The organism is Aureisphaera galaxeae, assembly GCF_028561275.1.
Taxonomy (GTDB): domain Bacteria; phylum Bacteroidota; class Bacteroidia; order Flavobacteriales; family Flavobacteriaceae; genus Aureisphaera; species Aureisphaera galaxeae.
The window spans coordinates 230295-345637 of the sequence record NZ_JAQQTF010000019.1 but is presented as its reverse complement, the minus strand read 5'-3'; the positions used below and the strand labels follow the sequence as shown (position 1 = coordinate 345637).

104 protein-coding genes (2 of these 104 cut by a window edge) are annotated in these 115343 nt (G+C 41.8%); 32 read left to right on the top strand and 72 right to left on the bottom strand.

Annotated elements, in window-relative coordinates:
- Positions 1-41 carry the final stretch of a sterol desaturase family protein gene (locus tag POV27_RS20140; protein ID WP_272864599.1) on the top strand. 409 nt of this gene lie to the left of the window's left edge, so 41 of the gene's 450 nt are visible here — the last part of the coding sequence; the start codon falls outside the window, past its left edge; the stop codon is at positions 39-41.
- Positions 38-718: a lycopene cyclase domain-containing protein gene (locus tag POV27_RS20135; protein ID WP_272864598.1), complete on the top strand. Its 681-nt coding sequence runs from the start codon at positions 38-40 to the stop codon at positions 716-718. Before POV27_RS20140 ends, POV27_RS20135 begins: the two co-directional genes overlap by 4 nt.
- Positions 719-721: 3 nt before the next feature.
- Here POV27_RS20135 and POV27_RS20130 read toward each other — a convergent pair whose 3' ends face one another.
- The 3 genes from POV27_RS20130 to POV27_RS20120 form a co-directional block, all read right to left on the bottom strand.
- Positions 722-1204, bottom strand: coding sequence for a TlpA family protein disulfide reductase (locus POV27_RS20130; protein WP_272864597.1), 483 nt, complete (start codon positions 1202-1204; stop codon positions 722-724).
- 196 nt (positions 1205-1400) lie between these two features.
- Positions 1401-2300, bottom strand: coding sequence for an anti-sigma factor (locus POV27_RS20125; protein WP_272864596.1), 900 nt, complete (start codon positions 2298-2300; stop codon positions 1401-1403).
- A 72-nt stretch (positions 2301-2372) separates the two neighbouring features.
- Positions 2373-3041, bottom strand: coding sequence for a Crp/Fnr family transcriptional regulator (locus POV27_RS20120; RefSeq protein ID WP_272864595.1), 669 nt, complete (start codon positions 3039-3041; stop codon positions 2373-2375).
- 138 nt (positions 3042-3179) lie between these two features.
- On the opposite strand from POV27_RS20120, the gene POV27_RS20115 reads away from it, so the two are divergent.
- Genes POV27_RS20115 through POV27_RS20105 form a run of 3 tightly spaced genes read left to right on the top strand, consistent with a single transcriptional unit; the run spans position 3180 to position 6475 of the window.
- A complete protein-coding gene (locus POV27_RS20115) occupies positions 3180-4538 on the top strand; it encodes a Gfo/Idh/MocA family protein (protein ID WP_272864594.1) in 1359 nt (452 codons plus the stop codon).
- Between the two features lie 2 nt (positions 4539-4540).
- Entirely contained in the window at positions 4541-5620 is a 1080-nt protein-coding gene (locus tag POV27_RS20110; RefSeq protein ID WP_272864593.1) for a mevalonate kinase family protein, read from the top strand.
- Complete coding sequence (locus tag POV27_RS20105; protein ID WP_272864592.1) at positions 5621-6475, top strand: sugar phosphate nucleotidyltransferase; 855 nt, start codon at positions 5621-5623, stop codon at positions 6473-6475.
- Between the two features lie 114 nt (positions 6476-6589).
- On the opposite strand, the gene POV27_RS20100 is transcribed toward POV27_RS20105, so the two are convergent.
- The 5 genes from POV27_RS20100 to POV27_RS20080 form a co-directional block, all read right to left on the bottom strand.
- On the bottom strand, positions 6590-8854 hold the full coding sequence (locus POV27_RS20100) for an aconitate hydratase (protein ID WP_272864591.1): 2265 nt from the start codon (positions 8852-8854) through the stop codon (positions 6590-6592).
- A 169-nt stretch (positions 8855-9023) separates the two neighbouring features.
- Complete coding sequence (locus POV27_RS20095) at positions 9024-10172, bottom strand: acyltransferase family protein (RefSeq protein ID WP_272864590.1); 1149 nt, start codon at positions 10170-10172, stop codon at positions 9024-9026.
- 257 nt (positions 10173-10429) lie between these two features.
- Positions 10430-11329 (bottom strand): hypothetical protein, encoded by a 900-nt coding sequence (locus POV27_RS20090; RefSeq protein ID WP_272864589.1) that lies wholly within the window; start codon positions 11327-11329, stop codon positions 10430-10432.
- Positions 11330-11499: 170 nt separating this feature from the next.
- Positions 11500-16230, bottom strand: coding sequence for a DUF6443 domain-containing protein (locus POV27_RS20085; protein WP_272864588.1), 4731 nt, complete (start codon positions 16228-16230; stop codon positions 11500-11502).
- A 7-nt stretch (positions 16231-16237) separates the two neighbouring features.
- Complete coding sequence (locus POV27_RS20080; protein WP_272864587.1) at positions 16238-19894, bottom strand: RHS repeat domain-containing protein; 3657 nt, start codon at positions 19892-19894, stop codon at positions 16238-16240.
- A gap of 206 nt (positions 19895-20100) precedes the next feature.
- Here POV27_RS20080 and POV27_RS20075 point away from each other — a divergent pair, with 206 nt between their 5' ends.
- Positions 20101-21870, top strand: coding sequence for a helix-turn-helix domain-containing protein (locus POV27_RS20075; RefSeq protein WP_272864586.1), 1770 nt, complete (start codon positions 20101-20103; stop codon positions 21868-21870).
- A 13-nt stretch (positions 21871-21883) separates the two neighbouring features.
- On the opposite strand, the gene POV27_RS20070 is transcribed toward POV27_RS20075, so the two are convergent.
- The 4 genes from POV27_RS20070 to POV27_RS20055 are packed head-to-tail and all read right to left on the bottom strand — an operon-like array spanning position 21884 to position 27087.
- The gene (locus tag POV27_RS20070) at positions 21884-22837 is read right to left on the bottom strand and encodes an AAA family ATPase (protein WP_272864585.1); all 954 of its coding nucleotides are present in this window, start codon (positions 22835-22837) and stop codon (positions 21884-21886) included.
- 13 nt (positions 22838-22850) lie between these two features.
- Complete coding sequence (locus POV27_RS20065; protein ID WP_272864584.1) at positions 22851-24257, bottom strand: peptidylprolyl isomerase; 1407 nt, start codon at positions 24255-24257, stop codon at positions 22851-22853.
- A gap of 19 nt (positions 24258-24276) precedes the next feature.
- Positions 24277-25134, bottom strand: a complete 858-nt coding sequence (locus tag POV27_RS20060) for a peptidyl-prolyl cis-trans isomerase (protein ID WP_272864583.1) — start codon at positions 25132-25134, stop codon at positions 24277-24279.
- The gene (locus POV27_RS20055) at positions 25135-27087 is read right to left on the bottom strand and encodes a peptidylprolyl isomerase (RefSeq protein WP_272864582.1); all 1953 of its coding nucleotides are present in this window, start codon (positions 27085-27087) and stop codon (positions 25135-25137) included.
- Positions 27088-27243: 156 nt separating this feature from the next.
- Here POV27_RS20055 and POV27_RS20050 point away from each other — a divergent pair, with 156 nt between their 5' ends.
- From POV27_RS20050 to POV27_RS20040, 3 genes are all read left to right on the top strand, one after another.
- The gene (locus POV27_RS20050) at positions 27244-27702 is read left to right on the top strand and encodes an SRPBCC family protein (protein ID WP_272864581.1); all 459 of its coding nucleotides are present in this window, start codon (positions 27244-27246) and stop codon (positions 27700-27702) included.
- Positions 27702-27938, top strand: coding sequence for a hypothetical protein (locus POV27_RS20045; RefSeq protein ID WP_272864580.1), 237 nt, complete (start codon positions 27702-27704; stop codon positions 27936-27938). Before POV27_RS20050 ends, POV27_RS20045 begins: the two co-directional genes overlap by 1 nt.
- A gap of 166 nt (positions 27939-28104) precedes the next feature.
- Positions 28105-28617, top strand: coding sequence for an OmpH/Skp family outer membrane protein (locus POV27_RS20040; protein ID WP_272864579.1), 513 nt, complete (start codon positions 28105-28107; stop codon positions 28615-28617).
- 62 nt (positions 28618-28679) lie between these two features.
- On the opposite strand, the gene guaB is transcribed toward POV27_RS20040, so the two are convergent.
- A complete protein-coding gene (gene guaB, locus POV27_RS20035; protein ID WP_272864578.1) occupies positions 28680-30152 on the bottom strand; it encodes an IMP dehydrogenase in 1473 nt (490 codons plus the stop codon).
- Positions 30153-30459: 307 nt separating this feature from the next.
- On the opposite strand from guaB, the gene POV27_RS20030 reads away from it, so the two are divergent.
- Positions 30460-30705: a hypothetical protein gene (locus tag POV27_RS20030; protein ID WP_272864577.1), complete on the top strand. Its 246-nt coding sequence runs from the start codon at positions 30460-30462 to the stop codon at positions 30703-30705.
- Positions 30706-30934: 229 nt separating this feature from the next.
- Positions 30935-31438, top strand: coding sequence for a ferritin (locus tag POV27_RS20025; protein ID WP_336375854.1), 504 nt, complete (start codon positions 30935-30937; stop codon positions 31436-31438).
- Positions 31439-31482: 44 nt separating this feature from the next.
- Here POV27_RS20025 and POV27_RS20020 read toward each other — a convergent pair whose 3' ends face one another.
- The 7 genes from POV27_RS20020 to POV27_RS19990 all read right to left on the bottom strand — a co-directional run bounded on the left by POV27_RS20020 (position 31483) and on the right by POV27_RS19990 (position 37490).
- Positions 31483-31971, bottom strand: a complete 489-nt coding sequence (locus POV27_RS20020; RefSeq protein WP_272864576.1) for a hypothetical protein — start codon at positions 31969-31971, stop codon at positions 31483-31485.
- Entirely contained in the window at positions 31972-32499 is a 528-nt protein-coding gene (locus tag POV27_RS20015) for an FMN-binding protein (RefSeq protein ID WP_272864575.1), read from the bottom strand.
- 127 nt (positions 32500-32626) lie between these two features.
- Positions 32627-33805, bottom strand: a complete 1179-nt coding sequence (locus tag POV27_RS20010) for a hypothetical protein (protein ID WP_272864574.1) — start codon at positions 33803-33805, stop codon at positions 32627-32629.
- Positions 33806-33941: 136 nt separating this feature from the next.
- Positions 33942-34418, bottom strand: coding sequence for a heme-binding domain-containing protein (locus POV27_RS20005; RefSeq protein WP_272864573.1), 477 nt, complete (start codon positions 34416-34418; stop codon positions 33942-33944).
- The gene (locus POV27_RS20000) at positions 34415-35953 is read right to left on the bottom strand and encodes a bifunctional metallophosphatase/5'-nucleotidase (RefSeq protein ID WP_272864572.1); all 1539 of its coding nucleotides are present in this window, start codon (positions 35951-35953) and stop codon (positions 34415-34417) included. Before POV27_RS20000 ends, POV27_RS20005 begins: the two co-directional genes overlap by 4 nt.
- Position 35954: 1 nt before the next feature.
- Positions 35955-36818 (bottom strand): hydroxymethylglutaryl-CoA lyase, encoded by an 864-nt coding sequence (locus tag POV27_RS19995; protein ID WP_272864571.1) that lies wholly within the window; start codon positions 36816-36818, stop codon positions 35955-35957.
- 54 nt (positions 36819-36872) lie between these two features.
- Positions 36873-37490: a LysE family translocator gene (locus tag POV27_RS19990; RefSeq protein ID WP_272864570.1), complete on the bottom strand. Its 618-nt coding sequence runs from the start codon at positions 37488-37490 to the stop codon at positions 36873-36875.
- Between the two features lie 72 nt (positions 37491-37562).
- Here POV27_RS19990 and POV27_RS19985 point away from each other — a divergent pair, with 72 nt between their 5' ends.
- Positions 37563-38474, top strand: coding sequence for a T9SS type A sorting domain-containing protein (locus POV27_RS19985; protein WP_272864569.1), 912 nt, complete (start codon positions 37563-37565; stop codon positions 38472-38474).
- Here the strand turns inward: POV27_RS19985 and POV27_RS19980 are convergent.
- Positions 38464-39477, bottom strand: a complete 1014-nt coding sequence (locus POV27_RS19980) for a quinone-dependent dihydroorotate dehydrogenase (protein ID WP_272864568.1) — start codon at positions 39475-39477, stop codon at positions 38464-38466. The two genes, POV27_RS19985 and POV27_RS19980, sit on opposite strands and share 11 nt — an antisense overlap.
- A gap of 90 nt (positions 39478-39567) precedes the next feature.
- On the opposite strand from POV27_RS19980, the gene pepT reads away from it, so the two are divergent.
- On the top strand, positions 39568-40797 hold the full coding sequence (gene pepT / locus POV27_RS19975) for a peptidase T (protein ID WP_272864567.1): 1230 nt from the start codon (positions 39568-39570) through the stop codon (positions 40795-40797).
- Positions 40798-40851: 54 nt separating this feature from the next.
- Entirely contained in the window at positions 40852-41400 is a 549-nt protein-coding gene (locus POV27_RS19970; RefSeq protein WP_272864566.1) for a DUF3575 domain-containing protein, read from the top strand.
- A 70-nt stretch (positions 41401-41470) separates the two neighbouring features.
- Here POV27_RS19970 and yajC read toward each other — a convergent pair whose 3' ends face one another.
- The 4 genes from yajC to POV27_RS19950 form a co-directional block, all read right to left on the bottom strand.
- Positions 41471-41749, bottom strand: a complete 279-nt coding sequence (yajC, locus tag POV27_RS19965) for a preprotein translocase subunit YajC (RefSeq protein ID WP_272864565.1) — start codon at positions 41747-41749, stop codon at positions 41471-41473.
- 23 nt (positions 41750-41772) lie between these two features.
- Positions 41773-42252, bottom strand: a complete 480-nt coding sequence (locus tag POV27_RS19960) for a DUF1573 domain-containing protein (protein WP_272864564.1) — start codon at positions 42250-42252, stop codon at positions 41773-41775.
- Between the two features lie 50 nt (positions 42253-42302).
- Entirely contained in the window at positions 42303-43130 is an 828-nt protein-coding gene (gene nusB, locus POV27_RS19955) for a transcription antitermination factor NusB (protein ID WP_336375853.1), read from the bottom strand.
- A gap of 202 nt (positions 43131-43332) precedes the next feature.
- Positions 43333-44430: a Glu/Leu/Phe/Val family dehydrogenase gene (locus POV27_RS19950; RefSeq protein WP_272864563.1), complete on the bottom strand. Its 1098-nt coding sequence runs from the start codon at positions 44428-44430 to the stop codon at positions 43333-43335.
- Positions 44431-44567: 137 nt separating this feature from the next.
- On the opposite strand from POV27_RS19950, the gene POV27_RS19945 reads away from it, so the two are divergent.
- The 8 genes from POV27_RS19945 (at position 44568) to POV27_RS19910 (ending at position 55769) form a co-directional block, all read left to right on the top strand.
- Positions 44568-46319, top strand: a complete 1752-nt coding sequence (locus POV27_RS19945; protein ID WP_272864562.1) for an ABC transporter ATP-binding protein — start codon at positions 44568-44570, stop codon at positions 46317-46319.
- An 80-nt stretch (positions 46320-46399) separates the two neighbouring features.
- Positions 46400-46768: a PUR family DNA/RNA-binding protein gene (locus POV27_RS19940; protein WP_272864561.1), complete on the top strand. Its 369-nt coding sequence runs from the start codon at positions 46400-46402 to the stop codon at positions 46766-46768.
- Between the two features lie 83 nt (positions 46769-46851).
- Positions 46852-49365 (top strand): M14 family metallopeptidase, encoded by a 2514-nt coding sequence (locus POV27_RS19935; protein WP_272864637.1) that lies wholly within the window; start codon positions 46852-46854, stop codon positions 49363-49365.
- 124 nt (positions 49366-49489) lie between these two features.
- On the top strand, positions 49490-49927 hold the full coding sequence (locus tag POV27_RS19930; protein WP_272864560.1) for a hypothetical protein: 438 nt from the start codon (positions 49490-49492) through the stop codon (positions 49925-49927).
- Positions 49928-50920, top strand: a complete 993-nt coding sequence (locus POV27_RS19925) for a hypothetical protein (RefSeq protein ID WP_272864559.1) — start codon at positions 49928-49930, stop codon at positions 50918-50920.
- 105 nt (positions 50921-51025) lie between these two features.
- A complete protein-coding gene (locus POV27_RS19920) occupies positions 51026-52903 on the top strand; it encodes a CBS domain-containing protein (protein ID WP_272864558.1) in 1878 nt (625 codons plus the stop codon).
- Positions 52887-54092: a succinylglutamate desuccinylase/aspartoacylase family protein gene (locus POV27_RS19915; protein WP_272864557.1), complete on the top strand. Its 1206-nt coding sequence runs from the start codon at positions 52887-52889 to the stop codon at positions 54090-54092. Before POV27_RS19920 ends, POV27_RS19915 begins: the two co-directional genes overlap by 17 nt.
- 60 nt (positions 54093-54152) lie before the next feature.
- A complete protein-coding gene (locus POV27_RS19910; RefSeq protein ID WP_272864556.1) occupies positions 54153-55769 on the top strand; it encodes a SulP family inorganic anion transporter in 1617 nt (538 codons plus the stop codon).
- A gap of 51 nt (positions 55770-55820) precedes the next feature.
- Here the strand turns inward: POV27_RS19910 and POV27_RS19905 are convergent, their stop codons facing one another.
- On the bottom strand, positions 55821-57050 hold the full coding sequence (locus POV27_RS19905) for a choice-of-anchor B family protein (protein WP_272864555.1): 1230 nt from the start codon (positions 57048-57050) through the stop codon (positions 55821-55823).
- A 187-nt stretch (positions 57051-57237) separates the two neighbouring features.
- On the opposite strand from POV27_RS19905, the gene POV27_RS19900 reads away from it, so the two are divergent.
- Together POV27_RS19900 and POV27_RS19895 are read left to right on the top strand one after the other, a co-directional pair.
- The gene (locus tag POV27_RS19900; RefSeq protein WP_272864554.1) at positions 57238-57792 is read left to right on the top strand and encodes a thioredoxin family protein; all 555 of its coding nucleotides are present in this window, start codon (positions 57238-57240) and stop codon (positions 57790-57792) included.
- An 88-nt stretch (positions 57793-57880) separates the two neighbouring features.
- Positions 57881-58861 carry a DUF1028 domain-containing protein gene (locus POV27_RS19895; protein WP_272864553.1) on the top strand — a complete coding sequence of 327 codons (981 nt, stop codon included), beginning with the start codon at positions 57881-57883 and terminating at the stop codon, positions 58859-58861.
- Positions 58862-58871: 10 nt separating this feature from the next.
- On the opposite strand, the gene POV27_RS19890 is transcribed toward POV27_RS19895, so the two are convergent.
- Positions 58872-59408 carry a YfiT family bacillithiol transferase gene (locus POV27_RS19890; RefSeq protein ID WP_272864552.1) on the bottom strand — a complete coding sequence of 179 codons (537 nt, stop codon included), beginning with the start codon at positions 59406-59408 and terminating at the stop codon, positions 58872-58874.
- Positions 59409-59551: 143 nt separating this feature from the next.
- Positions 59552-60484 carry a peptidylprolyl isomerase gene (locus tag POV27_RS19885; protein ID WP_272864551.1) on the bottom strand — a complete coding sequence of 311 codons (933 nt, stop codon included), beginning with the start codon at positions 60482-60484 and terminating at the stop codon, positions 59552-59554.
- 97 nt (positions 60485-60581) lie between these two features.
- Here POV27_RS19885 and POV27_RS19880 point away from each other — a divergent pair, with 97 nt between their 5' ends.
- Positions 60582-60911, top strand: coding sequence for a hypothetical protein (locus POV27_RS19880; protein WP_272864550.1), 330 nt, complete (start codon positions 60582-60584; stop codon positions 60909-60911).
- A 10-nt stretch (positions 60912-60921) separates the two neighbouring features.
- Here POV27_RS19880 and POV27_RS19875 read toward each other — a convergent pair whose 3' ends face one another.
- From POV27_RS19875 to recQ, 6 genes are all read right to left on the bottom strand, one after another.
- Complete coding sequence (locus tag POV27_RS19875) at positions 60922-62874, bottom strand: thiamine pyrophosphate-binding protein (protein WP_272864549.1); 1953 nt, start codon at positions 62872-62874, stop codon at positions 60922-60924.
- A gap of 12 nt (positions 62875-62886) precedes the next feature.
- Positions 62887-64155, bottom strand: coding sequence for a cation:proton antiporter (locus tag POV27_RS19870; RefSeq protein ID WP_272864548.1), 1269 nt, complete (start codon positions 64153-64155; stop codon positions 62887-62889).
- A complete protein-coding gene (locus POV27_RS19865) occupies positions 64127-64873 on the bottom strand; it encodes a hypothetical protein (protein WP_272864547.1) in 747 nt (248 codons plus the stop codon). The genes POV27_RS19870 and POV27_RS19865 overlap by 29 nt, the downstream gene beginning before the upstream one ends.
- 2 nt (positions 64874-64875) lie before the next feature.
- Positions 64876-66495, bottom strand: coding sequence for a glutamate synthase-related protein (locus POV27_RS19860; RefSeq protein WP_272864546.1), 1620 nt, complete (start codon positions 66493-66495; stop codon positions 64876-64878).
- Between the two features lie 152 nt (positions 66496-66647).
- Positions 66648-67721 carry a transporter substrate-binding domain-containing protein gene (locus tag POV27_RS19855; RefSeq protein ID WP_272864545.1) on the bottom strand — a complete coding sequence of 358 codons (1074 nt, stop codon included), beginning with the start codon at positions 67719-67721 and terminating at the stop codon, positions 66648-66650.
- 94 nt (positions 67722-67815) lie between these two features.
- Complete coding sequence (gene recQ, locus POV27_RS19850) at positions 67816-70011, bottom strand: DNA helicase RecQ (protein ID WP_272864544.1); 2196 nt, start codon at positions 70009-70011, stop codon at positions 67816-67818.
- Between the two features lie 190 nt (positions 70012-70201).
- Here recQ and POV27_RS19845 point away from each other — a divergent pair, with 190 nt between their 5' ends.
- From POV27_RS19845 to lptB, 4 genes are read left to right on the top strand one after another with little or no spacing between them, the layout of a single operon-like run.
- Positions 70202-71167, top strand: a complete 966-nt coding sequence (locus POV27_RS19845) for a KpsF/GutQ family sugar-phosphate isomerase (protein ID WP_272864543.1) — start codon at positions 70202-70204, stop codon at positions 71165-71167.
- Positions 71167-71997, top strand: coding sequence for a twin-arginine translocase subunit TatC (gene tatC, locus POV27_RS19840; RefSeq protein ID WP_272864542.1), 831 nt, complete (start codon positions 71167-71169; stop codon positions 71995-71997). The genes POV27_RS19845 and tatC overlap by 1 nt, the downstream gene beginning before the upstream one ends.
- 5 nt (positions 71998-72002) lie before the next feature.
- Positions 72003-72350: a carboxymuconolactone decarboxylase family protein gene (locus POV27_RS19835; protein WP_272864541.1), complete on the top strand. Its 348-nt coding sequence runs from the start codon at positions 72003-72005 to the stop codon at positions 72348-72350.
- A 48-nt stretch (positions 72351-72398) separates the two neighbouring features.
- The gene (gene lptB / locus POV27_RS19830; RefSeq protein WP_272864540.1) at positions 72399-73139 is read left to right on the top strand and encodes an LPS export ABC transporter ATP-binding protein; all 741 of its coding nucleotides are present in this window, start codon (positions 72399-72401) and stop codon (positions 73137-73139) included.
- Positions 73140-73148: 9 nt separating this feature from the next.
- On the opposite strand, the gene POV27_RS19825 is transcribed toward lptB, so the two are convergent.
- The gene (locus POV27_RS19825; protein ID WP_272864539.1) at positions 73149-73898 is read right to left on the bottom strand and encodes a CDP-alcohol phosphatidyltransferase family protein; all 750 of its coding nucleotides are present in this window, start codon (positions 73896-73898) and stop codon (positions 73149-73151) included.
- A gap of 130 nt (positions 73899-74028) precedes the next feature.
- Here POV27_RS19825 and POV27_RS19820 point away from each other — a divergent pair, with 130 nt between their 5' ends.
- Together POV27_RS19820 and POV27_RS19815 are read left to right on the top strand one after the other, a co-directional pair.
- Positions 74029-75099: a putative type IX sorting system protein PorV2 gene (locus POV27_RS19820; RefSeq protein WP_272864538.1), complete on the top strand. Its 1071-nt coding sequence runs from the start codon at positions 74029-74031 to the stop codon at positions 75097-75099.
- Positions 75100-75172: 73 nt separating this feature from the next.
- Positions 75173-76354, top strand: a complete 1182-nt coding sequence (locus POV27_RS19815) for a lipoprotein N-acyltransferase Lnb domain-containing protein (RefSeq protein WP_272864537.1) — start codon at positions 75173-75175, stop codon at positions 76352-76354.
- A gap of 2 nt (positions 76355-76356) precedes the next feature.
- On the opposite strand, the gene POV27_RS19810 is transcribed toward POV27_RS19815, so the two are convergent.
- Genes POV27_RS19810 through POV27_RS19680 form a run of 27 tightly spaced genes read right to left on the bottom strand, consistent with a single transcriptional unit; the run spans position 76357 to position 104269 of the window.
- Positions 76357-77751: a sugar transferase gene (locus POV27_RS19810; protein ID WP_272864536.1), complete on the bottom strand. Its 1395-nt coding sequence runs from the start codon at positions 77749-77751 to the stop codon at positions 76357-76359.
- A gap of 36 nt (positions 77752-77787) precedes the next feature.
- Positions 77788-78807 carry a glycosyltransferase family 4 protein gene (locus POV27_RS19805; protein ID WP_272864535.1) on the bottom strand — a complete coding sequence of 340 codons (1020 nt, stop codon included), beginning with the start codon at positions 78805-78807 and terminating at the stop codon, positions 77788-77790.
- Complete coding sequence (locus POV27_RS19800) at positions 78761-80125, bottom strand: O-antigen ligase family protein (protein WP_272864534.1); 1365 nt, start codon at positions 80123-80125, stop codon at positions 78761-78763. Before POV27_RS19800 ends, POV27_RS19805 begins: the two co-directional genes overlap by 47 nt.
- 3 nt (positions 80126-80128) lie before the next feature.
- Entirely contained in the window at positions 80129-81178 is a 1050-nt protein-coding gene (locus POV27_RS19795; protein ID WP_272864533.1) for a glycosyltransferase, read from the bottom strand.
- On the bottom strand, positions 81175-82290 hold the full coding sequence (locus POV27_RS19790; RefSeq protein WP_272864532.1) for a glycosyltransferase family 4 protein: 1116 nt from the start codon (positions 82288-82290) through the stop codon (positions 81175-81177). Before POV27_RS19790 ends, POV27_RS19795 begins: the two co-directional genes overlap by 4 nt.
- A 12-nt stretch (positions 82291-82302) precedes the next feature.
- Positions 82303-83220: an FkbM family methyltransferase gene (locus tag POV27_RS19785; protein ID WP_272864531.1), complete on the bottom strand. Its 918-nt coding sequence runs from the start codon at positions 83218-83220 to the stop codon at positions 82303-82305.
- A 2-nt stretch (positions 83221-83222) separates the two neighbouring features.
- The gene (locus tag POV27_RS19780) at positions 83223-84296 is read right to left on the bottom strand and encodes a glycosyltransferase family 4 protein (RefSeq protein WP_272864530.1); all 1074 of its coding nucleotides are present in this window, start codon (positions 84294-84296) and stop codon (positions 83223-83225) included.
- A gap of 1 nt (position 84297) precedes the next feature.
- Positions 84298-85431, bottom strand: coding sequence for a glycosyltransferase family 4 protein (locus tag POV27_RS19775; protein WP_272864529.1), 1134 nt, complete (start codon positions 85429-85431; stop codon positions 84298-84300).
- Complete coding sequence (locus POV27_RS19770) at positions 85431-86801, bottom strand: glycosyltransferase family protein (protein WP_272864528.1); 1371 nt, start codon at positions 86799-86801, stop codon at positions 85431-85433. The genes POV27_RS19775 and POV27_RS19770 overlap by 1 nt, the downstream gene beginning before the upstream one ends.
- On the bottom strand, positions 86801-88012 hold the full coding sequence (locus POV27_RS19765) for a hypothetical protein (protein ID WP_272864527.1): 1212 nt from the start codon (positions 88010-88012) through the stop codon (positions 86801-86803). The genes POV27_RS19770 and POV27_RS19765 overlap by 1 nt, the downstream gene beginning before the upstream one ends.
- Positions 88002-89117, bottom strand: coding sequence for a dTDP-4-amino-4,6-dideoxygalactose transaminase (gene rffA, locus POV27_RS19760; RefSeq protein ID WP_272864526.1), 1116 nt, complete (start codon positions 89115-89117; stop codon positions 88002-88004). The genes POV27_RS19765 and rffA overlap by 11 nt, the downstream gene beginning before the upstream one ends.
- Positions 89104-89796 carry a GNAT family N-acetyltransferase gene (locus POV27_RS19755; RefSeq protein WP_272864525.1) on the bottom strand — a complete coding sequence of 231 codons (693 nt, stop codon included), beginning with the start codon at positions 89794-89796 and terminating at the stop codon, positions 89104-89106. Before POV27_RS19755 ends, rffA begins: the two co-directional genes overlap by 14 nt.
- Entirely contained in the window at positions 89793-90722 is a 930-nt protein-coding gene (locus tag POV27_RS19750) for a glycosyltransferase family 2 protein (protein WP_272864524.1), read from the bottom strand. Before POV27_RS19750 ends, POV27_RS19755 begins: the two co-directional genes overlap by 4 nt.
- Positions 90723-90772: 50 nt before the next feature.
- Positions 90773-91963 (bottom strand): hypothetical protein, encoded by a 1191-nt coding sequence (locus POV27_RS19745; RefSeq protein ID WP_272864523.1) that lies wholly within the window; start codon positions 91961-91963, stop codon positions 90773-90775.
- A gap of 25 nt (positions 91964-91988) precedes the next feature.
- Positions 91989-92669: an acylneuraminate cytidylyltransferase family protein gene (locus POV27_RS19740; RefSeq protein ID WP_272864522.1), complete on the bottom strand. Its 681-nt coding sequence runs from the start codon at positions 92667-92669 to the stop codon at positions 91989-91991.
- On the bottom strand, positions 92669-93829 hold the full coding sequence (gene neuC / locus POV27_RS19735; protein WP_272864521.1) for a UDP-N-acetylglucosamine 2-epimerase: 1161 nt from the start codon (positions 93827-93829) through the stop codon (positions 92669-92671). The genes POV27_RS19740 and neuC overlap by 1 nt, the downstream gene beginning before the upstream one ends.
- Positions 93830-94825 carry an N-acetylneuraminate synthase family protein gene (locus POV27_RS19730; RefSeq protein ID WP_272864636.1) on the bottom strand — a complete coding sequence of 332 codons (996 nt, stop codon included), beginning with the start codon at positions 94823-94825 and terminating at the stop codon, positions 93830-93832.
- Positions 94826-94879: 54 nt separating this feature from the next.
- Positions 94880-95767, bottom strand: coding sequence for a sulfotransferase domain-containing protein (locus POV27_RS19725; protein ID WP_272864520.1), 888 nt, complete (start codon positions 95765-95767; stop codon positions 94880-94882).
- 30 nt (positions 95768-95797) lie between these two features.
- Positions 95798-96430 (bottom strand): CatB-related O-acetyltransferase, encoded by a 633-nt coding sequence (locus tag POV27_RS19720; protein WP_272864519.1) that lies wholly within the window; start codon positions 96428-96430, stop codon positions 95798-95800.
- A gap of 41 nt (positions 96431-96471) precedes the next feature.
- Entirely contained in the window at positions 96472-97488 is a 1017-nt protein-coding gene (locus POV27_RS19715; RefSeq protein WP_272864518.1) for a glycosyltransferase family 2 protein, read from the bottom strand.
- Positions 97489-97490: 2 nt separating this feature from the next.
- Positions 97491-98363 carry a glycosyltransferase family 2 protein gene (locus tag POV27_RS19710; RefSeq protein ID WP_272864517.1) on the bottom strand — a complete coding sequence of 291 codons (873 nt, stop codon included), beginning with the start codon at positions 98361-98363 and terminating at the stop codon, positions 97491-97493.
- Between the two features lie 6 nt (positions 98364-98369).
- Positions 98370-99146, bottom strand: coding sequence for a glycosyltransferase family 2 protein (locus POV27_RS19705; protein WP_272864516.1), 777 nt, complete (start codon positions 99144-99146; stop codon positions 98370-98372).
- Between the two features lie 3 nt (positions 99147-99149).
- Positions 99150-100223, bottom strand: coding sequence for a GDP-L-fucose synthase family protein (locus POV27_RS19700; protein WP_272864515.1), 1074 nt, complete (start codon positions 100221-100223; stop codon positions 99150-99152).
- 3 nt (positions 100224-100226) lie between these two features.
- Complete coding sequence (gene gmd, locus POV27_RS19695) at positions 100227-101339, bottom strand: GDP-mannose 4,6-dehydratase (RefSeq protein ID WP_272864514.1); 1113 nt, start codon at positions 101337-101339, stop codon at positions 100227-100229.
- 21 nt (positions 101340-101360) lie between these two features.
- A complete protein-coding gene (locus tag POV27_RS19690) occupies positions 101361-102593 on the bottom strand; it encodes a glycosyltransferase (RefSeq protein WP_272864513.1) in 1233 nt (410 codons plus the stop codon).
- Positions 102590-103342, bottom strand: coding sequence for a glycosyltransferase family 32 protein (locus POV27_RS19685; protein ID WP_272864512.1), 753 nt, complete (start codon positions 103340-103342; stop codon positions 102590-102592). Before POV27_RS19685 ends, POV27_RS19690 begins: the two co-directional genes overlap by 4 nt.
- A 3-nt stretch (positions 103343-103345) precedes the next feature.
- Positions 103346-104269, bottom strand: a complete 924-nt coding sequence (locus POV27_RS19680) for a glycosyltransferase family 2 protein (RefSeq protein WP_272864511.1) — start codon at positions 104267-104269, stop codon at positions 103346-103348.
- Positions 104270-104389: 120 nt separating this feature from the next.
- Between POV27_RS19680 and POV27_RS19675 the strand changes: the two genes are divergently transcribed.
- On the top strand, positions 104390-105061 hold the full coding sequence (locus POV27_RS19675) for a sulfotransferase family 2 domain-containing protein (protein ID WP_272864510.1): 672 nt from the start codon (positions 104390-104392) through the stop codon (positions 105059-105061).
- Here POV27_RS19675 and POV27_RS19670 read toward each other — a convergent pair whose 3' ends face one another.
- From POV27_RS19670 to POV27_RS19625, 10 genes are all read right to left on the bottom strand, one after another.
- Entirely contained in the window at positions 105062-106963 is a 1902-nt protein-coding gene (locus POV27_RS19670; RefSeq protein WP_272864509.1) for a glycosyltransferase, read from the bottom strand.
- 2 nt (positions 106964-106965) lie between these two features.
- Positions 106966-107967: a glycosyltransferase family 2 protein gene (locus POV27_RS19665; RefSeq protein WP_272864508.1), complete on the bottom strand. Its 1002-nt coding sequence runs from the start codon at positions 107965-107967 to the stop codon at positions 106966-106968.
- Complete coding sequence (locus POV27_RS19660) at positions 107964-109055, bottom strand: glycosyltransferase (protein WP_272864507.1); 1092 nt, start codon at positions 109053-109055, stop codon at positions 107964-107966. The genes POV27_RS19665 and POV27_RS19660 overlap by 4 nt, the downstream gene beginning before the upstream one ends.
- Positions 109056-109065: 10 nt before the next feature.
- Entirely contained in the window at positions 109066-109884 is an 819-nt protein-coding gene (locus POV27_RS19655) for a class I SAM-dependent methyltransferase (RefSeq protein ID WP_272864506.1), read from the bottom strand.
- A 1-nt stretch (position 109885) separates the two neighbouring features.
- Entirely contained in the window at positions 109886-110578 is a 693-nt protein-coding gene (locus tag POV27_RS19650; protein ID WP_272864505.1) for a sulfotransferase family protein, read from the bottom strand.
- A gap of 69 nt (positions 110579-110647) precedes the next feature.
- Entirely contained in the window at positions 110648-111922 is a 1275-nt protein-coding gene (locus POV27_RS19645; RefSeq protein ID WP_272864504.1) for an ABC transporter ATP-binding protein, read from the bottom strand.
- Positions 111922-112791 (bottom strand): ABC transporter permease, encoded by an 870-nt coding sequence (locus tag POV27_RS19640; protein ID WP_272864503.1) that lies wholly within the window; start codon positions 112789-112791, stop codon positions 111922-111924. Before POV27_RS19640 ends, POV27_RS19645 begins: the two co-directional genes overlap by 1 nt.
- Positions 112788-113771, bottom strand: coding sequence for an SDR family oxidoreductase (locus POV27_RS19635; RefSeq protein ID WP_272864502.1), 984 nt, complete (start codon positions 113769-113771; stop codon positions 112788-112790). The genes POV27_RS19640 and POV27_RS19635 overlap by 4 nt, the downstream gene beginning before the upstream one ends.
- A complete protein-coding gene (locus POV27_RS19630) occupies positions 113771-115057 on the bottom strand; it encodes a nucleotide sugar dehydrogenase (RefSeq protein WP_272864501.1) in 1287 nt (428 codons plus the stop codon). Before POV27_RS19630 ends, POV27_RS19635 begins: the two co-directional genes overlap by 1 nt.
- 1 nt (position 115058) lies before the next feature.
- Positions 115059-115343, bottom strand: the final stretch of a protein-coding gene (locus tag POV27_RS19625) for a sugar transferase (RefSeq protein ID WP_272864500.1). 309 nt of this gene lie beyond the right edge of the window; the window shows 285 of its 594 coding nt (coding positions 310-594); its start codon lies off the right edge, out of view; its stop codon occupies positions 115059-115061.

Genomic DNA, 115343 nt, shown 5'->3' with positions numbered 1-115343 from the left:
TCGGGATGCTCTTTCCTCCTTTAAAGTATTTCAAAAAATGAAATACCTCTACCTCTGGTTAAACTTGGGATCTTTTGCGATCCCATTTCTATTTAGTTTTCATCCAAGATTAAAATTCTATAAAAAATGGAAATCGCTAGCCATTGGGTTATTAGTGATGATGGCCGTTTTCATCCCTTGGGATATTGTCTTTACCCATCAAGGGTTTTGGGGATTTAACGATGCTTACATCACAGGGATAAAACTCTTTGGGCTCCCGCTCGAAGAATGGTTGTTCTTTATTTGTATCCCCTATGCCTGTCTTTTTACTCATTATGCCTTACTGGAACTGTTTCCCAATTTTTCATTTTCGAAAAGGGCTGTAGACATTATCTATGTATGCCTTGTTTCCATATTGGTGGTCGTACTCTGGTATCATTATGATAAGTGGTACACCTTTATTAACTTCTGCTATGCCCTGCTGCTTTTAGGGTATGTATACAACTATAAAAGGGAATACCTAACTACTTTTCTGGCCACCTATCTGGTCATTCTAATTCCCTTTTTTATTGTAAACGGAGTGCTTACGGGGACAGGTATTGAAGATCAGGTGGTATGGTACAACAATTCAGAAAATTTGGGCATACGCATGGTTACCATTCCTGTTGAAGACACCATCTATAATTTGGGCATGCTCCTTACTGTGTTCACCACGATGGAAATTTTGGAGAAGAAATAAAAGCTATTCCGCAAGTAACGCGTCCAATAATTCCTTGACCTTATCACTATCCCAACGCGCGGAACCTGTTTTGTTCACTACAATATTCCCTCTTTTAGATAGAATGAAGGTAGTAGGCAATGAACTGGACTCCAATAGATCGGGAGCCTTGTACTCATAGAGGTATACGGGAAGGTCATATCCCTTCTTATCCATAAACTTACGCAGCTTATTCGGATTTTCCGCAGATACGAAATAGAAGTCAACCCGATCTCCATAAGCATCGTACAAGTTCTGTAGCGCAGGCATTTCTGCTACACAAGGTGGACACCAGGTAGCCCACAAATTGATTAAAACCACCTTTCCTTCAGAAGACTTTAGGTTCATCTCATTTCCCTTTAGGTTCTCCAAGGGCCATTGATAATCCTCCAACTTCTCCTGTTTTTCTAATGGAATCTCGGAGGGGTTGAAGGCAACAAGTTTATTGAAAAGTACTTTTATCGGCATACCGGTTTGGGGAATAATAATGATTAAAATAAGAGCGAGTAGTAGTAAGTTGCCCCAGTATTTTTTTACGAATTGTTTGAAACGCATGCCCGATTAGTAGGTTAAAACTCCCGAAAATTACACCGAAGAGTTAATAAATTCTTCATCAAAAAAATCCCGCCAACGGGCGGGATTTCATTAACATCATAAGTATACATTAACGAGTAACCGTTCCCGTTGGGAATGTTCCCAAATTTAGGGCAAAAGTATTAAAAGAAGGGGCTGTTTCGGTTCCTGCTTGCGCCGCCAAAGGTTTTAACGTAAACGGTGCTGGGCTGTTGTCTGGAACAGGCTCTACCGTGATCACCACGGTTCTTCCACGAATGTCTAAAGGAAATGTTTCTCCAGATGGAGCATTGTTGAAGAAATCCTCTCCTGGTAGTGGTGGCCCAGCGTTTTCAGTCCCACCAAAGCTCGTAGCAAGTCCGGCGTTGTCGTCCATTTCATCGATACTGGCAAAAGTTCCTGTAGAAAGCGGTCCAGATTCTCCAATCACCCAACCTTCATAGATCCATCCCGTAGGAAGCTCTGGCAATACCAAAGTGGCTGCAGGAGGCATTCCGGGTTGACCAAACCATACGCCGTATTGATCATTTCCATTATTTCCACTTCCTGCTGCCTCATCGGTAGGAGTTCGTAAAAAGAAATCTCCAGCAGCGTTGCTAAAATTACCAATGGCAGGAGCTACCGAAGTAGATACAGAAGCACTATCTCCATTAAAGTCACCTGCAATAAATTTCTGATCCGAAGGGGCCGGATCTGGATCTGGATTGGGCTCAATCGTCAAAATAAATTTTGTTGCTGCCGCAGCCGTTTCCGCAGGGACCTCAAAAGAGCTACTCGATAAATTCCCGTTGGCATCTACTGTGAAAAGTCCCGTAGAAACGGGGTTTCCATCTACCAATAACCAACCTTCATAATTGAAGTCGGCGCCTAAGTCTTCTAAACCGTTTATGTTCAGTGTAAGATTCGAGGTGGTTGGTGTGCTATCATCGTCGTTGCTGCACGAAGTGATAACGAATGCAAGGGATAAGATCCCTAAAAACATCTTTTTCATTTGTTGTTTAATTTTTAATTACAGGGTCAAAATTAAACAGTGAAATATTCACGAAATGTCAGCTAGTTGACATTAGGCAGAAAATTTTAGCCTAATTTCATTTCTGGAGAAATCAATCTTTTTGGCTTCCTTAAAACGGTTCATGATATTGTTAAAAGTGGGACGTGTCGTACCAATGAGTCGAGCAATATCCTTTTGGGTATAAGGATGCTTAATTACAGTATCCCCAGTATTAGGGCAACAATAACCATAGTCTTCGGCCAATTCCTTCAGGAATTCCTCTACCCGAGTTTCGGCATCCTTGAACAAAATCAATTCCAGTCTGCGCTCCAATTTTTTAATTCGGAACCCAATGAGTTTATAAATTCTAAAACTGAAGGTCTTATTATCACGCATAAGATCATGCATGGTATCCACGCCCACGGGACAAATAGAAGTACTATTATCTAAGGCCATGGCAAACTCGTCCCGTTTGTCTTCACCCAAAATGGCCTTTTCTCCAAACAATTCGCCTTTGGTAAGAATGGCCTTAACCACTTCTTCCCCACCTTCGGTATAATAACCGAGCTTCACCTTTCCCTTTTCGATGAGATAGACCTTATTAGACTGATCTTCTTCGAAATAGATATAGTCCTGTTTCTTGTATTTATTAAATTCATGGGTAGCCTTGTACGCCTTAAACTTATGCGGACAAAGCATATTGAAGAGATTCACATCCTCAAAAAACCAAAAGGTATTCATGGTGCGCGATTTGTTAGTTAACCTATGTGTCGTGAAAACGTTTTCGGGCTTACACAAAATTTTAATACATCCATTAAAAACATTCTTTCTGCCTATACATCAAAATGTGCTACTTTTAGATTTCCAATTACGAAAACCATGAGTTCTAGAAGAAATTTTATACGACAAACCGCCTTGGTGGGAACAGGTATTTCCTTGGCCCCCCATCTTACCTTAGGAAACAACCCATCTGCAAACGACAAACTGAATGTAGGCCTTATTGGCGTGGGCCTTAGAGGAACCAATCACCTGTCCAATTTATTATTACGAAATGATATTAATGTCACCGCTATTTGTGATATCGATGACAGAAGAAATGTCATCGCTCTCAATATGATCGCCAAGGCCGGCTACAAAAAGCCCAAAGTATTTGCTAAGGACGAATACGACTACCGCAACCTTCTAGCACTAGACGATGTTGATGCCGTGATTATTTCCACCCCATGGTTGTGGCATACCCGGATGGCAAAAGATGCCATGCTTGCAGGAAAGTATGCCGGATTGGAGGTCTCCGCGGCCAATACCATGGAAGAATGCTGGGACTTGGTCAACACTCATGAAGAGACAGGCACACACCTTATGATATTGGAAAATGTATGCTACCGAAGAGATGTCATGGCCGTCCTTAATATGGTGAAACAAAATGTATTCGGGGAATTGCTGCATTTCCGTTGTGGGTATCAGCACGATCTCCGTTTCGTAAAATTGAATGACGGGAAAACGGCTTACGGACTAGGAGTAGAATTCGGAGAAAAGGGAATTTCCGAATCGGCCTGGAGAACCCAACATTCCCTATTGCGGGATGCCGATGTATATCCTACCCACGGTATAGGTCCTATTGCTACCCTATGCGATATTAATCGGGGAAATCGATTTGTTTCTATTTCTTCCATGTCGAGCAAAGGTGTAGGATTACATAACTATATCGTGAAACACGGCGGAGAAGATCATCCAAATGCAAAATTGAAATTCAAACAAGGGGACATTATTACTTCCATGATCGAAACTTCTAACGAAGAAACTATAATCGTTACCCACGACTGCAATTCCCCTCGACCTTACTCCCTGGGGTTCCGTGTACAGGGAAGCGAAGGTATTTGGGAAGTTGATGGCAACCGAATATATATTGAAGATAAAGTAGAAAAACCCCACCATTGGGATGAAGCCACCAAATGGCTTGAGCAATACGATCACCCGTTGTGGAAGAGATTTGGCGATTATGCTGCTGGATCTGGCCATGGAGGTATGGATTTCTTTGTTCTTCAAGCCTTTGTAGAATCGGCCAAGCAGAACATAGTTCCTCCTATGGATGCCTATGATGCTGCCGCTTGGAGCGCCATTACCCCTTTATCGGAAGTTTCTATTGCCAATGGTGGTGAAGTACAGGACTTTCCAGATTTCACCAGAGGGAACTGGGTAAAGCGTAAACCGTATAACTGGATGAAAGACACGTACTAATTTTGAAGCAAGAATTTACCGTAATTGCCCCAGGACGTATTTGTCTTTTCGGGGATCATCAGGATTATTTGGGATTGCCTGTCATTGCTTGTGCGATAGACAGAAGTGTACAGCTAGAAGTGCATCCCAACGGAAAGGACATTTTCGAAATCCATATGCCCGATATTGGGAAGCAACGAACCATTGCCATTGGGGACCGTTTTGAAAATCTGGAAGCTGGGGATCATATGGGCGCGGTGATGCGTGTGGTGCCCAGATATGGGTGCCATCCCAACAAAGGATATCATCTTACACTGACGAGCTCTATCCCCATTAATGCAGGCATTTCCAGCTCCTCTGCTGTAGTAGTGGCTTGGGTTCATTTCCTATTGCATGCCTTTGGTTGTGATCGGCCGATTACCCAAGAACTCATTGCCCAAATAGCCTACGAAGCTGAAGTGATCGAGCACAATTCTCCTGGTGGAAAGATGGATCAGTATTCTATAGGATTGGGGAATATCGTCCATATTGAGACAGGAGATGTATTTGCCTATCATACCATTGGGGACCGTTTGGACACCTTGATCATAGGAGAGTCTGGAGTGACTAAAAGCACGATTGGCGTGTTGGGTTCGCTGCGATCGAAAGCTGAAGACGCCATCGCCCAAGTAGCCGAAAACGTATCGGATTTCGATTTATATTCCGTTACAAATGCTGAGATAGAATCCTTGACCCAACATATTGAAGAACCTTTACGGCCCTATTTTTATGCGGCCATACAGAATCATTCTATCACTCAGGAAGCACTAAAGGAATTTGAAAAGGAGGTATTGGATATTCCCAAGATCGGGAAGCTCATGACCAATCATCATGAAATACTACGTGATATTTTGGGGATCACCGTTCCCAAGATCGATGCCATGATCGACGGTGCACTCGAAGCCGAAGCTTTCGGAGCTAAAATTGTGGGCTCTGGTGGAGGTGGTTGTATCTGTGCACTCACTTCTGAAGAAAATAAAGACGCTGTTATTGATGCCATTCTTAGGGCGGGAGCCAAAGACGCTTATGCGGTAAAAGTGAGTGGAGGAACTTATATTGAATAAATGAACACCAACCTTGTCATACTTGCTGGTGGAATGTCTTCCCGAATGAAGACATCCATAAACGTAGCGGGCCTTTCCGAAGCCGAAATCAAAGCGGCCAATACTCAAAGCAAGGCATTAATGGTCTATGGTGAGGACGAACGTCCCATTCTGGATTTCTTGCTAAAAAACGCTGAAAAAGCGGGCTATAAAAACGTCTATATTATTGTTGGAGAAGCCCATGAAGGTTTTAAAGAACAATATGGAAGTGAAGCCGTAAATACCTTCGGATCGTTACAATTAAGATATGCAGTTCAATACATTTCTGAAGGTCGGGAAAAGCCTTTTGGCACTGCAGATGCCGTGAGTCAAGCACTGGAACAATATCCCCATTTACTGGAAGAAGCTTTTACTGTATGCAATTGTGACAACCTATATTCAGTAAATGCCTTGAAAGCATTAAAGGAAACCACTTGCGATAATGCCTTTATGGCCTATGATCGCGACGGATTGAATTTCCCTACAGAACGTATCATGCGTTTTGCCCTTGCCTTATTGAGCGAGGATAATCACCTAGTGAATATTATTGAAAAACCTTCGGAAGAAGAACAGGAACTATATCGTGATGCCCAAGGCATCTTACGGGTGAGCATGAATATTTTCAAGTTTCATGGCCCTTCTATGACTTCGTACTTGATGGATTGTCCCCCGCATCCCATTCGAAATGAAAAGGAACTACCCACGGCCATCTTAAATTACTGCAAGGAGCATCCCGGAAACTTTTTGGGCATTCCCATAAACGAACACGTTCCCGATTTAACTTCCAAAGAAGACATTAAGACCTTCAAAGAATATTTAGGAAAACTGGAATCATAAAAAAACTCCTGCGGTCTGCAGGAGTTTTTGTTTTTTGATCTCATCGGGCTTCTCGATACATCCGCACGTTCGCACGGCCACTCGAAGTCCGATTTTAGACCTTTACCTATTCAATTAAGCGTTTTGCTTTTTAATCAAGTTCAAGGCGCTTCCTTCATCGAACCATTCGATCTGAGAATCATTGTAGGTATGGTTTGCCAAGATGGTGTCTTTGCTACCATCGGCGTGTACTACTTCAATAGTCAATGGTTTACCAGGAGCGAACTGATCCAAATCCAAGAAGTTGAAGGTATCGTCCTCCTGAATCAAATCGTAATCACTCTCATTGGCAAAAGTCAATCCTAACATCCCTTGTTTCTTCAAATTGGTTTCGTGGATACGGGCAAAAGATTTTACCAATACGGCCACTACACCTAAATGACGTGGCTCCATAGCGGCGTGCTCACGGGAAGATCCTTCTCCGTAATTATGATCCCCTACCACGATGGTTGGGATTCCAGCAGCCTTATATTCACGCTGTGTATCTGGTACTCCTCCGTAATCACCATTCAACTGATTCTTCACGAAGTTGGTTTTCATATTGTAGGCATTCACGGCACCAATCAAACAGTTGTTGGAGATATTGTCCAAATGTCCTCTAAAGCGCAACCATGGTCCTGCCATAGAAATATGGTCGGTGGTACACTTTCCATGTGCTTTGATCAATAATTTAGCTCCTTCAATTTTGTTTCCAATCGGTGTGAAAGGAGTTAGTAATTCCAATCGCTCACTGGTTGGGCTTACCACTACTTCTACCCCACTTCCATCAGCTAAAGGCTCTACATATCCGTTCTCTTTTACATCGAACCCTTTTGGCGGTAATTCCCATCCTGTTGGCTCATCCAACTTCACCTCATCTCCATTTTCATTGATAAGGGTATCCGTAATTGGGTTGAAGTCCAAACGCCCCGCAATAGCGATGGCCGCCGTCAATTCTGGAGAGGCAACAAAGGCGTGGGTATTTGGATTTCCATCGGCACGCTTGGCAAAGTTTCTATTGAAAGAGTGCACAATACTATTCTTAGGTGCATTTTTAGGATCTTCATAACGCGCCCACTGTCCAATACAAGGACCACAGGCGTTGGTAAAGATTTTAGCATCCAATTCTTCGAACACCTGTAAAATTCCATCACGCTCTGCGGTGTAACGTACTTGCTCACTTCCAGGGTTGATTCCGAATTCTGCTTTGGTTTTTAATCCCTTATCCAAGGCCTGCTGGGCAATGGAAGAAGCTCTCGATAAATCTTCATAGGAAGAGTTGGTACAAGAACCAATCAATCCCCATTCTACGGTCAATGGCCATTCGTTGGCAACTGCCTTATCGTACATGGTTCCTACTTCCGTAGCCAAATCGGGCGTAAATGGCCCATTAAGATGCGGCATTAAGGTGGAAAGATCGATATCGATTACTTGGTCAAAATATTGTTCTGGGTTCGCGTATACTTCAGGGTCTGCCGTTAGGTGCTCTTTTACTGCATCTGCGGCTTCTGCCACATCCTCACGATCGGTAGCACGTAGGTAACGGGCCATAGATTCGTCATATCCGAAGGTAGAAGTGGTCGCCCCAATTTCAGCTCCCATATTACAGATGGTTCCTTTTCCTGTACAAGACATGGAAAGGGCTCCCGGTCCGAAGTATTCAACAATAGCTCCGGTTCCTCCTTTTACGGTAAGGATTTCTGCCACTTTCAAGATTACGTCTTTAGGCGCAGTCCATCCACTTAGTTTTCCGGTCAATCTAACTCCGATCAATTTTGGAAATTTCAATTCCCAAGCCATTCCTGCCATTACATCTACCGCATCGGCTCCTCCTACTCCAATCGCAACCATTCCCAATCCACCGGCATTTACGGTGTGAGAATCGGTACCGATCATCATTCCACCAGGAAAAGCATAGTTTTCCAATACTACTTGGTGAATGATCCCTGCTCCGGGTTCCCAGAATCCGATTCCGTATTTGTTGGAAACAGAGGCTAGGAAATCGAATACCTCACTACTGGTATCGTTAGCTCTCTTTAAATCCTTTTCGGCCCCTTCTTTCGCTTGGATCAGGTGATCACAATGCACAGTAGTGGGAACCGCTACTTTTTGCTTTCCAGCCTGCATAAATTGCAACAAAGCCATCTGAGCGGTAGCATCCTGACAAGCCACTCGGTCGGGAGCAAAATCTACATAATCCTTCCCGCGGTTAAAGGCTTGGGTAGGCATTCCGTCCCAAAGGTGATTGTACAATATTTTCTCTGAAAGGGTTAAAGGCCGCCCTACAATTTCACGTGCTTTATTTACACGCTCTGGCATTTGGGCATATACCTTTTTAATCATGTCGATATCGAAAGCCATATTCGTTTGTTTTGTTAATTTTTGAAGTAGCGCAAAAGTACAAAAAATCCAAAATATTTAAAAATAATCTAACGAATTAGGGTATTTTATAAATATTTTTCAATAAAACTGATTTTTCAATACACAAAATTAACTATTTGATAATTTTAGATGAGAATAATTATCAACTTCACAATTTCTTTTGCCCCAACTTCTTTCGGAAATAGTCCCGATCGCGTATATCCATCATCGGTTTCTCGTAAAAACGGTACAATAGGTAGGATAAAAACATGGTAAAAAGCACATAACCGATGGCAAAGGACCATTTTAAAACAAGTGACATTTCTGAAGTATCCACGTAGTAATTCAATAGGAATAAAATGATGGAATAATGAAGCAGATACATGGAATAGGAAACAATACTAATGAAGGTTATAGGTTTCAGCATAAGTTTGGGAGCACGCTTCAATCGTGACAATACGGGTAATGACAGGGCAATGCTTATAGAACAGAGCGGCAAATACAACACATTGATAAAGAAAGGATGGGTTTCTGGGCTCATGTCATACGCTCCAATGAGCATGTGCACCCCTACAAATAATAGGATTCCCCCAAGAAATGCCGGCGATGTGAACTTCTTCCAGCCTTCGGGTCGGGTCATGGCGATATAAGCGGCTAAAACGCCGTAGTAAATAGCATCAATTCGGTACAATAAAACGGCCTTAAGGTGAATGTTCCAATATTCAAGGGATTTAGGGCCTGTTTGGTAATTATATACCCATTTGGTGAGAAGAAAGAACAATAGAATCGCTACCGTAACCCACAGGAACAATTTCTTTTTAGAAACCTTCCATTTGGGCAACAAAACCAAATAAAATAGCAATGGGCCTAAAATATAGGCAAACTCTTCAATGGGTAAACTCCAGGATTCGGTGAAGAAAATGTCCATCCCGAAATTGAAGTTTTGCAGGAAACCGAAATATAATGGCAAAGTCTCCGGGAGGTTCCTTCCGAAGTAGATCCAAAGTCCAATATTGATGAGCAGTACCAAATAGTAATTGGGTAGCGTGCGGAACCAACGCCTCACCAAGAAATATTTAAGGTCGGCCAATTTGAAATCTTCGCTGGTAAAAATCCTGAAAAGAATACGCCCGATGAGGAAACCACTAAGCACAAAGAAAATCTCAACGCCCATAACTCCGCAGAGCCGTAATAAACTTACGGCCGATCCTTGGGCCTCGGGAAATACCCAAAGGGTATGCGAACACACCACAAAGAGAATGGCGGCCGTACGCATGACGTCGAGCCCAAAAATTCGGTTGGAGTAGTCGATTTTCACTTTGGTCGTTTCGTGAATTGAAACGAAGGTAGTGAAATGTATTTAGTCTGCAGTTTTCAGTCCGCAGTGGCAATTTGAAGTTTACATGAACTAATCCCTCCTCTATGTTAATTTTAAACTAAAAAAACCACCCAACGTTGCTGTTGAGTGGTCTTCTGCAGAATTAATTATTCTTCCTCATATATTTTGCTTCTTTGCAATAAAACAACTGAACTGTATGAAGCCATTTGTCTTAGAGCAGCGGTGACATAAGGTTTTCATTCTTTATTCAATGTGAATATTGTTTTTTTATGGGTAGTTAACGCTCCAGTTCCTTCAACACTCATAATTCCGTCATAGTTTAACCAACGGCCGTTGTCCACTGAAAATTCTGCCATTGCTTGATATGAAAATTTCATCATAGTTTCTAACTTTTTATCATCACCTCCCAAAACATAGGCCGCATTAAAATCACCCTTAACATACTCTTCAATATTATATTCAAGTACGGCTATTTTTTCCCCATTCACCTTTTTGAGTTCTATCAATGTGACTTCATTTATTTTATGAGAAGTATGGCAATCGAAATTTTGATCATTTGCAATTAAGTTGATATCGATAGACCATTTGTCCCCCACCTTTACCCGCCGGTCGGGCAGTTCGAAAAAGAGTGCTATTACATTTTTTTGCTTGCTTTTAACCCAAAAACTATGGATTGGACCTTCCTCGTAAACCGAACCCCGAAGCATAGCACCTTGATCCATTAACTGCCTCAATTTCAAAATCTCTCCCAAGTCACTGTTGGTAGTATCGTATTGAATTTCTTTTCGATCTACTTTTGGTTTGTGGATCATTATAACATCTATAATACCATTTCCCTTGTTTGAAAGAGTGGTAACATATTCGGAATTATTGAATTCTTTACCTAGTTTTTCCAAAAACTCTCTTTTCTCCTCCAGTTTGTCGTTAGTGATATCCATGAGGGATTTGAATAGTCCCCCAAAGTCCATTTCAACCGCTGAAGTATCAATATCCCTCATTAGGGTAGAATAGTTAAGTTTTTCATTTTTATCGATTTTCCATTTTAAATCTACTCTTCGGTTTTTTTGCCCGAATGTAACTATGGTTACTAGTAGGCATAGGGTTGTTAAAAGCCGGCGTGACAAGTTTATTATCATTTGTATGTACTTCTTTTATTTTTTTATGTTTTTTAACTCTAATTAATCTCCTTTTTCAGCTTTAAGGAAAGGAAACCAAAATTGGTTTCCTTTCTTAATCCCATTACTTACTCTTGCTGTTAGCGATTGTACGTAACCACTAGTCACAGACCTGTCTACAGACAGGCAGGCTAGCGGTAGTCAGGTATTTGACGTGCGTTTGGAATTCGCACATCAGTTTGATGGTCAGTTCCATCTCTTTGAATATTCCCATGTCCCATAACCCTAATAATTAAATTTTCCATTTGAATACCATCTATATGCTGATTTGCAATACCCCTTCCTAGAGCGAGTGACCTACCATGACCAAATAATTCATGCCCAGTTGATAATTCTCTCCCTCCTGGACTTGCCGCTCGCGCATTTGTTTGAGTGTTAAAATAGTCAGAAGGACTACTTCCTCCTTCAACAACAAGAGAATATGTACCATTATTAGTTTCTTTTGTTACTGAACCTCCTTGACTATTCACTGCTTTAACTGGCACACCTCCTGTTTTTTCTGTTTGTGTTTGAATATTTATACTCATAGCGGTGATATCATCCTTAAATACATTAAGAGCGCCACTAGAAAGATTGTCTCCTGCCTTAGCAAATTCTATTTTATGTTTATCTCCAGAGTTAATGGTATTCACAACCGTATCAACAAGCGCCTGCTCAGACTCGGAAAGTTGTACTCCATCTAAAGCTCCCGCCAAATCACTAGCATCAATTTTAGCCAACTTTCTGGATTTTCCGATTCCAAGAAATCCTTTATCTCTTTTGACAAGTTTCCTAAAGTCATCAAATTTTGAATCAGCAAAAATTTTATGTACATCTTCAACGACCTTATCAGAATCTTCACCACTTGCCCCAATAATTCTTCTCCCATCAGGATCTATGAAATATGTAGGAGAGTTAAATGCATAGCTAAAGGGTGAGTATGCATCGTATTTTGAGGCGAGAGGATCAATATTCATCCAACGCCCCAATGCTGCTTCATAATTCCTAGCCCCATAATCGTACCAATCCAACCCAAGTTCTTCATTTAACTCTTTTCCATTGTACTTGTAGTTCTGGGCTGGATTTGTTGACGTTATTACATTATTATAACCCTTGTGTTCCAGCCCAAAAGGATAATAATTATTCTCTTCTACAATTTCGGTAGTGGGGTCAATAACTCCATTGCCATCGCTATCGGTATAGGACAAACGGATGTTGCCTAAATGGTCTTTGTACTGGTAGACATAAGACATCTCGACTGCGCTCGATGTGACGATGGGCTCTATATAGCCTTCGGGATGGTTAAAGAACTTAAGCGATTCCCCGGTTCCATTTTGTTCGTAGATAAAATTACCTGCGTACTTGGTGGTCACCGTGTTACTGCCCTCGGTAACAGACTTGGCTTGTTTAATCCCTGTAGCGTCATAAGCATAGCGGATATCTCCTTGCCCATCTACAGTTATTCGTGTAGGTAGGTTGAGATGATTGTACATAATAGAACTGATATCTTTATTTTTATCCTCTATCATATTACCATTAGCATCGTAGCTATAGTCCGCACCTACTTTGTTTCCGTCTATAAAACCATCATCCGCAGGTAAACTGGTCTGGCTATCCAGGACCTCCATTAACTTATTCCCATCATCATAGGTATAAAAGAGTCTATCTATAAATTCAACAGGGCTGGAAGGGCCTCCATAGTGACCCCTTCGATCCAATCGCAAGAGATTTCCATTCTTATCATAATCGATACTACTCACCCGGAATTCCTGAGGCGTAAAGGCATAAGTCCCGAATAGATGTACAATAAATTTGGCACCCTTTATTCTATTTAATGCATCGTAATCGTATCCATACCCGCGCATATCATTGGAGGTATTGTTGGTTCGCCATAACGTCTCACTAATGTTTCCATTATATAAGGGTGTGGACCCTTGTGTTACAGGGTTGCTGTAATTTAATCGAAACCCGAAAAGATCGGATCCTAAGTTTTCGGCGTCATTTATCTCTGTGAGCCAGCCTCGGATATTATAATCATAGCCCACATCTTGCAATGCATTATCTAGATCTACCAACACCAAATCCTTTATGATACCGCCATCATAGTACATAGCTACATCAGCAATTAATGGAGCATTACTGGTTGGCACATCCGAAATATAGATCACCTCATCATTCTTTAGATAATAAACAACTTGCCCTCTACGCTCTATAGCAAAATGATCATTGGCAACATAGGTAGTTACCAGTCCTTTATTCACTCCATTTTCATAGATGGTCACATTTCCAGCCGTATTGTGATACATGGCATAATTAAGATCTGTATACCATACCCCTAAATCTTCGTAGGAAAGGCTTACCATCATATATTTGTTATCCTGAGGTAAGGTATAGGATACATAACCATCTCCAGAAATAGTTTCTTGGGTTGAGAATCCAGCATCCCATGTATAGGTTCCCGTTGTTTTCTGAACGGTATTCCCATTTATGGTGACCCCAACCGTATTTACATAAGTACTCAATCCGGGTTGTGCACCTCCCACTCGTTTTTGAGAGAGTTGTCCTAACACATCATACTCATTTTTGGCAATCAATTCACTGGGATGGTCGTCTATTTGTTGCTCCTGTCGCAATAAACGTCCTGCCTGATCGTAAGCAAACGCATCCCTTGTTGTTATTGTAGTTCCATCTTTTTCATGGGTGCTTTCGGTTCGCAAGGCCTTGCCGACAAAATCTAAGGCAGTTTTTGCAATATCCTTAGTACCGAGGTAATCATTTTTAGTACCCGCGTAAATGGGACGTGCTTTTTCATCGTAATAAGAAACTGAGGTAATCCATTGATTGGTTCCAAGAACGCGCACTCGACTTCCTGTTGGAAGCGACCTAGTATTCCCGGTGATCTCATAACTTTGCCCATTTAAAACAAACACTCCGGGGTGTGGGATTTGGCTATTTATATCCTGCGAATAATCGTCATAATAATTAACCGTATATACCTCCGAATTAAATCGAGGATAGGCATCGTTGGTATGATGCAAATTCATATCACCAATCGTTACCGATGCGGCATAGGATTTTGCTTCATTTAAAGTAGTTTCCGCATCCAATATACCCTGTAGTTCCATGCGATATTCATCGGCACCTTTCTCTACTTTATAGTAATAATGCTTCCCGGTATATACGATGCGATTCAAAGAATCATATTTTGTAAATAACCAATGATATGTTTCACTAAGATTCGCATCCTGTGTTAGTACCGGGCGATTCAATTTGTCATACACAATATATTCCCAACCTTTTCCTGGGATTTTTTTTCCAATTAAACGATTACGGGAATCATATCGGTATTGATAGCACAATTCATCCAATACGGCTTGCTGTACCTCATTATTTACATCCAGAACTCCATCCGAACCTTTTGGGGACAGAACGTAGGTAAGATTTCCAAAATCGTCGTACACATATTGGGTATCGTGAACCAACCCCTCATTGTATGTGCGCTTTAAGATCACCTGCCCTTGTTTGTTCTTAAACTCTTCGGTGGTATGATCATTTTCATGAATTTGACCCGGTTGCCAGTTTTCATCCTTGGTTACGCTTTTGTAAAGTTGTTGCTCTGCATAAAAGCCATTTGCCACTAATTGAGGTTCTTCTGTATTCCCACTGGGGAAAGCCACTTTAAAATATCGCACTTCGTTGGTCGTGTTGGTCTCATAACCGAACTTAATGGTATGGTCACTGTCTGAAGCGAAATTGACACTCCAATCTTTTCCCGGGGCACCCTGTTCTAGTATTCTTTGTAAAGGAGAAGCTTCTATAGCTCTATCGGCATAAGGATTAGGGGCAGTAGCATTCAAATCCGTTTCATAGGCATTTGTATAGTAATTGTTTAATTCTGGGAGCAAAACATCGGTTCGGGTAAACTTTCCGTTTACTGCCTTCGCATAAGGTAAATATTCCTTGGTTTGACGCCCATAAGAATCGTACACCACAGGTGTAACTATGTCTTTGGTCTTGGTATAGCTTGTTGTTTCCTGCAATGATATGATTTCTGCAAGGGTATAAGCATCATTGTCTAAAACCTGCAATAGTGGGTTCCAAAAATATTGACGTACGTTCACATCAGTACTGTAATACAGATAGTTTCTGAACCTCGAAACCGTGGTAGATGCATCCCATTTATATTCGACACCGTCTAGCACCTTAGTTCCCTGTTGATCGTATATTCCACTCACTCCCGTATCGGCTCCCACATAATCATAGGGATGAATTACCCCTACCATAAGATACCATGTATCCGCTTGAGGGAGATAGTTAGCAAAGAAATATGGGTTTGGATTGGGAGTGCCATCCAAATTATTGACATTCTTGGTTCCATGGTACACACGTCCATTCTGAACATCCCCTGAACGTTTCACCCAAACGGTATAGCGATACGCTTGCGTGTTGTCCACACCTTGGAAGACTGTATTCCATCCTCCATCGGCATCGCTTGCAGAATCATTACCGCATTCCCATAAAAGATCGTTCGTATTGAAGGGAGTTGTACCCATTAGGATATTATTTTCCGAATCCTGTCCAATCCTTTGATAGAAGGGTGTAGTAAAACTCCCTAATTCCCAATCATTCACCAATGCATTCGCTTGAGAGGCACTTCCTTCATTACCACTAACTCGAAGAACAATATTTTGCTCAGGCCTCCCTAAGCCATCGAAATAATTAATGTTCTCCATTTTATGATATTCGATAAGGGCTTCAATGTCGGCCTCATTCTGCACAGGAACTTGAAAGCTAGTATTCTTTATGTAGTTCTTATCTTGGCTTTGCGCCCATCCCATAACAGACACAAGCACTATTGCTAAACTAATTACTATTTTTTTCATGTCTGTTTTAGTTTTGAATTGCATAATTGTATTCGTTCTTACTTAAAATATTCCCATTTTTATCCTTTACATATTTGAGACGAAGTTGTTCGTCATATTCGTAATAGACTTTATTGCACCTCGCATCGATTATATAAGTCATGAGATTGGTCACAGGATCATAGAAATATTCGGTCACCAAAGAATTTGGAAATGCCTGTGACATGAGTTGGCAATAATCTGGAAGGTTGGGTGAACTTGGCAAGGAAATCGTAGGCGGGACGTAATTCTCAATCTTTCTGATTACCTGATTATAGGCATTGTATTCATAACGGGTAATGCTTCCGTTGACTAATTTTACTTCCGTAAGATTTCCCAGACCGTCATAATTTTCAAAAACAACACGTTCCTCCAAAGAATCATTCCCTTTGGCACTGTATACGGAAGAGGGTAATAATTTTCCGTTGAAATCGTCATATACGGTTTTGCTTTTGGACAGGGTTGTAAATACTCCCGATTCCTCCGCAAAAGACGTTGACAAAATTGGGGTAGCCACTCGATGCATTCCTTCCAATGCTTGATAATTTATGAGTTCGTTCCCACTTCCAATGGAAGCGGCCTCGTCTACATATTTTAATTCGGTTCCCACCGTTCTTCCATCTGTACTAGTCGTCATAATAGTTTTGGTGGGTTGCCCTGGATAACTACTGCTGTATTCGTTGTTAGTATTGATTGTTATCTTTCTAAAAGTAGATTCGTCTAAAACAGCAAGCGGGTCATAATTATTTAGTAGGGCCCAATAGTCCAGATCTTCACTATTAATAATACCGTCATTATCATGATCATCTCCTTCCCAACCTTGATAGGCATAGGGGTTTTGATGATGGGAAATATCTCCTGTCCAAGTGACGGGGAAAGGATCGATGTAGTCGATATCGGTTGATGATGATAGTGCAATTTCCTTAGAACGGATTTCATACCTTCCCAATCCTACGTTCTCATATGGAAACAAAGGCCCTGGTCCAAAATCATTAAAAATGGAACCTACGAAGGATTGTTGGTAGGAAAGTGTGCGAGCCAGATAGGTCTGTTTACTTTCTTTGATTTTGAATAAAGTGTCGTTTTCCTTCTTTAAAACGATCTCTTTTATCTGCTTTCCATGCAATAGGTTGAGCCAGCCCGCCCCTCTATGTGATTGGGTGGTGCCAACATACGCTATCGTATGGATCTTCGGGGGATGTACCTCCATGACCACGTTACTTATATCTTTGATGAAGCGCTTTTCCAACCCTCCATTTTCAAAGTGATCCCCTCCATAACTAATAGTCACTACTTCAAAGTTATTGATGACCTGCTCGTTGTAATTTGTTGGATGAATGCCCAGTGTATATCCCGGGTGGGAGTCTATGGAGCCAGTGAACGGTGTTCGAATCCAAATAAATTCTCCGTCCGAACCAATCTCTGGATCGCATAATATTGGGGTCTCATCCCAAGAACTACATTTCTTCAAAAGATTTACCTTTTTATAGAAAATGGGTTTCTTATACACATCAACATACTCGATGGGATTCTTGAGGACATTTTGAACCCCGGTATAGTAATAACGCTTAATGTTTGTGGGAGCGGAACTACCATCACTAGTAAAATCTGAAGTGCGTTTTACCCGGAGCCCTTCTCCATCTACCAATTGGTAGCCCGTTCTATAATCTAAGTAGACAATGCCTTTCATAGGAGGTCCACCAGAGTTATTCGGCAACGACAACTCAATGATATACTCTTTGTTCTTATCGAAAAAGTGGGAAATGGTACGTTGCTCAAAAAAGACAGGGTCAAAGTCGGTTTCAATAGTCATCGCTATGGACTGTTCCAATTCAATGGTATTGTCCAGAACATTACGAACCCTAATTACTGCCCAATCTTGATTGTACACTTGAGAGATGGACTCTATCTCAACATGTATATCGATATACTGAGATTCGAAGAGACTATAGTTTTCCTGAATGGGATTTCCGTTTTCGTCTACTCCATTCGCTCCTCCCAAACTGCCTATATAGATACCGTTGCTCAAAATGTTATTATGAGTTGTTCCGTTCCCGACCGGATAATCGTTTCTATATACTTTTCGGTCAACATGTCTCAGTGTCGTCTCTTTGGCCTGTTCCCCTTCATATTCGAAAAGTGTATGCCCTCCCGTAGGGTAGTATATTTTTGCAAGTGCTCCTTTCTGCTTAAAGTTCAAGTCCGTAGATCTATCTGCTGTGGCGATGATTCCGGAGCCTGCCAAAACGTGCTGGGGCCCACCGTATCCGGGTGGAAGGTCGCTCAGATCGGGGAGTAATCCATCGGGGTTGCTTTTACCATTGTAATATCCCAAGGCATCTTGCGAAGTGGAAAATCGAGCTGGTAAGTCAAGGGGATCGTTGTACTCAAATGCATAGGCAAGATCTTGATCACTGGAAGTATTGCTCTTTCTAAAAGCTACTCGCTCTAGGAAGAAACGCTGCGCTTCATTGTTTTCATAATCGGTTAGGTATTCCAATTCGACCCTTGTTACCAAACTCCCTGCTTGTTTAATTTCTATATTGTTAAGCACTCTTTCAAAATTAAACCCACTGTCTCCTGGCGTACTGGAATTAAATATAATTTCCTGACTATTGCTGTTAGTATAGATTCGCTTTAGGAACTTCCCATTCATTACTTTGTTTAGAATAATGGAGGAAGTATGTTGAGTGTCTTCCCCTTCTACGGGTTCGCATAGAAATTTGGGCATTCCACACCCATCATAAAACCCTACTCCATAGGCGTATCTTTTAATTTCCTTGCTCTGAGATGTGGCGATCCTATAGGATAAGACATTATCGTATTCCAGAATAATGCTTCCATGAATGGGATGTACTATCTGGGTAAGGTAAAAGGATGTTACTGCTTGAGGAGTCACTACGGAATGATAATCTTGCTCCATGGAGGTCTCCTCTGTCATAGCACCTCCAAAATGATACACTACCCCATCGGTGGTGGTAATTTTAAACTTCTTGTGTTGGACCAAATTATTCTGATTGTCGGAAAGTGGACCATCTATCTCGATCTTAAGATCGGATTCTACGTTAATCAATGTAGGGGTAAAATTGGGGATGGCATCATTACTTGGGTCATCATCGAATTGATTGCTATTGTAATCGCTTAGATAAAAACTCCCCGAATATCCACCAAAAGAGAAAGTGAAAATATCAGGTTGGGTATCCCATTGGTTTCCGGTCGAGTTGAAAAACTGATTAAATTCCACAGCATCGTCATCTGCATTTACCAATCCCAGAGCTTCAATATCATCCTTAAAAACCCGTTGTGATGACAGTTCATCGGGCTTGTGGTATACGGTTCTTGTTATGACGCCTCCTGCATTAAGGACCCAATTTACACCGGTCCATGTATTATTGTCGTCCAACTTCACTCCATTTCCCGTATAGTTAAGGGATATCGGCATTTCCAATTGACCCGCTTGAAAGTTGTGGATTGGGATGGAAGAGCTTACTCTTCCTGTAGATTCATTAATAGTCTGATTGCCATATTTTGTTATGGCATGGGCTTCGGGCGATGGCGGTGTAAAATCCGGCAGATCGTTGGGTTGCTCCTGGCCATGCACAAGTGTGCTTATAAAAACCAGAGCACAATAAAAGGTTTGTCTCATTTTGAAAAAATGTGATTTAAGAATTAATACTATGGAGGGAATTTTTTTGAGAAACCAAAGGAAATGCATCTCCGTCGCCGCAACAACAAAGACTACCCTATTTTTATAAAAATGGGGTGTTGGCAAAATAAAAAGGACATACTTTTCAATTACTATCTATTACGATTATCTTTGACCTTAACAAGCCTTAACCCCCATTTTTGCTTATGCTCGCGAAAGTTATTTTCCTTTTCACCCTATTTCTTTTATTATACAGCACTCATTCAGACGCACAACAAGCCTATACTCCTAATACCACCAAAAAATTTGAAGCACTTACAGGAAAAAGCCTTTATCAACTTATCATTAATTATAGCCATAGATATCCCCAAGACTCGATTGCCATAAATAAGGAATTGGAAAACTTATTAGAAGAGATTAAAGACAAAGAAGATATCTCAATGCAGGCAGATTGGTTTTATATGAAGACATGGATTCCCATTATGACTATCGATTTGTCCCTTTACGAAGACCATATAGAGCAGTACAGAAAATTTGTAACCCAACACGCCAAAGTCTACCCCTACCGTTCCAGACTAAAAATGTTGGAAGCCTACCATGGTTTTGTGGCCGGCACATGGCCTCAGTCTTTGTCTGCTTTCGAGGAAAGCTATCTTCTGGCAAAGCAAGAACAAGACAAATTGGTCGAAATAATTAGTGAAACTCTTATCGCCTATATCAGTACTTTCTCAGAAAAGAAGGAAGAGGGAATTAAAAAGCTGAAAAGCATCCTATATCGATTGGACAATACAATAGATTACGCCTCAGAAATTGAGAAGGATATTCCCTTGCTACAAACACGAATAATAGACTACATATGTCGTATCTATATGCTCAGAACTTATGAGGCAGATTCAGAAGTAGAGTTCGATGGGGTTTCAGAAATAGATTCAATAGTTAAATTCAGCAGACGTTTCGGTAAAATGATGCAATACATAGACGAACCTCTTTTGTTTCCACGAATTTATTGCACTGAAGCCTTTACAGCAGTATTGCTCAAAGACTATGAAAAAGCCCAAAAGCACATTGACAGTGCAAAATTCTACAGTAAGGGAATGGAGTACCCATTTATTTATTACAGAGTACAGGCAGATATATTCTATGGTCAAAAAAAATACCAAGACGGAATTGTTATAATGGAAGATTACATTGAACTCGTTAGTAAGGTAACAGAAGATTCCTGGCTGGCAGATGAAATAAAGTTTCTGGCAAAATCGCACAAAATGGTTGGGGATCATGAGAAATCCAATTATTATTATGAATGGTTCGTAAGATCCAACGGCAATTTGGATAAAATAATGGATTCGGTCTCTCGAAGCATCCGAGAAAAGGAGATCGCTGATTTTAAGAAGGAACTGGACGCGTTGCAAAGTGAAAATGACAGTAAGAGCAATCTACTTAGGAATACTTCCCGGATTGGAATCCCATTGTTAATCTTGTTATTGTTGGCTCTCTTACGGTCTCAGATATTGAAAAAGAAAAAGGAAAGACAATTCGAAGCATTAATGGATAGAATGGAACGGCCTTCAAAACCAGAAGAAACGCTAATTTCTACTTCAACCAAAGTCTCTTCGGTTAAGGAAGAAACCAAAAATGCCATTCTGGAAGCACTCACGGGGCTTGAAACTCAACACTTCTTTTTGGATACAGATTGTAGCGCGTACAATACCGCTAAAAAAATCAATACAAATACATCCTACCTATCTAAGGTTATTAATGAACATTATCAGAAAAACTTTAATGGGTATATCAATGATTTACGAATAGATTATGCCATTGCAAAACTCAAAGAAGACAAACGGTTTAGATCATATAGTATTCAAGGTATTGCAGAAGAATTGGGATATAAAAGTGCCGATTCTTTTACAAAATACTTTAGAAAACGTACAGGATTATTACCTTCTTACTACATCAAGAAGTTGAACGAACAAGAATAATAGTATTCGTTTCTTAATATAAACTGGTAATAATCTCCTCAATGGAAAGCCCTTCGGCTTCAGCCTTGTAGTTTTTAATAAGACGGTGACGTAGAATACCAATAGCCACTTTCTGTACGTCTGCAATGTCTGGAGAGAATTTTCCATGTAAAGCAGCATGTGCCTTGGCTCCGAGAATAAGGTTCTGGGATGCCCTTGGTCCTGCTCCCCAATCCACATAGTTCTTTACCGTATCGGTAGCCGCCTGACTTTTAGGCCTTGTTTTTCCTACTAAGGTAACCGCATACTCAATTACATTATCAGCCACAGGGATTTTACGAATCAGTTTTTGGAAACCGATGATCTCCTCCGCTGTAAACAATGCATTTACGGTCGCCATTTCTCCCATGGTGGTGGTTTTTACCACTTCTACCTCTTCCGAAAAAGATGGGTAGTCCAAATTAATGGCGAACATGAAACGGTCCAACTGAGCTTCTGGCAATGGATAGGTTCCTTCTTGCTCAATAGGGTTTTGTGTAGCCAATACGAAGTATGGAAGATCCAATTTATAATGATGTCCCGCTACGGTTACCGCACGCTCCTGCATCGCTTCCAAAAGTGCCGCCTGCGTTTTGGGAGGGGTACGGTTAATCTCATCTGCCAAGATGATATTGGCAAAAATAGGTCCCTTAATGAATTTGAATTCGCGATTATGATCCAAGATCTCCGATCCCAAAATGTCACTGGGCATTAAATCTGGGGTAAACTGAATTCTTTTGAATTTCAACCCCAATGCCTGTGCTACCGTGTTTACCAACAATGTCTTTGCCAGTCCGGGTACCCCAATAAGTAGGGCGTGTCCTCCGGAAAAGATGGAGAGCAATACCTGCTCTACCACTTCGTCCTGACCGACGATTACTTTTTTAATTTCTGAACGTAAGGCATTGTACTTGGAGACCAATTGCTCCACGGCGGCTACATCTGACATAGATTTGGGTGGCTTAGTTAGTATTTTTCAACCAATTGCTTTGGAAAGCACATTCGGTATAGTCACGATTTACATTCACGTAGGTGTCCATGATCTTTTTGTTCTGCCATTTCTCGATCACACGAATCTGCTTTTCTTTCAAAGCCAAATCCTTAATCTTTTCATAGTCCCTACTAAAATCGGAAGGATGTTCTTCGTATTTCTTGGTCACCGTAAGCACCTTGAAAGAACTCTTCCCTGTTCTATCTCTTTCGGTAAACACCTTGGACACTTCCCCTTCCTTCAAATTATATACCTGCGCACTTAAGGTAGGATCCATTTTGGTAAGATCGAAACGGGTATCGAAGGTAAGTGGATTCACCAGTTGACCTCCATTGTTACGGGTTTCCTTTTCATCGGAAAACTCACGGGCCGCTTCTGCAAATTCCAATTCGCCAGAAGCAAGCTTCGCGCGGATTTCCTCAATCTCCTTCTGGGCATCATCTATCGATTCCTGAGAGACTTCTGGGAACAACAGAATGTGACGTACATCTACTTCCTGTCCGCGGATTTCATCTACCATAAGAATGTGGTATCCGAATTCCGTTTCGAAAGGTTCGCTCACCTCCCCTTTCAATAGGGAAAAAGCGACATCCTTAAATTCCTTGGCAAAGGGTGCATTTTTCTTGATTCCCTTGATCAATCCTCCCTTAGAAGCTGATCCTGGATCTTTGGAATATAACACAGCTCGGGTGGAGAAACTCATTCCGTTTTCAACTACATCGCGACGATATACGTTCAATTTATCGATCACCTCCTGTATGGCTTCTTCTGTAACTTCGGGCTCGATTACAATCTGGGCCACTTCTACCTCTGCACTAAAAATAGGGCGCTCGTCTTCTGGAATGGAGAAAAAGAACTGACGTACCTCTTCTGGAGTTACCTCAACATCTTCCACCACTTTACGCTGCATTTCGGCAGCAAGCATTAAGGTTTTATTGGTTGCAAACAATTCCTTACGCAACTCTTCGATACTTTCTTTTTTATAGAAGGCAGCTACTTTCTCTTCATCACCACCAAATTCACCAATGATATAGTTAAGCTGCTGCTCGATTCGCTGTGTAATTTCGATATCACTTACAAACAAACTATCCTGCTTGGCATGGTGCGCATATAGCTTGTCCTCCATTAATTTACCCAATAACTGGCAGCGGCTTACATCTTCAATAGAAATTCCTTGCTCTCTTAGCTCAAGGTAACTTTTGTCAATGTCACTATCCAACACCACATATTCTCCTACTACGGCAGAAACCCCTTCTGCCTTATACCGCTTAAACGGTTTTACCGTATCCTTGGTCACCGCTACGGGAACTGCATCCTGTATCACTTTGGTACTATCTATAACTACTTCCTGAGCACTAACCGTTATAAAGGCCAGCATACACAGTAGGGTAAACCAACTAGTAATATGGGTAGATCTCGAATTTTTTGTCCTTAATTGCATCTTTAGTAATATCCTTTTCTAAATTCTTTATGAGTTCTAGTTTTCTCTTATTTAAAATGATCTGATTTATTGTAGGCGCAACGAATGAAAGTGGGGCTATATCGTTGCGGTACAGCACATCTTCTATTTTCACCAAATATACTCCTAATGAGTCTTGCAACTGCGCAAAATTTGATTTTTTTAACAATTCGCTTTCCGATTCCATCACGATGGGCAATTCCTTAAAGACAGCTTCCTTTTTCACCCAAATGGAATCATTGAAATTATAGGCTTTGAACTGTATGCTCAATTCGTTCAAGGAAGCAATATCTTCGGCCTCAAATTGCTGTAGTTTTTCAGTAACATCGGCAAGATCGCCAAAATTTTCGGCCACGTGAATATAACGAAGCTGTACGAGCTCATCGTTCAAACGGAAATTCTCCTTATTGGCTTCGTAATACGCTTCCTGTTCCCTATCGGAAATGACACTGTCCAATTGCTGGGAAACAATATTGCTTTTATAGGCTTCGGTAAACAAGTCGCTTCTATACTGCTCTATGAGTCGATCGTACTCCGCCAATTCATCATCGGAGAGGTTGATCTTCGCCTGATCCATAAGCAATTGTTGGGTAGCCCAACGATTGATGTAGCTGGAAACCAAAAGCGCACTGTCTTCGGACGAAGTGCTTTCTGAAATGAGATCCTCAATATCCTCTTCATAGAGGTAAGAATCGTTCACTCTAGCAATAGGGGTCCTAGGGTCCTCCTGCTTAAAGTAATCACAGGCGGTCACTACAAAAATGAGCACTACATAAAAGACTGCCTGTCTATGCATTTACGAATCTAATTCCTTTTTAAGCTTCTTCAAGGTTTTCTTGTTCAATTCTACCTTGTACTTGTTACGAAGGGACTCCATCCATTCGCTCTCTACACTGGTCTGATAGTCGCTTATTACCTTTCCTTTTACTTCATCGAAGGCTTTGGGACCTGCAGGCACCATTCCTTTTACTTTCACAACGGTAAAGGAGTCATTTTGCTCATAGATATCTGAAATACCAGGATTGGCAACAAATCCTTTCGGTAATTTAGAATCTCCCAATTCGAACTTACCATCGGTTACAATTACCGTCACCTTATCATCTTCCTTTAGGGCTTCGCGAATCTCATCTCCACTTTTTCCTTTCTCCAACATCTCCTTCATTTTTTTGGCTTTTGAAGCATCATGGGTAGTAAAAATCTCGGTGTCTACCCTTTCCTTCCATTGGTATTGGGCAACGTTTTTATCGAAATACGCTTTCTGTCCCAACGAATCATCCTTGGCCTTGTCCCAAACGTTCTTAGACATTACCTCAAAAATGAGCAATCCGTCACGGTATTCACTTATAATAGATGCGTATTCCTCATTGGTTTCCTCTAACTTCTTTCTGAAAACCTCTTTCAATCTTTTGGTTTCAAACTCATCGAAATAGGCATTTATAAGTGTCGATTTCTGGGTATATGGTCGAGCCAAACGCTGACGCTCTCCCACGTACTTGGCAAAATCATCATAGGATACTTGCGTACCTCCCATAGAGAACAACACCTTGTTGTCTGCCTCAGGTACTGCTTTGTATTCCCACTTACGATCCAATACCTCATCACCAAGAAAAGTCTCGAAGAAGGAAAGATCTCCGTCCATCGTATAATTAAGCTTTTCCTTCAGTTTATTCTTAACAGCATTGGTTACCATTTTTGCACGATCCCCATTCTTCACTTTCATCTCGATCTCTTCTCGGGCTTCTTCGAAGGTCTTATCGGTCCCTTTCTTATTCAATTTAATAAGGTGCCAACCGAATCTGGTTTTAATAGGTTTGGAAACATCTCCACTATTTACCAAGTCGTAAGCTGCATTCTCAAAATTAGGGGCTCTTAGCTCTCCTTTACCGAAAGGTCGCATTTTACCTCCATTGATTCCCGTAGCTTGGTCATCGGAGTATTGTTTGGCCAATTCCTCGAAAGACTGCCCTTGTTCGATAAGGGAATAGATATCATTAATTCTCTCCTTGGCATTGTTCGAATTGTCTTTTCTAAAAGATAGCATGATGTGCGACACTTCAATTTGGGGTAGACGCTTTCTGCGATCGTGTACCTTAATGATATGATAGCCGTACTGCGTGCGCACTATGTCGGAAACCTGCCCTACGGGTGTGTTGTAGGCCATACTTTCGAAAGGATATACAGTTGCAAATGCCGAAAGGTATCCCAGCTTTCCTTTGCTCTTTTCCCTTCCTGGTTCTTCTCCTTTCAACTCAGCCAATTTGTTGATATCCTCTCCCAATAAGGCTTCTGCTCTAATCGCTTTTATTTTGTTGTAAGCAATCAAGGTATCCTGTGGGGTGGCGTCAAAATTGCACATGATAAGAACGTGCGAGGCATCTATTTCTTCCTGACTGCGTTCGTAAGCCTCACGGATAAGCTCTTCGGTTACCTGATCTTCGTATATGTAATTACGGGAAAGCTGCTCCTCGTATTTGGAAAAGTCCCTTTTGTATGAGGGTTTTTCATTCAACTTCTGTTCGAATGCTTCTGCTACCTTCAATTTGTAATCCACGAACAAGTCCAAGTACCCCTCTACGGTACGTTGTTTTTCGTCCTGAACCAAATCCAGATTTTTCGTGTAGACCCTTTTAAATTCCTGGCCAGTAACGGGTTTATCGTTAATGGTCATAAGCACATCATTCTTCTTTTGCGCTATACCCGAAGAAATTGATAAGAATAGAGCAACAATAAGTAAAAGTAGTTTATTCATTTTGTAGCGATTTTTTTAATTGAAGCCACGCAAAAATATAAAAAAGCTAGGGTTGTACAAGTACCTTAACAGAACGTTATCAAACCCATATATGGTATTCTTTTCGTCATAAAATTTGTGTACCTTGTATTTTTGAACCAAATAAGCGTTTTCGTTATGAAATATACCACCGAAATTATCATAGATCTCCCCCGTGAAGAAGTGATCCAAAAGCTGGACAACCCAGACAATATGAGGCATTGGCAGCGTGGCTTGGTAAATTACAAACTTCTCGATGGTACTCCTGGCAAAGAAGGTGCCAAAATGGAATTGGAATACAAAATGGGGAAACGGCAAATGGTATTGACCGAAACCATTACAAAAAATAATTTTCCTTCAGAATTCCACGCCAATTATGACACCAAAGGAGTTCACAACATACAGCAGAACTTCTTTCACGAAACGCCAGAAGGAAAAACGCGATGGGTGAGCGAAAGTGAATTTCAATTTGCGGGATTTGGTATGAAACTAATGGGATTCCTCATGCCCGGCGCTTTCAAAAAACAATCGCTAAAATACCTGACCGATTTTAAAAACTTCGCCGAAAAAGGCACTTCGGTAACCGAAGAATCCTAATGGAACGCATAAAAATGATCTGGGAGTTTCGCGGCCCCAATGCCCACCCCACAGCCGAACATCATGTCATTCACCTAAGAGAATTTATAGCTGCCGAAGGTTTGGAAAACACCCTGTGTGATACCGAAAAGGTATCGGATATGTTCTCACGGGCGTATCTTGTAGTGGAGCGCAAACACATGGAAGACTTAAGGCAACGACTTAAACCTCACCGAGGACAGCTTTACAATGAGTGAATGAGTTAATGATTGAATGAAGTAATGATTTAATGGATTAATGGGTGAATGAGAGTGTGATGCAATCGTGGAATGGAATTTGAAGTCACGTTAACAACTTGATAAAAGATTTCTAAAACCGCGATTTTTATAGTATCATTGCGGCGAATTTAAACAACTATATCCTATGAAGTTAGTGAGAATTATTTTTTTGCTGGTATGCGTTAGTAGTTTCGCACAGGCCCAAACCAAAGTGGGAACGATCGATGTTGATTTTGTATTGAGCAAAATGCCCGAAATAAATAACGTACAGAAGCAAGTAGAAGATTACGGAAAAGGATTGGAAGCCGATCTTCAGAAAAAGATGAATGCCTACCAAGAGGAAATCAAGAAATATACAGCAGATGAAGCTACGTTGACTATCAATCAGCGCAAGGCTAGACAGGATTCCATTATTGGGATGGAAAATGATATCACCAAGTTTCAACAGAACGGAAATCAGCTGATCGTGCTAAAACGCGAAGAGTATATGCAACCCTTATACACCAAATTGGGAGCTGCTCTGGAAAAGGTAGCCCAAGCCGAAGGCTATACCCAAGTACTACTTCGAAACAATGATGTGGTGTATGTAGATAATCGTTTCGACCTAACCATCGCCGTATTAAAGGAAATGGGTATCGAGGTAAAAGAAGGAGAATAATCAACTCTTATATAAACGAAAAAAGCGCTCAAATTGAGCGCTTTTTTTATGTCTTGTCTTTATTACCTGGAATAATTAGGAGCTTCCTTGGTAATGGTAACATCATGCGGATGACTCTCATGAATACCGGAAGCGGTAATCTTCACAAATCTTCCCGTTTCCTTAAGGGTTTCGATATCCTTGCTTCCACAGTATCCCATTCCGGCCCGTAATCCGCCGATGAACTGTGTCATACTTTCATGCAATTCCCCTTTGTAAGGCACACGACCTACGATTCCCTCAGGCACCAATTTCTTGATATCGTCTTCCACATCTTGGAAATAGCGATCCTTGGACCCTTGTTTCATAGCCTCTACAGATCCCATTCCGCGGTAACTTTTAAACTTACGTCCTTCGTATATAATGGTTTCTCCTGGCGACTCCTTTGTTCCGGCCAATAGAGACCCTAACATTACGCTATCCGCTCCTGCAGCGATCGCTTTGGGAATGTCCCCTGTGTAACGGATTCCACCGTCTGCAATTACTGGAACACCACTTCCTTTAATGGCCGCCGCTACTTCTAGGACGGCAGAGAATTGTGGAAATCCAACCCCTGCAACCACACGGGTCGTACAGATAGATCCAGGACCGATTCCCACCTTAACGGCATCGGCACCCGCTTCTACTAAATATTTGGCAGCTTCGGCAGTTGCAATGTTACCCACAACCACGTCTAACTTTGGGAATTTCTTTTTTACTTCTTTCAATACACTTACCACTCCTTGGGTATGTCCGTGTGCCGTATCTATAATTACAGCATCTACTTGTGCATTCACCAAGGCTTCCGCTCGCTCAACGGCATCTCCGGTTACTCCTAAGGCAGCCGCTACACGTAATCTTCCGAATTTATCTTTATTCGCAATGGGTTTTAGAGTGAGTTTGGTAATATCCCTAAAGGTGATCAATCCCAAAAGGGTTCCATCTTCTTCTACTACTGGTAGTTTCTCAATCTTGTTTTCCTGAAGAATGGTTTCGGCATCTTTCAACGAAGTACCTTTTCCAGTAGTCACCAAATTCTCGGAAGTCATTACTTCGCTCAATTCACGTTCGTAGTTTTTTTCGAAACGTAGATCACGGTTGGTAACAATTCCGATTAATTTTTTTTCACCATTTATGATCGGGATTCCCCCAATCTTATACTCACGCATAGTGTTCTGGGCATCCCCTACGGTAGCATCTTTCGTTAGGGTAACCGGGTCTAGGATCATACCACTTTCTGCACGCTTCACTTTTCTTACTTCCATGGCTTGTTGGGCAATGGTCATATTCTTGTGCAATACGCCAATTCCCCCTTCTCGTGCAATAGCAATGGCCATGGCACTTTCGGTCACCGTATCCATAGCAGCGGAAACGATAGGAACGTTCAACGAAATGTTACGCGTAAATTGGGTTTTAATAGAAACTTCCCTAGGTAAAACTTCAGAATAGGCAGGCACTAAAAGTACATCGTCGTAAGTAAGGCCTTCTCCTAGAATTTTGTTGTTGTGTGCAGTCATTGCAATTAAATTTAAGTTCCGAAGTTCCGGAAGTGGTTACTATTTAATTGCGTGCAAATATACAACTAATTCGCGACACTTTTACAGCCTCTATCCCACATTCGGAAAAATTGGAAATTAAGAGGTTTCATAACATCCAAAACAGCATTATTGAACTCGATTCTCATAAGCAAAAGACTTCCCGAAACCCTTTATTTTTAAGCAATCTAAATTCAAATTCCTCAGAAACAGTTATTTAAATTGTTTCTACACAGTTAGGTCATTACTTTTAGGTTATATAATTGTTATGAACTAAAATATTTGAGATATGGCTATACGACTCGCACACAACTGTATCAACTGTGATAACTTAATGGACGGAAATCTTTGTGCAAAACACAAAGTGATCGTTAACACACATTATACCTGTGACAGCTTCGAAATGAAGGCAGCTTTAAAGGACGAGCGGAATTGCGTTACCTGCTCCCGATACGAAAACACAGACTGCGCCAACCCAGACAAAGCTGCACCCGGCATGCTTTGTGCCTCTTGGGCACCGCAAGCGCAAGCATAGAATAGATAACATTTAATGGAATCATAAAAAACCCGTCTTTCTGACGGGTTTTTGTTTTGCCGAAAGTATTGGACCGGTCCTTGGCCAGAAAGAAATCGAAACGGAAAGAAGCCTTACTTCCATCTTATATCATTTTTCGATCACTCCATAATGCAAAAGAATCATCGGGTAACAGATTCTGACATAATGATTGGTATCTTTACTACATAATTCAACAAACCTGTTTATCATGCACTCATCTATAGAAAATCTTTTAAACGATCAGATAAAATACGAAGCCCAAGCTTCCATGCAGTATTTGGCCATGGCTTCCTGGGCAGATGCTAACGGATTTAGTGGCGTAGCGAATTTCTTTTACGACCAATCCGACGAAGAACGCTTACATATGATCAAATTAATAAAGTTCGTTAATGAACGAGGAGGAACTGTCATAATTCCCTCATTGGAGCAACCCAAGGACAGTTTTGCTTCTTTGTTGGACCTATTTGAAAAATTCTTGGGCAGTGAAATCTTCGTTACCGAACAAATCAACAAGATCATTTTTGAGTGCTTGGACAAAAAGGATTACAATGTGCATAATTTTATGCAATGGTACGTAACCGAACAATTAGAGGAAGAAGCCACCGCCCGTACCCTCCTGGACAAACTGAACATCATTGGTGATGACAAATCCGGCTACTATCTTTTTGATAGGGATATTGAAACTTTCGCAGCAGAGGAAGAAAACAAATAGGGCTAGGATTAATCTGGCCTAAGAACGGCCTGTAACAACGGTAATTATTTTTTCTTGAATAACTGGATCAATACCAGTAGGGCTCCTATGACATATACCAGCGTCATAAGGCTTCCGGAAATCATGACTACCCACTTCATCCAAAGCCAACCTTTCCACAGCAAATAGATCCCACCAAAAGTGAGAATAATGGAGAAAAAGGGCTCTATCATTAAAAAAGCCTTCCATTTCTTAGGAATCGAAGTAAGTGAAACCAAACCTCCCAATAAAAAGAAAATGAAGGATATGGAAAGAATATGGGTGTGCAAAATGGTGAGCATTTCGCGCTCCCCTTTTTTGAACTTCATGACAGTGACCTCTTCTACCTCTTCATTCCCGAGGTAATTCTCCTCAATACCGCTAGGGTTATCGCTATCGGTCTGGCGGACAAATTGAAGCCCTGTAAAATAACCCACACTTAATACAATGACGAAGGCCGCAATAAATCGCTTTACATAGATGGGAAGTGTATGGATCCGTCCGTGGAGTTCCATTTATAGAGCGTTAAGTTCTTGAAGGGTCCCCAAGCTCTTTAAAAGATCATTCATTGCCTTGGTCATGGAACGCACGGAAATGGTCGCGCCACTAATAGGGATGATATCTTTTTCGTACTTCAATTCTGAATGCCCTGCAGGTTTCCCATTAAACTGTTTTAGCCAGCGTTTACTCCCTATTTCACCTCCGTATTCCTCGCGATATATCAATACCTTACTTTTCGCAACGATAAAATCCTTGTCGAAAAGCACTAGGTAATCGTAAGTAGCTGTCTTGCTGGGAGCATTACCTATGTAACCATACCCCAAAAAGTTTCCTTCACTTTCTATAACGAAGAAATTATCTGTACCGAAATGGGAAGGTGTGTCTTGGTTTGCTTCCTCGGATATTACAATGGGTTTCTTGGTAAAATCATCTGTTTCGTAGAACTTGGCGATGACTTTATCTGCTTTTTTAGCAATCTTCTTAGGGACTGAAAAAGCCATAAAACAGAGCGAAAAAACGGTAAGAACTAAGATTCTTTTCATCGGTTTACAAAGGTATTATTTATTCATTTCAGAAAAAAAGAAATACGCCAAAACCTCCTACTTACATAGGAGGCCTTTGGGCTATCAACACTTCAAATTATAAAACAAACTGTGTGTATTTCTTATACTAGAACCAAACTCCGATACCGAAGTTCAATCTATCATCTACATCACCGCCATCTACATTATTATCTCTAAACTGGTAGTCACCCTTCACCACTACACCAGGTGCAATGTGGTAACTTAATCCAGTAGTAATATCGGTACGGTTATAAGCATCGTTTCTCGCCAAGCCACCTTCGGTGCTGGCATGAGTATCGTAATTTTCATATCGGGCAAAGGCAAATAACTTTTGCTTTGCGCCCAGAGGCAATAGGTTATATCCTACTTCTCCGTAGTATCCCATTAGGGCACTTCCTAAATCACCTCCGGTTAGGGCATTGTATTTATCGGTATCGCTTAAAGAAGAATAGATAAACTGACCTCTAGCGGTGAATTTTTGGTAAGCATATCGCGCATCGAAACCAACCATGGCAATACCAATATTGGCACCATCTTGGTCCTCTACCTCATCGGCAGCCTGCGTCTGACCAAAGTAACCAGAAAGCCCTAAGCGCAATCCCGGAAGACCATAATATTCAACTTTGGTAGAGAATGTTGGACTATCTACGGTAGACTTAATCGCTTTTTGGCGACCTCCGCGCAATCCGCTACTTCCCCTAAGGAAACCGGTAACACCATCTTCACCATCGCTTGCGGTCGATTTAAATCCGTTGAAAATATAGGCTTGATATGAAACAGAAGCATCTGGGAAACGCCCGGTAACCCCTACCCCTAACTCTCTCCAGGTAGTGGGAACAATCACATTGTCTACTGCAGGTCTTTCTGTTCCATTAAATGTGGTAGGTTCGTGGTATTCGTTGACGATTCCCATGGGCACCAACATTAAACCACCTCGTAAGCTCACATTGTCTCCAACAGCATAGTTTACGAACGCTTGTTCTACGAAAACTTCCTCAACATGCTCTAATTCTATTTCCGTTACGAACTGGGTTTTTTCATCGAATTTGTACCCGAAAAGTAGTACCAAACGTTGTACGTCCAACTCTCCGTTGTCTGCTTCAGGTTGATTGTATGTCATTTCACCATAAGCCCCCACAGTTACTGCCTTCCCATAGTTTCCAGAAAGGATACGCTGAGCAGCATTCAATTGTTTTTGGGGATCGAATGTTATGGAGTCCTGAACGGTCTGTGCCAGGGTACTTCCACAAATTAAAAGGGCAAAAAAGGCGATTAGGTTTTTCATTTATTGTTATTTAGACTGAATATAAATAGTTTGTTATTTCAGCCGCAAAAATAAATCTGGAAAACCATTTACACAAGTTTATTTAGATTAATTTTAAATAAACTTTATGTTAATTCTATAATACTTTATTTTAAAGCTAGTTAGCAGATACTTTTAGCTCATCCCTATAGCTCATGCGGGCCAGATCGGCCCAAAGTAGCAGTGCTTTTTTATCTTCTTCGGAAAGGTCGCCATGTATCCATGTGTAGGAATCCAAAGGCATGTGTCCTTCTTTTACTTCTTCGATGACTTCTTCCAATTTATGGTCCTTTTTCTTAACAGAGTAGCTCTCCCAATCGGACATGTTGAAATCTCCTTTCCCATGCCGAATATGGTCATCTAGCCAATAGGAAACAGGTGCTATTTCGGCGTACCAAGGATACTGGGTCTGATCGCTATGGCAATCATAGCAATTGGTTTTCAATATCTCCACCACTTGGGTAGAGGGTTTGGTTTCTGCTTCGAAAGCAGATAGGCTATCATACCCTCCGTTGTTCTTTTCAGGTCGAATAAACTGAATGACGATCAATGCCAGTAAGGCAATTCGTAAGATCCATTTAATGATTCGTTTCATCGTATACTTTTTAAATGTTCGATAACAGCTTTTCTAATATCGGCAGCGGCCTCTGTATCCTTGGGTTCATACACCTTAATGACTCCTTCATTATCTGGAGTTAAGAAAGGAATATCGAATCCTTTTAACAAAAAGTCGCTAAAGGCAATTTTATATACTTCGGTATCTTCAATATCTCTCTTACTTAGTAACCATTCGCCTTGTTGGTTTTGCTCAAAACCATATCGCTGCAAATAGGCTCCCGTTCCTCCTTTGGATTTTCCATAGTCCAACACCTCTTTTAAGAGGGCTCCTTTTATGTCTACCTTAATTACCTCACCTCCGAAAGGAAGTACCCTAAAAATATCCATGCTTACAACATCACCCACCAACATATCGTCTATTCGTATGGATCCACCATTGACCAAAGCACCTTCTGTAGGCTCATCGAAACTCAATGCCATTGCATTGGTAATATAGCCACCCAAATTAGTCTGCACTCCCCTACTCGCGCTATCGGTACCATCCAAAGGTGGATCAGCATGAAAAATAACTTCATAAGGATCGGCGATGACCTCCCTTACTTGTTCGTCCAATATCTTGTTCCATTTATCTACCACCACCTGAACGGAAGGTTTGGAAGCAATGGTTTCGTCTATGGGAACCAATTTAGAATCTATTTCCAAAGCGACCTTCTTCTTATCATATTGAAAAGTATGCACGTACAGCGACTTCGCATTGGCATCTGCCTTGGCCACTTTTGCGTTGTTGGAAGGAACTAGCATATTATTATGTTCGTGTCCTCCCATGATCAAGGAAATGCTCGGGAACTTATTGGCCAAAGCCACATCGTCCTCCACCGTTAAATGGGTAAGGCCTACAATAATATCGCTTTGCTGATACTTTAATTTACTTACGGCACTTTCGGCCTCCAAAACGTGATCTGCATAAAACACAAAGTCTTGCGGGTTGGAATCTAGAGTGACCCCGAAAATTCCAACATCGATGGTTGTCCCATCACTATCGGAAAGAGCTATTGTATAGGTTTCCGGAACCGGAATGGAATCACCATTCCGAACAAAATTGAAGGATCTAGGACCGTCTTCCAATTGCTGAAAGACATTGGCGCTCATCCAATAGAAATTGGACTCGTTCATTCGCTTTTGCAATACTTCCTCCGATAAGTCGAACTCATGATTTCCAAAAGTCACCAATTCAAAATCCATGGCATTCATCACGTCAATCATCTGCCTTCCTGCGATACGTTCGCCATCCATCTTTAAGGTTCCCAATAAAGAAGGGTTCAGGAAATCCCCTGCCATAAATAAGTAGGTGTTGGGTTCTTCTTTTTTAATGGAATCTACTACATGTGCTACCCGCGCCATACCTCCGTACTTCCCTCCGCTTAAAGGGGCAATTTCATAGACATCGTTTACCTGCACGAATTTGAAACTGATCTTACCATCGTCCTCCTTTTTTTGCGGCACTTTTTCTACCGTCTTACAGGAGAACACCCATAACAGGCTTAGCAACCAAATGTATTGTGTTCGTTTCATCCTAGTGGTATTTACTGAATATCTTGGTAGCCTCATTGTGGGCACTTTCAAAAGACATCGTATTAATATTGGTGTCTACTTTAGCCGCCGTAAAATAGCTTAACATTTTTTCCGTAGGCATGTTTCCGGTAAGCTCATCCTTGGCCATGGGACAACCTCCAAATCCTTGAATCGCCCCATCAAAACGTCTGCATCCACTTTTATAGGCGGCATCTACCTTTTCGTGCCACGAAGTAGGTGTGGTATGTAAATGAGCTCCAAATTCAATTTCAGGATATTTAGGAATTAGATTGGAATACAGATACTCGATCACTTCGGGCGTTGAGGTTCCCACGGTATCGCTCAAAGATAAAATCTTCACCCCCATGCCGGAAAGTTTTTCGGCCCAATCGCCCACAATATCCACATTCCAAGGATCTCCATATGGATTCCCAAAGCCCATGGATAAATAGGTGACCACTTCTTTGTCATGAGCTTCGGCCAATTCCAAAATCTGTTTCAGCACATCGATGGATTGGTCAATGGTTTTATGGGTGTTACGCATCTGAAAGTTTTCCGAAATGGAAAAGGGATATCCCAAATAATCTATTTCGGGATGCACCACAGCATCCTGCGCTCCCCGTACATTGGCAACAATGGCCAATAGTTTACTTTCCGTCTGACTTAAATCCAAGGCAGCCAAAACTTCTCGAGTATCGACCATTTGAGGAATGGCTTTTGGGGATACAAAACTTCCAAAATCGATGGTATCGAACCCACAGCGCAACAAGGACTGAATGTACTGTACTTTAGCGTCGGTAGGAATCCAATCTTTGATTCCTTGCATAGCATCCCTTGGGCACTCTATAATTTTCACTTTTTGCATTGTATCAAATATACAATATCCCCTCAAGGTTAAGTGATGCCAAAAAGAAGAAATTTATGGCAACAAAATATACACGGCAATCCCTATAAAAACAACAATCTGAAGCCACTTCAATACCACCCCTACATATTGATTCTTCATTAAATAGGTAGAAATTTTCCCAGCCAACAACGCTACAAGGCTAAATGCAATAAACGAAATGACCATGAATACAATTCCTAAAATAAAGAATTGGGTTACGGTTCCTTCGTTCGGGTCCCATAAAAACCCTGGGAAGAACGCCAGAAAAAAGATCATCACCTTCGGATTGAGCAAATTCATCACCACTCCAGTCTTAAAAAGTTGACCATGACTCTTTTTAGGTACGCTATTTGTAGCTAAGGAAATAGAAGCTGGGCTTTTAAACACTTTATAGGCTAGGTAAAATAGGTATAGAGCACCTGCCACCTTAATTCCATAGAACAGGGAATCGGAGCTGGTAATAATGGCCGAAACCCCAAAAGCCAATAAAGCCGTATGAACAATACACCCGCTTATAAGTCCAGCCGTAGTAGCCACACCGCTCTTGGTACCATGCACCAAGGATTGCGCAAGTACATAAATATTGTCAGGTCCAGGGGATAACGCCAAAGCGAGAGTAGCAGGAATAAAGAGGTAAAGTTTTTCAAGCATACACCAAAAATATATGTTTTTGTTGTAAGTGAACAGCAATGAAAACGACATACCCATTATAACCCAACTATTATGAAAATTAAATTACTCTTTTTAAGCTTATTAATATCCTTCACCCAACTTTCCTTTGGGCAGTCGGAGGCCACCTATACAGTAGTTTTCGACAGTAATTGGTCCCAAGCAGCACACCCACATTCCAGCGGTAGTCTTCCCAGCAATGCGCATTGGTCGCGATTGGTAGGCGCCACCCACAATGACGGGGTCGTATTTTGGGAAATGGGCGGATTGGCAACCGAAGGTGTTGAGGACGTCGCAGAATTAGGAAGCAATACAGCCTTTTTTAATGAAGTGGATGCTGCCATCTCAAACGGATACTCCAATCAGGCTATCAATGGGCCTAATTTGGGCACAGCGCTCGGGCAAATGGTAATAAATAATCTAGTTACCACTGAAGAATATCCTTATCTAACACTGCTTTCTATGATAGCACCCAGTCCTGACTGGATGATTGGTGTAAACAGCATTGACCTTTTGGATGGCAATGGCGACTGGAAAGATGAAATCATAATCGAACTCTATCCTATCGATGCTGGTACAGACAGTGGTGTGGATTACGATTCAAGTAATATGAACACCAACCCGCAAGAGCCTATTTCTAGTTTGCAAGGGATAACTCCTTTCTCTTCGGAAATCATAGGAACGTTGACAATAACATTAGAATCGGTTTTGGGAACCAATGATCTTGCCGAAAACAAGATCACATTGTATCCCAATCCGGCTCAAAACCGTTTTACTGTGTCCCATACAAATTCATTGCAAAGCATAAGCGTATACAATGTTCTAGGGGCCCAAGTATTGAAAAAGGAAAATATAAATGCGCAGACGGTTGAAGTAGATATTAGTGCCCTACCAAGTGGTGCTTATCTCGTAAAGACCATAAGCGATTCCAAACAGGAATCGGTGTCGCGACTTATTAAATTGTAAGCATCCCCTTATTGATGGCCTTTATCAGAGTAGGGCCTTCATAAATGAAGCCGGTGTACAGTTGAACTAAACTTGCGCCGGCTTCGATTTTTTCCAAAGCATCTTCCACGGTATGAATCCCTCCTACTCCAATAATAGGAAAGGCTTTGTTGCTTTTTTCGGATAAAAATCGAATGACTTCTGTAGAGCGTTGGGTTAACGGTTTTCCGCTAAGCCCACCCATTTCCTTTTTATTTTCTGAAGTAAGCCCGTCACGGGAAATGGTGGTATTGGTGGCTATCACTCCATCAATTTTGGTATCATTTACGATATCGATGATATCCAACAACTGCTCGTCTGTTAGATCGGGAGCGATTTTAAGCAAGATGGGTTTGCGTTGGGGTTTGGACGCATTCTTTTGCTGAAGGGTATTCAGCAAATCGGTAAGGGGCTTCTTATCCTGAAGCTCCCTTAGATTGGGCGTATTGGGAGAACTCACATTTACCACAAAGTAATCCACATAATCAAAAAGGGCTTCGAAACAGATCACATAATCGTTCACTGCTTCTTCATTGGGTGTTACCTTGTTCTTCCCTATATTTCCACCAACAAGTACATTCTTGTTTTTTTTAAGGCGCTCAACAGCCTCTTCCACACCGCCGTTATTGAACCCCATTCTATTAATGATAGCGCTATCACTTTTTAATCGGAACAATCGTTTTTTTGGATTCCCTCCTTGAGGTTTGGGTGTTACAGTACCAATTTCAATAAAACCAAATCCGAAATTGGAAAGTTCCTTGTACAATTTGGCATCCTTGTCGAAACCAGCGGCCAATCCCACGGGATTTGGGAAGGTAAGTCCGAACAGCTTTCGTTCCAATCGTGGGTCATTCACTTTATAGATGCTCTTGAACAATCCGCCCATTCCCAATCGGTGGCAGAACCGGACAAGTGAGAAGGTAAAATGGTGTACTTTTTCGGGATCGAAACAGAAAAGCAGTGGTCGCAGAATAGCTTTGTACATAGTTGTTGAAAATGTGCTGCAAAAATAGTACTAAAACGGCAGAATTTTTAGGGAGGTATTCCTTTATTTTGTAGAACTAAATTTTAAAGCATGATAGACAAGCAACACCTCATCGATAGATTTATTGGATACGTAACCGTAGATACCGAAAGTGACCCCAATAGCGATACCACTCCAAGTAGTGAGAAACAATGGGATTTGGCCAATGCTTTGGCCGAAGAATTGAAAGCCATCGGTATGGAAGACGTCACCATCGATGAGAATGCTTATATCATGGCTACCTTACCCAGTAATATTGATAAGGAAGTTCCAGTGATTGGGTTCATCTCCCATTTTGATACCACTCCGGATTTTACGGGAGCCAATGTAACCCCTCAAATTATTGAGAATTATGATGGGCAGGACATTCCTTTAAAAGGAACCGACTTGGTCCTTTCCCCTTCAGAATTTGAAGACCTATTATTGTACAAAGGAAATACCTTGATCACCACAGACGGTACTACGCTTTTAGGAGCTGATGACAAGGCGGGCATTGCCGAAATCGTTTCGGCCATGGAATACCTCATTCAGCATCCTGAAATCAAGCATGGGAAAATCCGTGTAGGATTTACTCCAGATGAAGAAATTGGTCGTGGCGCACATAAATTCGATGTGGAGAAGTTCGGGGCGGACTGGGCCTATACCATGGATGGAAGTCAGATCGGGGAATTGGAATATGAGAATTTCAATGCAGCCGGTGCTGTGGTGAAGGTAAAAGGTAAAATTGTGCACCCTGGGTACGCCAAAGGAAAAATGGTGAACAGTATGTATATCGCAACAGAGTTTATAAATGCATTGCCCCGTACTGAAACTCCAGAACAAACAGAAGGACGTGAAGGATTCTATCATTTGTACAGTGTAAATGGTGAAGTAGATGGTACGGAGCTACAGTATATCATCCGAGATCACGATCGAACCAAATTTGAAGCACGCAAAGCAGAAATGCAGCGCATCGTGGACGAACTTAACGGAAAATACCCAGGAGAGCGTGTAAGTATCGATATAAAAGATCAGTATTTCAATATGCGCGAGAAGGTGGAACCTGTAATGCACATTGTAGATATTGCCGAAGAAGCCATGAAGCAGGCCGACATCACTCCTATCATAAAGCCCATTCGCGGTGGAACCGATGGATCTCAATTAAGTTTTATGGGACTTCCCTGCCCTAATATCTTTGCAGGTGGCCATAATTTCCACGGACGTTACGAATATGTGCCCGTAGAAAGCATGCAAAAAGCTATCGAAGTAATTGTTAACATAGCCGTAAACGTTGCGAAGTGATAATGGAATGGTTCTTGTGAACTGTCTTCCCATTAAAATCTAAAACCAATATTTATGAAAAAGAAAATCCTCACCCTATTTCTTATGGGTATGACCGCCTTTGCTATGGCGCAAGAAACCGAAACGTACCACTTAGATTCCGATCCAAAACATGAATTTAGAATCGATGCTTTGGAAGGGCTTATCGTTCCCGCTATCGATGTAAGCTATGAGTACATTATTAGCAAGTTCTCTGGAGCCGGGGTATCGGCTTTTTTCGGTTTCCAAGATGAGGATACAGACGGTTATCAAGAATGGGCGGTAACTCCTTATTATCGTCAGTACTTTTTCAACAGGCAAGACTATGGAGCCAAAGGGTTCTTTGCCGAGGGACTATTGCAAGTAGGTGGTGGAACCGACACACTGTATCTCTTTGAGCCCGAACGTGTCGTTGAAGAGGATTGGACCAAATTTGGAATCGGTTTTGCGATTGGTCAAAAATGGGTAAGCCGTAATGGATTCGTTGTGGAACTTTCTATTGGAGGTGGACGTTACTTTGGCGACGATGATGCTGGGCCAGAAGGTTTCTTTAGGGGCGGAGCTTCGGTAGGATATCGCTTCTAATCCCTTAGTACAGAATATAAAAAAACCTTCAGTGAAAACTGAAGGTTTTTTTATGCTATATCGTATATAATTACTTAGCTGGAGCGTTGAGCTTGGTGGTTTTTTCAACAGAAATGGCCGTTTTATCGAACTTCATTCTTCCAGCTCCTGTTTCAATGATACAGGTGCCATCGTCGTTCAGTTCTAAAACCTTTCCATGAAGACCACTACCCATGACCACTTTCATACCCTTTTTCAATTCGCTAAAAAACTTCTTTTCTTGCTTCATTCTCTTCCTTTGTGGTAGTACCATAAAGAAGATGATAAAAACACTAAATAAGAGTAATGGGCCTAAAAACGATTGATCCATCTAAAATATATTATATCTAAATATTATTGCGTTTGGATTGGAGATCCTTGAGCAGCACCTTCTTTAGGATTTACGAAGGCTTTGATCTTGATAGTCTCTTTTCCTTTTTCTGTGTTGGCAGTAATGGTAACGGTTTTGCTAACTTGGTTTTTACCACTTCCGTTAAACTTCACCAACATCTCTCCTGTTGCTCCTGGAGCAATTGGAGTTTTTGGATATTCTGGAACAGTACATCCACAGCTACTTTTAGCATCAACAATTACTAAGTCTGCTTCACCAGTATTGGTAAACTTAAACATATGCTCCTGGGGAGTTCCCTGATCGATAGTTCCGAAATCGAACTCAGTTTCGTCAAAAGTCATTACTGGAAACTTTCCTGCCTCAGCATCTCTCTCTGCCGCAGCAGCAACGTTTTCTTCACTTACTTTGTCAGCTGCTTTATCCTTACAAGAAGTAAAAGCAACCATTGCAATTGCTGCTAGTAATAAAATTGATTTTTTCATTATTTTTTATTTAAGTTATAGGAATCGCTAAAGTAACCATTTTTTTATTTCTAGCGAAGACCCCGGCCTATTTTATTCAAATCGCCATTCTTGGTCAGTTCCTTCACTAATTTATCTAAGATTCCATTAATAAAAAGGCTACTTTTTGGAGTGGAATATTCTTTAGAAATCTCTAAGTATTCATTGATACTTACTTTCACGGGAATACTAGGAAAATAAAGGAATTCAGCAATTCCCATCTTCAGAATGATCATGTCTATTTCGGCAATCCGTTCCTTATCCCAATTAGGGGTTTTACCATCGATCCATTCGGCCAATTTATCGTCATTCAGTATCACTTTTTGAAGCAGCGCAGCACTGAATTCACGGTCTTCCTCATTCTTATACAATTGAGGTGAAAAGACCGTATCGGCTTTCTTCTCGGCGATTTTATCCAGCATTTTGGCGATGGAAGTATTCACCAATGGGAAGTCGTCCAACCACGTTAATCGATGGTCTTCGAGGTACTCGTACAATTTGTCATTAGGGGCGATCACCTCCTTGTATAGCTTGCTTACGAGTAATTTATCTGTTTTGAAATCGGTACTGATTTCCCTCAAGTATTCCCCATACCAATCCTGCTTTTTCAACTCATTGAAAAGTATGGCAACATACTCATCATCGTTTTCCCAATTGTCCAACTTTCTGTTTTTCAAGTATTCGGACAGCCCTTCATGTTTTTCGATAAGCTGGATGACCTTGTTGTTAACAAAAGCAAGGCTTGGGTTCTTTTCCTCGGATGTGGCAAGGTGTTTCTTTTGCGACTTCTGCAAATAGTCATTGGCATGATCCCGAATGGCCACCATCAATTTTAGTAGCAATGCATTGAGATCTTGCATTTGTGAGATGCTATAAGCCAGGAATTTTTTTTGTTTATCTAGATCTTGATCTTCGGATTGATAAAATGCATATAACGATTGTAAAACTTTTACTCTTATATGTCTTCTGGTTAGCATCATTAAAAAGAACTTACTAAGGGATTAAAAATAAAGCGCATCCCCTCATGGAAATGCGCTGTAAAGATATGCATTCTATCTAAAATTAACGCTCTTTTTTTCGTGTATCGATTCGAGATTGTGCAATGTGGAAAGCAGCTTCATGTGTGGTGATCTCATTGGTTTCTGCATTCGACAAAATCTCTAGCGTTGTGTTGTAGATATTTTCTGTCTTACGCATGATCTCTTGCTTACCGTAGTTTTCCAATTCGGCATACACGTTAATGATCCCTCCAGCATTGATTAAAAAGTCTGGAGCATATACGATACCACGCTCACGAAGTTGCGTCCCGTGAATGTGCTCATCTGCCAATTGGTTATTGGCAGCACCAGCGATTACTTTTGCTTTTAGGGTATTAATTGTCTTATTATTCACTGTCGCACCCAAGGCACAAGGAGCATAAATGTCCATGTCCTCCGCATATAGGTTGTTCCCTTCGTAAATGGATACTCCGTACTTATCGCGTACTTCTTCCAAACGATCTTGGCTCAGGTCACTAATGAATACCTTAGCACCTTCATTACTCAAGTGCTCTACCAGAGCCTCTCCTACGTTTCCGATCCCTTCTACGTAGATTACTTTATCTTCTAGGTTGTCATTTCCGAATTTGTACTTGGCAGCAGCTTTCATTCCCATGAATACGCCATAAGCAGTAATCGGGGAAGGATTTCCGGCTCCTCCCTTTTCTTCAGAAATACCTGTAACATAAGGAGTCACTGTTCTTACCAAGTCCATGTCGCTGGTCATCATCCCAACATCTTCTGCGGTAATGTATCTTCCTCCCAAGGAGTGTACAAACTCTCCAAAACGAAGCATGAGTTCTGGAGTTTTTTGGGTTTTGGCATCTCCGATGATTACGGCTTTTCCACCACCTAGGTTCAAACCTGTGATGGCGCTTTTAAAAGTCATTCCACGGGAAAGACGTAGTACGTCATTTAGAGCGTCCCACTCAGAGTTATATTGCCACATTCTGGTACCTCCCAAGGCAGGTCCCAAAACGGTATTATGAATTCCTATTATTGCTTTTAATCCTGTATCTTTGTCGTTGCAAAAAACGATTTGTTCATGGTTATCGAAGGATAACTGTCCAAAAACAGGGTCTAATTTTTGAAGTTCTTTTGCTTTAACTACCTCAGTCACCATACATTGTATTTTTGTTAATCCCGTAAAATGGGTGTGCAAAATTAGGGGATTATTGAAGATTTCGCAAAAAAATATCTTAAATTTAAGAATTTGTTAATAAGTTTTAGATTACATTTTTATATCGTAGTAAGCGGTTTATGAAAGAACTTCGTTTCCTCAATCAGTTTTTCCTAAAATACAAATGGCGCTTGCTGTTGGGATTGGTAATTACGGCCATTGCCACCATCTTCCGGATCGTGGTTCCGGCCAAAATCGGGGATTCTATGGATGCGGTTCGGATGAAATTCAGTGGGGAAATAACCCAAGAAACGCTAAACGGAATGCTACTGGAGAACATCCTTCTCATTGTGGGTGCGGCACTCCTTTCGGGATTCTTTACATTCCTCATGCGCCAGACCATCATTGTGGTGTCCCGTTATATTGAATATGACCTTAAAAATGTCGTTTTCGAGCAGTACCAAAAACTCTCCCTAAACTTTTACAAGAATAACCGAACGGGCGACCTCATGAGCCGCATAAGCGAAGATGTAGGAAAGGTGCGAATGTATGCTGGACCGGCACTTATGTACAGTACCACCACGGTAACGCTTTTTGTGGTTGCCATTAGTTATATGATATACACGGCACCCCTACTTACGTTATACGCCATTGCCCCCCTTCCTATTTTATCTATCAGTATATACAAACTGAGCATTGCCATTCACAAAAGAAGTACGATCGTACAGCAGTATTTGGCCAAACTCACCACATTCACACAAGAGAGTTTTAGTGGTATCTCGGTGATTAAAGCCTACGGAATTGAAGGCAGAACACAGATCGATTTTGAAGAGTTGGCCAATGGAAGCAAGCAAAAAAACATTGACCTAACTAAGGTGCAGGCCTTGTTCTTCCCTTTAATGATACTGCTTATTGGAGCAAGTAATCTCTTGGTGGTATATGTGGGGGGAAATCAGTTTATCGAAGGGAAAATTGAATTCGGTACCATCGTAGAGTTCCTTATCTACGTGAACATGCTTACTTGGCCGGTAGCCATTGTAGGATGGGTATCTTCTATGGTGCAACAGGCCGAGGCGTCTCAGAAAAGGATCAATGAATTCTTAAAAGTTGAACCGGATATTACCAATACCGCCACACAGCGTATAGATGTGGAAGGTGCAATTCAATTCAACAATGTGAGTTTCACTTATCCCGATACAGGCATACAGGCACTTAAAGGGGTCTCTTTTACCGTTTCCCCAGGAGAAACCTTGGCGATTGTGGGGAATACGGGATCTGGTAAGTCCACCATATTAGAACTAATTTCTAGACTGTATGATATTGAGGAAGGATCCTACACCCTTGATGGGCATGTGGCCAAGGATGTGCACTTGGACGATCTGCGAAGCAGTATGGGCTATGTACCCCAGGATGCCTTCTTGTTCAGCGATACAATTAGAAACAACATTAAATTCGGAAATCGGGAAGCCACAGACGACATGGTAATCGAAGCGGCCAAGAACGCAGCGGTGCATGCCAACATCGTCAATTTCACAAATGGCTACGAAACCGTATTGGGAGAACGCGGTATTACCTTGAGTGGTGGGCAAAAACAACGGGTTTCTATAGCAAGGGCTATTATAAAAGATCCGAAAGTATTACTATTGGATGATTGCCTAAGCGCAGTAGACACCGAAACCGAAGAAGAAATCCTACAAAACCTTCAGAAAGTGTCCAAAAACTGTACTACTTTCATTGTAAGTCACAGGGTTTCATCCGCCAAAAACGCTGATAAGATCATTGTTCTGGAAGAAGGAAAAATCATCCAACAAGGCTCTCATGCTGAGCTTATAAACACCAATGGCTACTACAAAGAGCTTTATAACAAGCAACTTCAGGAAAAAGAAATGTAGTCTTTCCTTTTGCCGATTAGGTTTTTTTTTAGATTTTTGGCTCTACGTTTACAAAAAATTAACCATTTAGAGACAGTCAAATGATGGAGAAAGAAGAAATATATTCAAAAGTAATGCGAGCTGGGAGACGTACCTACTTTTTTGATGTACGTGAAACCAAGGCCGGCGACTATTACTTAACGATTACAGAAAGTAAGAAGTTTACCAATGATGACGGTTCTTTTCATTACAAAAAGCACAAAATTTATTTGTACAAAGAAGATTTTGTGGACTTCAGGGACAACCTTAACGAAATGATCCAATACATCATTGACGAGAAAGGTGAAGAAGTTATCAGCGAACGTCATCAGAGTGATTACAAAAGAGAAGAGCAGAATGGTGAAGCCGTAGCGGCACAAGAAACTACAGAAACCTCCAGTTTCACCGATATCGATTTTGACGATATTTAATGGCTAAATACTCTTAAAATATGGAAACCGCTTCAAAAAATTGAAGCGGTTTTTTTATATTTAAATCCTTACATTTTCCTATGATGAAACAAGCCTATCTATTATTGTTCTTGGTGACCTCTGTAATTTTCGCCCAAGACTATCAAGTTAACCTTGATTATTATCTACCAAACGACGTATTGTACAACCCGAGCATCCCTACACCCAAGTCGGTTATTGGGCATGAAGTGGGCGATTGGCATATTACCCACGATAAGCTCTCCCAATACATGGTAGCATTGGCAGAAGCCAGTGATCGTATCAACATCGAAAATCGGGGAACCACCTTCGAGGGGCGACCTTTATGGCTGCTTACTATTTCGTCCCCTTCCAATTTGGCAAATTTGGATCGTATTAGACAAGAACATGTAAGCTTAACGGAAGGCAACTCAGCAGGGCTTAATACGGCCACAATGCCAGTGGTAGTCTATCAAGGCTTCTCCATTCACGGTAACGAATCCAGCGGATCCAATGCTGCCTTGGCTGCCGCCTATTATTTGGCCGCCGCCCAAGGGTCTAAAATTGACGAATTACTCAACAATACCATTATCCTTTTGGATCCTTCTATGAATCCTGACGGATTGCAGCGATTTGCCTATTGGGCCAATATTCATAAAAGCAAGAATGTTAATCCAGACCCCAATGATCGGGAATACGACGAGGTTTGGCCGGGTGGGCGTACCAATCATTATTGGTTCGACATGAACCGGGATTGGCTTCCTGTGCAGTTGCCCGAAAGTCGTGCACGAATTGCCAGTTTCCATCAGTGGTATCCCAACATTCTAACAGATCATCATGAAATGGGAACCAATGCTACATTCTTTTTTCAACCAGGGATTCCGTCACGAACCCATCCCCTAACGCCTCAGCGCAATCAGGATCTAACTGGGATGATTGCACAATTTCATGCGAATGCATTCAATAAATTAGGGAGCTTCTATTATACCGAAGAAAGTTTCGACGATTTCTACTACGGTAAAGGATCTACCTTCCCGGACATCAATGGCGCTATTGGGATATTGTTCGAACAGGCTTCATCCCGTGGACATGCTCAAGAAAGCGATAATGGCATACTTACGTTCCCATTTACCATTCGGAATCAGTTTACAGCCGCCCTGTCCACTTTGGAAGCTGCCGTTAACATGCGGGAAGAATTGCTCAATTACCAAAGAACCTTTTATGCCAACGCGCGAAGGGAAGCCTCTCAAGGCGGAGCTATTGTGTTTGGGGATGAAAAGGATGCTGCCAAAACCTATCATTTGGCAGAAATATTGAATCGACATAAGATTCAATTCCATGAATTGAAAAGTGATTTCACTTCCAATGGAAAAAACTATAAAAAGGGACATGCCTATATCGTTCCGAAAAACCAGAAACAACATCGTTTGATAAATGCCATGTTCGAAAAACGAACTTCCTTCCAAGACAGTCTCTTTTATGATGTGAGTGCTTGGACCTTCCCATTGGCATTTAACCTGGACTATGAAGAAGTAGCTATTTCGCGAGCTGGGGATGCGGTTACAAATCTAGCCATGCCCAAAGCTCCGGCGGTAAGCACTTCTCAATATGCCTATCTCATGGAATGGCATGAGTACTATAGTCCTAAGGCTTTGAACAAAATTCTAGGGAAAGGGCTTCGCGCTAAGGTAGGAATGAAGCAATTCAACTTAAATGGAAAGGACTACGACTATGGAACGATTTTAATTCCCGTACAAAATCAGGAATTGAATGCTTCCGAATTGGGGACCTTCCTAAATAGCGTTGCTTCAGAAACAGGAGTAACCGTCACTGCAGTTAATACGGGTTTAACCGAGGGAATCGACTTAGGAAGTAGCCAATTTAGGGCTTTGGAACAACCAAAAGTTGCCCTAGTGGTGGGCGAAGGAATTAATCCTTATGACGCGGGTGAAATTTGGCATTTGTTCGATACGCGCTATGGCATGCACATCACCAAACTCGACACCCAGAGTTTTGGAAGTACCGATTTAAGCCGATATACCGATATTATTTTACCCAATAGTTGGGGAAGTGCTTTGGATAAAGAAGATGCCGAAAAACTCAAGACTTGGGTACAAAAAGGAGGTACACTTATCGGTTATAAAAACGCCGGAAGATGGTTTAACAGCAATGAGCTGCTAAAAATGAAGTTCAAAAGTGTAAAGGATACCGCAAAGAACATTTCTTTTGAAAATCGCGGAAATTATTTTGGTGCCAAGGTCATAGGAGGTGCTATTTTCGAAACTAAATTGGATCGTTCCCATCCTGTAGCCTTTGGTTATAAAAATGATCGCCTTCCTATTTTTAGGAACAGCACCATTTTCTTGGAAGCCGAAGCTCAGAGTTATGACAACCCTGTTTTGTATACTGCCACTCCCCTTTTAAGTGGATATATTTCGAAAGGAAACTTGGAGGAATTAGCAAATACCTCCGCCTTTAAAACAGGGCGTAAAGGAAGGGGAAAAGTCATTTATTTTACCGATAACACTAACTTCCGAGCGTTTTGGTATGGCACCAACAAATTGTTGATGAATGCGATATTTTTTGGGGACGAAATGTAATACACTGTAGATGAGTCTAAAAAGCTGGATTCCCAGAGATACTCTTGAGGTAGAATTACCAATAACTCGCGATGATTTCGTTGAAGGTTTTCACCGTAATGTTCTTATAGGCGAAATCAGCACAATGTCGGATTTTTTTGAACCCTTTACTTCTACGCAAAAAGAACTGAAGGGGAAATTATGGGGCAATGAATTCAAAATAAAACGACTTAGACGTATGTTTTCTCCCAATCAAGGACTTGCTGTTGCCCATGGCAAATTCAAAGAAACCATGAACGGTATTTCAGTCTCAATGGAACTTACAGCATTCAGGGGTGTTATCAGATTCTCGCACTATATGCTTTTCGTCTTCTATGCTTTGGGCATCATTGCCATGATCATCCTTTCGGCAGCCGATGACACCCTTAGGCCTGCCCTCATTGCGTTACCCTTTATCGTCTTTCACGCGGTTATCTTCTTGGTTCTTTTCCGATTTATGATGCGTCGTTCGGTTAAAAAACTGAAATATGAGCTAGAGCGTGAGTTGCACTATTTTACGAAAACCAATAATTCGACTATATAAATGAGAAGCTTTGTAGCGATTATTCTTTTTTTCATCATCATTCCTTTACATGCCCAATCGAATTCCATTCAAGAGTTGGGAGAAGCGTTAAGCAAGGCGTTTATGTCCAGGGACAGTCTGAAACTGTATTCCTTGGTTCTACCTGCGGAAGGTTTTATGGAGGTTGCCGAGGCCTATAAGGAAACCCTTCCAGAAGAAGCTCAAAAACAAAGCACAGCAGATATAGAAAGTGTTAAAGCTCGATATAAAGAGGCCATTCCGCTCATGTACGCGATCCCCTATTTCAACCAAGTTAACAAACTGGATATATTCGATCTTCGATTGGAAAACCTGAAGTTTGAGAAAGTTGCTGTTCCAGAATCCAAGGAATTACCCAAAGTGGTTGGTGTTCATGCCGCTATACCTCACGATAAATTTAAGCACTTTACCTTCTATGCATATCCCTTCGAAGAAAAGTGGTATCTCTTTAGCGAAATGATTAGCATTTCTGAAGAAAATGCTTTTGCAAAACGCAAAATTATGCAAGCCATCGAGTTCTCGGAAGACGAATTAGGCTACCTTGAAGTGAAGGGAAGTATTCCCATTAAAAACACTTCGGCAAGCAAAAGTGAAATACTCGATTGCACCAACACCATTCCAGCGTCCATCGGGATCGAGGTACGGGAGGACTCAAGTGCAACCGGAGGGGAAACCTTCGCTCAAGGCGCTTGGGAGTACTGGTATACCTATAATGGTGAATCCACTGGTAATATCCAGTATCAAATAAAATACACGATGCATGAGGACAGCATTGATTATGCATACACCCATTTCGATCATCAACAAGGCGATTCCAGCTATGCTTCTGTAGGGCAATTACCGCTAAAACCTACGGATAAGGTTTTGGAGGTGTTCGATGAAAACTTATACCAAAAGATATTGGATGACATTCTTCTCAATATGCGTATTAGAATTAATATTTTCAGAAAAACCATAGACCGCTGTTTAAAATAGACTTCCCGTTTAGATTCGAACGTACCATCCGAAAACTGCTTTTTGTCATATTTTGGGTTTCGTAATACCCATATCTTTTTCCCATAGTAAGCATGATGCACTATTATGGGAGAACAAAAAGTAAAGACAGGCCTTCACGATAAAGGCCGCGCGGAATTTATTAAACATCTTCTAAGCGATATTGATGCGCTGGAACTGATGTTGGAAAAGGGACTGATTGAAGATGATATTGTCCGTATTGGTTCCGAACAAGAATTCTGTTTGGTTACCAGACATTGGCGACCTTCCAATAAGGCGGAGGAAATATTAAGTGCCATTAACGATCCTCACTTCACAACCGAACTGGCCCTTTTTAACTTGGAAATCAACCTAGATCCTATAGAACTGAAAGGGGATTGTTTTGAAAAGGTTGAAAGTCAATTAAAAAACCTGCTCCAAAAGGCCGCCGAAGCGGCAAAGGAATACGATGCAAAGGTGTTACTTACGGGGATTCTACCTACCATAAGTAAGAAGGAATTGGAGTTCCACTATATGACCCCACATCAGCGTTATTGGGCACTGAACGATATGCTGAAAGAGCTGCGAGGGGATGATTTTACGCTCCATATTAAGGGAGTGGACGATCTTACCTTAATTCACGACTCTGTGTTGTTTGAAGCTTGCAACACAAGTTTTCAGATGCACTTGCAGGTGCCTCCCCATGATTTCATTTCAAGCTTTAATTGGGCGCAGGCCATCTCAGGACCCATTTTGGGGATTAGTACCAACTCCCCATTATTATTGGGCAGAGAGCTATGGCATGAGACCCGTGTGGCTCTGTTTCAGCAAAGTATAGACACGAGGCATTCCTCCTATGCCCTGAAAAACCAACAAGCCCGTGTTTCATTCGGAACGGATTGGGAAAAGGGCTCCATTGCGGAAATCTTTAAAAACGATGTGGCACAACACGAGGTAATACTTTCCCGTGAAATTGAAACCAATTCTTTGGAAATGATCAAAAATGGTCATATCCCGAAGCTTCATGCACTAAACATTCACAATGGAACCATTTATAAATGGAACAGACCCTGTTATGGTGTAGGTGGTGGTAAACCGCATATCCGGATAGAAAATAGGCACATCCCTTCGGGCCCTACGACTTTGGACGAGATGGCGACGTTTGCTTTTTGGGTAGGACTAATGATGGGACGTCCCAAAAAGTTTGATGATATGCCTTCGGTTATGGATTTTAGGGAGGCTAAGGCAAATTTTATAAAAGCTGCTAGAACCGGAAAGTATTCGGTATTAAGTTGGATGGGAAGGCCCATTTCGGTGAAAGACCTTATTCTTATTGAACTTTTGCCCATCGCCTACCAAGGTTTGGAAAAGATGGGGATTGATAAGGGTAGTATTCAAAAATACCTGAGAATTATTGAGAATCGGGCGCGAGGAATAACAGGCTCACAATGGATCATTACCAACTACCGTAAACTCAATCAAATAATGAAGAAAGACGATGCCCTTAGAATGTTGACCAAAGCTTTGTACCAGAATCAAGAAAGTGGAAAGCCCGTCAATGATTGGCCTAGCGTACCTATAGAAAACGATTTGGCCAAATCTTCCCATCTGGTAGGGCACATCATGTCTACCCAATTATTCACGGTGCAAGAGAACGATCTGGCCAATCTTGCAGTCCGTATCATGCAATGGAAAAACATACATCATGTCCCCGTAAAAAATCAGGACAATGAAATTTCGGGCATACTCACTTGGACCCATATGAAAAGACACGAGGCCGAACCCGCCGAAAACTCCCTAAAAACCGTGGAAGAAATCATGGAAAAAAATGTGACAACCGTTGTCCCGGAAACTCCAATTTCTGAAGCCATTGGAATCATGAAACAAAATGAATTTGGTTGCCTTCCCGTAGTACGCGAAAAAGAATTGGTGGGTATCATAACCATAAAGGATGTAATTCAATTTGACCATGGTGCAACTGTATAGTAAACCGCTGGACCGTTCTATAGAAGTACAGCGCGTTATTGGCAAGGTAAAGGGATCGCTTCCTGGTCCTACCATTGTATTTCTTGGAGGAATCCATGGCAATGAACCGGCCGGTGTCTTTGCGCTGCATCAGCTTATGGATGAATTGAAATCAAAACAGATTTCAGTGCGAGGAAGTATTTATGCCATAGCTGGAAATCTTGGAGCCCTTCGAAATGGAAAAAGATTTGAAAAAGAGGACCTAAATCGTTTATGGTCTTTCGATCAAGTGAAGCAATTTTTGAATTCCAATGGCACTCCATTGAATATGGACAGGGAGGAACAAGTGGATCTATATCGGTGTTTCGAGACTATATTGGAATCTGAAACAGGTCCCTATTATTTTTTCGATTTACATACCACGTCCAGCGAGACACTTCCTTTTATTACGGTAAACGACAATCTGCTGAATCGAAAATTCACTTCTCAATACCCCGTTCCCATTATTTTGGGTATAGAAGAATATCTGGAAGGGCCCATTCTTAGCTATGTGAACGAATTGGGTTATGTGGCGTTTGGGTTTGAAGGGGGGCAACATGACAACAAAGCTTCGGTAGAAAATCACCTTGCATTTTCGTATTTAAGTTTGGTATTTACCCAATCGGTTTCAAGAGAAGATATCGACTATCATCATTATCTGCAGGTATTGGCCAAAAACACTCCTTTTAGTCCTTCTTTTTACGAGATTTTCGATCATTTCGGCCTACCGCGGGGACATGACTTTACAATGAATCCTGGCTATGTGAATTTTCAGAAGATTAGGAAAGGGCAAGAATTGGCCAACTACCAGGGTGAAAAAGTACATGCGCCTCAAAGTGGGCATATATTTATGCCTTTATACCAAAGTCAGGGTACTGACGGTTTTTTTATTATTCGTACGATTCCAAAGGTATTCCTTCGTCTTTCGGCCTTTCTTCGCAAAATGGGTTTCGACAGGTATTTAACCCTTTTGCCTGGGGTACGTTGGAAATCGGAACGGAAAGATTCGCTCATTGTAAACCTTAAGTTAGCACGTTTTTTCACAAAGGACTTCTTTCATTTATTGGGGTATAGAAGCAAAAAAGTGGACAGAAACCATCTTATTATGAAGAATCGTGAGGTGGCTTCGAGAAGGGGTGATTATGAAAATTCCGAATGGTATAAGAAATAACCTTGTCCTCATCTAAAATCCCTTCCAAAAAACTATCTTTGCGCCCTTTAATTTGGCGCTATGTTACAAAAGACCATCAAGAACTTTACCCAGAACCCAAAGAATGACATCTTATCCGGGCTTACTGTTGCCCTAGCCCTTGTACCTGAAGCTGTTGCCTTTGCCTTTGTTGCAGGGATCGATCCGCTTGTAGGACTCTACGGAGCTTTTATGATGGGGATTATTACCGCCCTATTTGGAGGACGCCCAGGAATGATTAGCGGTGCCACAGGAGCCATGGCGGTAGTGATGGTTCACTTAATCAAAAAAGGAAATGAAGTAGGAATGGAACTGGCCCAACCCGTTGAAAATTTAGGGCTACAGTGGTTATTCATAACGCTGCTCATTGTGGGTGGAATTCAGATTCTGGCTGGGGTACTACGCCTGGGAAAATTTGTGAGACTCATTCCTCACCCTGTAATGATGGGATTTGTAAACGGGCTGGCCATTGTGATCTTTCTCTCCCAGCTCGGGTTATTCAAAGAAAAAGTAAACGGTGAAATGCAATGGATGCAAGGTGCTTCCCTTTGGCTCATGCTAGGCCTCGTGGGACTTACCATGGCAATCATGTTTCTATTGCCCAAGTTGACTAAGAAAGTTCCAGCTGCCTTAACAGCTATTGTAGTTGTGGCTGCGATTGCCATCTTCGGAAAAATTGATGTAAGCACAGTAGGTTCCTTTATTCGCGACGGTGGAGGTCAAGGCTTACAAGGAGGGCTTCCTACATTTCAGGATCAGATCTTTACCTTATTCCATACCATGAGCGGACATATCTGGGAAGTGCTATCCTATGCGGGAATATTAGCCGCCATTGGACTTATTGAGTCCTTGATGACACTTAACCTCATCGATGAAATGACAGAAACCCGTGGAAGTGGAAATCGTGAATGTGTAGCCCAAGGAGGGGCGAACATCATCAATGGACTTTTTGGAGGTATGGGAGGTTGTGCCATGATCGGGCAATCGATCATTAATATCAATTCTGGGGGACGTGGACGTCTTTCAGGAACCATTGCGGCTATAGGTCTACTTTGTTTTGTGCTGTTTGGAGCACCCCTTATCGAGCAGATTCCTATCGCTGCCTTAGTGGGTGTGATGTTTATGGTAGTGATTGGAACCTTTGCTTGGAGTAGTTTCCGGATTCTTCATAAAATCCCGAAAAGCGATGCCTTTGTTCTAATTGCTGTTTCGGCCATTACCGTTTGGCAGGACTTAGCAATTGCGGTAATTGCTGGGGTAATTATGAGTGCATTGACTTTTGCCTGGAAGAATGCCACTAGAATTCGTGCGCGTAAGCGCCTAAAAGAAGACGGAACCAAGGTATATGAAATTTGGGGACCTTTGTTTTTTGGATCTACCCAGACGTTTAATAGCAAGTTCGATGTAAAGAACGATCCAGATAACGTAGAGATCGATTTTATAGAATCTAAAGTAAGTGATCATTCGGGTGTGGAAGCGCTTCGAAATATTGCCAACAAATACATAGCGGAGGGTAAGAAAGTAACCCTTACCCATTTAAGCCCGGATTGTAAACATCTATTGCTTAAATGGAATCCGGAGTTTGAAACCATCATACAGAATAACGTGGACGACCCACGGTATTATGTGGTGACGGATGTTATGGACAGTGAAGTATAATAAAAAAAGCCTTTCGGAAACGAAAGGCTTTTCTTTTGCATGAAGTTGCTATTACTTCACTAATAATTTTTGTGCTTTATGATCATTAACTTTCACAAAGTAAACTCCAGTCTTTAGCGCAGCGATATTCAAACGGTAGTCCTGTACCGAAGTCATATTTACATCCATAACTTGCTTTCCTAGCATTGAGAAAACTTTTACATTTTCTATAGGCTCACCTTCACTGGAAAGGTTAACTGCACCTTGAGCGGGATTTGGATAGATAGAAAATGGACTGTTTTTTAGGTCTTCAACGCTGGCTACATCTCCAAATCCAAATACATATACCCCACTACCATCGTTGATATAGATATTTCCAGTTTCTGGAGATGGATATACTCCAAAGGCTCCAGAGAAGCCTTCCCCTGAAGATGAACTGGTATCATACGCATCTGCCAAGTTTAGTACAGAAGGATCTGAAATATCGAATACCTTAAATCCAGCAGAATAGTATGAAGTATAGGCGAAATCATCGATTACGTATAGATTGTGTGGAGTTGCCGTAGCATCGGCTACATCACTTACACGAACCGGATTGGTTGGAGTCGAAATATCCCAAACAGAAATGTCGGCTTGCGGATGGTTTCCTAGCTCATCACAGATGTACACATAGTTTCCATCGGTAGAAATATCCCCTTGGTGGTGATAGGTGATGGTAGAATCATCGATCGCCGTAATCAAGGTAGGACTTGCTGGATCGGTTACATCATAAATAAAAGTTCCAGCGAATCCGTGACAGTCGATCATGATATTTCCACGTACCGTAACATCATGCCCTTCGCTACCTACTTGTGTTAAGAAGGTAGGATTGGTAGGATCTGGATTTAGGTCGTAGATTCTTACTCCCGGCGAAGAGTTATACATGTATCCTCTTTCGTCGATATGAATGTTATGAGGAGATGGGAAGCCTCCTACTTGTACAGGATTGGCAGGATCTGTTAAATCTACCACCGCAGCAGTACCTCCTCCCGAAGTACCACAATACGCATAGTTTTGCCATACTTTAACATCGAAACCAGGAACACTGGTTAAATGTGCTATTTGAGTAGGGTTGGTAGGATCGGTTACATCTACTACAGACATCCCGTTACCCCCAACAATGGCATATACATTTCCAGTGGCATCATCTATGTATTCCCAGACATCGGTACCCGAGTTACCGGAGGTCAAAACCCCTTTCAACTCAATCTGCCCAAAGCAGAATAATGGGGTCAATAATAAAAGAAAAGTAATCTTTTTCATTTGTTAGTTTTTTTGATTTATTAGGTATAATAGCATCAAATATAACTAATTAGGGTACTTAATTGTCTTAATTAAGAAAATTATGAGATTCTTAAGGGTCGTACTTCTTAAAAAATGTAACCAAAATATACCATTTGCGACCTATGTTGTACATTCGTGAAGATCAATTTTTTAATTTCGAATTACTATGGCAAGAACTGAATCCAATATGCTTCCATTGGGAACGCAAGCGCCCGACTTTTCCTTGGTAGACTCCGTGAGTGGAGATACTTTTACCTTCCATGACATTGCCGGTAAAAAAGGAACCGTTGTGATGTTTATTTGCAACCACTGCCCTTTTGTAATTCATGTGAATGAAGAAATCGTTCGCGTAGCCAACGACTATCGTGTAACTGGATTTGGATTCGTAGCCATTAGCAGTAATGATGTGGAAAAATACCCGCAGGACGCTCCCGATAAAATGTGGGAAGTAGCAAGGGATAACAGCTATCCTTTCCCATATCTATACGATGAAACACAAGAAGTCGCCAAAGCCTATGACGCTGCTTGCACTCCAGATTTTTATCTATTCGACGCTGAACATAAACTGGTCTATCGCGGTCAATTGGACAACTCCCGACCGGGAAATAGTATCCCTGTGAACGGTAGGGATCTTAGAGAGGCTATTGACAACATTCTTAACAATAGTCCGCAACGAAAAGACCAAAAGCCTAGTATTGGCTGCAATATTAAGTGGAAGTAATAGGTTCTCTTTCTTATCTCACTAAATACTCATTACGGTAGTTTCCACCCCTGGTATTTTGTATCTTTATAAGACCAAAAACCATGAGATGAAAAAGCCATACTTACTTTTAGCATTACTGTTTTCAGTTGCGCTAGCAACCGCTCAACACACCTTTTCTATCGTAGCCGTGGATCCCGATACGGGTGAAATTGGAAGTGCAGGCGCCACCTGTTTGGCTTTCGAAGATGGAGCTTTAGCCATTAGCGACATTGTTTTAGGCGTTGGTGCCATTCACACCCAGTCTTTTTGGAGCCCTGTAAACCAAGCGAATGCCCGTGCCCGTATGGAAGCTGGAGATTCCCCAGAGGAAATTATAGATTGGTTAATTGCCAATGACGTAAGTAACAATCCTACGACACGTCAATACAATATTGTGGACCTGAATTCGGGAAATCCTAGAAGCGCCGCCTACACGGGTGAAAATTGCTTTGAGGAATTTATCCATATCGCAGGTCCTAACTATGCGATTGCTGGTAATATTCTTATTTCTCAAGATGTCGTTAACGATATGGAAACAGCCTTTTTGAATACGGAAGGAACCCTGGCCGATAAGCTAATGGCTTCCCTGCAAGGTGCCAAAAGACCGGGAGCAGATGAGCGATGCCTTAGTGACGGAGTGAGTTCCTTGTCCGCTTTCCTTAGGGTAGCTGATCCATCGGATACGGATAGTAGCTATGGAAATCTGTCGTTGGATTTAAACGTTTGGGTTACCTCGACTGTTTTCGAACCTATAGATGCCTTACAGGATGCTTACGATGCGACACTAAGCAACGAATCTTTCGAAGCTGTGAGTATGACTGTGGTGCCGAATCCAGCACATGAACAAGTAGTTATTAGAACGCAGGATCGCATGATTACCGAATACAAAATCGTGGATATCGCAGGTAAAACAGTAGCGGAACGATCTGTTTCCTCACCCAAAAACCATTTATACCTGGATGTTTTGAATTACAACAGTGGTATCTATTTCATTTCCCTTTTCGAAAACGGAAAACCATTGGCCACCGAAAAATTAATTGTGCAATAAAAAAAGAAGATTACCCTACTGCTTCCTTTGATAAGGCATTCTTAATATGCGTGTAATGGTGCATACTATGCCAAGAATACATTAGAGCCAAAGTCCTTAGGTTCATGGTTGCTCCTGTTTCGGGATGCACAAAAGTACGCTCCCACTGATCGGTTGTTAACATTCGGAGTAGGTGTACTAATTTGTGGTGAATATTTTCCAAATGGTCTATGGACCAAGCTATAGGAGCAGTAGCATAATCGCCCAATGCCGCCCAAGCAGCCTCATTATAAGCCTTAATGGTTGGGTTATCCTCGGTAAGCGTCCATTTAAAACGAATGTAGCTATTGTGATGGCTATCGGCCAAATGGTGCACTACCTGACGAACCGTCCAACCTCCTTCTCGGTAGGGTGTATTCAATTCTTCTTTGGTAATCCCCTGAAGTAACTCTTTAAGATTTTCGGGAAAGATTTCCAAAATAGTAATGGCTTCATTCAATAGGGAATCCGATACGGTTTCTGGAGCCGCAAATCGGCCAATGGGATAACGTTGTTTTTCTAAATTCATAAGGCTTGAAAAGGTTTGCATAAAAATAAAAAACGTCCTCCGAGTGGAAGACGTTTTTTCTGTATTGATATAAACAGTTTATGAACTATTTTTAGTGTAGTACTTCGAGTCGTTTTTCGAAGAAAAACTGTATCGAGAAGTCCTTATTTTACATTCATTAGCTCTACATCGAAAACCAAAGTGGCATTGGGAGGAATAACTCCACCAGCTCCACGGCTTCCGTAGGCCAAATGGGAAGGGATCACAAAACGGGCTTTATCACCTACTTGCAATAACTGAATACCTTCGTCCCAGCCAGGAATCACATTTCCCATTCCTACAGGAAACTCGATCGGATTTCCGCGTTTGAAGGAGTTATCGAATTCCCTACCATCTGGGAACATTCCTTTATAGTGAACAGCAACGGTTTTTCCTTGTTCGGCTTTCGCACCATCTCCCTTTTGAATGATCTGATAGCGCAATCCACTCTCGGTTTTCTCGAAACCTTCAGAAATAGAAGTAAGTAATTCCTCTTGTGCTCTCTTAGCCGCAGCTTCTCGTTCGGCTTTTGCTCCATTAAATTGACGGAATGTTTCCACTGCATTCCACTTTTCAGCCTCTTCACCCACACGGATAATCTCTACTTTTTGCATAGAATCACCCTGAGCAACGCTATCTACCACGTCTTGTCCTTCAACCACATGTCCAAACACAGTGTGCTTGTTGTCCAACCAATCGGTAGGGACGTGGGTAATAAAAAACTGACTTCCGTTGGTGCCAGGCCCAGCATTTGCCATAGAAAGTACACCAGGACGATCGTGCTTCAATTCTGGGTGAAATTCATCATCAAAGTTATACCCTGGACCACCTGCTCCCGTTCCATTGGGGTCACCCCCTTGAATCATAAAATCTGGAATCACTCGGTGGAATTTCAATCCATCGTAGTAAGGTGTTCCTTGAGGTTGGGCACCATTCTCTAAATTCCCTTCGGCAAGACCTACAAAGTTCCCAACGGTTCCTGGGGTCTTGTCATGAGTTAGTTTAATAAGAATTTCTCCTTTTTCAGTGGTAATTTTAGCGTAAATACCGTCTTGCATTTTGTTTCAATTTAGTGAGCCGCAAAGGTACGTTTTTGAAAGTGAAGGCAGAAATGAAAATTAAAGTTAAATTGCAGCAATTAATCGACCTTTTATTATGCTTGGAATAATTCTCATCTATTTTATCGGTAAGTACTTCTACAACCTTGCCGAAGACCACAACAAAAGCAAGTGGGGATTTGCTATCGCTGGAGTACTCTCCTACTATGCAGGCACCTTCATCTTCGGAGTTTTGTTCGCTTTCTATATCGAGATATGGAGCAACTCCTCTATCTATGATTATAGCGATATAGGATTGGGCTTAATGGCAGTTCCTTTCGGATTGCTCACCTGTGCCGGTTTCTACTTCCTATTGAAACGCATGTGGAAAAAGGACAAAAAAGTAGACGAAGATCTTATCGACGATATTGGTAAGTCCGAATCCTAACGCAGGTTTCCTAGATAAGGTTAACATCACAAACAATATCCAGCAGCGCTGGTCCATCATGATCCCGTAATCGGATCATAGCGGCTTCCAAATCGGCAACATCTTCCACTCGGATTCCCAATGCGCCACAATTATTGGCGAAATCGGCAAAATTGGGATTGTGTAAGCTGGTTTGCCAAACATCTAGTTCAGCACCGCGTTGTTCTTTCGAGATTTTACCCAATTCTGAATTGTTCAAGAGCACGTGTTTGATGTTCATATTGTATTTCACCAAGGTCATCCATTCTCCTAAATATTGCCCCATGCCTCCATCTCCCGAAACAGACCAAATAGGTCGCTCCTTTCCTTGAGCTGCCCACGCTCCCATGGCAGCAGGTAAGGCAAATCCGATGGAGCCCAGATAACCAGACATAATAATGGATTGGTGTTTGGGTTCGAAATAGCGCCCAAAGGAATAGGTATTGTTCCCTACATCGACAGCAATGACAGCGTTTTCTGGGGTTACCCGATTCATAACGTCGAACACAGCGATGGAACTAATTCCATCCTCCCCTTGATCTTTAAGTCGACTTTCCTTTTCTGCCTTCCAAATGCTCCAACGATTTGCAATTTCGTCCCTTTGATCAATGGTGTCCAACTTCCCATTCGTGGCAGCTTCAATTCTATGTAATGTTTCTGAAATCTCACCCCAAAGTGCGGCATCTACTTTATGGAACTTACTCAATGCCATAGGGTCGAAATCCACTTGTATAATGGGTTTCTTGGGAGTGATTCCAGTGTGATTGGAGAAGGAAGCTCCGAAGACGATTAATAAATCACTTTCGTTCATAAACCAGGAAGCAATTGGGGTTCCACTCCTACCCAGTACTCCACAGCCCAATTCGTGGGCATCGGGAATAAGGCCTTTTCCTTTGAATGTCGTAATGACCGGACAATTCATTTTTTGTGCAAACGAAATGATGGCTTCCATATGGAATCGCGCTCCGTGACCTACTATAATCGCTGGTCGCTTGGCTTTCAAAATCATTTGTATCGCTTTATCCAGCATTTGCTGAGGCGGTGCGATATTCATTGGGGTAATTCTATTTTCTGGAGTCTTTGGTTTTTCCCATGTACGCTTAGGAGTAAAAGCCACCTCATCGGGAAAGGTGATGTGGGAAACATCCCTTTTCACCAAGGCATGTTTTATAGCCAAAGACATCAATTCGCTATGACGGGAATGCTCCTGAACCGCATGATTGAAATCGGCCACTGTCTGAAAGGCTTTCACCAAGTCCACTTCCTGAAAAGCACCCGTTCCCAACACATGGGTATCTACCTGTCCAGAAAGTGCCAATAGGGGAACACGATCCACTTTGGCATCCCACATGCCCGTAAACATATTGGTGGCTCCGGGTCCTGCAATCCCAAAACAAACGGCTGGCTTTCCAGTAAGTTTAGCGTAGCCTGAAGCCGCAAAAGCAGCGGCTCCTTCATGTCTTATTCCGAAGTACTGAAGTTTTCCTTTTTCTTCTAGCCTGCGCATGGCATCGGCCACTCCTAAATTACTGTGGCCCACCATTCCGAAGACCGTATCCACACCCCAATTGACCATAGTTTCCATCATGACATCCGAAATGGTGTCTACGTGTGGCGCTTCTTCTTCCAAAGCAACGTATACAGCATCGCCTTCTTCTTTTACTTCGAAGGTCTTTACACCATCGTCATATCCTCCCGGAGGCAATCCTGTACAAGGATGAAAATCCCAACCATGCCACGGACAACGCAACATTCCATTTTCTATAGATCCCTCGCCCAGGGGGCCACCTTGATGAGGACATTTATTATCGAGCGCCGAAAATTTTCCTTCGAAATGCGTGAGGCAGATTCCTTGATGGGCGGCTGTAACGGTCTTGACCCTTCCCTCAGGAAGGTCTTTCTTATTACTGAGTACTTTGTACCAAACTTTCTTCTTTTCCCCCATATTAATTGATTTTTATTTCAACAGTTTTAGAATGAGTCTTTCTATGGTCAACCCTTGCACAATAATGGAAAAGACCACCACCACGTACGTTGTAAATAATAAAGCATCCCGTATCTCTCCTTCGGGCAAGCTCAAGGCCAAGGCTATGGAAATACCGCCACGCAATCCCGCCCAAGTAAGTATGTACATCTGCATTAGATCGGATCGATGCTCCTTTCTTAGGAAAACATTCGCCATCACCACCGAAATAAATCGGGAAACGAGCACTATTACAATGGCCAATAATCCGACAATAAGATAGTTAAGATTGAAGTCTAATGCAATGATTTCGACCCCTATGAGTACAAAGAGTACCGAATTGAGGATTTCATCGATCACTTTCCAGAATACATTCATATGTACTTGCAGTTCTTTGCAGGCCGATTCCTTTCGCAAGGTATTGCCAACCATGAGACCGGCCATCACCATGGCCAAAGCACCAGATACATGTAAAAGGGAGGATAGACTGTATCCGCCCATGACAATCGCCAAGGATACATGAACGGCTAGGATAGGCTGTTTCCTTAAGTTCTGAATAAGTCGACTTCCCACATACCCTAACAACGCTCCCATTGCCAAACCACCTCCAGCTTCTTGCAAAAATTCCAATCCTATATGGGACATACTAAACTCTTCCATCATAGTGGCGAGGGAGAAGATGGACAAGAATACCACAATTCCCACCCCATCATTAAAAAGGGATTCGCCCACTATTTTAATCTCAAGATCTTTGGGGGCCCCTGCCTTTTTGAGCAAAGCCAATACTGCCACGGGATCCGTAGGTGAAATTAAAGCTCCAAAGACCAAGCAATACAGGTAATTAATATTCAAGGAAAGCAAGGTAACGATCCCATAAAGGGCAGTTCCGATAAGAAGTGTAGATATTAAGACACCAAAGGATGCATAAATAATGACCGGACCGCGTTCCTTGAGCAGTGCCGTAAGATTTACATGAATGGCTCCAGCAAAGAGTAAAAACCCCAGTAAAAAATCGAAAACGATCTCCTTGAAGTCGATTTGCTCTACCAATTGGCAGGCATTCATAAAGGTTTCTTTATCCACAAAGGAATACAACCCAAATCCTCCGGCAGTGAGAATAGCCAATAGCATCACGCCAATCGTATCGGGTAACTTCAGCAGTTTTCTATTGATAATGCTGAAGACAGCCGCTAGGGAAATAATTGCTATAAAAAGCTGAAAGGTATCCATTCCATCAATTGGTATATCGAGAGATGGCTTCATTGAAAAAGGAAAGCATGTCTTCTTCCGACAGTCCTTGCACAGGAAGGGCAATTCCCTTCCATCCTTCAGAATAAACAGTTCCGGTTGACAAAGGTTCGAAAGAGGTGGTATCTACAAAATCATGGCCGTGATATCCACTTACGTAGAGATAAAAATCGTCTATCATACTATCGGGTACTGCCATTCCGAGCCCTATCCCCAAAGTTTCATTGGCCATGGCAAACCCTCCAGAATCGAAGTGATGTGGCCAAATGCGTACATCGGAGGTAAGTCCATTGGCGGCCAAGGTTCTGACCAAGGCGTGATTCACTCGGGTTCTATTCTGAACCAGTCCTTTCAATCGTTCCGGATTACCCATGGAATAGGTGTAATCGTCTGTGATAACCGGATACGGTAAATCGTAGTGAAGTGCATATTCATAGGCCTTCTGTAGGACTTGTTGTTTGCTTATTTCGGCAATCCACTCAATCACTTCATCATGCGTCTTCCCTTCTAGCCAAAGTGTATGAATTGAGCTATCGCCTTTCCTCCATTCCAAAGAGAAGGTTTCATAATTAAGTGCTAGCATATCTCCTTCAGCAGTTAAGGGATGAGTTACCAATCCGGGAAGGGAATCGATCCAGCCTAGATTGGTATGGCTGTCGTCTTCCTTCTTTTCCAAAAAGCTAATGGCCGCTGTAGCTAAGTACTGCGCTGCCCTGTGCATGATTTGTTCCATGGTCAGTCTGTGATTATCCCAGCGTATTTTATACCGGTAAGTTTATATATATCTTGATTGAAAGTGGAAAGATCCCCTTTGTTGAATTTTGAAATATCATCGTAACCACAGGCCCTTGCAATCACCCTAATAAGATCATTGGTAGCCGTAAAATAATTGTACAACTGCTTGGCCGATGAATCCACAATAAGTCTACTTCGCAACGATTCTTTTTGGGTAGCAATCCCTACGGGACAATTGTTGGTGCCACAAGCACGCATTCCCAAACAACCAATAGCCTGGATTGCCGAATTGGAAACAGCAATGGCATCGGCACCCAACATCATCGCCTTGGCAAAGTCTTCTGCAATTCGCAATCCACCCGTAATGACCAATGTAATGTCGGTAGCGCCTACTTCATCCAAATATTTTCTAGCCCTGGCCAAAGCAGGAATGGTAGGTACATTGATATTATCCCTAAGAATGGTAGGGGCAGAACCCGTTCCTCCTCCCCGTCCGTCGAGGATGATATAATCTACGCCTACATCTAAGGCAAATTGAATGTCTTCTTCTATATGGCTTGCAGCGATCTTAAAACCAATAGGAATGCCTCCAGTGCGTTCTCGTACTTCTTCAGCAAATTTTCTGAAATCTTCTACGCCATGAAAGTCTGGAAAGGTCGCAGGTGAAATAGCACTTTCTCCTTCATTCAAGCCACGTACCTCAGCTATTTCTTTGCTCACCTTATTCCCCGGCAAATGCCCTCCAGTTCCTGTCTTTGCTCCCTGACCTCCTTTAAAATGGAAAGCTTGTACGTTTTCCAACTTGTCCCAAGAGAAACCAAACTGTGCCGAGGCCAATTCATAAAAATACCTGGAATTGTTCGCTTGTTCCTGTGGTAGCATTCCTCCTTCTCCCGAACAAATCCCCGTACCCGCCATTTCCGCTCCTTTAGATAGTGCTATTTTGGCTTCACGGGACAAAGCCCCAAAACTCATATCACTTACGAAAAGGGGAATATCCAATTCCAACGGCTTTTTGGCCAATGGACCAATAATCACTTTGGTAGCCACTGCTTCATGATCCAATAAAGGCCTTCGAGATAATTGAGCTGGTAAAAATTGAATATCGTTCCATTTCGGCAAGGTGTTCCTATCGACTCCCATGGAAGCCGAAAACCCATGATGGCCAATTTTGGAAAGACCATTCTTCGCCAACTCTTTTATATAACCTGTATAGGGTTCTGTATCTTCGGGATGGGTATCGGCATAAGCCCCCAAATATTCATCGCGATTAAAGGGTTGTGGGTGTTCTTTTTCGAAAGCCTTGATATCGTTTTGATCTACCAATAACGAATCGCCATCTGTATATTCCTGAAACTTATGCAGGGCTTCTTCATTATTATATTCACTTACTCCTGTATCGTAACGATAATCCCAATGATGGACACCGCAAATCAGGTTGTGGCCATCAACATAACCATCGGATAGCAAAGCACCGCGATGCAGGCAACGTCCGTACAGTACGGAAACGCTATCACCATATTTTATGATGACTAAATCGGTATTACTAACAAGGGCGTGGGCAGGTTCTTTTTCTTGGAGTTGGGAGATCTTGGCAATTTCTACAAGGTCTTTGGACATAATTGGGTGGTTTAGTGGTTTCTTCTCAGAATTAATAACTTGGACGTATAAGTTAGTCATTATTTACAGACGATGAACATGAACTACGTTATGTAACCTCAAGCGCATTTCATTTCAGGTTTGTAATTGAAAAGGTATTTTTTTACTTTGAATTATATCTCGGAAAGACCAAATTCGTTTAGCACAATTTCCCATTCAGCCGTCTCCATAATTTCGAGGATTTTTTGAGAAATAATCTTCTCTACTTCTTCTTTGTCTTGGGAAAAAGCAAAGGCATAAAACTGAACATCGAATTTAATGGGCAACAATTCGATCTTTTTGAATTCGGGATCGGTATGAATGCGGTATTTCATAATGGGTTCATCGTAGATGAAGGCTTTAATCTCACCATCCTTTAAGGCGCGAAGGCCTGGAACCAATCCATTGTAGGTGCTCACGTCTTTGAAAAAATTCTCTTTCAAAAAGTTATATGCACCCGAATTGCCAATGGTACCTACTTTGGCATCCTTAAACTCGTGAAATCCATCGGGATTATTGCTCAGTTCGTTTACCGTGAGACTGGAAGCAATACTCGCTGTTAACCCAGAAATAAAAAGCAAACCACCAAACATAAGCAGTAAAGCGGTAGCCTTCCCCCGTTTCGATTTCGGAGCTTTGTCTCCGTATCCTACGGTAGTTAACGTAACGGCAGACCACCAAACACCATCCCAAATTCCTCTGGGTCCATGCCGAAAATGATCAGGGTTTTTCTTGCGTTCGAACAGCCACGCCAAAGTCCCGAAGAGGAAAATGATAAAAAGCAATATGAACAGTCCACGAAGGAAGTTCACGTTAAAAAATGCGCCTAGAAAATCCAAAAACTTCCGAAGGGAGGTTTTCCGCGCCACGGCTATTGTCGAATTACTTGCGAAAAAAGAATGCGTAAAATCCATCCCCCTACTTCGTTCACTGGTGATGGTTAAGGGATTGATACAAACATCCACCTCTCCTTTCTCCAAAGCGACGAGCATTTCAGAAAAATTCATGGGAACCATTTCGTAGGATAGGTTCAAATCTTCGGCCACTTGCTCCCATAACCAGATGTTGACCCCTTCGAGGTTTCCTTTATTCGGAATGATAAACGGAGGTGCTTGGGTATACGCTACTTTCAGGGTATCCGTATAGGTTTGTGAAACTATCGGAAGTGAAAAAAGGATCAAAAAAAGGAATAGGAAAAGGTATCTCATAGTACCGGTTGAGCAGTTGGATATAGTGTTAACGCGACTTTGATGAAAGTTACAAAAGAATTTTGGAATTCCTTTCTGGCTGTTGAAATACCAATTAATTGGCTACCTGACTAATGAATTTAATGCGATACAGTCGTAGTTCTTCATCATCGTAATCACCATCGAACTCTTCCATGGCCTCATCAATTCGATCGGTTTCGGCCTCCAAGAAATACTCATGGATTTCTTCCTGCTGATCTTCATCCAACACTTCATCAATCCAATAATCGATGTTCAGTTTGGTACCACTGTAGACAATGGCTTCCATCTCCTTGATGAATTCGGGCATCTCCAGTCCTTTGGCATCGGCGATATCGCTCAGTGGCAACTTACGATCCACACTTTGAATGATGTATAATTTCAAAGCACTATTGGTACCAGTGGATTTCACCACGAAATCGTCTGGACGGGTAATATCATGCTCTTCAACGTACTGCTTAATCAGTGCGACGAAAGAGGTGCCGTATTTTTTTGCCTTCCCTTCACCCACACCATGAACATTGGAAAGTTCTTCCAAACTGATGGGATATTTTAAGGACATATCCTCTAACGAAGGATCTTGAAAAATTACGAAGGGTGGCAAACTGAGCTTGTCGGCCACTTTTTTCCGTTCAGCTTTCAAAAGAGCAAAGAGATTCTGATCTGCCGCATTGGCACTACCTTTCTGATTCACCACGATCGTATCGTCATTGGCTTCCTTATAGCTGTGGTCTTCGGTCATCATGAAGGAAGAAGGGGCATTCAGAAAATTCAACCCACCTTCTGTAAGCTTAATGACCCCGTACGTTTCAATATCCTTTCTAAGATATCCAGCCACCAGCAATTGACGCAGCAATGCCATCCAATAGGTTGGTTCCTGACTGCTTCCCACACCGAAAAAAGGTTGGGTATCTGTCCTATGGGATTTTATCAAGGCATTTACATTCCCTACCAAAACATTCACTACCTCCTTTGATTTGTATTGCTGATTGGTATCCTTAATTACTTTTAATATAGTGACGGCCTCGTCCGTGGCTTCGTATTTCTTCTTTGGGTGACGCATATTGTCGTCCATATCCCCTCCTTCGCCGGTTTCATTATCGAATTCTTCACCAAAATAGTGAAGGATAAACTTTCTTCGTGAAATGGAAGTTTCGGCAAAAGCCACAACTTCCTGTAAAAGCGCATGGCCAATTTCTTGTTCGGCCACAGGCTTACCACTCATGAATTTCTCCAGCTTTTCAATGTCCTTATAACTGTAGAAAGCCAGACAATGTCCTTCACCACCATCGCGCCCAGCTCGACCGGTTTCCTGATAGTAGCTTTCAATACTTTTCGGAATATCATTATGCACCACAAAACGTACATCGGGTTTGTCTATTCCCATTCCAAAGGCAATGGTTGCTACCACCACATCGGCGTCTTCCATTAGGAACATATCCTGATGCTTTACCCGTGTTTTGGCATCCAATCCCGCATGGTAGGGAACGGCCTTTACACCATTCACCTGTAGCGTCTGGGCTAACTCCTCAACCCGTTTTCTACTTAGGCAATAGATAATCCCACTTTTGCCTTCGTTCTGCTTTACAAAACGAGTAATATCCGTATCTACATTCTTGGTTTTGGGTCGTATTTCGTAATATAAATTCGGCCTATTAAAAGAAGCCTTAAAGGTATTGGCGTCCTGAATTCCCAAATTCTTCAGGATATCTTCCTGTACCTTAGGGGTAGCTGTAGCCGTGAGTCCAATGATAGGGATTTGATCACCAATACGTTGAATGATCTTGCGAAGGTTCCTGTATTCTGGTCTAAAATCATGGCCCCACTCACTAATACAGTGGGCTTCATCTATCGCAACAAAGGAAATGGTTACGGAATTCAGGAAATCTACGTTCTCTTCCTTTGTAAGTGACTCGGGTGCCACATAGAGCAATTTGGTTACTCCAGAAACAATATCGCTTTTTACCTTTTTAACTTCGGTTTTATTCAAAGAGGAATTCAGTACATGGGCGATACCTTCTTCTGAAGAAAGCGAACGCAGGGCATCCACTTGGTTCTTCATCAATGCAATAAGAGGGGAAACGACAATGGCCGTTCCTTCTTTCATTAAAGCGGGTAACTGATAACAAAGGGATTTACCTCCGCCCGTAGGCATGATCACGAAGGTATTCTTATCGCTCAGGATGCTTCTTATAACGTCCTCCTGAAGGCCTTTAAATTGCGTAAACCCAAAGTACTTTTTGAGGGATGCGTATAAGTCTAATTCGTTCACGCTATACTCGTTTATTTCAATAATTCTGGTCAAAATTAAAATTGTGTGAACTAGGGAACAATTGTAATTTTGCAACCTATTTGGTTAAGTTGTATCTAATTGTTGTGCTTGGGGGCAAGCAGATTTCTGCTTTGCGTAACTAAATATAATAAAAAGTTGTACAGCTACAAAATAAAGAAAAGGTAACATTTTGAACTACGAGGATAAAATAATCTCTGTCGCTAAGAAGACGATCGAAACTGAAGGAAACGCTATTTTAAATCTTTCTAACTTGATCTCTTCGGAGTTCGCAGAGGCAACGCAATACATATTTCAATCCAAAGGAAGGGTTATAGTAACAGGAATTGGTAAAAGCGCCAACATAGCCACTAAAATTGTGGCCACGCTCAATTCAACGGGTACGCCTTCCATCTTCATGCACGCGGCCGACGCCATTCATGGGGATTTGGGAATTATTCAGGAAAACGATACAGTCATCTGTATTTCGAAAAGTGGAAACACACCCGAAATCAAGGTATTGGTCCCGCTCATTAAAGGAAGTGGTAATAAGCTTATCGGCATTACTTCTCATAAGGATTCTTTCCTTGGGCAACAGAGCGACTATGTGCTTCATGCCTATGTGGAAAAGGAAGCCTGTCCCAATAACTTGGCACCTACCACCAGTACTACAGCACAGTTGGTTATGGGTGACGCCTTGGCGATGTCATTATTGGAACTAAGAGGGTTCTCCAGTAGGGATTTTGCCAAATTTCATCCTGGAGGCTCCTTGGGCAAAAAGCTATACCTTCGCGTGAGTGATCTTACTTCTCTTAACGAAAAACCCCAAGTAACTCCCGACATGGGCATTAAAAGGGTTATCATGGAGATTTCTGAAAAACTATTAGGGGTGACCGCAGTAGTCGAAAATGACGAAATCGTAGGAATCATAACCGATGGTGATTTGCGTAGGATGTTGACCAAAGTGGATAATATTGCTGGGCTTACGGCTAAGGATATCATGACGCAAAACCCAAAGAAAGTGGATAACGATGCCATGGCCATAGAAGCTATGGAACTTATGGACAAACATGGAATCACCCAGATTTTAGCCGAAAAGAATGGTAAATATGCTGGAGTGGTTCACATTCATAATTTAAGCAAGGAAGGTATTATTTAATGACAGCAAAAAACGCGAATGCCGAAAAGGAAATGTCTTTCCTCGATCACCTAGAGGAACTACGTTGGCATCTTATTCGATCTACCGGGGCAGTTGTTTTAGTGGCTACATTGGCTTTCGTCTTTAAGGGCATTATATTCGATGGTATCATTTTCTGGCCCAAGGACGCTGCCTTCCCCACCTACAAACTATTATGCAAATCGGCCCAAGCCATAGGGTTGGATAGTTTTTGTTTTACAGAATTACCTTTCGTGATACAAAGTAGAACCATGGCCGGGCAATTCTCGGCGCATATCTGGACCTCTATTACCGCAGGATTTATCGTTGCCTTTCCTTACGTACTGTATGAATTCTGGAAATTTGTTAGCCCTGGATTGCATGTCAACGAACGGAAATCGGCGCGAGGTTTTATTTTCATTGCCTCCCTACTTTTCTTTATTGGGGTATTGTTCGGATACTTTATTGTTACTCCGCTCTCGATTAACTTTTTAGGGAGTTATCAAGTAAGTGCGGAAGTACTGAACGAATTCGATATAAGTAGTTTTATAGGATTGGTAAGAGCCTGTGCGCTTTCCAGTGGGATCATTTTCGAACTCCCAATTATCATATACATTTTAACCAAAATAGGACTGGTAACCCCGGAGTTCCTAAGAAAGTATAGAAAGTTCGCCTTAGTGATTGTCTTGATCCTATCAGCCATCATTACCCCTCCTGATATTGCAAGTCAGGTAATTGTGGCCATCCCCGTGATCATTCTGTATGAAATAAGTATTTACATTTCGAAAGCCGTAGTGAAGCGGCAAAATCGGAAACTCGCTTCCAAAGCTTAACAACTATGGGAAACATTGTAGAAGAATTTAACGCCTATCGTTCTAAAATGAACGAAAAATTGCTGGAGGATAACAACAAAATCCTAAAGCGAATTTTTAATCTAGATACCAATGCCTTTACCGAAGGAGCTCTGGACAAGAAAACCAAAGAGTTATTGGGATTGGGCAATTCCTTGGTATTGCGATGCGATGATTGTGTACGCTATCATTTGGAAGAATGTCATAAATTGGGCCTAAGTAAAGAGGAAGTGGTAGAAGGCATGAGCATCTCATTGCTCATTGGTGGTACCATTGTGATCCCCCATTTACGAAGGGCTTACGAATATTGGGAAGCATTGGAAAACCAAGTTTAGCGAATTCTTAAGAAAAGAATCCATCATTTGTTGTAGTATTGCCATAACATGAAATTAAGAGCCGATAATCTTATAAAATCCTACAAGGGCCGAAAAGTGGTAAAGGGTATTTCTGTGGAAGTAAACCGCGGGGAAATCGTGGGACTACTTGGACCCAATGGGGCTGGAAAAACCACCTCATTTTATATGATCGTAGGGCTTATTAAACCGAATGGTGGACGCATCTTCTTGGACGAAACCGAAATTACCTCCTTCCCTATGTACAAAAGGGCTCAGAACGGAATTGGCTATCTGGCACAGGAAGCATCGGTGTTCCGGAAATTGAGCATTGAAGACAATATTTTAAGTGTTTTGCAGCTTACCGACCTTTCCAAAAAGGAGCAACATATGAAAATGGAATCCTTGATCGAGGAATTCGGTTTGGGACACATCCGAAAGAACCGTGGGGATTTATTGAGTGGTGGGGAGCGTCGTCGTACTGAAATTGCACGCGCCTTGGCTACCGATCCTAATTTCATTCTATTGGATGAGCCTTTTGCTGGGGTAGATCCGGTAGCAGTGGAGGACATTCAGCGTATTGTAGCGCAGTTAAAAAACAAAAACATCGGTATCCTTATTACCGATCACAACGTACAGGAAACCCTTGCCATTACCGATAGAACCTATCTCATGTTTGAAGGAAGTATTTTGAAACATGGAGAACCCGAAGAATTGGCTAACGACGAGATGGTGCGTAAGGTATACCTAGGGCAAAACTTCGAACTTAGAAAGAAGAAGTTGGAGTTTTAATTTTGAACTTTACTGCGTTACCAGATTTTCTTTCCATAAAAAAGACATCACTATATAGATGAGAATCACCATAGGAATGGCGAGGAATTGAAACACTATCAATAAAATTAAGGAAATCAACAGAAAAATGTAACGCTTGGCGTTCGATTTAAAGTCCCAATTCTTGAATTTCAATCCAAAAAGTCGAATTTCAGCATTCAATAGAATACTGCTCAAAACGGTCAAACCCACAAGCACCCACTTATTGAGAATCAGATCCTTTAAAGCATCCGAATACTGAAAATGAAGTATGAGCGGTAAACTTAGGATGAGCAATGTATTGGCGGGCGTGGGTAGACCAATAAAACCCAGAGTCTGTCGCGTATCCACATTAAACTTTGCCAGTCGGTATGCAGATGCTACTGTGATTAGAAGTCCTACCAAAGGAATGTAAGACCCGGCATTATTCCAAGCATTGTCGGCAAAGATTTCGGTGATCACAAAATAATCACCGCTTACCGCCTTGCTTATCATCTGTACCATAATCACTCCTGGCACCAATCCGCTGGTAACCATATCGGCCAAAGAATCCAGCTCCAGACCTACGGCACTTTCGGCTTTCAATAACCGGGCCGCCAGTCCGTCGAAAAAGTCGAAAAAGATCCCCGCAAAAGCAAAAAAGGCAGCACTTACCAAGTCCCCAGAAAGGGCAAACATAACGGCAACAGAGCCAGAAAGTAGATTTAATGAGGTAATGACATTAGGGATTTGCTTCAGCATGAATTTTTTCGATTGGTTTTTGTAAAAATAGCAAAGTATTTCCGTCTACATCTTTGTGGACACAATATGTATTTAAAAATATAGTTTACTATTGTGGAAAATAGTGAGATATTTGTTCAAAATTAATTGCTTGAAAAAGACGACTCTTATCATTTTTTTGCTGGTATCTTCTACCCTGCTGGCCCAGACCACGCGGAAATACTCCAATGAATTCATGAATATTGGGGTTGATGCCGCTTCCTTTGGGATGGCCAATGCCGTTGTGGCTTCTACGGGAGATGTAAATTCGGGGTATTGGAACCCAGCTGGATTACTAAAGCTGGAGGACAAGCAATTGTCCCTCATGCACGCTTCCTATTTCGCAAACATAGCCAATTATGACTATGCGGCCTTTGCGATGCCGTTGGATGATAAAAGTGCCGTAGGATTGTCCATTATCCGATTTGGGGTAGATGACATCCTAAATACCACACAACTTATCGACGATCAAGGGAATATTGACTTTAACCGTATCAGCCTTTTCTCCACGGCCGATTATGGCGTCACCTTTTCCTATGCCCGCCACCTACCCTTAGATGGCTTAAAACTAGGGGTTAATGCCAAAGTGATTCGCAGGATTATAGGTGACTTCGCTTCATCTTGGGGATTTGGATTGGATGCCGCGATACAATTTGAAAGCAAGAAGAAATGGATGTTCGGACTTATGGTGCGGGACATCACTACCACTTTTAATGCGTGGAGCATAGATGAAGACGAGTTTGCAACCATTCAGGGAGCGGTAGAAGGACAAAATCAAGAGCTTCCGGAAACTACCGAGATTACCATTCCCAAAGTTCAATTTGGAATGGCCAAGGAGTTCGACCTTCATTCCGATTTTTCACTTATGGCAGAAGCCGACCTTAACTTCCGCTTTGCCGAGACAAATGATATCATATCTTCCTCTTTCACCAGTATCACTCCTGCCCTAGGTATTGAAGCGGGTTATGTCGATTTGGTGTATGTAAGAGCTGGAGTTGGTAACTTCCAAAACATTACCCAATTGGATGGTAGTGATTCGATTGGATTTCAACCTAATATTGGTGTTGGTTTCGAATACAAAGGCATTAAAGTGGATTATGCTTTGACCGATATTGGGGACCAAAGTGCAGCCTTATATTCTAACGTTTTTTCCCTTACACTGGACTGGTCTTTATTCCGATAAGATTTATTTTACTTGCAAAAGTTGTGAGTATTGGTTTTAATTCTGAAATTTAACAACACCAATTTTTGCGTCCGTGAAACGACTTTTTCCCATCCTCTTCGTATTGGCCCTATTTTGGCCTACTGCTGTAAAATGTCAACTTCCCGAACTATCTGAAAATGCTGAAATAAGCATCATTACCATTGGTCCGGGTAAAAACCTGTATGACAAGTTTGGACATACAGCCATTCGCGTAAAAGACAGCCTTTTCGATATCGCTTTTAACTATGGGGTGTATGATTTTAGTACGCCTAATTTCTACACCAAATTTGCCCGAGGAAAGCTGTTGTACATATTGGATGTACGACGTTTCGATCAGTTCGTAAACGTGTACAAGCGACAAAACCGATGGGTAAAGGAACAGGTCTTGGATCTTTCGTTTTCGGAAAAACAGGAATTCTATGACTTCTTGGAGAATAATGCCAAGGTAGAAAACAGGGCCTATTTATACGATTTCCTTTTCGATAATTGTGCTACCAAACCAAGGGATGTGTTAAGTAGTGTTCTAGGAGATGCCTATGAATTTGATGAATCCTTTGTCAAAAATCCCGCTACCTTCCGAGAGCTCATTCAACAGAATGTACATTACAATACTTGGGGGAGTTTGGGGATGGACGTTGCCATTGGAGCGGTGACCGACAGGACTGCTTCTCCCTGGGAACACCAATTCTTGCCCAATTATGTGTACGAAGCTGCCGCAAAGGCGCGTTTGAACCGGAATGGCAATTCGGTTCCTTTGGTGAACGAAAGTCGCACCCTATTTGAGAATGACCCCGCTAAGGAAGAAGTAGCCTTCTTTAGCAGTCCTTTATTTGTTTTTGGGGTATTGGCCCTTTTAATTCTTTGGGTCACATTCCGTGATTATAGAAGTGCGTCACGTAGTCGTTTTCTAGATTCCGGAATTTTTGCCATCTCCGGCCTTATAGGCATCATCCTTTTGCTCCTATGGTTCGGTACAGACCATTCTACTACAGCCAACAACTACAATCTTTTGTGGGCCTTCGCCCCTTCTATACTGTTTGCATTTGCCATTGGTAAAAAACAACCCAAAAAGTGGCTATACCGCTATATGGTGCTGCTTATCCTTATGTTGCTATTGTTAGCCCTTCATTCTGTAACTGGAGTACAACGATTTGCTATTGGATTTGTTCCGCTCTTTATCGCTTTGGGAGTTCGATACCTCTATGTGGCCTCTTATCTTAAAAAATTAAGCTAGACCTATTGCCCCCTGTAGAAGATAATGGTACTCAGGGTTTTTATCACGATGCTGATGTCCAGAAATAAGCTTCGTTTTTTGATGTAATATAAATCGTACTGTAGCTTTTCCAAAGCATCGGCCTCAGAGGCTCCATAATCGGCATTTACCTGTGCCCAGCCTGTTACCCCAGGCTTAACGATATGCCGAATTTCATAAAAAGGTATTTTTTCTGAAAGCTCTTTCACGAAGACAGGACGCTCCGGTCGTGGACCTATCACACTCATATCCCCTTTTATTACATTAATAAACTGTGGAATTTCATCGAATCGGGTTTTTCGAAGGAATTTTCCAAACTTGGTAATCCGCCAGTCTTTCTTCTGTGCAAATTGTGCTCCGTGCTTTTCAGCATCAGGGATCATACTACGCAACTTGTAAATTCTGAAATGCTTCCCGTTTCTTCCCACTCGAATTTGCGTATAGAACATAGGACCCCGATTCCAGAAAAGATTTCCAATAATAACAATAGGGCTTATGAGCAAACCGAAAGTTAGTCCCAAGACGGAAAAAAACAAATCCAAAATACGATGGAAAAAGAGGTATAATTTATTCTGATTACTTCGGCTAAATGGGAAATATCGATAAAAATCCTTCTCAACATGCTGCACCGGAACCCGATGCGTAATCTCCTCATACACCTGCGTATATTCCCGAATGGACACCCCATTCTCGAGAAGGTCGATAAGCTGATTGTACAAATGCAATGTAATTCCCTTGTCTTGGGAAGTAGCCACTACGATCTCCGATATTTGATGCTCTGTAACCGTTTCGGAAACATTGGTAAGATTGAATTCCTCCAGCGCTCGATCTTCTTCTGGTTCATATTCGGTTTTATCGGTATTTATAAATCCAATCACCCGATAATTGGGGTCGTTTTTCTGAAGGGTAGAGATCACGGAATTTACGTTAGATCCTCCCGTAACCAATAATACACGCTTAAAGAATCTTGGAGCCGAGATCAAAACGATATAGGCATACCGCCATATAAACAAGGATAGATTAATAGATATATAGAAATATACGATCTGTAAACGATTCTCTGGAAGCTCTGGGGTAAAGAAAGGCGTAAGTAAATAAAAGAGTACGGTAACTGAAGCTGTAAGGATAATATTCTGTATCACAACTTCGAACTTACTCGCCTTTTGAAGGTTGTATAATTCGAAAATCGTCGCAAAAACGGTAAGGTACAAGCCTAGAACAATGGACCAAACCCAATGCTGTGAATTGATAAGGAAATAATCGAAGTCGAATAGGATCCCAACTAGATACAATGCTCCTAAAACACACGCGATATCGAATATGCGTAATAGTACTTTTCGTTCCGAAATATCAAAATGTATATTTGATTTTTGGGACATTAGGGTCGGTTTAAGTGGTTAAAAGTAGCTATTTATTTACTCCTTTAAAAGTTCTCCCCACGCTAGTTTCACTTTTTCCCAATCAAAACTTTCGGCTTTGCTTCTCGCTTGCTGCGCTAATTCCTGAGCTTGAGTGGGATTCTCCAATACTTCCATCACACCTTGGGCCAAGCGATTTAAATCATTGGGTGGAACCAGTTTTCCATCCTTTCCATCTACTATGAGATAGGGCATACCGCCTACATTTGTGGAAACAATGGGTAAGCCCAACGCCATTGCTTCAATAACACTTACAGGGGTATTGTCGAAGTTCGTAGTGTTAATGAAGAGATCGTATTCCTGAGAAAGTACTCGCCACTCCCTTTTCGTCAATTTTCCTGTAAACCTAACGGGTAGTTTCTTGCTTTCCGCATACGATTTGCACTTTTCTAAACTACCATCTTTATCCGGTCCCACCATACATAGTTCAATCTCAGGAATGGATGCCATAAGTCGCTCTATCAGTTCGACCGCGAGCATGGGATTGTATATTTCGGCAAAGGAACGCACCCATAATAACTTGGGCCGAAAGTGGGCTCGATCTTTAAAGGGATATTCCGAAATGGAAATGGTATTCGGAATATAGGTAAGGTTGGTATATCCTTCCTTAGAAAACTCATACTCCAAATATTGAGAGGGCGCTACGTTTGTCTTGGCACCATGAAATAACGTTTGGGATAAGGACTTGTTCTTTTTCAATCGATGGGGCAAATTACCGCCATGAAGGATGGGGATGTAGTGAATTTTATACCATCGACATAGATAACCCACAGCTACGGCGTAATAAAAATTTTGCGTGCTGTAGGTGTCGATCAATACGCTATCCACAGTTCTTCTGTGCCTAAAGACCGTTACAAGCATATCCAAAATCCTCAATACCTTATTCTTTTTGGAAGAGGTGGTCACGACCTCATATCCTTCTCCGCGCAGTTGTTGGGACAGGGTCTCTATGGTAGTGATGTTGGTTGTATCACCCCGTAAGTTGTTGCCTACGTATAGTATTCTTCTTTTTTTCACTTATGATGGTTAAAAGAGCCAAGCCATAGATAAAGGCAGGAGCCACTAAACGCATGGACGAATGGTTGATCGTTAAGAACCAAAAGATAACAAAGGAATACAGGAACAAGTTCGATCTATCCCTAAATCGTCTCATTAAAGGTTTAAAAAGCAATATGGATAGTGCCAACAAGCCAAACATTCCATGTTCCGACAAAATACGGCTTACCTCATTGTGCGTGGCCGATTCCCTTCCCGTAGTTTCTAAACGGTATTCCTTGATCTTTCCAACTCCAATTCCCGTGAATGGATTCGAATAAAAGGCTTCCAACTCAGAATTAAGAAGGTCTATTCGTCCCGTAGTGAGATCTTGCTTCTCCCTTCCTGCGGCATCTTGATTCGCATAACGCTTATCGATTAGCCCTCTTGTGGATATAGAAGAATATCCCCACGCCAAAAGCAACGCGACTACGATGACACCAATCTTTGGAACCAAAACTACACGGGTACTACCCCGAGAATACCAATAGTAAATTGCCAAGAATGCAGCCGCACACAAGGCAGCTGTAAGTACTCCTCCCCTCGAAAAGGTAACAATGGCACGATAGCTCATTAAGCCCAATATACCTACATCTACAAGATTCAATAACAGATTCCTGTATTGCAGCAAGCGCGCAAATAAAATGAACATCCCCAATCCGAGAATGGTGGCTACCTGATTTGGCCCAAATCCTCCTGATGTTGCAAAATTGGATTGTGTCCCTGTAACCACATCCTGAACCGAAGGTGTATACAAATACAGATAAAGTGTGGTAGTAACTACCGGAAACAATACCGCTAACAGAATATGCTGCAATCGTTCCGTAGAGATTTTCCTATTGTAACAATACAATGCCGAAATACCCACACAAATGGGTCCCGTTAGATTTCCAGCCAAGGCTTTCACGATACTGGTGTCGTAGTTTAGATTGATGGCCGAAAACAATATTCCCGGTACGAGAAAGACGAGATAAATGACATAGGGCCATGAATTTCGGTTAAATCCGCGGTAGAACATTCCTATAACAAGAAAGCCCGTCACCGAATATTTGGAAAACTCATAGGAGATAGCCCCTCCTGTCATACGCGCAAATACTTCAATACCTGTCATGTATGCAGCTGCAATGAGTACCTCATCGTTGCGATTGTTCGTAGAGAGTATTTTAACCAGAAAATAGAGTACAATGGCAATCAAAAGGAATTTGGCCGCAAACCCAAAGAAATAGACCACAAAGGCAAATAGGGCATGCAACGCCAACAATTGGAGATAGGTAATCTTTTTAATTCCTTTTACTGCCATAGATTAATACATAGCTAACAACTTAGGAATGACTGCTTTTGTTGTGTAGTTTTCGGAAATATGCTGGCGAAATGATTCCGCTTTTGTTTTCCTCATATTTTCGTCCGAAATATACGCAATTAGGGCCGTTGCCAAGGTATCGGAATCATTAGTAAAAACCACTCGTCCATTTCCGTTCAGGACCTCAGCGCACTGCCCAACATTCGTAGTAATAACAGCCAGTCCGGCAGCTCCATACTCCAGAAGTGCCATGGGCAATCCTTCATGATCTGAAGAGAGCACTCCAATGGCCGCTGTAGACAATAAAGTAGCTACATCATCCCGTTGTCCTAATTTCTGAACTGCTGGATTGAGGTCATTTGCATCCAGATAATTGTTCAATTCTGTCGAATATTCATCTTCAAAATCCTTTCCCACCAATAGTAACTTCCAATCTGGAAATTGGACATGCACTTTTTTAAAAGCCTTTAGCAGGTTCATGTGATTCTTCGGTTCTTTCAAATTAGCCACACAAATCACCTGTTTTTCCCTTTCCGAAATAGGGCCCTGCACAACTTTTTCTGCCGGAACGAAATTTGGCAAGTAATGTACATTTTGTGTCTTTAGTGTTTTTAAACACCAATCCCGTAGGGGTTCGTTAACAGCCACGATGCTTTCAAAATAACGCGAACTATAGTACAACGGTTTATTTTGTTCACGAGTTGTGGTAACCCGATTCCCATAGTGCGTATGCCAGACCAATCGGAATTTGGGATACACCATTTTTAGTTGGGTAGCCAAAAAGAAAGAAGTCGAATGCGCATGGACTACATCGATTCCATTTCGCTTAATAAACGATCGAAGTCGCAGTACTGCGCTAGGGTCCACAGTGCGTTTTCGACTCAAAAAAAGATATCCTACATCTTCGTGGAGGGAACTTTTTAATAATCCCTCTTTACGGGTGGCACACAGATACGACTTGTCTATCTCTCTGGAAAGGGCATTCGCCAAGCTCACGGCAACTCTCTCGGCTCCGCCGGCTTCTAAAGAATCTATGAGCTGTAATACCTTCATTGAAGTAGTGATTTTATTTCCCCTTCAAACCGGTCTAAGGTGTACGCATGCGACCATTGTTGACCAGTTTCTGACATCTGCAACATACGATCGCTATCCCCTAAAAGTTCCCCAAGCTGTTTTACGTTCTCACTATGATCTGGCTCCAGTAAAACACCCCGTTCTCCAAACCCTAACATCCAAGGGACACAGGAAACTTGGCTTGCAATAGGAATACATCCCCAAAACATGGCTTCTGCTACCACTTTGGGCCATCCTTCGGACCGGGAAGGCAACACCATAAAATCGGATGTTTTATAGGCAATCTCCACTGTTTCAGATGTTTGATTTCCATGTAAGGTAACAATTTCATCCAATTGAAGCTTTTCTACTATGCTTCTTACGTTCTCCGCCTCCACACCATCACCGTAGAAATCCAATTGACATGGAATTCCTTTTTCGTGCAAGTCCTTGATCAATTGCACTGCGTATTCTGGTTGTTTTCCTGGGGAAAGCGTTCCCACAAACATAAACTTGAATGAGGATACAAAGTGTCTTTTCGTGCCTACTTCAATTTTAGATTCTCGATAAGTAGCTGTAAAAAAAGGAACAATGTTCTTGGTCTGGTTGGGCCATTCACCATATACCAACACCTTCATATTGCGCGTAAGGAAGGTATTGGAAAGTAATTTTTTCTGAAGCCGATAACTGAAAGGTTGTTTCGCATTGGGATCCCAATTTCCAGCATATTTGGCGGTTTTCGGTTTCCTTGGGAAGAGTATTTGCACAAAACATCCCATGAGTCCCAAAGTACCTGGACAACGCAAATGAATATGATCGGCCCTTCTCATAACCCGCCATAACTGAAACAGAATAACGGGAAGATTCAGTAAAGTCATGATTCCCTTTCCCAATGAAGTAAAAGCCATGGAAGGCACATGGAACACCCTTACATTAGTGTGATCATAAGGCAAGTGAATATTGTCTGGTGATCCCTTCGCTATAGGTGCAGCAATCTCCAGAGAGTCCGCATATTTGGCCCAAAGATTCATTTCCCGCACATAGGGTCCATACCCTGCATAGGTATCACCCTGCGGTATGTGCGGAACATGGGTTATAATGGCCAATTTCATATCCTAGAAGTTTTAGATAACGAAATATCGTATAAAAGGATTCAATGCATTGTGTCTAATGGCTCTGGAAAGTTTGGATTTCTTTTTGTGAAATTCAGTAGGTATACAAAGCCAATTTTTGTTCGTTTTTGTTTCAAAGTGGGGAGCATTCACTTTCTTCAATCCCATTCGCTCTATATAATAACAATGGTATCCTCGATCTTCAAGATAGGTATAAAATTCTTCCACACTTGTTTGCCCCCTTTCTCGAAGAAAACGTTCATTCACTTCAAGTATTAAAAAGGGATTGTATTTTTTCAATATCGTTTCAGCACCCGCTAACACTTGGGGTTCATAACCCTCCACATCGGCAATAACGGCAGCTACGTCCTTGGCATCTTCTAGGGTATCATCTAAGGTAACCACCTCGAAGCGTTGGGTTTCCTTATTGGTATCGCTTGTAATATGTCCAGAACCTGAACTATTTTGGGCGGGAATTTTGAAGAAGGCCTCTCCCCTCTCTTTTGAAACCAAGGTATTGAATAGCCGTAGGTTTCCCAGTCCATTGTGTTCTTTGATCTGTTGAAGGCTTTCAAAATTACTGGGCAAGGGTTCGAATGCATATACGGCTCGGTTAGGGTCCAAATCTGCCAAACCTATGGTTTCTGTTCCTATATTGGCCCCTACTTCGACCAAATCTCCTTTTTTGAAACGAATGATCTTTTTGGCTAATACCACATTGCGCCAATCGAAATACCCATGGATTAAGAATTTGAACGCATGAAAGTCGCTCGTATTCCCTTGAAAATAACTCCCGGTAAAAGCGCGCCTTCTGAAAGGTAAAGCCATTTTTTCAGCTTCACGAACACTCATTAACCGATCCCTAATGGTCTGTGTCATGATAGGCGGAAAAAAAGCGCAGATAAAGCGCACCCAATAGATTCGGTTCATAGCTAAGCGTTAATTTTATGGGTGAGGTGTTCGGCAAATGTATGAACCACATGTTGAATCTCGAAACGATCTAAAAAACGTTGATAGGCTTGTCTTCCAAACTGGGAGGTGGCATTTTCTATATTTAAGAATTTCAACATGGTCTGCCCCAATGCTTCAGCATTCCCAGGAGGAACCAGTAAACCGTCCTTTCCTTCACGTACAATCTCCTTAATGCCTCCAGTTTTAGATCCAATTACAGGGGTTTTGGTGGAAAATGCTTCAATAACCACGAAACCGAATCCTTCAGATAAGGAGGGAACCACGGCAAATTGTGCCCTAGAAAATAATTCTAGTACTTTTTCTTTAGGTTGGGAACCATGGAAAACAGTGGACTCTTTCAATCCAAGTTCTGTAGCAATGCGCTGATATTTCTCCACATCTTCTTTACTTCCTCCCATGAGGTGTAGTTTCATTTCCGGTCTTTCTTGTATCACGAGCTTTAGAGCCTTTAATAATACGTCAACTCCTTTCTTTTCAGATAATCGACCCACATAGGCAATAAGGTGTTCATCCCTTTCATTATCAATGCTCGGATCGGGAACACCATTAGGGACCACTTCAATCTTGTGATCTGAAACACCAAAGGAGGCTATCAAATCGAGTTTCGTTGCTTGAGAATTGGCAATGATTTCAGTCGCTTTTCCAAATACCCAACGTTTTCTCCATTTCTTGAAGGCGGTAGTCTTAAAATGACTCGAAATGGTTCTGTGGGTCATGATCCTGTGTGGTACTCCTTTCCAACTACCACAAACCGCAAAGACATTATTGGCACCGAAAACGGATAACATTAATTGTGGTTGGTAGGTTTTAATTTTTTGAAGAAGAAACCGGAAGTCCTTTACACGGGTTGGTCTTGGAGATGGCCAATAAAACACTTCAATAGCATCCGATGGGTATGCAAATTCCCTTCTCTTATCTGAAAATATGACTACATGAAACTTTTGGGATAACTGCTTCGCCAATAATGAAAACAAGGCCGAAACGGAGGAATCGCCTATGGAAAATGCCAAGAAAACCGTTTGCTTCGTTGTCATATTAGTTCGTATCCAATAGGGATTGATAAAAATCGAGATTCTGCTGTAAGATAGACGAGGGATCGTACTTTTCGGCTACCACCGTACGTCCCTTTTCACCCAATGTTTTAGCCTCTTCAGAATGTTCAATGCACCATATTATATTGTCGGCAATGTCTTTCGGATTGTATACATCGCAAAGCAATCCGTTTTCACCATGTTCTATAGTTTCAGGTCCGGGGCCGTATTGAGAGAATATTACGGGTTTTGCCAATGCCATAGCCTCTACCGAAACCAGTCCTTGGGTTTCCATATGCGATGGAAATACACAAAACGCAGCTTCGGCATATTTTTGGTCCAATTCCGCTCTAGGAATAGCACCATGAAAGTGGACATTTTCGAAATACTCCTTCGGAAATTTATTTCTAAGTTCTGCTTCAAAAGTAGTTCCATCGGGATAAAACCATTCCCTTCCAAAGAGATCCAACTGCTTTTCTGGGTATTTTGCCTTTACTAGTTGAAACGCTTCAATAAGCTCCTTCACTCCTTTCTTTTCGCAAATGGTGCCAGCAAACAAAATACGGTCGGGATTCACATGGCATTCTTGTTGCTGGGAAGGCACTCCAACAGGCAAATTAATGATGGTTACAGGCTTATTTCGGTATGATAAATACTTCTCCGTATGATTTTTCACATAATTGGAAATGGCTATGAACCCATTGGCTTTTGCAAACGACAATTTTTCCAACTTGCCTTTTCTCCAATTAATAGCCCGCTTTTCTGCTTCCGCGAAGAAATGATGTCCGCCATGCAGACGGATGACCTTCTTGGCAGGATGTTTTTTGGAAAGAAATGCCAAGCCTCCTTCGGCAGATTCTATAATGGAAATAGGTTGTTGTTTCTGAAGGGTTTTCAGCTTTCTGTTGAGCTGCATTGCATTAAACACAAAGTTGGGGAGTTTGCCCGTATTCTTTGGCAATCGATAAATCTTTACACCCTCATCTTCCAAATACACTTCTTCTTTTTCCTTTCCCTGACCCAAAACGGTGACCGAATGACCTGCCTTTACCAAAGCCCTTCCCAAGGTCTGGATAAAGGTCCCCACACCTCCCGAAGTCCATAAAGGGTATTCGCCAGAAAGAAAAAGGATATGCATTATAGAAGTGCTTTTTTTACGTTTTTGGATGCCCTTTCGGCATGATTTACCACGATCTCGAACCAGGTCTGTATCTTCGTTTCAGGTTCGTTCAATGCTTGTTGAACAATCGAACCAATAGCTTCCCGCTCATTCCACCAATATACCGCTTTTTTATCCGGCATACTTCTGAAATGCTGATAGTTATAAATGGTTTCTACCGACCAATTGGGATCGATTGTATGGTCATAATTGATGTAAATACAGGGTTTTTGGAACATTCCGAAATCGAAGGCCATAGTAGATCCCACATTGAGCACTACATCCCCATAATAGGCCAAACTCGCCAAGAGTTTTACATCTTCGTATTGAGGATATATAGCGGTCCAAATCGCACTATTGAAATTCCACAATGGTGGCATGTCTATGATCAAATCTGGATATTCTTTCAACACCCAATCGTATCTACCCGATACATCTACCGGACAACGTCTAAATACTATCTGACATTGATCTGTCATACCTGCTTCGGTAATGCCTTTAGCCAAATCCCTTAGGTAATAAGGATCATAAGGTGATGTTTTTACATCATCCCCGGAAAAACAAATGATCTTTTTGGAAGGGTCCAATCCGTAGCGCCGGTAAAATTCATCCTTAGGAATAATATTGGTTTCATCTTTATAGAATTCGAATTGGGGGGTTCCGGTAACGATCAACCGCTCGGATGGAATCTCCGGATAAAACCGCATCATTTCCTCCTTCATATAGTCGGACCACAACAAATAACTGTCCGAACGTAAGGCCAGTCGGGCTTTGGGAATGTTGTCCCAAGAGTATATCACGGTTACTGTTTTTATTCCCATATCCCGAGCCGCTTTGAATACGGTAGGCGCTTTAAGGGCACGCTGATGGGTACAGAAGACGGTATCCGGTTTAATTTCGCCAAGGAGCTTCGTTATTTTATGGTAGAATGGATTTTGAGTGAGGGCTTTCTCGTATTTGGCCTCCAATTTCTGAAGGCTGCGTTCCCCTCCTACGAACTTTGCACGGAGGTCTATCAAAGCAAAGAACAGTTTCAATTTCCAACCTTTGTGCTTTTTCTTTCGAAAAGCAAAAATAGTAGGATTCTTTTCCCGTTTGGCATTTTCCCGAATGCGAACCGCATGGATAAGCTCCCGCAAAAACTTTTCCTTCACAGATTCTCCGTAAGACGGAATTTCGTGTGAACCGTGCACTTCTATATTTGAGGAAATCTGGGAAAGGGTATCGTCGTCAAAATTATGAAAGAGACTGATTTTGGCTTCCGAATTTTTAAATACATCGGAATACAGATAATTCTTGATGCCCGTTCCGTCGGGTGTAAAAACAAGTATGTGTTTGGGGATCTGCATTATAATTTACCTATCAAACCGTACATTCCATACCCACTCAATAATACCATAAAGGCATAGTTGGCCAACACCAATGCTTTGGGAATTTTTGGGGTCTCTGAAAGCCTGTAAAAATAGAAAATAGAAACTATAAAAATAGGCGCCAACCAGCGTAATTCAACAAAAGAAATAATAATCAGGGAAAACACACATAGCATCAACAATAGTGACCACGGAATGTAATCATCTTTGGAAAACTTGCGTATTCGATATAAGCCCAATAGTGATAGGACCAAAAGTGTAGGTAATATGAGTCCCAACTGCCTAGAACCATAGGTGACACTGTATATAAAATCCTTGAAAAATTCTTTAACCGTGAGCATAGGATCGTGTAACATACCTTCCAAAATAGTACTTGGCAAGGCCTCTTTCCCATGCTTGTTCAAATAAGCATCGGTTTGTTTCCAATTGGGGTGATTATAGTTGGGCAGGGCGCCTTCGTTTACCATCAACTGCGCCAAATACTGCCGTTGTGGCCAAGTAGCTGTGATCCCTTCGGGAGGCAATTTCTGATCGTAGGAAAGTCCTTTTCCTGCCTTTAAAGAAGGTGCGTTCAATCCCAATCCAAGTGCCAAAACTAGGGCAGGAATCAATAAGGTTTTTACACGTCCTTTCTTGTACTTCCAAAGGAATAGAATGGACAGTAGTACAACAGGTAAATAGATAAAGATGACTTTTCTCGTGAGCAATGCCATAACCAATGCAACACCCCACCATAGCAAAGAGGTTCTATTTTCCTCCTTAAGCAATACATAGGTCTCTACCATAAAAATAATAAGGGAAACAACAAACAAGGTATCATTGGTTCCTGCCATGAAATATCCTACCGTGCTAAAGAAAAAAAGTACTAAGCCGTAAAAATTTAAGTTGCTAATGCTAAGTCGCTTGTAAAAGTAAAAGAGCAAACCGCCAAATAATAGTACATTGACCGTACGTAAGGCGATATGCGGTTCTAAAAAGGTTGAGAGAGGATACGACAGTATCATATAGGGAATGGAAATCCCCTTTTCTATGGCCGCCCACCATCCTTGAGAGGCAATGAGTGCTAGATCGGACATGAAAAGTGCCTCATCGCCCCCACCTCCAGGTTTACGCAAAAAGTAATAGCCAGAAAGCAAGGTGTAGGCTGCAACCGCAGCCCTAAATACATAAGATATTATTTTAGCTATCATATGCTAGTAAGGCTGAAATTACTGCTTTAGGATCCAACTCATAAAATAGCGGCAATCGCAATAACGTATTGGTGTAGCGATCACTTTGGGGCAGTTCTGGACCATGGTGTTTTTCCCGAAAGAAATCACTCTTATGCAAACTGAGATAATGGAACACAGAAAGAATATCTTTGGACTTTAAATGAGCTATTATAGATGATCTTTGAGCCACATCTTTACACAGTAGGTAAAACATGTGTCCGTTTTGAGTAGCAAATTCCGGAATAAAGGGAATTTGGATTCCAAGGCCTTCCGCCCAACCGGAAAGTGCTTCTTTGTATTCTTGGCAAATCTGTGCTCTTTTCTCCTGAATGTCTTCCATCTCCTCCAACTGCGCATACAGATAGGCTGCATTAAGCTCACTGGGTAAAAAAGAAGATCCCACATCGACCCAACCGTATTTATCTATCTCGCCTCTAAAAAAGGCGCTCCTATTGGTCCCCTTTTCCCAAATAATCTCCGCTCGGGCCGCAAACTGCTCGTCGTTAATGACCAACATCCCTCCTTCCCCACATTGAATATTTTTGGTTTCGTGAAATGAAAAAGCCGACAGGTGCCCAATACTTCCCAAGGGTTTTCCTTTGTAAAAACTCTGAACGGCTTGAGCAGCATCTTCAACCACAAAAAGACCGTGTTTGTTGGCCAGATCCATGATGGTATCCATATCGCAAGCAACACCCGCATAGTGAACCACTACAATGGCTTTGGTCTTTGGAGTGATTAGGGATTCGATGGCCTTTTCATCAATTCCGGGATGATCCTCCCGCGAATCGGCAAAGACGATCTTCGCTCCCCGTAGCACAAAAGCATTGGCCGTAGAAACAAAAGTGTACGAAGGAACGATGACCTCATCCCCTTCTTGTATGTCCAACAACAAGGCAGCCATCTCTAAGGCATCGGTGCAACTGGTCGTTAGTAGTACTTTGTGAAATCCAAACCTATCCTCGAAATACGACTGACATTTTTTGGTGTAGTATCCATTTCCTGAGATCTTTCCTTTAGCAATGGCATCTCGTATATAGAGTAACTCGTTTCCAGAAATATAGGGTTTATTAAAAGGAATCACGCCAAAGATGTTTTATGTGTTTTGCTTCCGCGAGTGAATATCCACTTTTTTCATAGAATTTGCACGCGATTTCGTTACTTTTTTGTGTTGGGATCACCATGGATTTCATTCCCGCATCCATCGCGTGATTTTCGGCAGCGGCCAATAGTTCCCTTCCTATTCCCCTTCCTTGAAACTGAGGTGATACAGCAATTAAGCCAATGGTTGCTACGTCTAGGGAAGATCGATAGGTAACCATTCCTGCGGGCATCTCTTCTATTATTTTCACTAAAAACCCGTCCGAAAAATCGGCATCGATGGAATTGTCTATCCATAGTCGATACAAGGCTTCAAAATGTGCATTCTTCATTTTGGGATCTAGCTTAAACCGGCTGTATTTACCGCTCTCATACGCTAGTTCGTACAATGCATTTCGATCCAAATCAAGGCTCTTTGCGTCATGAATATCTTCGAAGGGAATGGTATGTCTGTGAAGGTCTTTTTTGAAGTTCATTTTTACTTCGGCATGACCTTCGGTAAAGTTAACCAGTGTGATCATACAGGGTTCATCGGATATTTGATACAACAACCGAAAGGAGTTTATATTCGTGCCTTCGACAGAGGCTGCATTGCATCCTTCCCATCTCCCGACTTCGAATTCAAAAAAATTCGAGTCCCAATCGAGGCGTTGTATACTCATACCTTTTCTTTAATGATGTAGGTGGGGCGGTCCTTCACATTTTCGAATATCTTTCCAATGTAAAGGCCAGAGACACCCAACACCAAAATGATAATGCCCGACAGGAACCAAACACTTAAAATAAGTGAGGTGTATCCCATTACTTCAATACTTCCGTTGAGCCACTTTATTAGAATGATGATGGCAAAAATGGATGACATCCCAACAAATAGAATTCCCAATTTTATGGCCAGTCGTAAAGGTTTATCGGAATAAGAAAGAATAATATCCAACGCAAGATTCATACGTCTTCTGAAATTATAGGAAGAACTCCCTTCTTCCCTACCACTATGCCGAACGGGAATAGAGGTACTTGTATACCCTACCCATTTGATCATAGAGGGAAAAAACCGATTCTTTTCGGGTAGGTCTACGATAGTATCGATTACCTTTTTGTTATAAATACCGAAGTTGGCCACACTTCCATCATAGGGCGTGCCAGATAAATAGGAAAGTATGCCATAGAACCACGAAGACAATAGTTTTTTGAACCATCCGTCCTTTCGCTCGCTTCTTTGTGCCAATACAATTTCGAATCCTTCCTGTGCCTTTGCATGTAGTTTTTCAATTTCTTCGGGAACATCTTGAAGGTCGGCATCCATAACTACAACCCAATCTCCGGTGGCATTTGCCAAGCCCGCCGAAATTGCATAATGCTGGCCGAAATTTCGACTCAAATTGAGCCCTACCACTCCATCCTTATCGTTGGCCATTTTTTTTATAACCGTCCACGAATCGTCCGGACTGGAGTCGTTTACCAAAAGTATTTCACCATCTACCCCCAATTGTACAAACACCTGTTGCAGTCTTTCCACCAAATCCACTAAGGTGGCCTCATTTCTATAAATGGGAACAACAACGCTTATTTTTTCAGTAGGATTCTTCAAAATTGAATGGTTAGGAGTATCTCAAAAACGAGGTCAATATAAGAATACTTTTACGTATAACTGTTCAATAAAATTAGTTTAAAAACATACAGCACTCCAGAAAAAACGTGGACAAGGAACAATCCTAAGATGATCAATTCCTTTCTTTTCCAAGAAAAATCGGAAAGGAACTTGGGGGTAAAAAAAGCAACGATGCTTAAGAATACTAAATAGCAACAAATAATGTTCTGCCACGTAAAATTACCATGTGCTGCCCTTGGTCCCGTTTCCATGATGAAACCGGAAATCAACAATCCCATAATCATCAGCATCAATGCATAAAGGAAGGGTTTAAACTTCAAAATCTCCCGATACAGAACAATGGCACCTATGGGTAAGGCAAATGATAGGATAAAAGAAAAAGGTATAAGCCAGTAGGGGATAAAAAAGCTGTACGTCTTGAAAGGAGCGCTTAATGCGACACCACTTTCCCCACCTTGAATGGATCCCTGACCCAATTGGTAAATTAAATAATATTGAAGCAAAATCAGCGCTCCTCCCACAAAAAGAGGAAGCAGTCTTACAGTCAACCATTTTATGTTTTTCCCTTTAAATTCCCATACCAGAAAGAGGAAAGTTACAGGTAGATAGCAAAAAAGGAAAGAGGGCTTAATAGCTATATTAATTAACACCAAAAGAACAACAACGGCCATCTTTTTGAATGTTAATGGTTTCTCTGAAGAAAATAGTTCCAATTGTTTCCAAAAGAGTAGAATGGCAAAGGGGAATAACAGGATGGAAGTAGAATTATGCCATACATGAGGTACAATTTTACCCAAGTACATCTTTTTAAGGAATACAAACGAAACCGGTTCGGGAATGGCGAAACAGAAAAATAACGCTAAGGTGATGAGTGTAATTTTCAACCCAAGCGAACTTACATTGTTCACCTTCACGAAGGACTTCAGGATCTTCTTAGAAATACCATATTTAAAAACCACTGCCAAAGAGAGCAGCAAAACGACTGCGGGATAGGTAAAAAGCGCATTGCTACTAAACCCAGATAATACGTTTATAAGTACATAGAATAGAAAATTGGCAGGGTAAGCAGTAATTCCTGCGTTTATCCTTTCCACAAATAGTAAATGTGCCTGAATATCGGTAGCAACATATTTGAGGAGGTAGGTAAATAAAAGGACGCTAAATACGAAGAGAAAGATGAAATCGAAGTATCTGTAAAAATTTCTTTTTAAAAAGTTCATCGTTTTATCTTCTAACAATTAGGGTTTATAGCTCTCTTAAAAGGGCTTCGGCTTTTTTCCAGTCTTCTAGGGTATCTATATTCACATGTCTTTTGGAATCCAATTCAATAGCCCCCATACGCGCTCCGAAAAAGGAATGTTCCTTCAACAAAACCTCGGTCTTGGTAATGTAAATAGCTCCATCACGAATATATGCCTTGGGCAATTCCTGGCGCCTCTTAATGATCTGTTGCTCTCCCGTGGCGATATGTAGCACCCCTTCTTTTTCTTCGAAAACCCAATGTGGATTGTATTGATGGGGTACTTCTTGAACGGAAACCAAACTATCGGTCCCCAGTGCTTTAAATCTTTCAATAGCATTGTCAATGTCTTCGGAAGTACGAAACGGTGTCGTTACTTGCAATAAACAAACAGCATCATAATCATCTTCCAAGCTTTGCAAAGCATGTTGAACCACTTCTAGCGAGCCTGCCGCATCTGTCGCCAAATGATCTGGACGTTTGAAGGGAACCTTGGCTCCCATGCGTTCTGCCAGTTCCATGAGCTCGTCATCTTCTGAAGAGAAAACCACCGATGCCAACGAAGAAGCCCCCAAAGCAGCTTCTATGGTATATTGAAGAAGAGGCTTGCCTCCCAGTTTTTTTTTGTTTTTATGAGGAATCCCCTTGCTTCCCGCACGGGCAGGTATGAGTCCTAGGATTTTCATTAGTAACTGATCGTTTTATGAAAACGGAGTTCTATATCTGAAAGAATGTCTGCGATTTTCTTACCGCTATCCCCTTCGCCATAAATCGTACTACGGGTATTTTTTGGGTCCTTTAGCTGAAGGGTAATCGCATCGTAAATCTCCTTTTTATCGTAGCTAACATCCAGCACATTCTCCCCTCGCAGTCGACGGTTCTGACGCGTCCCAATATTTACTACGGGTACTCCCAAAAAGGAACATTCTCGTATCCCGACACTGCTGTTTCCGATGAGACATTTCCCATTGACCAATAGCCGAAGGAAATCATTGGGTTCCATATTCTTAAAGAATCGGATGTTCTTGGGATTGTGCTTTTCCCGATAGGAACGAATTCCGTTAGAGGTACCGTCGGCTCCCGCATCTACATTGGGCCAGAACCAAAACGTTGGTACGCCAATTTCGTCGATGACCTCTAATGTTTTAATTACGTCTTCCTTTGCCTGATGGTATTCTGTAGTAACGGGATGTTGCATCACCACGATATAACCATCGTCTAAAGGAAAGGTAGCTCCTACCCCACCATATTTTCCGAAGGGGTCAAAATCCAGTCCAGGACGGTTTTGTACCTCGGCCGCCAAATCAATAGAGGGACAACCGGTATTGAACACATAGCGCTCATCTTCGCCCATCTTAATAACACGATTTTTAGCATCTTCGGAAGTCACAAAATGGATATCGGCCAATTTGGTATTGGCATGTCGTACTTTTTCGTCTATGTTTCCAGTAACCTCACCTCCTTGTAAATGAATTAAGGGAATATTTTGATAGGCTGCAGCAATGGAAGTAGCAATGGTTTCGAATCGATCGGCAATGGTCAATACTGCATCCGGTTGCAGGTTATAAAACACGTTAGACAGTTCCATAACGCCCAATCCTGTAGTTTTGGCCATGGCTGTTTTATTTTCACCTTCGAGTACCATGAACACCTTTTCATGAATGGTAAATCCATCCTTTTCAATAAAGTTGACTGCATTCCCGTAACGGTCCAGCAAAGCAGAACCGGCAACAACCAATTGTAATTCAAGCTTAGGATGCTCTTTGATCGCCTGTAAGACCGTCTTTACCCTACTGTACGAAGGTCTTGCGGTAATAACGGCGCATATTTTTCTCGTTTCACTCATTTATTCAATATCGGCTTCATTTAAAAAATCCCATTGATCAAGTGGTCTTGCCAACGCTTTCCCAATGACTTCCTGAAATCGGGAAGCATCCAAGCCATAGCCTTTCGGTTTTTTGGCTTCAAGGTCATGAAAGGTCAATATATGTCCTTTGGGTAATGCTTTGTTTACAGCCAAGGACTTTTCGAAAATACGTTTCAAATCCGTAAACGTACTATTATCGGTCTTATTTATGGGATGTTGTAAAGCAGTAGCGATGGCATTCGCACTTTCTACCAACTCCTTGGTTTCTTCAATAGTGAGCGAAGAACTTACATCTGGACCGAACATATCTTTGCTGAAAACCACATGAAACTCCAAAATCTCGGCTCCCAAGGCAGCTGCAGCCACTCCTGCTGCTACGGTTCCCGAATGATCGGAAAAGCCAATGGGGACATCATATCTTGCCTTCATCTGGGCAATTACGTTTAGCCCAAACTGCTCTGGTTGGGTAGGATAACTGGTCGTACATTGCAAAATGGAAAAATGGGCCTTGCGTTCATTCAAAAATGCAATGGCACCATCCAATTCATCAAAGGAGCTCATCCCGCTCGAAATAATAATAGGTTTGCCCGTTTCAGCCACTTTCTCAAGCAACAGAAAGTTGGTCACTTCGCCACTCCCTATTTTATAAACCTCAACCCCAGCTTTCTCCAGCACATCTACCGCAGTATTGCTAAAGGGACTGCTTATAAAAGTTAGCCCTACTTCCTTGCAATGCTCCCCAATACCTATCCATTGCTCTTGGGTAAATTCCATCCGCTTCCAATAATCGAAACGGGTAGCATCCTGTTCGGAAAATTTCACCCGAAAGGGTTCATGAATACTACTCTCAGCTTCTGCAATATGGGTTTGGAATTTAATGGCGGAGGCTCCCGTCTTTGCTACTGCATCAATATACGCATGTAGCATCCCTAAACTACCTTCGTGGGCCTGTCCTATTTCTGCAATGGTTGTGATCAAAGAAAGTTATCGTTGATTAGGTTCTCAAAGGTACTATTTTTTGGGAATGCCCTACCAATCGGTTTCGGAATAAAAATATTTCCACACCTCACGGGTTCCCTCTTTAATATTGGATATCTCGTCCTCTGTAAGTCGCTGCTTCCAAGTATGAATGTTCTTTTTGGAATCGCGCTTGTGCTTGTCATCCTTTTGCTTTCCCTGGGTAGAATTTTCAATCTCATCAGTTACTTCTTTCGACCATGGAAGGTTCAAAAAAGTAAAGATTTCCTTGAATTCCTTGATGGGTTCTTTTGAAAGGTCTTCATGGGTCACAAAATGCCATGTCCCCTGATATTGGGACTGATACTGCTTCACCGTATTATACAGGCAATTCCATAGCAATATTCCTTGCCGAATGATATCTTTCGGTTCTTCACAATACGCCTCTATTTCAGTGGCATATTCCTTCATGTATGTCTCAACTAGCTTGTTCTGTCTTCGAAAATTATCAAAATTGAATTGCCAATCTTTCACCTTTAAACTCGCAATAAAAGCTGCCGGATGTCGAATGACTATTACAACATCGCACCCCAAATTATCGTACATCCATGGTGCCGAAAGTAATGCAATGGGATCTTTGTATACCGTTCGACGGGTTTTCCGGGAACGCCATTCCCGAAGCAATTTAAAACCTCCAGTAGTACCGGTTGTCTTTATATCCGTAAAAGCCGTACTAATAAAAGACGAGAGGTATTTGTGAATGCTTAATTGATCTTCTTCCTGTGTATGTGCACTTAGATGCTGAAACCATGTGGTAAAGGGTGGTTTTACGCCGGTGCGCCCCGGATTAAAGGGTTCGTGCACGTAACGCACCTTGGGGGAGGCACTCACAATTTTGCCCGCCCAAGTAGAACCGGACCGATGAGCACCGGTAATCAATATAGACTTCTTTTCCTTCATGGGGTACAAAAGAATCGAAGATCGAAAGGATTAATCGTACAAGCTTTCGACTTCGCTTAAGTTCTTAAAAAACAATGGTTTTATCTTTTCCAATTCTTCCGACGGTAGATTCCACCACTGCAAGGTTTCTATTTCTTTGATAACAGCATCCGAAAAGCGTTTTTTCAATTCCTTTGCAGGAACACCACCAACGATACTGTACGGAGCTACATCTTTCGTAACTACACTTCCACTGGCAATAATGGCTCCATTTCCTACGGTAACTTCGCCTACAATAATAGCGTTATGACCAATCCAAACGTCATGGCCAATTACCACTTTTTTAACTTCTTTCAATTGGGAAAGTTCACCGTCGAATAGATTTTTGTTAATATAAGTGGATAGGTACTGAATGGGATGATTTGTAGTATGTATGGCAACATCAGCTCCTAACTGACAGTACTTACCAATCTCAATATCACCATGCAGGAAGTTATTGTATCCAAGTGTAGTGGCATACCCCAACTTTATGGTTCCAGAGAAATTACAACGATCTGGCACTTTGTTGGCGCCTTCAAAAGTCACATTTTGAACACCTCGTGAAAAACCGGACAAACTCACTTTATCGGAGGCTTGCGGAGCATTCAAAAAATAATACAATACTTTTCTAATGAATCGGCGCATAGGGTTGGTTGAATACGTAGCTAAAAATAGGTCTTTTCCAATTAATAGTTCTTATGTCCCTCGGGAAGCTTTAACCATTTATAGAATGTAGGACGCATCCATCGGTTCATTAAGAGACGCTTTACCACAAACGATTTAAAACCGAAAGACATCGTTCCTCTTTTTGGAGCAGGCACTTCAATGGTTTTATCATCATTGCCTTCGGCTTGGGAGGCCGCCAATTCGTACATCCAAGGTTCGGGTTGATTCCCCATGTGATAGGCATAATTGCCTATCGTGGCTAAGCGCCAAAACCCAGATGCATCATTGGGAACATCTATATAGTCTTTGTCTGCCTTACTGGAATAGGCCATGTTACTGAAGGTATCTGGAGATTTCTGAAATACTTCGCGACGTAGGGTAGAGACAAAATGCCCGCAACCCACCACAGCTGATAAATCCTTGCGTTTTACAGTCATCTGATACTTTAACCGAAGTTCGTTGGCATACATGCTGTCTTCCCTCCCGATGCTTTTGGCAAACCGCTGCATGTCTTCCGGATTGCAAAGGCTTTGAAATTGCAATTGCCCTTTGAAAAAGGCTCCATAGATGGTATTCACCGTATGATTGGCAAACATAGTTCCGTGAGGGACGGGCGAGACCATACCAGCTTCTGGAAAATGTTCATAGACTTCTTCCACAGCTTGCATCCAACCCTGAGTGAATAATACATCGCCATCACTAATTGTCACCAAAGGCTCCTGACTTGACTTGGCCAAGGGAATCACGGCATCGATCTTTCCTACATTGTTTTTGTAATGAATGAGTTGATCTATTTTACCTTCTTCATACAACTTCTGAAGGTATTCGGTTACCTCCGTACAACAGCCATTATTCACAACCGTTAAAAAACTTTTTGAATGGCGCGTTGCATTGCACGAATCGATGCAAAGCTGAGTAAAATCCAATCCCTTTTCAAAGTATTCTTCTAAATGGGGCACATAGACAGGAATGATGACACGATGGTAGGCATCGCCTTGAATTTCCTTATCCTTTTCCGGATTTCTGCCTATACGCATGCTTAGGAGTTAAAATAGGTTTTTAGACAGTAATAGGGTCTAAAATATGCAGTAAACTTAGGGATTTTCAGAGACTTTTCGGGATGGATACGTTTCCATTGAAAAACAGCGTACCTAAGAAGTCGCTTTGCAATTTTATGTAGCACCCATGGATTTGAGACCCCCATTTGCTTAAAATTTTCGAACATCCTCAAGGCAATTCCTTGGTACAATTCCTTCTTCAACGATAATCTGGCGTCACTTTCGTACACGCGATAAAAGGCCAAAGGTTCATTGAGATAATAGATGGGATACCGATAAAAAAAACGCTGATAGAAATCTTGGTCTTCACCCGCTTTCATAGCTTCATCGAATCGCAGATTGGCTGTTAGAGCTTCCTTTTTAATAAGGGGTGTTGGTGATTTAATGAGCCAGACGCCCAAGGCATTCCAGAAAACATTACCGGAGCGTAAATGCTCTTTTCCTACTGCGGGACCCAATGTTTTTCCGGTTTCTTCTCCATTTTCGTCTACTTCCAAACAGGCACAATGTACCAGCATCGCTTCAGGGTTCTTTTCAAAAGCATGTATTTGAAGTGTTATCTTATTCGGTGCCCAAAAATCATCGTCATCCAAAAAAGCAATGTATTCACCCAAGGCATTGTCGATCCCATAGTTCCGCGTAGAAGAAATCCCACCATTTTCCTTAAAATGATAGGTGCAATTTTCGTAGCGATCGCATAACTCCTTGGCATAGGGTTTTTCGGAACCGTCATCAATTACCAATATCTCCATAGGAGAATAGTTCTGGGCAGCAACACTTTCCAGCGCTTGTTCCAGATAGGCTTCCCTATTGTAGGTTGGGATAATAACACTTACCAAAGGATTTGTTTCCATGCAGTGTTATTTAAAGAGTTTATGCTTAATGCGCTTCAATATCCCTTTGGGCGTAAGTTTTCTAAGGCGGGAAATCTCCTGATTAGCTTCGTACAACGCTTTCATATCTTCATAATACACCCCAAAGAGTTCTCGGTGAAACCGATCGTCTTCCGCTTGTTTCTTGGCCAAATGCTCTGGCGAATTGCTCACTCCACTTAAATCGAAGAGAGCTAACGGATATTTGATATGCTGAAAACTAATTTTTCCACTCAAGAGGCATTTTAAATAAAAAGCACGATCGGCAGACAGACGATAGCTTTCGTCATAGTTGCCCATGAGTTCGAATACTTTCTTATGAAAGAGTGTACTTTGATGGGGCAAGGAGGTCTTCATGAAGTAATAGGGCGTCACCGTATCGGCGAAAATCTTCTCTCCTTTTTCGTATTTGTAATCCCCATAGATGATATCACCCTTAAAATTAGGGTGTCCTACGAACTCCTCTAACGCTTTTGAAGTATAAAAGGTGTCCCCACTATTCAGGAACAATAAATAGTCTCCCGTTGCTTTGACAATTCCCTTGTTCTGGGCATTGTAAATCCCAGTATCCGGTTCACTAATCCAATAATCAATATGTTCGGCTTCAGCTTCAATGTATTCCTTACTACCGTCGTTAGAAGCACCATCGATGACCAAAAACTCATAATGGGAATAGCTTTGCTCCTTTACAGAAGTCAGCGTAGCCTTGAGTCCTTCTACATCGTTGTAATTGATTGTGATTATGGAAACTTTGGGCGTGTTCATCGTTTAACTGAGATACCAATTATACATTTTTTGAATCCCATCTTTTACAGAAACCTTGGCGGTCCATCCCATAGCGTTGATTTTGGAAACATCAGTCACCTTTCTGAAGGTTCCGTCAGGCTTTTTGGTATTAAAATAAAATTCCCCATCGAACCCAACGATCTCTTTAATCAATTTTGCCAGATCGGCAATGCTCATATCGCTTCCCGTTCCTATATTCACATGGGTATTGCGAACTTCCTTCCCACTTTGCTTACCGGGAGCTTCATAATGATTCATTAGGAATAGACAAGCCTCTGCCATGTCTTCTACCCATAAAAACTCACGCATGGGTTTCCCAGTACCCCATATCTCGACCTTCACCTTATCTTCTTTGTAAACGCCAAATGATTTCAGGGTGTTTATAATTTCATCTTCAGTTGATTTTCCGTCGACCTTTTGAATGGGAAGTCGGTCCAAATCCTTTCGAATGGCATCCCAATTATCATTTTCCAATAACTTGCCTAAATGTATCTTCCGCAACAATGCTGGAAGCACATGGGCCTTTTCCAAATCGAAATTATCATTGGCTCCATACAAATTGGTGGGCATGGCAGAGATATAGTTCGTTCCGTACTGCAGGTTATAGCTTTCGCACATCTTTATACCAGCTATTTTGGCAATGGCATAGGGTTCATTGGTGTACTCCAGCACATCCGTCAACAAGTAGCTCTCCTTGATGGGCTGCTCCGCATTTTTAGGATAGATACAAGTACTTCCCAAGAAAAGTAATTTGGTCACGCCATTGAGGTAACTCTGATGGATAACATGATTTTGTATCATCACATTATCGTATAGAAACTCTCCGCGATAGGTATTGTTGGCCTGAATGCCCCCTACCTTGGCTGCGGCCAAGAAAACAAATTCGGGCTTTTCAGCTTTAAAGAATCGTGCTACTGCAACACTATCCCTAAGGTCCAATTCCTTGCTGGTTCTCAGGACCAAATTGTGATATCCTTCCCTTTCCAAAAGTCGAACAATGGCACTTCCTACCAATCCCTTATGGCCTGCTACATATATCTTGGCATCCTTATTCATGCACTATTCGAAATAATTTGAAGTTTTAAACCCACCTTCTTTCAGGTATTGTTCTTTTTGCATGAGCACGAGATCACTTTCCATCATTTCCTTTACCAAATCTTCCAGCTCGTATTCGGGAACCCATCCCAATTTTTCCTTGGCTTTACTGGCATCTCCTATTAGCATATCTACCTCGGTAGGTCTGAAGTACGTTGGGTCTACTTCCAATACCACTTTACCTTCGGGCAATGGGAAACGATCGTCTTTGGCTTCCACTACATACGCTTTTTCGTCGGCCCCGCTTCCTTCAAATCGTAGGCTAACCCCGATATGGGAAAAGGCCATTTTCACAAAATCGCGAACCGTTGTGGTTTTTCCCGTAGCGATGACCCAATCTTCGGGCTCATCTGCCTGAAGAATCATCCACATCATGCGAACATAATCCTTAGCATGTCCCCAATCCCTTTGGGCATCCAAATTCCCAATGTACAGTCGATCTTGCAATCCTAGGGCAATCTTAGCGGTAGCCCGAGTTATTTTTCTGGTCACAAAAGTCTCTCCACGAACGGGCGATTCGTGATTAAATAGGATTCCATTACAGGCGAAAATTCCATAAGCCTCGCGATAGTTAACAGTCGCCCAATAGGCGTATAATTTGGCTACACCATAAGGACTCCTTGGATAGAAAGGAGTGTTTTCCGTTTGTGGAATCTCCTGTACTTTTCCGTATAGTTCTGAAGTAGATGCTTGGTATACCTTGGTTTTCTCTTCCAGTCCTAGAAATCGAACAGCTTCTAAGATTCTCAAGGCGCCCAATCCGTCGGCATTGGCCGTGTATTCCGGGATTTGAAAAGAAACCCCTACGTGACTCATCGCCGCCAAATTATAGATCTCATCGGGTTTGATCTCATTGATGATACGAATGAGATTCGTACTATCGGTCATATCCCCATAGTGCAATATGAAGTTCCTGTTCGAAACATGGGGATCTTGGTACAGATGGTCGATACGATCGGTATTAAAGGAGGAAGCCCTTCTTTTTAAACCATGCACTGTGTATCCTTTTTTCAGAAGAAATTCACTGAGATAGGCTCCATCCTGACCTGTAACTCCTGTAATAAATGCTACTTTCATAGTTGGTTGCTCGTTTCGGAGCTATGGCTCCAATACTTTTGTATACAGCGCCCTATAGGCTTCTGCTTGTATTTTCGAATCGAAATGCACCTCGGCATAGGTTCTTATGGTTTCCTTTTGAAAGGAGTGGGACATTTCAAAAAATGCTTCGATTGCCTCTTTCAATGCTTTTGCCGATACCTCTTTAGCCAAAACACCATTCTTTCCTTCTTCAATATGCTCTTTCAATCCTCCAATCGCATAACCTACGACCGGTGTCCCAGTTGCCAATGCCTCCAACATAATATTGGGAAGGTTATCCTCCTTGCTAGGCAATATACAGGCATCTGCTGTGACATAACAAGCCACTATTTCCTGTGGTTCCGATTTAAACCCCAAAGGTATGACTTTTACAGCTTCATTGGGGATTTCCACCTCCCCTTTTCCCATTGTAAGTAAGGTTAACGGAAAGGATATGGTCGAGAGTGCTTCTTTCAATAAGGCAAACCCTTTTCTATCAATATGCAAGGCTCCCGCAGCGAACAACAACACCTTTTCATCGGGCCCAATATTTAATGTTTTCCTTAAGGTATTCACCTCTGGATGAAAAACAGACAGGTCTATGCTATTGGGGATTGTTTTCCTTTCTGAAAAATGGTCAAACACCTTGCTTACTTCAGCTTCTTCCAAAAGCCATTGGGATGGACTTGCCAAGGCTCCCTTCACACATTGCGAGATAGCCTTTTTTTTCGAGTGAAGCATTTCCATATCCAATTGCTGAATGATAGTATTCCTTTCTTTGTCGCCTTGATAGTGGAAGAGTCCCATAAAAGGATTCATATCGTGAAGGGTCCAGACCACTGGTTTTTTAAACAATGAAAAGAAACGTTTATAATCCAAAATACCAGTCACCATGTGAAGGTTCACCAAATCAGCCTCTTGAAGATACGGATGGGTTTCCAATTCCTTTTTACTGAAAGGAAGTGATAGCATTTCATAAGTTAACTGTCCCTTTACTTTATCAATTTCCCGCTGAACGCGCTCCTGCTTGGAAGGCGATATTAACAACTTCAACTTCCATTGAATCTTTACCCAGAAAGATGGTTTACGATAATCGAAAAAGGAATCTTGAACTACATTGCCGTTAAAATCGATAGAAAGATCCCGGGACAAAAATGCACTGGCAATTCCAATACCCTGTAATGCCTTATGCAAACGCAAGGCTGCAATTCCCGCACCCCCTCGGCTGGATGTTGTTACTTGGACGACTTTCATTTCCCTTTGCCAACGATTTTATGGTACAACTTACGTGAAAATTCCTTGGCATAACGTCTAAAATACCATTTCGGGTATCCATGAAACCAATAATCATTACAGACCGTCACCAAGTTGCCAACAAGCTGTTTCGTAGTTTCCTTCTTTTTAGGTTTCCATGAGTGATCCCATAAGTGCACGCCATAACTGTTCTCCGAAATGAACGATGTGAAGGGCTCTTCCTTGTATTCGTAGGGCAATGCGTAGAAGTAGTCCGTGTCTAAAATTAATTCGCCTTCTTCTAAAGGCTTTGATACTAACATGGGTGTAAAAGTATGTGTGATCACAGGAGGTGAAAACGGATTGAAGGTATGGGTGTCATAGTAATTTTTCATTTGCTGTACCCACCGATTTTCTGGTTCGGCAGCAAAAAAAGCAAAGTTTACGCGACCTTTTACCTCTTCCCCAATCACAAAACGATTGGACAACAATGGATTTATGGGTTTTATCAACAGCATATCGGTATCCATATACACGCCTCCCTCTTTCAGTAAGACAACCGTTCGAACATAATCGGAAACAAAGGCATATCGTTTTTTCCGTAGCGCATTTTTGTAGAAAGCGTGCTTTGTATTGAAAAAATTATCTTCATTCCATTCCTTAATTTCAAAATCAGGACAGTGGGTTTTCCATGATTCCAAACAGCGTTGAAACACCTCGGGTTTCTTTCCTTTCCCAAACCAGCAGTAATGGATTTTCTTTGGGATCATGGTTTATTTTTTAGCTAGTTTAATCTTTAATTGCTTTCTGTATGCTTTATAAAACGGACTTCGAAACGTTTTGGGAAGCCTTGTTTTATGGTAGGAAGGATTAAAGTACTTTCCTTCGCGAAACATCTCTTCTACCCAATGGTCAATGAGCCAATCGTATTGCTCCGAATAAGCAAGGTTCTCTTGTAATCCTATATGAATGTCTTTTATTACCTCCACATTTTCCCGTAATCTCGGTAGGGAGGATTTTTTTTGGCTTCTAATGGCCGATTGTTTGTGTACACGAATGTAATTCATGGGTTCCGCACAAAATGCCACCTTTCCTTTTAGGAATAACATCATCCAAAACCACCAGTCGCCGCAATACCGATATCGGATAGGAAACCATGCAAGATCAATGCTTTCTTTACGCACCAAAGCAGAACTAACATTCATGACCGGACATCGGTACTTTCCATAAAATTGAAGTAATTCCGTTCCTTCCTTGCAATAGTCTTCCTTCCAGAATCCAGTCCCGAAACTGTCCCACCATGGGTTGAAGTATTCCTTTTCTCCTGTAGCATTATAACTCTTGCAATGCCCCACAACCACATTAGGGTCTTCCATTTTTGGAACCAATCGTTCCAAGAAATTTGGTTCCACCCAATCATCACTTTCGGCAATCCACACCAAAGACCCCTTGGCCATTTCCAGTCCTTGCTTCCATAGACCGAAAGGACTTCCAGAATTGGAGGCGTTAACGAACACCTGAGTCACTTTTTCATGGCTTTCATAAGATTTCAGTACGGCAGCACTATTATCTGTAGAGGCATCGTCTAAAAGCAGCACCTCAAAGTCCCGAAACGTCTGCCCCAACACACTTTCTATACGTTGTTGTAGAAAAGAAGCGTGATTGTAATTGGGGATGATTATGGATACTAGTGGCACTGCAGTAGCTATAAATTGGCGGTTTAAAAACTTGCCTAAAGATAGGTCTAAAATTTAAAGCCTAGGGAATCGTATTGGGTATTGCTTTCGGAAATCAAGAAATAGTACCTTTGTCCGCACATGATATCCAAGGAACGCAAATTCATTTTCATTCACATTCACAAAACGGGAGGCACCAGTATTGAAAAAAAACTGGGGCATTTCGATACATTAATGCGTGATGTGCAAGATCATAGAAGTTTGGCTGAAATTGAAGAACTCACCGATCGTGGATTCTATTTCCGAAAGTTCCTGTACTCGATAAAAAAAGGAAAACCACAACTGGCCCAGAAAAACCTTTCCCTATACGTTTCCCCCAAACTTACCCGCAAGGAATACGATAGCTTTTATAAATTTTCTTTTGTTCGAAATACTTGGGGAAGACTCTACTCATGGTATGCCAATGTAATGCGGGATGAATTGCACCGAGAAAGTTATGGAATTACACATCCCAATTATTCCATGTATGATTTCTTAACCGAAAAAATAAAACCGGAAACCTTCTCCCAATTGCATTTCCTGAAGAACCGGGAAGGTAAGATAGCAATGGACTTTATTGGTAGGTTCGAAAATCTACAGGAAGATTTCAATACGGTTTGCGATCGCATCGGATTGGAAGACAGTGAACTTCCCAGACTGCTTATTAGCAATAATGCCCACTACACTGAGTTCTATGACGATAAAACCAAAGATTTGGTGCGTAGCTTGTTCAAAGAAGAAATCGATTTTTTCAATTTCGAGTACGGAGGGTAGTTATTCTATTGAAATATCTTCCCGTTGTCCGAAGTTACCCGTGTTGTTCAGCTGAATGTAAGGCTCCTTGATCCACTTTTTCTTTTTTATTTTCTGAAAAAGTTGCTTCAAAAAGAAAAAATCGCCCGCTTTCCAGCAGTCCCACCGGGCCTTATCTTTATGCTTGGAATGAAAGGTGAAGCAGGGCGCTCCAATATTGGCAAGTTTAATTTGTTCCGCGTCCATAAGGTCATTGGACGGAATTAGTGCACCATCAGGATAGCGCATTTGCCAGAGAAGCAAAGTATTCTTCGAAGCTTCGTTAATCTGATTTACAATATGCTGCACGGCATGTTCATCGATAAATCGATCGTCATCGTCCAAAAAAATGATCCATCCTTCACGAACATATTCCATGAGTTCATTACAATACAAATTATAGGGAGCAAATTTGAATTTGCCTCTTTCCCCCGCATTCTGTGGAGGGTCGGTAATGGGCTGTACTTTAACTAAATCGATGTTCGCATACTCCCTAAGGTACTCCAGATCGACACTGTCGTCATAGGAAACGATATGACGGATATTCGTATACGTTTGATTTTCTATAGACTCTCGACATATCTTAAATCCATTGGGACGATTGGACGTGCGTGTGAGGATATTGATCACTGGATTTTCAGTTATGGAAGATCCACGCTTGTGTTTGGATTTCTTGCTGGGTCTATGATACAGGCTGACGAGTTTTTCCAGAATGGAAGAAGCATCGTAATGGGCTACCACATGATTTCTATTCATGGTCCCCATTTCCTGCCATTCATCCTTTCTTTGTAGCATATCCAGCATTCCTTGGGCCAGCGCATCGACACTTTCTGAGGGAACTACGATATTTTTCTCAGGCAGCATTTCACGCACCGAGCCTACATCGGTAGCTACGATGGGTAAACCACAACTTTGTGCTTCCAACAGTACTGTGGGCAAGGCCTCTCCTCTGCTTGGGAGCACATAAAAATCGGCGTTTTGATAGTGCTCTTTTATAGCCTCACTGGTTTGCCAGCCGTGAAAAATTACTTGATCTTCGAGCCCTAACTCTTTCACCATTTCGGTTAGTGAATTTCGAAAGGGACCGTCCCCTATCAAATGCAGGGTAATTGTTTCCTTATCAAATCGCTCACATACCCTCTTAAATGCAATTATGGCCAGATCGTATCCTTTTACGTTCATGAACCTCCCCACACTCAAAATGTGGATTCCATCCCGTTCCCCAGATGGTTTCATAGGGAAGAAATCCGTATCAATTCCATTGGGTAGGGACACAAGCGTATTTTCATTGGCTCCCATTTGCAATAGCGAATCGGTATTGTATTTGGAAATGGAAATGATTCCATCTGCCTTGGCAAAAAGTTTTTTGTAGATACCTTTTGTTTGTAGTCCTTCCCGAATATCCACCCCGTGAAATGTGGTAAACAAGCGTATGGGAACCCCTACCTCCTTTAAGAAAACAGCATCATTGCCCATAAATCCGTAATGCGCATGCACCACATCAATCTTAGATTTGAGGATGAATTGAAGTAGATAAAAATTCTGAAGGTTTAGGGATTTACTTCCGTATCTAAAGAAGTTAAGGGATTTTAGCAACCAAAAGAACTTCTTGCTCCCTAATTTTGAAAAAAGCAGTCCCAAGGTTTTTAAGAAACGCTTGGCCTTGTTTCGTTTTAAAAGATCGTGATTGGAAATGCATTTTCCGTACAAATCGTAGGCTTCGAATCCCTTCAAGGCATCTATCTGATTGGGATGCTTGTGCTTAGTGTAAATGTGCACACTACACCCTTTGTCTAAAAGTCCGACGATATGATTACGGATGAAGGTTTCCGAAATGGCCGGAAAATCATGTACCCAAATTAAAACGTTGGTCTTTTGTTCCATAATCAATTGGAAGGAAATATACGTGAAAGCAAAAACTTATTCAATCGATAAAATCCAAAACCGGGCTTATCCTGAAGTTGATGTTTGTCCATTCTTCGTAACAATGACAGATACCAACATTCCTTCCTACTGAAAATGCGAGTGTTCCAAGCCAAGCGGGTAAACTCCTTGTATAGTTTTGGTCGGTTTCTATCATGTACGAAGCGTCGCAAAGCCCTTAAAAACATCTTCCGAAGAAAGGACCTCCGTTCTTGGGCAGAAAGGGTACCTTCTAATTTAGAACGATCGTATTTTTTCAAATAATAACGAACGGCTTCCATAGCTTTGGCAATAAACGTCTCGTCATGGAACTTATCATGTGCGTCGTCTGTGTGATAAAAAAAATCGGCTTCCTCGATGCGCTTTACCTCACAACCTGAGAGTAACATATGGGTATGAAAATCCACGTCTTGAAAACGCATCAGGTTTTCATCGAACTTGCCTCCTTTGGTGAATGCCTCCTTTTTCCATATGGGACTGGAGATCTGCCACGGAATTTCATAAGAAAGAAACATTTCCAAATAGGCGCGGCTCGTCGGATTTTCTGGATCTCTATTTACAATATCTCCTAGCGTATCTCCCTTTTTTTCTTGGGTAGAAAAGATCAGAGCATCGGCCTTATTATTTTCTGAGAAGTATTTTAATCGATTTTCGAAACAGGTATTGGCAATGGTATCGTCACTATCAAGAAACATAAGATATGCGCCACTACTCTTCTCAATCCCCACGTTTCGGCAGGCGTTGGCTCCTTTCTTCCTATTATTGGGCCTTTCCAAACATTGAATGCGCTCGTCTTTGGCCGACCATGTTTTTACAACTTCCTTTGTATGATCGGTACTGCCATCATCAATCACCAAACATTCCCAATCGGTATGAGTCTGATTCACCACCGATTGTAGGGTCCGTTCGATCGTTTGGGATCGGTTAAAGGTTGGGATGATAATCGTGATCTTTCTAGAACTCAAGCGACAGCTTCTTTTAAGGTCTTATTTACCGCATCGAGATGATGGTCTAAGGTGAAATTTTCGCTAGCTAACTTTTTACCTGCATCTCCCATTTTTTTGGAAAGGGATACATCTCCCAACAAAGCACCTATTCGTTGTGCCATTAAATCAACATCATGCTCTTGTACCAAATAGCCTGTTTCCCCATCCAAAATCACATCGGGTATGCCTGCATGTCGGGTCGCTACTACCGGAACCCCAGCCAAACTGGCTTCCATGACCCCAACAGGAGTTCCTTCTTGATCTCCATTGGAGGTGGTTATGGAATGTTGCACGAAAACCTGCGTTTCTCTTAAAAGTTCCTGAATGGTTTCTGGTGTTACCACTCCTAGGAACGTTACTCGGCTCTCCAAACCTAAATGCTTAGACAAATTAACACAGGTATCCCATAATGGACCTGTTCCTGCCATTGTGAGTTTCGCTTCGGGGTGCGACTGCACTACTTTAGAGAACGCCAATAGGGTATAATACGGAGCCTTTTTGTCTACAAACCTTCCTACGCTTAATAGTTGTTTCTTCGAAAAATTGGGAGAAATTTCTTTGAATGCAGGATTAGCACCACAGGCCGTATGCACCAACTTATCTTTAGCACAACCCATTTGCTCCAAGGATTTCTGCATCTTTTTCGAAACCGCAATCACTTTGTTGGCTCGTTTAAAAACCTCACGGTAATTATCGCATCCCTTTACAATATCTTTTCGTACCGCATCATACCCGTGAAAATGGACTACTAACGGAATGTCATTATCTTGGAAAACGGGGAGTAGATGATGGGCATGATTCCCATATTCTACCAAGGCAACATCGATATTGTTTTCGGCTAATGAATTTTGTAGCCAATCCTGAACATTAAACGTTGGTTTTCCGGAAATTCTTCCCCATACTTTTTGCACCAAGTTGGCAGTGCTTTTCCGACTAGTATTTTCAAGTCGGATGTTTTGCCCAGCACCATAATAATAAAATACTTTTCCCTTAAGCCCATTTTTATGAGCCTGTATAAACGTTTCAGAATACGCTTTCTGGTTGGGTGAAAAAAGGGCAATGTTCATGTAAACACCTTTAGGATCGCAATCGCCTCATGATTTTTGCTAAGATAGAGGTTTTTCCTTTGCTCGTTTGTGGTGTCTTCAGTGTAGTTTGGGGTTGTGGTATTTCAATTTCCAAACCCAATTTACTTTTTACCCTTTCGTAGCGGGAAGCTTTGGGTTCGAGGGTTAATGGGTTTTTCGATGCTATTCCATAATCGGATGAGTAGATTGGGGTTCTTTCAATAACCGCATAGAGATAATCGAAGGTATCCCAAATTTTCTGGTATTCGTAGAACACCACTTCCCCATCTAGATCCTTTGCTACATCACTTATGGTGGTGAAATCTACATCTTCGTCTACAGGCTGTAAGCCTTCCGGCTTGTGTTTCCTTAAATAGTCTTGATGGTATTTGGAGGGACAGGCCAAAATAAGCCTTCCTTGTTCCGCGAGTAGGTTTTTAAGTCCGTTATGAAAATCGCTTCTATTAGCCACCGGAATATGTTCGTACACATCGATCATGATGATGGCATCGTACTTGTCCCCTTCTGGCAAACTTTGGGTGACATCGAAAACCGAATAGTTCAGGTTTTTATTTTGAAAGAGCTTGGAGGCTGTTTCCACTAAAACAGGGCTCAAATCGATTCCCGTTACTTGAGCTTTATCAAAATGTTTCGAAAATTCATAGCTACTCCAACCCAAACCGCATCCTATATCCAATACCCTTTTAGAACCTTCTGGGATGTATTTTGCTAGGTTTACAATGGCCGATTGTATTCGTCTATTCCCTTTGGTATAGTCGTTTATGAGCTTACTATCGAACTTATCGTAAAAATCTAAGGATTCTTTCATTTTAATAATCGAACTTTTTAATTCCCAAATGCGCAATCCCTTCAACAATCCCTATTTCCTCTTCGGTTAGATCTTGCTTATAGCGCTGGGCCCCTTTAATATTTTTGGACCACGACTTATTGATTTGTTTATCCAAGTCATTTTCAATCTTCGCATAGTCAATTCTCACCTTAAGAAATTCCTCCAACTCTCCTAACACTTTCTTTTTATCCGAAAGGAAGTCTTCATACTTAAGAAAGAATATTTCCTTGGGATATTTCTTTTCGTATGCCAGTGCCGTGTCCAAATAGGAACTCCATCGGTAGGCGATGTTTTCCGCTACACTTCCTCCTTTTTTCTTAAGAAAACCAATATTCAGATACAGACCATTAAGATTAGCATCCAGTCGTTCCTTTATCGCTGCAACCGTATCCCGCGGGTCACGCACCACATATACCACTTTGTATGATCCCAAGGTGACTTTCCGCAATTCTGGAAGGATAGCAGCAAAACCAGGCACCTTAACTAGATCGTGTTTCCATATCCTATAGATCAAGCTTAGGGTAAATCCCTTAACACCCACCAAACGCACCAACGGATAGATATACCATGAATCTTCTGGGTCATTTAACCAGCTCCATCCTGTTCCCTTCGAAACTAGATGACTAATGATCGTTGTACCGGATCGTTCGCAACCTACCACACATGCTTTCATTTACACAATCTATAGTTTCTTTTGTTCTTCTATTATTGAATATAAAATCCTCATCGCATTCCCTGCAATCTATCGCACTTCAATGGAATGCTGCACAAGGACACCTTCGGGTGATTTCTGTTGTTTCCCAGTGCCATAAAAGTTACTTCCTACCACATCGAACTCCATCGCCATTTCTATATCATCGATCAAACCAGAACTATTAGCGCAGCTCAACCGAATATTATAGGTTCCGTTAGGCAAGGGAAATTTAGGAATGGTACAGTAAATATGTTCGGACGTGCCGTCCTTTACATCTAATAGATGCGATGAAAACTCATTGTTACAAATCACCCGTATAATTCCTTTGGTATCATATATCGCCACCCGGAAGCGCAATCCTGGCGTTTTCTTTTCGCATTGAAAAGCCAACTTGAATGTATAGCTATTTCCCGAAATTAGATCTTTTACTTGAGCCCCTTTATCATCTAAAACTGTACAGCCGGTAAAGCGAAATAATTCGCCTCCTTTTCTGTCGGTTCGTTCGGCCAAGCTTTGATGGATATTCTTTTTCCCCATAGAAAGGTACTTTCCTACAACATCCTCAATGTCTCCTTCGTAGGCAATACTTCCATTTTCCAAGAAGATTCCCCTGGAGCATAAACTTTGAACACTTCCCATATTATGACTAACAAACAGCACAGTTCTTCCCTCTCCAGTCGAAATATCCTGCATCTTTCCTATGGCCTTTTTCTGAAACTCCGCATCTCCCACAGCCAATACCTCATCCACTACGAGAATGTCTGGTTCCAGATGCGCAGCCACGGCAAAGCCCAATCGTACCGTCATTCCACTGCTATATCTCTTCGTCGGTGTATCTATATACATTTCACAACCCGAAAAATCAATAATCTCATCAATCTTTTTTCGTATTTCGGCACGGGTCATTCCCAAAATGGCACCATTGAGGTAAATATTTTCCCTACCGGTTAATTCGGGATGGAATCCTGTACCTACTTCCAATAGGGAGGCGATACGGCCTCTACTTTTTATGACTCCTGTTGTAGGTGTCGTCACCCTAGATAATAGCTTTAAAAGTGTAGATTTCCCTGCTCCATTCTTACCTATGATTCCAAGAATTTCTCCTTGTTTTACTTCAAAATTAATGTCCCGTAAAGCCCAAACATAATCTTGGGAGGCCTTAGCACTGCGGTCATTTACTGCGCCAATGGTAAGATAGGGATCTTCTTTCCCCCGAATTTGATGCCAAAATCGATTCAGGTCATGACGTATCGTACCCAACCCAACAAGCCCCAAACGGTATTGTTTGCTAATGTTTTCGGCCTTAAGGATTACTTTACTCATTATACGGTGTCTATGAATGTTTTTTCGGTTCTATTAAAAAGCACCAATCCCAAAAGGAACAAAACGATTCCCAATGCGACAATCCCTCCAAAAATAGTCCAATTGAACTGTAGATTATCTGTTGAGAAAAGGGCATAACGGAATCCTTCTACAATATGGGCTAACGGATTGTAATCTACTACCCAAGCGAACTCTGGCACCTTTTCCTTTAGTGCCTTTATGGGATACGGCACTGCAGAAAGGTACATTAATAACTGCATTGCGAATCCCAGCAATATGGATACATCCCTATATTTGGTCGTCATGGTGGAGACAATCATTCCCAATCCCAAGCCATAAATAGCCATGATAATAACGTACGCGGGCACCAAAAGTAAATTCCAATCCGGGGTGGCCATCTCATCCAGGGTGTAGAAATAATACAAATAAAACCCCGCTAGAATAAGCATTTGAATTCCGAACTTCACCAAGTTGGAAATCACTTTGGAAAGGGGAACGATAAATCGCGGAAAGTAGACTTTCCCAAAAATACCTTTATTAGCTTTAAAGGTAGCCGCTGTTCCGTTGAGACATACCTTGAAATAATTCCAAGCGGTAATACCCGATAAATTGAACAAAAATGCAGGAATGATTCCTGTTTCAATAGAGGCTACTTTATTAAAAATAAGTGTGAATATGACGGAAGTAAAGAGCGGTTGGATAAAAAACCATAGCGGCCCCAGCACCGTTTGTTTATAAACGGTAACGATATCCCGCTTCACAAAAAGGACCAATAAATCACGATAACGCCAAATTTCTTTGAAGTTAAGGTCTATCCATTTCCTTTTGGAAGAGATTTCGAACAACCATGATTCATTCCGATCACTCATGATTCGTTAAATACATTCCAGGTTATTTTTAGTCCATCGCTTACCGAAAATAAGGGATCGTATCCCATCAATCGTTTTGCTTTGGATATATCTGCCAATGAATCCTTTACATCTCCTTTTCTTGGCGGGCCATAAATGGCCGTAATATCTTTTTGTGAAACTGCTTTTAAATCCTTCCACAATGTATTTAAGCTAATACGCTCTCCAAATGCAATGTTGAATACTTCGTTGTTGGCTTCATCTGGAGCGAAGAAGGCTCTTATGTTTGCTTGTACGGCGTTTTCCACAAAGGTGAAATCACGCGTCTGCTCACCATCCCCGTTAATGGTAGGCGCAGCGTTGTCTTTGGCAGCTTGCATAAACAACGGGATTACTGCAGCATAGGCTCCCTTTGGGCTTTGCTTAGGTCCAAATACATTGAAATAACGCAGCCCAATGGTTGGCGTTCCGTAGGTCTTATGAAAGACATCGGCATATAATTCATTCACCAATTTGGTCACCGCATACGGTGATAATGGTTTTCCAATATTTTCCTCTACTTTGGGTAGTGTCTTGCTATCCCCATACGTAGAACTAGAAGCTGCATATACCATACGCTTTACCGTAGGGCTATCATTCTGAGCTACCAGCATATTCAAAAAACCCGACACATTTACACCGTTGGAAGTTACCGGATCATTAATCGATCTCGGTACCGATCCCAGGGCGGCTTGATGGGAGACAAAGTCCATTCCATCCATGGCTTTTTTACAAACTTCCAGATCGCGAATATCTCCTTCCATGAACTCAAAAGAAGAATGGGATTGGAATTCTGCCAAGTTGGTTTTAAATCCTGTGGAAAGATTATCTAATACCCGTACTTTTTTAGCGCCGTATTGTAATAAGTACTGCACAATATTGGAACCAATAAAACCGGCTCCTCCCGTAATTAAAAAGGAGTATTGTGATAAATCTTCAGTATGATAAGGGGTCGTATACATTAGAGTCTTCCGTCGATTATGCTTTTATCTAAAAATGATTTTACGTCGAATATCACAGAGGTTTCGCTTCGGTGACGATGTAAATCCAAATTCTTGAATTCTGCATGGGACACTGCCAAAACGATAGCATCGTAATCTTCTTGCAGATTTCCAGAATCCGCTATCAAATTCTTTCCAAACTCATGCTTTACTTCCTCAGCATTTGCCCATGGATCGTAGATGTCTACAGACAGATTGTATTTTTCCAATTCGGAAATCACATCGATGACCTTACTGTTTCTTATATCGGGACAGTTTTCTTTAAAAGTAATTCCCAGCATAAGCACTTTCCCGTGCTTTACCTTACATTCTTTCTGAATCATAAGTTTAACCACTTCATGGGCCACATAATTTCCCATTCCGTCGTTCATGCGCCTCCCTGCAAGGATGATCTCCGGATTGTACCCCTCTTCCATGGCCTTTTGAGCCAAGTAATAAGGATCTACCCCAATACAGTGCCCTCCTACCAATCCGGGTGTGAATTTTAAGAAATTCCACTTGGTTCCCGCTGCTTCCAGTACATCTTGGGTATCTATATCCAGCAATCTGAAAATCTTCGACAATTCATTTACAAAGGCAATATTGATGTCCCGTTGTGAGTTTTCGATCACTTTGGCTGCTTCGGCTACCTTTATGGAAGGTGCCAAGTGCGTTCCTGCTGTAATTACCGAAGCATATAGATCATCAATGTATTTAGCTACTTCGGGAGTAGAACCCGATGTAACCTTCAAAATCTTCGTTACGGTATGCTCCTTATCGCCTGGATTGATTCTTTCAGGAGAATATCCTGCGTAAAAATCGGTATTGAATGTAAGTCCAGATACTTTCTCCAAAATCGGCACACAGACGTCTTCCGTAACACCTGGATATACTGTAGATTCATATACCACGATGTCTCCTTTCTTCAACACTTTCCCTACCGTTTCACTCGCTTTCTCCAAGGGAATTAAAACCGGTTGGTTATGTTTATTGGTAGGTGTTGGTACCGTAACTATGAAAACAGAAGCTTCCTTTAATTCTTCAGGATTGGCAGTGACAATAAGTCCCTTATCTTCTTCTACTTTCAACACTTTTTCCAATTGAGGTGTTGAGATCTCGAGTGTATGGTCTTGGGCTTGGCTTAGTTCTGCAATGCGTTCTGTATTAATATCGAACCCAATAATTTTATATTTCTCCGCAAAGGCAACGGCCAGGGGCAGGCCTACATACCCTAATCCAATAATGGCAATAGTCGGTTGTTCTTTCATGCTATCTTTTTGTAATGGAAGCCCATATATAATTAATGTCCTTCCTCAAACTCCATTGTTTTATGTATTCTTTATTTATGTTCACTTTATCGGGCCAAATGACCTCATCGTTATAGGTCTTTGGATCCTGTTGTTTCAAGAGAAGTGCATCTTCATTTCGGTACTTTATGGTCGCTGGTCCGGTAAGTCCAGGGCGCACCGAAAGTACGATTCTGTCTTCTCCTTTCAATTCATCTGCATAACCCGGAATATCGGGTCTCGGCCCCACCCAACTCATTTCACCTTT

What these genes read in the sequence shown, in the direction of transcription:
- POV27_RS20135 (WP_272864598.1), top strand. Translation starts at nt 38, where the DNA reads ATGAAATACCTCTACCTCTGGTTAAACTTGGGATCTTTTGCGATCCCA.
- POV27_RS20130 (WP_272864597.1), bottom strand. Translation starts at nt 1,204, where the DNA reads ATGCCGATAAAAGTACTTTTCAATAAACTTGTTGCCTTCAACCCCTCC.
- POV27_RS20125 (WP_272864596.1), bottom strand. Translation starts at nt 2,300, where the DNA reads ATGAAAAAGATGTTTTTAGGGATCTTATCCCTTGCATTCGTTATCACT.
- POV27_RS20120 (WP_272864595.1), bottom strand. Translation starts at nt 3,041, where the DNA reads ATGAATACCTTTTGGTTTTTTGAGGATGTGAATCTCTTCAATATGCTT.
- POV27_RS20115 (WP_272864594.1), top strand. Translation starts at nt 3,180, where the DNA reads ATGAGTTCTAGAAGAAATTTTATACGACAAACCGCCTTGGTGGGAACA.
- POV27_RS20105 (WP_272864592.1), top strand. Translation starts at nt 5,621, where the DNA reads ATGAACACCAACCTTGTCATACTTGCTGGTGGAATGTCTTCCCGAATG.
- POV27_RS20100 (WP_272864591.1), bottom strand. Translation starts at nt 8,854, where the DNA reads ATGGCTTTCGATATCGACATGATTAAAAAGGTATATGCCCAAATGCCA.
- POV27_RS20090 (WP_272864589.1), bottom strand. Translation starts at nt 11,329, where the DNA reads ATGATAATAAACTTGTCACGCCGGCTTTTAACAACCCTATGCCTACTA.
- POV27_RS20085 (WP_272864588.1), bottom strand. Translation starts at nt 16,230, where the DNA reads ATGAAAAAAATAGTAATTAGTTTAGCAATAGTGCTTGTGTCTGTTATG.
- POV27_RS20080 (WP_272864587.1), bottom strand. Translation starts at nt 19,894, where the DNA reads ATGAGACAAACCTTTTATTGTGCTCTGGTTTTTATAAGCACACTTGTG.
- POV27_RS20075 (WP_272864586.1), top strand. Translation starts at nt 20,101, where the DNA reads ATGCTCGCGAAAGTTATTTTCCTTTTCACCCTATTTCTTTTATTATAC.
- POV27_RS20070 (WP_272864585.1), bottom strand. Translation starts at nt 22,837, where the DNA reads ATGTCAGATGTAGCCGCCGTGGAGCAATTGGTCTCCAAGTACAATGCC.
- POV27_RS20065 (WP_272864584.1), bottom strand. Translation starts at nt 24,257, where the DNA reads ATGCTGGCCTTTATAACGGTTAGTGCTCAGGAAGTAGTTATAGATAGT.
- POV27_RS20060 (WP_272864583.1), bottom strand. Translation starts at nt 25,134, where the DNA reads ATGCATAGACAGGCAGTCTTTTATGTAGTGCTCATTTTTGTAGTGACC.
- POV27_RS20055 (WP_272864582.1), bottom strand. Translation starts at nt 27,087, where the DNA reads ATGAATAAACTACTTTTACTTATTGTTGCTCTATTCTTATCAATTTCT.
- POV27_RS20050 (WP_272864581.1), top strand. Translation starts at nt 27,244, where the DNA reads ATGAAATATACCACCGAAATTATCATAGATCTCCCCCGTGAAGAAGTG.
- POV27_RS20045 (WP_272864580.1), top strand. Translation starts at nt 27,702, where the DNA reads ATGGAACGCATAAAAATGATCTGGGAGTTTCGCGGCCCCAATGCCCAC.
- POV27_RS20040 (WP_272864579.1), top strand. Translation starts at nt 28,105, where the DNA reads ATGAAGTTAGTGAGAATTATTTTTTTGCTGGTATGCGTTAGTAGTTTC.
- guaB (WP_272864578.1), bottom strand. Translation starts at nt 30,152, where the DNA reads ATGACTGCACACAACAACAAAATTCTAGGAGAAGGCCTTACTTACGAC.
- POV27_RS20030 (WP_272864577.1), top strand. Translation starts at nt 30,460, where the DNA reads ATGGCTATACGACTCGCACACAACTGTATCAACTGTGATAACTTAATG.
- POV27_RS20025 (WP_336375854.1), top strand. Translation starts at nt 30,935, where the DNA reads ATGCACTCATCTATAGAAAATCTTTTAAACGATCAGATAAAATACGAA.
- POV27_RS20020 (WP_272864576.1), bottom strand. Translation starts at nt 31,971, where the DNA reads ATGGAACTCCACGGACGGATCCATACACTTCCCATCTATGTAAAGCGA.
- POV27_RS20015 (WP_272864575.1), bottom strand. Translation starts at nt 32,499, where the DNA reads ATGAAAAGAATCTTAGTTCTTACCGTTTTTTCGCTCTGTTTTATGGCT.
- POV27_RS20010 (WP_272864574.1), bottom strand. Translation starts at nt 33,805, where the DNA reads ATGAAAAACCTAATCGCCTTTTTTGCCCTTTTAATTTGTGGAAGTACC.
- POV27_RS20005 (WP_272864573.1), bottom strand. Translation starts at nt 34,418, where the DNA reads ATGAAACGAATCATTAAATGGATCTTACGAATTGCCTTACTGGCATTG.
- POV27_RS20000 (WP_272864572.1), bottom strand. Translation starts at nt 35,953, where the DNA reads ATGAAACGAACACAATACATTTGGTTGCTAAGCCTGTTATGGGTGTTC.
- POV27_RS19995 (WP_272864571.1), bottom strand. Translation starts at nt 36,818, where the DNA reads ATGCAAAAAGTGAAAATTATAGAGTGCCCAAGGGATGCTATGCAAGGA.
- POV27_RS19990 (WP_272864570.1), bottom strand. Translation starts at nt 37,490, where the DNA reads ATGCTTGAAAAACTTTACCTCTTTATTCCTGCTACTCTCGCTTTGGCG.
- POV27_RS19985 (WP_272864569.1), top strand. Translation starts at nt 37,563, where the DNA reads ATGAAAATTAAATTACTCTTTTTAAGCTTATTAATATCCTTCACCCAA.
- POV27_RS19980 (WP_272864568.1), bottom strand. Translation starts at nt 39,477, where the DNA reads ATGTACAAAGCTATTCTGCGACCACTGCTTTTCTGTTTCGATCCCGAA.
- pepT (WP_272864567.1), top strand. Translation starts at nt 39,568, where the DNA reads ATGATAGACAAGCAACACCTCATCGATAGATTTATTGGATACGTAACC.
- POV27_RS19970 (WP_272864566.1), top strand. Translation starts at nt 40,852, where the DNA reads ATGAAAAAGAAAATCCTCACCCTATTTCTTATGGGTATGACCGCCTTT.
- yajC (WP_272864565.1), bottom strand. Translation starts at nt 41,749, where the DNA reads ATGGATCAATCGTTTTTAGGCCCATTACTCTTATTTAGTGTTTTTATC.
- POV27_RS19960 (WP_272864564.1), bottom strand. Translation starts at nt 42,252, where the DNA reads ATGAAAAAATCAATTTTATTACTAGCAGCAATTGCAATGGTTGCTTTT.
- nusB (WP_336375853.1), bottom strand. Translation starts at nt 43,130, where the DNA reads ATGCAAGATCTCAATGCATTGCTACTAAAATTGATGGTGGCCATTCGG.
- POV27_RS19950 (WP_272864563.1), bottom strand. Translation starts at nt 44,430, where the DNA reads ATGGTGACTGAGGTAGTTAAAGCAAAAGAACTTCAAAAATTAGACCCT.
- POV27_RS19945 (WP_272864562.1), top strand. Translation starts at nt 44,568, where the DNA reads ATGAAAGAACTTCGTTTCCTCAATCAGTTTTTCCTAAAATACAAATGG.
- POV27_RS19940 (WP_272864561.1), top strand. Translation starts at nt 46,400, where the DNA reads ATGATGGAGAAAGAAGAAATATATTCAAAAGTAATGCGAGCTGGGAGA.
- POV27_RS19935 (WP_272864637.1), top strand. Translation starts at nt 46,852, where the DNA reads ATGAAACAAGCCTATCTATTATTGTTCTTGGTGACCTCTGTAATTTTC.
- POV27_RS19930 (WP_272864560.1), top strand. Translation starts at nt 49,490, where the DNA reads ATGTCGGATTTTTTTGAACCCTTTACTTCTACGCAAAAAGAACTGAAG.
- POV27_RS19925 (WP_272864559.1), top strand. Translation starts at nt 49,928, where the DNA reads ATGAGAAGCTTTGTAGCGATTATTCTTTTTTTCATCATCATTCCTTTA.
- POV27_RS19920 (WP_272864558.1), top strand. Translation starts at nt 51,026, where the DNA reads ATGGGAGAACAAAAAGTAAAGACAGGCCTTCACGATAAAGGCCGCGCG.
- POV27_RS19915 (WP_272864557.1), top strand. Translation starts at nt 52,887, where the DNA reads ATGGTGCAACTGTATAGTAAACCGCTGGACCGTTCTATAGAAGTACAG.
- POV27_RS19910 (WP_272864556.1), top strand. Translation starts at nt 54,153, where the DNA reads ATGTTACAAAAGACCATCAAGAACTTTACCCAGAACCCAAAGAATGAC.
- POV27_RS19905 (WP_272864555.1), bottom strand. Translation starts at nt 57,050, where the DNA reads ATGAAAAAGATTACTTTTCTTTTATTATTGACCCCATTATTCTGCTTT.
- POV27_RS19900 (WP_272864554.1), top strand. Translation starts at nt 57,238, where the DNA reads ATGGCAAGAACTGAATCCAATATGCTTCCATTGGGAACGCAAGCGCCC.
- POV27_RS19895 (WP_272864553.1), top strand. Translation starts at nt 57,881, where the DNA reads ATGAAAAAGCCATACTTACTTTTAGCATTACTGTTTTCAGTTGCGCTA.
- POV27_RS19890 (WP_272864552.1), bottom strand. Translation starts at nt 59,408, where the DNA reads ATGAATTTAGAAAAACAACGTTATCCCATTGGCCGATTTGCGGCTCCA.
- POV27_RS19885 (WP_272864551.1), bottom strand. Translation starts at nt 60,484, where the DNA reads ATGCAAGACGGTATTTACGCTAAAATTACCACTGAAAAAGGAGAAATT.
- POV27_RS19880 (WP_272864550.1), top strand. Translation starts at nt 60,582, where the DNA reads ATGCTTGGAATAATTCTCATCTATTTTATCGGTAAGTACTTCTACAAC.
- POV27_RS19875 (WP_272864549.1), bottom strand. Translation starts at nt 62,874, where the DNA reads ATGGGGGAAAAGAAGAAAGTTTGGTACAAAGTACTCAGTAATAAGAAA.
- POV27_RS19870 (WP_272864548.1), bottom strand. Translation starts at nt 64,155, where the DNA reads ATGAAGCCATCTCTCGATATACCAATTGATGGAATGGATACCTTTCAG.
- POV27_RS19865 (WP_272864547.1), bottom strand. Translation starts at nt 64,873, where the DNA reads ATGGAACAAATCATGCACAGGGCAGCGCAGTACTTAGCTACAGCGGCC.
- POV27_RS19860 (WP_272864546.1), bottom strand. Translation starts at nt 66,495, where the DNA reads ATGTCCAAAGACCTTGTAGAAATTGCCAAGATCTCCCAACTCCAAGAA.
- POV27_RS19855 (WP_272864545.1), bottom strand. Translation starts at nt 67,721, where the DNA reads ATGAGATACCTTTTCCTATTCCTTTTTTTGATCCTTTTTTCACTTCCG.
- tatC (WP_272864542.1), top strand. Translation starts at nt 71,167, where the DNA reads ATGACAGCAAAAAACGCGAATGCCGAAAAGGAAATGTCTTTCCTCGAT.
- POV27_RS19835 (WP_272864541.1), top strand. Translation starts at nt 72,003, where the DNA reads ATGGGAAACATTGTAGAAGAATTTAACGCCTATCGTTCTAAAATGAAC.
- lptB (WP_272864540.1), top strand. Translation starts at nt 72,399, where the DNA reads ATGAAATTAAGAGCCGATAATCTTATAAAATCCTACAAGGGCCGAAAA.
- POV27_RS19825 (WP_272864539.1), bottom strand. Translation starts at nt 73,898, where the DNA reads ATGCTGAAGCAAATCCCTAATGTCATTACCTCATTAAATCTACTTTCT.
- POV27_RS19810 (WP_272864536.1), bottom strand. Translation starts at nt 77,751, where the DNA reads ATGTCCCAAAAATCAAATATACATTTTGATATTTCGGAACGAAAAGTA.
- POV27_RS19800 (WP_272864534.1), bottom strand. Translation starts at nt 80,125, where the DNA reads ATGGCAGTAAAAGGAATTAAAAAGATTACCTATCTCCAATTGTTGGCG.
- POV27_RS19795 (WP_272864533.1), bottom strand. Translation starts at nt 81,178, where the DNA reads ATGAAGGTATTACAGCTCATAGATTCTTTAGAAGCCGGCGGAGCCGAG.
- POV27_RS19790 (WP_272864532.1), bottom strand. Translation starts at nt 82,290, where the DNA reads ATGAAATTGGCCATTATAACCCATGTTCCGCACATACCGCAGGGTGAT.
- POV27_RS19785 (WP_272864531.1), bottom strand. Translation starts at nt 83,220, where the DNA reads ATGAACCGAATCTATTGGGTGCGCTTTATCTGCGCTTTTTTTCCGCCT.
- POV27_RS19780 (WP_272864530.1), bottom strand. Translation starts at nt 84,296, where the DNA reads ATGACAACGAAGCAAACGGTTTTCTTGGCATTTTCCATAGGCGATTCC.
- POV27_RS19775 (WP_272864529.1), bottom strand. Translation starts at nt 85,431, where the DNA reads ATGCATATCCTTTTTCTTTCTGGCGAATACCCTTTATGGACTTCGGGA.
- POV27_RS19770 (WP_272864528.1), bottom strand. Translation starts at nt 86,801, where the DNA reads ATGCAGATCCCCAAACACATACTTGTTTTTACACCCGACGGAACGGGC.
- POV27_RS19765 (WP_272864527.1), bottom strand. Translation starts at nt 88,012, where the DNA reads ATGATAGCTAAAATAATATCTTATGTATTTAGGGCTGCGGTTGCAGCC.
- POV27_RS19755 (WP_272864525.1), bottom strand. Translation starts at nt 89,796, where the DNA reads ATGAGTATACAACGCCTCGATTGGGACTCGAATTTTTTTGAATTCGAA.
- POV27_RS19745 (WP_272864523.1), bottom strand. Translation starts at nt 91,963, where the DNA reads ATGAACTTTTTAAAAAGAAATTTTTACAGATACTTCGATTTCATCTTT.
- POV27_RS19740 (WP_272864522.1), bottom strand. Translation starts at nt 92,669, where the DNA reads ATGAAAATCCTAGGACTCATACCTGCCCGTGCGGGAAGCAAGGGGATT.
- neuC (WP_272864521.1), bottom strand. Translation starts at nt 93,829, where the DNA reads ATGAGTGAAACGAGAAAAATATGCGCCGTTATTACCGCAAGACCTTCG.
- POV27_RS19725 (WP_272864520.1), bottom strand. Translation starts at nt 95,767, where the DNA reads ATGAAGGAAAAGAAGTCTATATTGATTACCGGTGCTCATCGGTCCGGT.
- POV27_RS19720 (WP_272864519.1), bottom strand. Translation starts at nt 96,430, where the DNA reads ATGCGCCGATTCATTAGAAAAGTATTGTATTATTTTTTGAATGCTCCG.
- POV27_RS19715 (WP_272864518.1), bottom strand. Translation starts at nt 97,488, where the DNA reads ATGCGTATAGGCAGAAATCCGGAAAAGGATAAGGAAATTCAAGGCGAT.
- POV27_RS19710 (WP_272864517.1), bottom strand. Translation starts at nt 98,363, where the DNA reads ATGGAAACAAATCCTTTGGTAAGTGTTATTATCCCAACCTACAATAGG.
- POV27_RS19705 (WP_272864516.1), bottom strand. Translation starts at nt 99,146, where the DNA reads ATGAACACGCCCAAAGTTTCCATAATCACAATCAATTACAACGATGTA.
- POV27_RS19700 (WP_272864515.1), bottom strand. Translation starts at nt 100,223, where the DNA reads ATGAATAAGGATGCCAAGATATATGTAGCAGGCCATAAGGGATTGGTA.
- gmd (WP_272864514.1), bottom strand. Translation starts at nt 101,339, where the DNA reads ATGAAAGTAGCATTTATTACAGGAGTTACAGGTCAGGATGGAGCCTAT.
- POV27_RS19690 (WP_272864513.1), bottom strand. Translation starts at nt 102,593, where the DNA reads ATGAAAGTCGTCCAAGTAACAACATCCAGCCGAGGGGGTGCGGGAATT.
- POV27_RS19685 (WP_272864512.1), bottom strand. Translation starts at nt 103,342, where the DNA reads ATGATCCCAAAGAAAATCCATTACTGCTGGTTTGGGAAAGGAAAGAAA.
- POV27_RS19675 (WP_272864510.1), top strand. Translation starts at nt 104,390, where the DNA reads ATGATATCCAAGGAACGCAAATTCATTTTCATTCACATTCACAAAACG.
- POV27_RS19670 (WP_272864509.1), bottom strand. Translation starts at nt 106,963, where the DNA reads ATGGAACAAAAGACCAACGTTTTAATTTGGGTACATGATTTTCCGGCC.
- POV27_RS19660 (WP_272864507.1), bottom strand. Translation starts at nt 109,055, where the DNA reads ATGAACATTGCCCTTTTTTCACCCAACCAGAAAGCGTATTCTGAAACG.
- POV27_RS19655 (WP_272864506.1), bottom strand. Translation starts at nt 109,884, where the DNA reads ATGAAAGAATCCTTAGATTTTTACGATAAGTTCGATAGTAAGCTCATA.
- POV27_RS19650 (WP_272864505.1), bottom strand. Translation starts at nt 110,578, where the DNA reads ATGAAAGCATGTGTGGTAGGTTGCGAACGATCCGGTACAACGATCATT.
- POV27_RS19645 (WP_272864504.1), bottom strand. Translation starts at nt 111,922, where the DNA reads ATGAGTAAAGTAATCCTTAAGGCCGAAAACATTAGCAAACAATACCGT.
- POV27_RS19640 (WP_272864503.1), bottom strand. Translation starts at nt 112,791, where the DNA reads ATGAGTGATCGGAATGAATCATGGTTGTTCGAAATCTCTTCCAAAAGG.
- POV27_RS19635 (WP_272864502.1), bottom strand. Translation starts at nt 113,771, where the DNA reads ATGTATACGACCCCTTATCATACTGAAGATTTATCACAATACTCCTTT.
- POV27_RS19630 (WP_272864501.1), bottom strand. Translation starts at nt 115,057, where the DNA reads ATGAAAGAACAACCGACTATTGCCATTATTGGATTAGGGTATGTAGGC.